The 115,343-nt window shown below is 70.8% G+C and carries 95 protein-coding genes and 1 riboswitch (1 of these 96 running past the window's edge); of the genes, 53 read left to right on the top strand and 42 right to left on the bottom strand.

Going from position 1 to position 115,343, the window contains the following annotated elements; all coding sequences use genetic code 11:
- The 9 genes from NZH93_RS04045 to NZH93_RS04005 form a co-directional block, all read left to right on the top strand.
- Window positions 1–311, top strand: partial view of a MarR family winged helix-turn-helix transcriptional regulator gene (locus NZH93_RS04045; protein ID WP_259621537.1) — the 3' portion only. Its footprint begins 139 nt before the window's first position; 311 of the gene's 450 nt are visible here — the last part of the coding sequence; the start codon falls outside the window, past its left edge; its stop codon occupies window positions 309–311.
- Window positions 304–1,152, top strand: a complete 849-nt coding sequence (locus tag NZH93_RS04040; protein WP_259621536.1) for a phosphotransferase — start codon at window positions 304–306, stop codon at window positions 1,150–1,152. The genes NZH93_RS04045 and NZH93_RS04040 overlap by 8 nt, the downstream gene beginning before the upstream one ends.
- 160 nt (window positions 1,153–1,312) lie before the next feature.
- Window positions 1,313–2,392, top strand: coding sequence for a hypothetical protein (locus tag NZH93_RS04035; protein ID WP_259621535.1), 1,080 nt, complete (start codon window positions 1,313–1,315; stop codon window positions 2,390–2,392).
- A gap of 259 nt (window positions 2,393–2,651) precedes the next feature.
- Window positions 2,652–3,677, top strand: a complete 1,026-nt coding sequence (locus tag NZH93_RS04030) for a hypothetical protein (RefSeq protein ID WP_259621534.1) — start codon at window positions 2,652–2,654, stop codon at window positions 3,675–3,677.
- 70 nt (window positions 3,678–3,747) lie between these two features.
- The gene (locus NZH93_RS04025; protein ID WP_259621533.1) at window positions 3,748–4,152 is read left to right on the top strand and encodes a hypothetical protein; all 405 of its coding nucleotides are present in this window, start codon (window positions 3,748–3,750) and stop codon (window positions 4,150–4,152) included.
- 5 nt (window positions 4,153–4,157) lie between these two features.
- A complete protein-coding gene (locus tag NZH93_RS04020; RefSeq protein ID WP_259622189.1) occupies window positions 4,158–4,304 on the top strand; it encodes a hypothetical protein in 147 nt (48 codons plus the stop codon).
- 14 nt (window positions 4,305–4,318) lie between these two features.
- Window positions 4,319–5,005 carry a response regulator gene (locus tag NZH93_RS04015; RefSeq protein ID WP_259621532.1) on the top strand — a complete coding sequence of 229 codons (687 nt, stop codon included), beginning with the start codon at window positions 4,319–4,321 and terminating at the stop codon, window positions 5,003–5,005.
- Window positions 5,002–6,282, top strand: coding sequence for a HAMP domain-containing sensor histidine kinase (locus tag NZH93_RS04010; RefSeq protein WP_259621531.1), 1,281 nt, complete (start codon window positions 5,002–5,004; stop codon window positions 6,280–6,282). Before NZH93_RS04015 ends, NZH93_RS04010 begins: the two co-directional genes overlap by 4 nt.
- Window position 6,283: 1 nt before the next feature.
- Window positions 6,284–6,907, top strand: coding sequence for an HD domain-containing protein (locus NZH93_RS04005; protein WP_259621530.1), 624 nt, complete (start codon window positions 6,284–6,286; stop codon window positions 6,905–6,907).
- Between the two features lie 46 nt (window positions 6,908–6,953).
- Here the strand turns inward: NZH93_RS04005 and NZH93_RS04000 are convergent, their stop codons facing one another.
- From NZH93_RS04000 to NZH93_RS03970, 7 genes are all read right to left on the bottom strand, one after another.
- The gene (locus NZH93_RS04000; protein ID WP_259621529.1) at window positions 6,954–7,535 is read right to left on the bottom strand and encodes a 1,2-dihydroxy-3-keto-5-methylthiopentene dioxygenase; all 582 of its coding nucleotides are present in this window, start codon (window positions 7,533–7,535) and stop codon (window positions 6,954–6,956) included.
- Window positions 7,532–8,134 (bottom strand): methylthioribulose 1-phosphate dehydratase, encoded by a 603-nt coding sequence (mtnB, locus tag NZH93_RS03995; protein ID WP_259621528.1) that lies wholly within the window; start codon window positions 8,132–8,134, stop codon window positions 7,532–7,534. The genes NZH93_RS04000 and mtnB overlap by 4 nt, the downstream gene beginning before the upstream one ends.
- A complete protein-coding gene (gene mtnC / locus NZH93_RS03990; RefSeq protein WP_259621527.1) occupies window positions 8,131–8,817 on the bottom strand; it encodes an acireductone synthase in 687 nt (228 codons plus the stop codon). The genes mtnB and mtnC overlap by 4 nt, the downstream gene beginning before the upstream one ends.
- Window positions 8,814–9,833 (bottom strand): s-methyl-5-thioribose-1-phosphate isomerase, encoded by a 1,020-nt coding sequence (locus tag NZH93_RS03985; RefSeq protein ID WP_259621526.1) that lies wholly within the window; start codon window positions 9,831–9,833, stop codon window positions 8,814–8,816. The genes mtnC and NZH93_RS03985 overlap by 4 nt, the downstream gene beginning before the upstream one ends.
- On the bottom strand, window positions 9,833–10,960 hold the full coding sequence (locus tag NZH93_RS03980; protein WP_259621525.1) for an acyl-CoA dehydrogenase family protein: 1,128 nt from the start codon (window positions 10,958–10,960) through the stop codon (window positions 9,833–9,835). The genes NZH93_RS03985 and NZH93_RS03980 overlap by 1 nt, the downstream gene beginning before the upstream one ends.
- A gap of 109 nt (window positions 10,961–11,069) precedes the next feature.
- Window positions 11,070–12,185, bottom strand: a complete 1,116-nt coding sequence (locus NZH93_RS03975) for a hypothetical protein (protein WP_259621524.1) — start codon at window positions 12,183–12,185, stop codon at window positions 11,070–11,072.
- Window positions 12,182–13,216, bottom strand: a complete 1,035-nt coding sequence (locus NZH93_RS03970; RefSeq protein WP_259621523.1) for a helix-turn-helix domain-containing protein — start codon at window positions 13,214–13,216, stop codon at window positions 12,182–12,184. Before NZH93_RS03970 ends, NZH93_RS03975 begins: the two co-directional genes overlap by 4 nt.
- Before the next feature lie 248 nt (window positions 13,217–13,464).
- On the opposite strand from NZH93_RS03970, the gene NZH93_RS03965 reads away from it, so the two are divergent.
- The 3 genes from NZH93_RS03965 to NZH93_RS03955 all read left to right on the top strand — a co-directional run bounded on the left by NZH93_RS03965 (window position 13,465) and on the right by NZH93_RS03955 (window position 16,463).
- A complete protein-coding gene (locus NZH93_RS03965; protein WP_259621522.1) occupies window positions 13,465–13,704 on the top strand; it encodes a hypothetical protein in 240 nt (79 codons plus the stop codon).
- A gap of 88 nt (window positions 13,705–13,792) precedes the next feature.
- Window positions 13,793–14,545, top strand: coding sequence for a hypothetical protein (locus NZH93_RS03960; RefSeq protein WP_259621521.1), 753 nt, complete (start codon window positions 13,793–13,795; stop codon window positions 14,543–14,545).
- 70 nt (window positions 14,546–14,615) lie between these two features.
- Window positions 14,616–16,463 carry a DNA/RNA non-specific endonuclease gene (locus tag NZH93_RS03955; protein WP_259621520.1) on the top strand — a complete coding sequence of 616 codons (1,848 nt, stop codon included), beginning with the start codon at window positions 14,616–14,618 and terminating at the stop codon, window positions 16,461–16,463.
- A gap of 3 nt (window positions 16,464–16,466) precedes the next feature.
- Here the strand turns inward: NZH93_RS03955 and NZH93_RS03950 are convergent, their stop codons facing one another.
- Complete coding sequence (locus tag NZH93_RS03950) at window positions 16,467–20,783, bottom strand: GDSL-type esterase/lipase family protein (protein ID WP_259621519.1); 4,317 nt, start codon at window positions 20,781–20,783, stop codon at window positions 16,467–16,469.
- 297 nt (window positions 20,784–21,080) lie between these two features.
- Here NZH93_RS03950 and NZH93_RS03945 point away from each other — a divergent pair, with 297 nt between their 5' ends.
- Together NZH93_RS03945 and NZH93_RS03940 are read left to right on the top strand one after the other, a co-directional pair.
- Entirely contained in the window at window positions 21,081–21,773 is a 693-nt protein-coding gene (locus tag NZH93_RS03945; protein WP_259622152.1) for a GntR family transcriptional regulator, read from the top strand.
- 113 nt (window positions 21,774–21,886) lie between these two features.
- Window positions 21,887–22,546 carry a restriction endonuclease gene (locus tag NZH93_RS03940; RefSeq protein WP_259621518.1) on the top strand — a complete coding sequence of 220 codons (660 nt, stop codon included), beginning with the start codon at window positions 21,887–21,889 and terminating at the stop codon, window positions 22,544–22,546.
- On the opposite strand, the gene NZH93_RS03935 is transcribed toward NZH93_RS03940, so the two are convergent.
- From NZH93_RS03935 to NZH93_RS03915, 5 genes are read right to left on the bottom strand one after another with little or no spacing between them, the layout of a single operon-like run.
- Complete coding sequence (locus tag NZH93_RS03935; RefSeq protein WP_259621517.1) at window positions 22,479–23,978, bottom strand: sugar ABC transporter ATP-binding protein; 1,500 nt, start codon at window positions 23,976–23,978, stop codon at window positions 22,479–22,481. The two genes, NZH93_RS03940 and NZH93_RS03935, sit on opposite strands and share 68 nt — an antisense overlap.
- Entirely contained in the window at window positions 23,978–24,922 is a 945-nt protein-coding gene (locus tag NZH93_RS03930; RefSeq protein WP_259621516.1) for an ABC transporter permease, read from the bottom strand. The genes NZH93_RS03935 and NZH93_RS03930 overlap by 1 nt, the downstream gene beginning before the upstream one ends.
- Window positions 24,919–25,938 carry an ABC transporter permease gene (locus NZH93_RS03925; protein ID WP_259621515.1) on the bottom strand — a complete coding sequence of 340 codons (1,020 nt, stop codon included), beginning with the start codon at window positions 25,936–25,938 and terminating at the stop codon, window positions 24,919–24,921. Before NZH93_RS03925 ends, NZH93_RS03930 begins: the two co-directional genes overlap by 4 nt.
- On the bottom strand, window positions 25,935–27,023 hold the full coding sequence (locus tag NZH93_RS03920; protein WP_259621514.1) for a mandelate racemase/muconate lactonizing enzyme family protein: 1,089 nt from the start codon (window positions 27,021–27,023) through the stop codon (window positions 25,935–25,937). Before NZH93_RS03920 ends, NZH93_RS03925 begins: the two co-directional genes overlap by 4 nt.
- 30 nt (window positions 27,024–27,053) lie before the next feature.
- Entirely contained in the window at window positions 27,054–28,115 is a 1,062-nt protein-coding gene (locus NZH93_RS03915; RefSeq protein ID WP_259621513.1) for a sugar ABC transporter substrate-binding protein, read from the bottom strand.
- A gap of 183 nt (window positions 28,116–28,298) precedes the next feature.
- On the opposite strand from NZH93_RS03915, the gene NZH93_RS03910 reads away from it, so the two are divergent.
- Entirely contained in the window at window positions 28,299–29,393 is a 1,095-nt protein-coding gene (locus NZH93_RS03910) for a VanZ family protein (protein WP_259621512.1), read from the top strand.
- Between the two features lie 109 nt (window positions 29,394–29,502).
- Here NZH93_RS03910 and NZH93_RS03905 read toward each other — a convergent pair whose 3' ends face one another.
- A complete protein-coding gene (locus NZH93_RS03905; RefSeq protein ID WP_259621511.1) occupies window positions 29,503–30,783 on the bottom strand; it encodes a cytochrome P450 in 1,281 nt (426 codons plus the stop codon).
- A 218-nt stretch (window positions 30,784–31,001) separates the two neighbouring features.
- On the opposite strand from NZH93_RS03905, the gene NZH93_RS03900 reads away from it, so the two are divergent.
- On the top strand, window positions 31,002–33,992 hold the full coding sequence (locus NZH93_RS03900; RefSeq protein WP_259621510.1) for an AfsR/SARP family transcriptional regulator: 2,991 nt from the start codon (window positions 31,002–31,004) through the stop codon (window positions 33,990–33,992).
- Between the two features lie 122 nt (window positions 33,993–34,114).
- Here NZH93_RS03900 and NZH93_RS03895 read toward each other — a convergent pair whose 3' ends face one another.
- Window positions 34,115–35,536 (bottom strand): FAD-dependent monooxygenase, encoded by a 1,422-nt coding sequence (locus NZH93_RS03895; protein WP_259621509.1) that lies wholly within the window; start codon window positions 35,534–35,536, stop codon window positions 34,115–34,117.
- A 110-nt stretch (window positions 35,537–35,646) separates the two neighbouring features.
- Window positions 35,647–35,874 carry a hypothetical protein gene (locus tag NZH93_RS03890; protein WP_259621508.1) on the bottom strand — a complete coding sequence of 76 codons (228 nt, stop codon included), beginning with the start codon at window positions 35,872–35,874 and terminating at the stop codon, window positions 35,647–35,649.
- Between the two features lie 585 nt (window positions 35,875–36,459).
- On the opposite strand from NZH93_RS03890, the gene NZH93_RS03885 reads away from it, so the two are divergent.
- Window positions 36,460–37,275, top strand: a complete 816-nt coding sequence (locus NZH93_RS03885) for an SAM-dependent methyltransferase (protein ID WP_259621507.1) — start codon at window positions 36,460–36,462, stop codon at window positions 37,273–37,275.
- A 49-nt stretch (window positions 37,276–37,324) separates the two neighbouring features.
- Window positions 37,325–38,506, top strand: a complete 1,182-nt coding sequence (locus tag NZH93_RS03880; protein WP_259621506.1) for an NAD(P)/FAD-dependent oxidoreductase — start codon at window positions 37,325–37,327, stop codon at window positions 38,504–38,506.
- A gap of 21 nt (window positions 38,507–38,527) precedes the next feature.
- Here the strand turns inward: NZH93_RS03880 and soxR are convergent, their stop codons facing one another.
- Entirely contained in the window at window positions 38,528–38,983 is a 456-nt protein-coding gene (gene soxR, locus NZH93_RS03875) for a redox-sensitive transcriptional activator SoxR (RefSeq protein WP_259621505.1), read from the bottom strand.
- Between the two features lie 52 nt (window positions 38,984–39,035).
- On the opposite strand from soxR, the gene NZH93_RS03870 reads away from it, so the two are divergent.
- From NZH93_RS03870 to NZH93_RS03830, 9 genes are all read left to right on the top strand, one after another.
- Window positions 39,036–39,617 (top strand): NADPH-dependent FMN reductase, encoded by a 582-nt coding sequence (locus NZH93_RS03870; RefSeq protein WP_259621504.1) that lies wholly within the window; start codon window positions 39,036–39,038, stop codon window positions 39,615–39,617.
- 9 nt (window positions 39,618–39,626) lie between these two features.
- The gene (locus NZH93_RS03865) at window positions 39,627–40,199 is read left to right on the top strand and encodes an antibiotic biosynthesis monooxygenase (RefSeq protein ID WP_259621503.1); all 573 of its coding nucleotides are present in this window, start codon (window positions 39,627–39,629) and stop codon (window positions 40,197–40,199) included.
- Window positions 40,200–40,608: 409 nt separating this feature from the next.
- Window positions 40,609–41,151 (top strand): hypothetical protein, encoded by a 543-nt coding sequence (locus NZH93_RS03860; protein WP_259621502.1) that lies wholly within the window; start codon window positions 40,609–40,611, stop codon window positions 41,149–41,151.
- A gap of 61 nt (window positions 41,152–41,212) precedes the next feature.
- Window positions 41,213–42,988, top strand: coding sequence for a peroxidase family protein (locus NZH93_RS03855; protein WP_259621501.1), 1,776 nt, complete (start codon window positions 41,213–41,215; stop codon window positions 42,986–42,988).
- Window positions 42,989–42,997: 9 nt separating this feature from the next.
- Complete coding sequence (locus tag NZH93_RS03850; protein ID WP_259621500.1) at window positions 42,998–43,969, top strand: sensor histidine kinase; 972 nt, start codon at window positions 42,998–43,000, stop codon at window positions 43,967–43,969.
- On the top strand, window positions 43,969–44,574 hold the full coding sequence (locus NZH93_RS03845; RefSeq protein ID WP_308214177.1) for a response regulator: 606 nt from the start codon (window positions 43,969–43,971) through the stop codon (window positions 44,572–44,574). Before NZH93_RS03850 ends, NZH93_RS03845 begins: the two co-directional genes overlap by 1 nt.
- Before the next feature lie 88 nt (window positions 44,575–44,662).
- A complete protein-coding gene (locus tag NZH93_RS03840) occupies window positions 44,663–45,244 on the top strand; it encodes a TetR/AcrR family transcriptional regulator (RefSeq protein ID WP_259621498.1) in 582 nt (193 codons plus the stop codon).
- A gap of 193 nt (window positions 45,245–45,437) precedes the next feature.
- Window positions 45,438–45,875 (top strand): cupin domain-containing protein, encoded by a 438-nt coding sequence (locus NZH93_RS03835; RefSeq protein WP_259621497.1) that lies wholly within the window; start codon window positions 45,438–45,440, stop codon window positions 45,873–45,875.
- The gene (locus NZH93_RS03830) at window positions 45,872–47,074 is read left to right on the top strand and encodes a cytochrome P450 family protein (RefSeq protein WP_259621496.1); all 1,203 of its coding nucleotides are present in this window, start codon (window positions 45,872–45,874) and stop codon (window positions 47,072–47,074) included. Before NZH93_RS03835 ends, NZH93_RS03830 begins: the two co-directional genes overlap by 4 nt.
- Here NZH93_RS03830 and NZH93_RS03825 read toward each other — a convergent pair.
- Window positions 47,061–47,543 (bottom strand): molybdopterin-binding protein, encoded by a 483-nt coding sequence (locus tag NZH93_RS03825; RefSeq protein WP_259621495.1) that lies wholly within the window; start codon window positions 47,541–47,543, stop codon window positions 47,061–47,063. The genes NZH93_RS03830 and NZH93_RS03825 overlap by 14 nt on opposite strands.
- Before the next feature lie 177 nt (window positions 47,544–47,720).
- On the opposite strand from NZH93_RS03825, the gene NZH93_RS03820 reads away from it, so the two are divergent.
- From NZH93_RS03820 to NZH93_RS03805, 4 genes are read left to right on the top strand one after another with little or no spacing between them, the layout of a single operon-like run.
- Window positions 47,721–48,119, top strand: a complete 399-nt coding sequence (locus tag NZH93_RS03820; protein ID WP_259621494.1) for a TOBE domain-containing protein — start codon at window positions 47,721–47,723, stop codon at window positions 48,117–48,119.
- Window positions 48,120–48,908, top strand: coding sequence for a molybdate ABC transporter substrate-binding protein (gene modA, locus NZH93_RS03815; protein ID WP_259621493.1), 789 nt, complete (start codon window positions 48,120–48,122; stop codon window positions 48,906–48,908). It begins immediately after the preceding gene.
- On the top strand, window positions 48,905–49,708 hold the full coding sequence (gene modB, locus NZH93_RS03810) for a molybdate ABC transporter permease subunit (protein ID WP_259621492.1): 804 nt from the start codon (window positions 48,905–48,907) through the stop codon (window positions 49,706–49,708). The genes modA and modB overlap by 4 nt, the downstream gene beginning before the upstream one ends.
- On the top strand, window positions 49,705–50,754 hold the full coding sequence (locus NZH93_RS03805) for an ABC transporter ATP-binding protein (RefSeq protein ID WP_259621491.1): 1,050 nt from the start codon (window positions 49,705–49,707) through the stop codon (window positions 50,752–50,754). Before modB ends, NZH93_RS03805 begins: the two co-directional genes overlap by 4 nt.
- A gap of 6 nt (window positions 50,755–50,760) precedes the next feature.
- On the opposite strand, the gene NZH93_RS03800 is transcribed toward NZH93_RS03805, so the two are convergent.
- Window positions 50,761–51,579, bottom strand: a complete 819-nt coding sequence (locus NZH93_RS03800) for an arylamine N-acetyltransferase family protein (protein WP_259621490.1) — start codon at window positions 51,577–51,579, stop codon at window positions 50,761–50,763.
- Between the two features lie 54 nt (window positions 51,580–51,633).
- Window positions 51,634–53,883: a 5-methyltetrahydropteroyltriglutamate--homocysteine S-methyltransferase gene (gene metE, locus NZH93_RS03795; RefSeq protein WP_259621489.1), complete on the bottom strand. Its 2,250-nt coding sequence runs from the start codon at window positions 53,881–53,883 to the stop codon at window positions 51,634–51,636.
- Between the two features lie 124 nt (window positions 53,884–54,007).
- Window positions 54,008–54,225, bottom strand: a riboswitch (cobalamin riboswitch).
- 193 nt (window positions 54,226–54,418) lie between these two features.
- On the opposite strand from metE, the gene NZH93_RS03790 reads away from it, so the two are divergent.
- Window positions 54,419–54,976 (top strand): DUF2017 family protein, encoded by a 558-nt coding sequence (locus NZH93_RS03790; protein WP_259621488.1) that lies wholly within the window; start codon window positions 54,419–54,421, stop codon window positions 54,974–54,976.
- Between the two features lie 33 nt (window positions 54,977–55,009).
- Here the strand turns inward: NZH93_RS03790 and NZH93_RS03785 are convergent, their stop codons facing one another.
- From NZH93_RS03785 to NZH93_RS03775, 3 genes are all read right to left on the bottom strand, one after another.
- Entirely contained in the window at window positions 55,010–55,300 is a 291-nt protein-coding gene (locus NZH93_RS03785; RefSeq protein WP_259621487.1) for a WXG100 family type VII secretion target, read from the bottom strand.
- Window positions 55,301–55,340: 40 nt separating this feature from the next.
- A complete protein-coding gene (locus NZH93_RS03780; protein ID WP_259621486.1) occupies window positions 55,341–55,631 on the bottom strand; it encodes a WXG100 family type VII secretion target in 291 nt (96 codons plus the stop codon).
- Window positions 55,632–55,868: 237 nt separating this feature from the next.
- Window positions 55,869–56,210 carry a response regulator transcription factor gene (locus NZH93_RS03775; protein WP_259621485.1) on the bottom strand — a complete coding sequence of 114 codons (342 nt, stop codon included), beginning with the start codon at window positions 56,208–56,210 and terminating at the stop codon, window positions 55,869–55,871.
- A gap of 639 nt (window positions 56,211–56,849) precedes the next feature.
- Here NZH93_RS03775 and NZH93_RS03770 point away from each other — a divergent pair.
- Together NZH93_RS03770 and NZH93_RS03765 are read left to right on the top strand one after the other, a co-directional pair.
- Complete coding sequence (locus NZH93_RS03770; RefSeq protein WP_259621484.1) at window positions 56,850–59,693, top strand: AfsR/SARP family transcriptional regulator; 2,844 nt, start codon at window positions 56,850–56,852, stop codon at window positions 59,691–59,693.
- A gap of 105 nt (window positions 59,694–59,798) precedes the next feature.
- Window positions 59,799–63,491 (top strand): BTAD domain-containing putative transcriptional regulator, encoded by a 3,693-nt coding sequence (locus NZH93_RS03765; RefSeq protein WP_259621483.1) that lies wholly within the window; start codon window positions 59,799–59,801, stop codon window positions 63,489–63,491.
- 328 nt (window positions 63,492–63,819) lie between these two features.
- Here the strand turns inward: NZH93_RS03765 and NZH93_RS03760 are convergent, their stop codons facing one another.
- Window positions 63,820–64,404, bottom strand: a complete 585-nt coding sequence (locus NZH93_RS03760; protein WP_259621482.1) for a helix-turn-helix transcriptional regulator — start codon at window positions 64,402–64,404, stop codon at window positions 63,820–63,822.
- A 475-nt stretch (window positions 64,405–64,879) separates the two neighbouring features.
- Between NZH93_RS03760 and NZH93_RS03755 the strand changes: the two genes are divergently transcribed.
- Entirely contained in the window at window positions 64,880–68,515 is a 3,636-nt protein-coding gene (locus NZH93_RS03755; protein WP_259621481.1) for an ATP-binding protein, read from the top strand.
- 99 nt (window positions 68,516–68,614) lie between these two features.
- Window positions 68,615–69,691: a VanZ family protein gene (locus tag NZH93_RS03750; protein WP_259621480.1), complete on the top strand. Its 1,077-nt coding sequence runs from the start codon at window positions 68,615–68,617 to the stop codon at window positions 69,689–69,691.
- Window positions 69,692–69,855: 164 nt separating this feature from the next.
- Here the strand turns inward: NZH93_RS03750 and NZH93_RS03745 are convergent, their stop codons facing one another.
- Window positions 69,856–70,071, bottom strand: a complete 216-nt coding sequence (locus NZH93_RS03745) for a hypothetical protein (RefSeq protein ID WP_259621479.1) — start codon at window positions 70,069–70,071, stop codon at window positions 69,856–69,858.
- 881 nt (window positions 70,072–70,952) lie between these two features.
- Between NZH93_RS03745 and NZH93_RS03740 the strand changes: the two genes are divergently transcribed.
- A complete protein-coding gene (locus tag NZH93_RS03740; RefSeq protein ID WP_308214160.1) occupies window positions 70,953–72,038 on the top strand; it encodes a GntR family transcriptional regulator in 1,086 nt (361 codons plus the stop codon).
- A gap of 141 nt (window positions 72,039–72,179) precedes the next feature.
- Window positions 72,180–72,599 (top strand): sigma factor, encoded by a 420-nt coding sequence (locus NZH93_RS03735; protein ID WP_259621478.1) that lies wholly within the window; start codon window positions 72,180–72,182, stop codon window positions 72,597–72,599.
- On the opposite strand, the gene NZH93_RS03730 is transcribed toward NZH93_RS03735, so the two are convergent.
- The 6 genes from NZH93_RS03730 to NZH93_RS03705 all read right to left on the bottom strand — a co-directional run bounded on the left by NZH93_RS03730 (window position 72,580) and on the right by NZH93_RS03705 (window position 79,475).
- On the bottom strand, window positions 72,580–73,341 hold the full coding sequence (locus NZH93_RS03730; protein WP_259621477.1) for a squalene/phytoene synthase family protein: 762 nt from the start codon (window positions 73,339–73,341) through the stop codon (window positions 72,580–72,582). The two genes, NZH93_RS03735 and NZH93_RS03730, sit on opposite strands and share 20 nt — an antisense overlap.
- 165 nt (window positions 73,342–73,506) lie before the next feature.
- A complete protein-coding gene (locus NZH93_RS03725) occupies window positions 73,507–74,478 on the bottom strand; it encodes a sporulation protein (RefSeq protein WP_259621476.1) in 972 nt (323 codons plus the stop codon).
- 46 nt (window positions 74,479–74,524) lie between these two features.
- Window positions 74,525–75,553: a hemolysin family protein gene (locus NZH93_RS03720; protein ID WP_259621475.1), complete on the bottom strand. Its 1,029-nt coding sequence runs from the start codon at window positions 75,551–75,553 to the stop codon at window positions 74,525–74,527.
- Window positions 75,550–76,881: a hemolysin family protein gene (locus NZH93_RS03715; protein WP_259621474.1), complete on the bottom strand. Its 1,332-nt coding sequence runs from the start codon at window positions 76,879–76,881 to the stop codon at window positions 75,550–75,552. The genes NZH93_RS03720 and NZH93_RS03715 overlap by 4 nt, the downstream gene beginning before the upstream one ends.
- 148 nt (window positions 76,882–77,029) lie before the next feature.
- Complete coding sequence (locus tag NZH93_RS03710) at window positions 77,030–77,866, bottom strand: class I SAM-dependent methyltransferase (protein WP_259621473.1); 837 nt, start codon at window positions 77,864–77,866, stop codon at window positions 77,030–77,032.
- Window positions 77,867–77,966: 100 nt separating this feature from the next.
- Entirely contained in the window at window positions 77,967–79,475 is a 1,509-nt protein-coding gene (locus NZH93_RS03705) for an MFS transporter (RefSeq protein ID WP_259621472.1), read from the bottom strand.
- A 93-nt stretch (window positions 79,476–79,568) separates the two neighbouring features.
- Between NZH93_RS03705 and NZH93_RS03700 the strand changes: the two genes are divergently transcribed.
- Together NZH93_RS03700 and atpB are read left to right on the top strand one after the other, a co-directional pair.
- A complete protein-coding gene (locus NZH93_RS03700; protein ID WP_259621471.1) occupies window positions 79,569–80,240 on the top strand; it encodes a TetR/AcrR family transcriptional regulator in 672 nt (223 codons plus the stop codon).
- A 78-nt stretch (window positions 80,241–80,318) separates the two neighbouring features.
- Window positions 80,319–81,092: a F0F1 ATP synthase subunit A gene (gene atpB, locus NZH93_RS03695; RefSeq protein WP_259621470.1), complete on the top strand. Its 774-nt coding sequence runs from the start codon at window positions 80,319–80,321 to the stop codon at window positions 81,090–81,092.
- 7 nt (window positions 81,093–81,099) lie between these two features.
- Here atpB and NZH93_RS03690 read toward each other — a convergent pair whose 3' ends face one another.
- Window positions 81,100–81,660, bottom strand: a complete 561-nt coding sequence (locus tag NZH93_RS03690; RefSeq protein WP_259621469.1) for a dienelactone hydrolase family protein — start codon at window positions 81,658–81,660, stop codon at window positions 81,100–81,102.
- A gap of 137 nt (window positions 81,661–81,797) precedes the next feature.
- Here NZH93_RS03690 and NZH93_RS03685 point away from each other — a divergent pair, with 137 nt between their 5' ends.
- Window positions 81,798–82,370: a TetR/AcrR family transcriptional regulator gene (locus NZH93_RS03685; protein WP_259621468.1), complete on the top strand. Its 573-nt coding sequence runs from the start codon at window positions 81,798–81,800 to the stop codon at window positions 82,368–82,370.
- A 103-nt stretch (window positions 82,371–82,473) separates the two neighbouring features.
- A complete protein-coding gene (locus NZH93_RS03680) occupies window positions 82,474–82,794 on the top strand; it encodes a putative quinol monooxygenase (protein WP_259621467.1) in 321 nt (106 codons plus the stop codon).
- A 53-nt stretch (window positions 82,795–82,847) separates the two neighbouring features.
- Here the strand turns inward: NZH93_RS03680 and NZH93_RS03675 are convergent, their stop codons facing one another.
- Window positions 82,848–84,281, bottom strand: a complete 1,434-nt coding sequence (locus NZH93_RS03675) for a serine hydrolase (RefSeq protein WP_259621466.1) — start codon at window positions 84,279–84,281, stop codon at window positions 82,848–82,850.
- A gap of 280 nt (window positions 84,282–84,561) precedes the next feature.
- On the opposite strand from NZH93_RS03675, the gene NZH93_RS03670 reads away from it, so the two are divergent.
- Window positions 84,562–85,701, top strand: coding sequence for a C40 family peptidase (locus NZH93_RS03670; protein ID WP_259621465.1), 1,140 nt, complete (start codon window positions 84,562–84,564; stop codon window positions 85,699–85,701).
- A gap of 52 nt (window positions 85,702–85,753) precedes the next feature.
- Entirely contained in the window at window positions 85,754–86,614 is an 861-nt protein-coding gene (locus NZH93_RS03665) for a M23 family metallopeptidase (protein ID WP_259621464.1), read from the top strand.
- 76 nt (window positions 86,615–86,690) lie between these two features.
- Here the strand turns inward: NZH93_RS03665 and NZH93_RS03660 are convergent, their stop codons facing one another.
- Both NZH93_RS03660 and NZH93_RS03655 read right to left on the bottom strand, forming a co-directional pair.
- Entirely contained in the window at window positions 86,691–89,591 is a 2,901-nt protein-coding gene (locus NZH93_RS03660) for an AfsR/SARP family transcriptional regulator (protein ID WP_259621463.1), read from the bottom strand.
- A 176-nt stretch (window positions 89,592–89,767) separates the two neighbouring features.
- Entirely contained in the window at window positions 89,768–91,468 is a 1,701-nt protein-coding gene (locus NZH93_RS03655; protein WP_259621462.1) for an alkaline phosphatase family protein, read from the bottom strand.
- A gap of 103 nt (window positions 91,469–91,571) precedes the next feature.
- Between NZH93_RS03655 and NZH93_RS03650 the strand changes: the two genes are divergently transcribed.
- Window positions 91,572–92,243 carry a RibD family protein gene (locus tag NZH93_RS03650; protein WP_259621461.1) on the top strand — a complete coding sequence of 224 codons (672 nt, stop codon included), beginning with the start codon at window positions 91,572–91,574 and terminating at the stop codon, window positions 92,241–92,243.
- A gap of 18 nt (window positions 92,244–92,261) precedes the next feature.
- Here the strand turns inward: NZH93_RS03650 and NZH93_RS03645 are convergent, their stop codons facing one another.
- Complete coding sequence (locus NZH93_RS03645) at window positions 92,262–93,023, bottom strand: CDP-alcohol phosphatidyltransferase family protein (protein WP_259621460.1); 762 nt, start codon at window positions 93,021–93,023, stop codon at window positions 92,262–92,264.
- A gap of 43 nt (window positions 93,024–93,066) precedes the next feature.
- Here NZH93_RS03645 and NZH93_RS03640 point away from each other — a divergent pair, with 43 nt between their 5' ends.
- Together NZH93_RS03640 and NZH93_RS03635 are read left to right on the top strand one after the other, a co-directional pair.
- Complete coding sequence (locus NZH93_RS03640) at window positions 93,067–94,056, top strand: zinc-dependent alcohol dehydrogenase (protein WP_259621459.1); 990 nt, start codon at window positions 93,067–93,069, stop codon at window positions 94,054–94,056.
- The gene (locus NZH93_RS03635) at window positions 94,037–94,732 is read left to right on the top strand and encodes a creatininase family protein (protein ID WP_259621458.1); all 696 of its coding nucleotides are present in this window, start codon (window positions 94,037–94,039) and stop codon (window positions 94,730–94,732) included. The genes NZH93_RS03640 and NZH93_RS03635 overlap by 20 nt, the downstream gene beginning before the upstream one ends.
- Here the strand turns inward: NZH93_RS03635 and NZH93_RS03630 are convergent.
- From NZH93_RS03630 to NZH93_RS03615, 4 genes are read right to left on the bottom strand one after another with little or no spacing between them, the layout of a single operon-like run.
- Window positions 94,655–95,620, bottom strand: a complete 966-nt coding sequence (locus NZH93_RS03630; protein WP_259621457.1) for a lysylphosphatidylglycerol synthase transmembrane domain-containing protein — start codon at window positions 95,618–95,620, stop codon at window positions 94,655–94,657. The two genes, NZH93_RS03635 and NZH93_RS03630, sit on opposite strands and share 78 nt — an antisense overlap.
- A complete protein-coding gene (locus tag NZH93_RS03625; protein WP_259621456.1) occupies window positions 95,620–96,402 on the bottom strand; it encodes a class I SAM-dependent methyltransferase in 783 nt (260 codons plus the stop codon). Before NZH93_RS03625 ends, NZH93_RS03630 begins: the two co-directional genes overlap by 1 nt.
- Entirely contained in the window at window positions 96,399–97,415 is a 1,017-nt protein-coding gene (locus NZH93_RS03620) for a glycosyltransferase family 4 protein (RefSeq protein WP_259621455.1), read from the bottom strand. Before NZH93_RS03620 ends, NZH93_RS03625 begins: the two co-directional genes overlap by 4 nt.
- Window positions 97,412–97,810: a 6-pyruvoyl trahydropterin synthase family protein gene (locus NZH93_RS03615; protein ID WP_259622150.1), complete on the bottom strand. Its 399-nt coding sequence runs from the start codon at window positions 97,808–97,810 to the stop codon at window positions 97,412–97,414. The genes NZH93_RS03620 and NZH93_RS03615 overlap by 4 nt, the downstream gene beginning before the upstream one ends.
- An 88-nt stretch (window positions 97,811–97,898) precedes the next feature.
- On the opposite strand from NZH93_RS03615, the gene ribA reads away from it, so the two are divergent.
- Window positions 97,899–98,546 carry a GTP cyclohydrolase II gene (ribA, locus tag NZH93_RS03610; protein WP_259621454.1) on the top strand — a complete coding sequence of 216 codons (648 nt, stop codon included), beginning with the start codon at window positions 97,899–97,901 and terminating at the stop codon, window positions 98,544–98,546.
- Window positions 98,543–99,340, top strand: a complete 798-nt coding sequence (locus NZH93_RS03605) for an inositol monophosphatase family protein (protein ID WP_259621453.1) — start codon at window positions 98,543–98,545, stop codon at window positions 99,338–99,340. Before ribA ends, NZH93_RS03605 begins: the two co-directional genes overlap by 4 nt.
- A 135-nt stretch (window positions 99,341–99,475) precedes the next feature.
- On the opposite strand, the gene NZH93_RS03600 is transcribed toward NZH93_RS03605, so the two are convergent.
- Window positions 99,476–102,214: a tachylectin-related carbohydrate-binding protein gene (locus NZH93_RS03600; RefSeq protein ID WP_259621452.1), complete on the bottom strand. Its 2,739-nt coding sequence runs from the start codon at window positions 102,212–102,214 to the stop codon at window positions 99,476–99,478.
- Window positions 102,215–102,546: 332 nt separating this feature from the next.
- Here NZH93_RS03600 and NZH93_RS03595 point away from each other — a divergent pair, with 332 nt between their 5' ends.
- The 3 genes from NZH93_RS03595 to NZH93_RS03585 all read left to right on the top strand — a co-directional run bounded on the left by NZH93_RS03595 (window position 102,547) and on the right by NZH93_RS03585 (window position 112,865).
- A complete protein-coding gene (locus tag NZH93_RS03595) occupies window positions 102,547–112,113 on the top strand; it encodes a LamG-like jellyroll fold domain-containing protein (protein ID WP_259621451.1) in 9,567 nt (3,188 codons plus the stop codon).
- Window positions 112,114–112,179: 66 nt separating this feature from the next.
- Complete coding sequence (locus NZH93_RS03590; protein ID WP_259621450.1) at window positions 112,180–112,680, top strand: DUF4265 domain-containing protein; 501 nt, start codon at window positions 112,180–112,182, stop codon at window positions 112,678–112,680.
- Window positions 112,647–112,865: a hypothetical protein gene (locus NZH93_RS03585; protein ID WP_259622188.1), complete on the top strand. Its 219-nt coding sequence runs from the start codon at window positions 112,647–112,649 to the stop codon at window positions 112,863–112,865. The genes NZH93_RS03590 and NZH93_RS03585 overlap by 34 nt, the downstream gene beginning before the upstream one ends.
- A 233-nt stretch (window positions 112,866–113,098) precedes the next feature.
- Here NZH93_RS03585 and NZH93_RS03580 read toward each other — a convergent pair whose 3' ends face one another.
- On the bottom strand, window positions 113,099–114,310 hold the full coding sequence (locus NZH93_RS03580; protein WP_259621449.1) for a helix-turn-helix domain-containing protein: 1,212 nt from the start codon (window positions 114,308–114,310) through the stop codon (window positions 113,099–113,101).
- A 228-nt stretch (window positions 114,311–114,538) separates the two neighbouring features.
- Between NZH93_RS03580 and NZH93_RS03575 the strand changes: the two genes are divergently transcribed.
- Window positions 114,539–114,922 carry a recombinase family protein gene (locus NZH93_RS03575; RefSeq protein ID WP_259621448.1) on the top strand — a complete coding sequence of 128 codons (384 nt, stop codon included), beginning with the start codon at window positions 114,539–114,541 and terminating at the stop codon, window positions 114,920–114,922.
- The last annotated feature ends 421 nt before the right edge of the window (window positions 114,923–115,343 follow it).

Raw genomic sequence — 115,343 nt, 5'->3', positions numbered from 1 at the left:
TGATGGTCGCGCTGTGGGAACGCGAGTCCATGCCCGTCAAGGACCTCGGCGACGCCCTCCAGCTCGACTACGGCACGTTGACCCCGCTGCTCAAGCGCCTGGAGGCCGCGGGGCTGATCACTAGGCAACGCCGGATCGACGACGAGCGCTCGGTGCAGGTCGGCCTGACGCCCGAGGGGTCGGCGATGCGCGAGGCGACCGGCGCCATCACGCCCGCCATCGGGGCGGCGATCGGCATGTCCGAGGCCGAGGTCGAGCGGCTCAGGGTCTCCCTGCGGCGGCTCACCTCCAACGTGGCCGGCCGTGGATGAGCTGACCCGACGCGGCGTGCGCGCCGCGGTGGCCGCCGCGGGCTCCCTGGGCCTGCGCGCGACCGACCCGGTGGTGCTGCGCGACGTCAGCAACCTCCTCGTCCACCTGCGCCCGGCCCCGGTCGTGGCACGGGTCGCGACCAGCACGGCGCTGGCGCGGGTGGACGTGGTCGAGCACTTCCGGCGCGCGGTGGACGTGACGACCTACCTGGCGGACCGCGGCGTACCGGTCGTAGGCCCGCCCGCCGACGTGCCCGCGGGCCCGTTCACGCAGGACGGGATGGTGGTCAGCTTCGCGACCTGGGTCCCCCACGACCCCACCCGCGTACCCACCGACTTCGCCGTCCGGCTAGCGGAACTCCACACCGAACTCCGCTCCTACCCCGGCCCACTCCCCACCCGCGGCCCCTTGGCAGACATCGACGCCGCCCGCGCGGGCTGGACCCGTTCACCAGCCGAACTGGCGTCCTTCACGGCCGTGCGCGACGCCCTGGTGGCGCACTGGCCTGCCGACGACGTCCAACCACTGCACGGCGACGCCCACCCCGGCAACCTGCTCATGACCGCCCGCGGACCGCTGTGGAACGACTTCGAGGACACCTGGCGCGGCCCCGTCACGTGGGACCTGGCCTGCCTCGCCCTGACCGGCAGACTCGACGGGATGCACGCCGCCTCCACCTACCTCCACCCCCGCGGCGACCTGGCCTTCCCCCTACGACTGCGGCGCCTCCACGCGGCCGGGTGGCTGACGGTCCTGGAACGGCGGTTCCCGGAGTACCGGGACGCGGCGGACGACCAACTCGAAGCGGCACTAGTGCCGCCGGTCGACCGGCGGCACTAGTCCACCGCCGAGTGGGTGGTCCTTCGCTCCCGCGAGGACTTCGAGTGCGTTGAACTGCTAGAACCGTCTGTTGAACGGTGCGGTTTTGATCGTCCGAAGCCAAACCACAGCGCCGCTACCTGGGACCCGAACGCCATCGTCAGCGAACTAAGGGGGAGTGGTGGCCGCGCCGCCCGCAAGACGAGTCCTGCCGCGATCACTGACGTTCTTCATCTCGATCATCTCGATGATCGTGCTGGTCAACACACCCGCTCCGGGAATCGTGATCTCCGCCCTGTTCGGCCAGAAGGTCGGGGAGAGCATCGGCGCCAGCTTGCGCGGCTTGACGCGCGACCTGTTCCTGCTGCTGCTGGTTTCGCTCTACTTCGAACTGGTGCGCTCACACATGCAGGCCAAGACGTTGAGCACGATCGAGCAGGACTTGAGCGACCTCAAGATTCAGGTGCGCGACGTCCTCCCCGAAAGAGCCACCTCCATGGCCATGGAGTCGGCCGATCCCAGGGAGATGCTCAAGCGCGCGGCACAACGACTCTTCAAGAGCACCAAGGAGATCGAATCCGTCGTGAGCCAGATAGCGTCTCCCAAGACGCCCTACGACGAGGTCACCGTCGAACTGCGAACACTCGAAGCGAACGAGAAGACCGTTTCGGTCTTCATGTCGATCGGACTCGAGGCGGAACTGACGAACGTCCACCTAGGAGTCACCAAAGGCGCGGAGTACACCACCGCCCTCTCGACATCGAGCTTCGGATTCTTCGACATCATCTCCATCCCGAGCGACATGGACCTGAAGACCATCCAGAAGTACCTCCAGGCAAGGATCAAGCTCTACCACAAGGACGACTCCGGACGGTTCCAGGAACTGCGATTCATCCCAGTCCCTCGAGCAGAGCAGGCAACCCTCCTCTCACCACCAACGGGGATGACGCACGACGACTTCATAGTCTTCCGCCTACCCAAGGGGACGGTACTCACCGGAACCCAGAAGGTACGAGCCGAGTACAAGTTCGACATCAACTACGACGAGCACTTCTTGTACTGGTACGCCGACCGCCCCATGTTCCTCAGGCAGATCACCGTGGACGCGAACTCCGTGGCACTGGTCAGCGGGCACAAGGTCAGGTTTCAACTGTTCGTCGCCGACTCCGAGTCCAGCATCGTGGACATACACGACTCACGCCTGTCGATGAAGCTCGACAAGTGGTTGCTCGACGGCCACGGAGTCGCGGCAATATGGTGACACCATACTCATCGGGTGACCTAATTCGAACAGAATCAGTCGGCAACTCCGCCAATCAACTGTGGAAGCCAAGAGTTCGAATACTTCAGCTGAATCATCTTCCAACCAGAACAACCTCGGCGGTGAACCGGGTTAGTCCAACCACAACATGCCCCGCCGACAGCAGACCACTTGAGCGCACGTTCGGATTCGCCAGGTACGAATCGGCCGGAAGCGCTGATCTGACCGGAATCCTGGACACCCTCGAACCCAGCACGCCATGCACCGACTGCTCTTCGAACTGTGGCCCTTGCTTGTCATTTGTGCACTCCTGCTGGCCGTCTACGAGCTGTACCTACACCACCGGTTGCTGTCGGAGATCGCCAGGATCGCCGGGCCGGGAATCGTGGAAACCCTGCTGCCGCAACAGGTGATGCGGACGTTCCTGTCGTCCATCTACGGCGAGAACGACGCGAACGACGACGTGCTGACCGGCGTGCTGGGCGGTGAGGGGCTGCGCCCGCTCGGCGGCGACCTGACGATCAGCACCCACACGACGGTGGACTACGAGCTGCGGGCCGTCGACTACGAGACGTACCACCTGACGTCGACGGTGAGCTACAGCTTCAAGAAGAACGTGGCCGTGGACCAGTTCGTCATCTTCGCCACGAGCAACGCGCTGCTCCGGGACTCGATCATCAACGGGTCCCGGCTGCCGCTGTTCGAGCTGTGGTTCATCCCGGACACCTCGCTGTTCCGGGACTCCACCGAGGACATGGTCCAGTCGGTGCGGATCGGCATCGACTACATCGACGGCGAGGGCCAGCGCCGGGTCGCCGAGTCGAGCCGGATCCGGTTGCTGGACGTGAAGTTCGACCGCTGGGCCGACTACCTGACGTTTTTCCGCGAGTCGATGGGGCCGCTGCCCCGGCAGAACCCGCGCAGCCACATGTCGGACCTGCGAATCTTCAAGTGCGACCTGAGCGGGATCGCCGACGACGACCACGTGGTGCACGCCATCGAGCGGCTCACGGTGCGGTCGACGACGAGGCAGCGGATCGACGACGGGTACTGCTACTGGCAGTCGCCGTACCCCTGCTACGTCGAGCGGATCACCATGAACGCGAAGGAGCTGACCCTTGACGGCGCCCCCACCAGGGAGTTCCGCATCGTGCCGTTCACGTTCCGGTCCAACACGTCGTCGGCGCGGTGGCTGCGGGCGGACGAACTGGGCGACCTGGACGTGCGGTCGTGGCTGCTGCCGGGGCACGGGGTGGCGTTGCTGTGGCGTGACCAGGTGCCGTGATCGACGGTCTTTGCAGAACCCGAACATTCGTCGCACGATCCACTCACCCGCGCCCGTCACAGTTCTCCCCATGACCACTTGGACTCGCATCATCGCCGTCGCGGGCACCTCCGCGGCGCTGGGGCTCGCGCTCTCCGGCATGGCCAGCGCCGATGAGACCCCGACCGGCCCCGCACCCATGACGATCAGCGCCGAGCAGGTGAAGAAGCGGTGTGAGGAGCGTGTGCCGAAGATCGAGGCGCGGATCAAGGCCGCGACCGATCGGATCAACGGCGACGCGAACACGCGCGGTTCGACGAAGTGGTTGGAGGCGCAGGCCAAGATCGCTCGGGACGCGGGCAAGGAGTCGAAGGCGAAGTTGTTCGACGCTCGCCGGGAACTGCGGGGTGAGCGCGTCACGAAGCTGGGCGACGCGCAGAAGCGGATCGACACGTTCCAGACCGAGCACTGCGCCTACCCCGGCGGCACGAAGTGAGGGCGTTGGCCGTCGTCTTCGCGCTGATGGCCGCGGTGGGGCTCTCGGGCTGCCAGGACGAGTCCGCGCCGCGGACCGGTGACCCGGACTCGGAGTTGAGCAGCATCGAGTCGACGCTGAACGGCATCGAGGCCGACCTCGACGAACCGTGACAGCATGGCCCACCGTGCAACCGGACCAGTCTGCTCGCGGCCTCGTGCTGGTGGTCGAGGACGAGCGCGCCATCGCCGACCTGATCTCGCTCTACCTGCGCCGGGACGGTTTCGGCGTGCACGTCGAGTCCGACGGCCTGGCGGCGCTGGCCGCGGTGCGGCGGTTGAAGCCGGTCGCGGTGCTGCTGGACGTCGGCCTGCCCGGCATCGACGGGGTCGAGGTGTGCCGGACGATGCGCGCGGCGGGCGACTGGACGCCGGTGCTGTTCGTGACGGCGCGGGACGACGAGGTCGACCGGGTGCTGGGGCTGGAGATGGGCGCGGACGATTACGTCACCAAGCCGTTCAGCCCGCGTGAACTGGCGGCTCGCGTGCGCACCGTGCTCCGGCGCGGTGCGCACGCGAGCGCGCCCGAGCAGGTCGTGGGCGCCGTGCGGCTGGACGCGGAGCGACGGCGGGTGTGGGCGGGCGACGCCGAGGTGCCGCTGACGTCGACCGAGTTCGAGCTGCTCGCGCACCTGATGAAGCACCCCGGCCGGGTGTTCGAGCGGGAGCAGTTGCTCAGCGCGGTGTGGGGGTACGCGGCGGTAGCGGGCACCCGCACCGTCGACGTGCACGTGGCCCAGTTGCGCGCGAAGCTCGGCGCGCACAGCCCGATCCGCACCGTGCGGGGCGTCGGCTACTCGGTGGAGGCGCCGTGAGGTCCAGCCTGGCGTTCCGGATCACCGCGCTGTGCCTGGCGGTCGCCGGGATCGCGGTGATCGTCGCCGGGCTGGTGTCCTTGCGGCTGGTGGTGAACACGGCTCGCGAGGTGAGCCGGACGGCGTTGGCGAACCAGGCCGACACGGTGGCCGACCAGATCGGGGAGACGCCGCGCGGCCGGGTCGTGGCCGTGTTGCAGGGGCAGAAGATCTCCGTGGTGCGGATCGGCGGGAACGGGGTCCTGCGCGGGGACGAGGCCGCCGTCCAGGCCGTTCGGGACGCCGGGCGGAAGAGCGAGGTCACCGGCGGGTGGATCGTGGAGGTGCGCGACCGGTTCGCCCTGGTGCAGGAGGCCGACTACGGGACCTCCACGACCCGGAAGCTGGTGCGGAACATCGCCTTGGCGCTGGGGCTCGGGCTGCTGATCGCCGGGGTGGCCGGGTTGGTGCTGGGGAACCTGCTATCGCGGCCGCTGCGCCGCACGGCCGGGGTGGCGTTGGCGATGAGTTCGGGGCGGCGCGACCTGCGGGCGCCCGAGCACGGGCCCACCGAGGTCGCCGAGGTGGCCGGGGCGGTCAACGGGCTGGCGGACGCGTTGCGGCGCAGCGAGTCGCGGCAGCGGGAGTTCCTGCTGTCGGTGTCGCACGAGCTGCGGACGCCGTTGACGGCGGTCATCGGGTTCTCCGAGTCGTTGGCCGACGGCGTGGTGACCGGCCCGGACGTGGTGGACGTCGGGCGGACCATCCAGGGCGAGGCCAGGAGGCTGGACCGCCTGGTGTCGGACCTGCTGGACCTGGCCAGGCTGGGGGCGGACGACTTCCGCCTCGACGTCGCCCCCGTCGACCTGGTCCCGGTCGTCCGCGCGGCAGCGGACGTGTGGCACGCCCGCTGCGCGGCCAAGGGCGTCGTGTTCAGCCTGGAGGTCCCGGACGCCCCCGTCGTGGTGTCGACCGACGCCCGGCGGATCCGGCAGGTGATGGACGGGTTGCTGGAGAACGCGGTCCGGGTCACGCCCGCGGGCCGGGTGGTGGTGCTGTCGCTGGGTTCGGTGCTCCAGGTGCGCGACGGCGGGCCCGGACTGTCCGAAGAGGACTACGCCATCGCCTTCGACCGGGGCGCGCTGCACGCCAAGTACTCGACCACCCGACCGGTGGGGACGGGCGTGGGGTTGGCGTTGGTGCACGGTCTGGTCACGCGGTTGGGTGGGACCATCACGGCGGGCCCGGCTCCCGAGGGCGGGGCCTGCTTCACGATGACGTTGCCGAGCGGGGTGTGAGTTGGAAGCACTGTGGGACGACGCTGTTCGCGCGCTGGGCGGGGTACCCCGGCCCACCGACCTGTGCGAGAGGTACACCGAGCCGCACCGCGGCTACCACAACGCCGACCACGTGCGGCAGGTCGCGCGGGACGCGGTGGCCCTGTGCGCGGAGCACGACGCCAGGGAGATCGCCGTGGTGACACTGGCGGCGCTGGCGCATGACGTCGTGTACGACGGGAAGCCGGGGGACGACGAGCGCCGCTCGGCCGAGTGGGCTCGAGACCACCTGACCGGGGCCGGGGTGGCGACCGGGGACGTGACGCGGGTGGAGAACCTGGTCCTGGCCACGTTGACGCACGAGGCCCCGGCCGGGGACCGGCTCGCGGAGGCGCTGCTCGACGCGGACCTGGCCGTGCTGGGATCCGACCCGGCGGGCTACGAGCGCTACCGGGCGGCGGTGCGACGCGAGTACGCGCACGTGCCCGAGGACGCGTGGCGGGTGGGCAGGGCCGCGGTGCTGACCTCGCTCGTGAAGCGGGACCCGCTCTACCTCACCACAACGGCACGGGAACGCTGGTCCGCGCCTGCCCGCCACAACCTGACCACGGAGCTGGAGTCCCTGACCAGCGGAAACCGGAACTGACCCCTCCGCCACCCCGGTACGGGACGGGGCGGCGGAGGAAGCGGTCTCAGCCCCGATGACCGGCCATCAACACGTCGAACGTCGGGAACCCCTCCGCGATCGGACTGCCGGTGAAGTTCCCCACCCACCCGTCGTCGTCGTGGAAGAACCGGATCGAGATGTAGTCCGGCGTGGTCCCCATGTCGAACCAGTGCGTGGTGTTCTTCGGAACGCTCAACAGGTCCCCGGCCTCGCACAGGACGCCGTAGACCTTGCCCTCCACGTGCAGGTAGAACACGCCCGCGCCACGGGCGAAGAACCGGTCCTCGTCGTCGTCGTGGGTGTGCTCCGCCAGGAACTTCTTCCGCGCCGCGGCCGCGTTCGCCACCCACTCCGGGTCGTCGGACGGGGTCATGTGCATGGCGTCCACGAGGACGTACCCCTCGGTCTCCACCACCCGGTCCACGTGCGGGCGGTAGGCGGCCAGCACCTCCTCGGACGTGGGCGTCGGCGGCAGCCCGTCGACGACCGGCCAGTTCTCGTAGCGCACACCGAGCCGCATCAGCTCCACGGCGATCTCGGCGGGCGCGCTGGTCCGGGTGAGGACCTCGGTCGGGTCCGAGTCGGGCCACACGGTCAGCAGGGTCATGGGATTGCCCTCCTCGTCTCGACGGTGAAGCGGAGCAGCCAGTCGAGGCACTCCGCCCGGTGCCTGGCCTGGCGCAGGTCGTCCCCCCACACGTACACCCCGTGCCTGGCCACGATCAAGGCGGGCGTGTCCGCGCGGTAGCCCGCCTCGAAGGCGTCCCCCAGCACCCGCATGTCCTGGGAGTTCGGCACGACGGGGATCAGCACGTCGTCGTCGTGCGCGGCCCGGCCGAACCCCTTGAGCATCTCCAGGTCGCGCAGCGGAACGCCGTCCGGCCAGTGCTCCCCCGCGACCACCGGGGCCATGGCGTGGACGTGGACCACCGCGCCCGCGCCGGACACGGCCGCGATGCGACCGTGCAGCCCGGCCTCCGCCGAGGGGATCTTCACCGGGTCGGCGGTCTCACCGGCGGCGTCGACCACCACCACGTCGTCCGACGTCAGTTCGCCCTTGTCCTTGCCGCTGACCGTGACGGCCAGCCGGAGCGGGTCGCGGTCCAGCACCACCGACAGGTTGCCGGAAGTCCCGCGCATCCAGCCCATGGCGGTGTACCGGGCGCACTCGGCGGCCAGGGCCCGACCGGCATCGTCCAGGTTCACGGGAGGGTGCGGACCGTCCTGTGCGGGGTGAAGTCGGCTTCGCCGTACGGCTCGCCGATCCGGGCCACCCCAACGGTTCCCCAGCCGGCCGCCGCGGCGGCGTGGAGTTCGGCGGGCACGTCGGAGTAGAACACGATCTCCTCGGGAGCCGCTCCGAGCACGTCCGCGATGGTCTTGTAGGACTGCTCCTCGCGCTTCGGGCCCGCGTTGACGGTGTCGAAGTGGTGCTCCAGCAACGGGGTCAGGTCGCCGTCGGTGGTGTGCGCGAAGAACGCGACCTGCCCGGCGACCGAGCCGGACGAGAAGACCGCCAGGCGGGAACCGTTGTCGTGCCACGACTTCAGCGCCGGGACGACGTCGGGGAAGAACTCCGCGACGAGGTCCCCCACGGCGTACCCGCGCTGCCAGATGAGACCCTGCAACACCTTCAGCGGCGCGATCTTCTGGTCGCGGGTCATCCAGTCGTGCAGCACGGTGACGACGTCCGCGGTCGTGGCGTCGGCGGGGAGGCCCGCGAGGTCACGGACCTGGGCCACCGCCTCGACCACGGTGGGGTCGTCGGGGTGCTCGTCGATCCACGGGCCGAGGCGGGGGCGGGCGTAGTCGTAGAGGACCACGAGCACCTGGTCGGTCGAGCTGAGGGTGCCCTCGATGTCCAGGACTACCCACGTCGGGGTGTTCACCGCTGTTCTCCTAGGTAGTAGTCGGCCAACTGGTCCGGAGCGTAGACACCCCGGTCGGTGACGACCGACGTGACGAACCGCGGCGGCGTGACGTCGAACGCCGGGTAGTGCCCGCGCACCCGGAGGCTGGCGGTCCGCCGCCCCAGCGTGGACAGAACCTCGGCCCCGTCGCGGTACTCGATCGGCACGTCGGCCGCGGTGGGCGCCAACCGGTCCGGGGCCTGCACCAGCGCGTGGAACGGCACGTCGAACGCCCGCGCGGCCACGGCCAGGCCCAGGGTGCCGACCTTGTTGACCACGTGCCCGTCCATCGTCACCCGGTCCCCCGCCGTGACCAGCGCGTCCACCTCGCCGGAACTGAGCACGGCCGCTCCCATGCCGTCGGTGATGACCGTCGTGTCCACGCCCATCTCGGCCAGCGTCTCCGCGGTCAGCCGGGCCCCCTGGAGGTACGGACGGGTCTCCGTGCAGATGAACCGCAATCGCTTGCCAGCCCGCTGAGCGGCGGCGACCGTCTCCGTCAGGTACAGGTCGGCCCAGCAGTGCGTGAGCACGCAGGCCTCGTCGGGCAGCAACGCGGCGGTGGAGGTGCCCAGCGCCCGGCTGCGGGACCGGTAGCGCTCGTCACCCGCCTCGGCGCCCGCCAGCGCGGCGGCTTCGAGGGCGGTGCCGGTGGTCGGGCCCGCCGCGTCCACGGCCGCCAGCACCGCGGCGACGGCCTTGCGCAGGTGGTTGTTGGTGCGGCGGGTGTTCTCCAGCCGCTCGGCCGCCCGGCCCAGGTGCGCGCGGGCGTCCGCCGCGGGCAACGCCCCGGCTTCCCGAGCCGCGAGGACCATCCCCCACAGCACCGCGAAGTACGGCCCGGACGACTGCGTGACCATGTCCTCGATGGCCTTGGCCACGTCCTCGACCGTCTCGCAGCGGACCCAGTTCCGCTCGAACGGGAAGTCGCGGCGGTCGAGGACGTGCACCCCGTCGGCCTCCAGCCGGACGCTGTTCGCGAGCACCGGCTCCATTAGCTGTACCCAGTGAACGGTGCCCGTCCGCCGGTCAGGAAGTACTCCCCCACCTCGCGCGCCTTGTAGCTGACCGGGTCGTGCAGGGTCAGGGTGCGGGAGTTGCGCCAGAACCGGTCGAAGCCGTAGCCGGAGGCCGTCGCGCGGGCCCCGCACAGCTCGAACACCTTGCTCGTGGTGTCGTTGACGACCCTGGTCGAGAAGACCTTCGCCGACGAGATCGCGGCGGCCGTCGCGCCGCGCTGGTCGACGGTCAGCGCCGTACCCGCGTCGGACGCCGCCAGCAGCGCCTCGGACGCGTGGTCGGCGAGCAGCCCCGCGGCCTCGACCTGCGCCACGAGTTCGCCGTAGGTGGCGAGGACGTACGGGTCGGCCGCGGCGGTGTCGACGCCGCTGAGGAACCACGGCCGCGTGGTCGACCGCGTGTAGCGAGCGGCCTCGCCGAGCGCGCCTTCGGCGATGGCGACGTAGAGCTGGGCGAGCACGAGCTGGAAACCCAGCGCGGCCAACGACAACCGCGGCGATCCGTCGCCGTCGGGTTGCGCGCCGAGCACGTTCGCGGCGGGCACGGGGACGTTCTCGAACACCACGCCGCCGCTGGCCGTGAGGCGCTGCCCCATGTTGTTCCAGTCACCCGCGAACGACAGGCCGGGCGCGCCGCCGTCGAGCAGGAACGTCAGCTTCTCGCCGTTGTCCTCGCGGGTCGCGCTGACGACCAGCTTGTCCGCGAGCGCGGCCCCCGTGGCGAACGTCTTCCGCCCGTCGACGACGAACCCGCCGTCCACCGGCGTCAACCGCAGCGCCGCGTCCAGCGGGTTGCTGACCCCGGCCCAGAACAGGTTGTCACCGGTCTCGAACGGCGTGTCGAACAGCCCGCTGCGCCAGATCTGCAGGTAGTGGTACCCGAGCAGGTGCCCGATGTTCGCGTCCGCGGCACCGATCACCCTGGTCACGGCCTGCTGCGTGCCCCAGTCCGGGATCGTCAGCAGCCCGGACTGCCTCAGCAGCTCCAGCTCCCGCACCGGCGACTCGCCGAGCCGATCGCGCTCAGCCGCGTCGACGCGCAACGCCGTCGCCAACTCCTCGGCGACGGTCAGCCACTTCTGCCGCCCCTCGGTGAACGTCATGCACTGCCTCCAGGCTCCGCCTCACGCCCGGTCAGCCGGCCGCACCACCGAGCCTAATGGCTGGTCACGGTGCGTGGATGAGCGTCTCGCCACATGAACACCGTCGGGTCTACCTGACGAGGGCCGGGGCCTTCCGACGCACGGTGACCTTGGCGGCAGCGGACAACCCCAGGCTGGTCAGAGCCGCCCGCGACCCATCTCCCGCCGGGTGCCATTCGACGAACGCCCGCCACACCTGGCGGTCCTGCCGCAGCGCGTCCAGGTAGTCCACGCACAGCTCGGGCGTGATGGTGAGGCACCGGCCGCGCGCGGCCTTCAGCGAGGCGACCATGAGCCGGGTGTCCGCCGGGCTCCGCCGGGCCAGCTCGACCTTGTCGAGGACGTCGGTGATCAGCTCGCGGCGGCTCTCGAGGAAGTCGCGCCAGTACCGGGCGTCGGCGTCGGTGATCGGACGGCCGTCGTCCAGCAGCGCGAAGACGCCTTCGGCCAGGCAGTCGCCGAACTCCTCGACACGCGCCCTCAGCTCGTTCGCGAACGGGTCGTACGGCTTCTGCTCGGCCCGGCCCGTCACGGCGGTCGGCAGCAGGCCGTCGTCGTCCAGCAGGAAGAACCAGTCCTCGTTGTAGACGTTCGGGAAGAAGGAGGTCATCGACCGCCTGCCGATCGCCAGCGCGCCACCGCCGACGAACGTGTTCTGGAACCCGCCGACCGCGCGGTAGGCGTGGCAGACCACCGAGTTGTCCGGGAAGCCGCCGATCTCCAGGCCGACCCCGGCGTAGTCGTCGACCAGTCCGGCGGCCCTGGCGAGGTCCTGCGGGTCCGGGACCCGGATGTCGTCGTCGAGGAAGACCACCCGGTCCCAGCCCGCGGACCTCGCGAACAGCAGTCCGAGGTTCCGCTTCAGGCTCGTGTCCGTCTTCCGCTCGAACCGCTGGCTGGCCAGCATCGTGGTGGTCCTGAAGCTCGGCAGGACGTCGGGGCGCACGTGGTCCACGTCGATCGCGGTCACCTCGACGCCGTAGTCCTCGGCGAGCCTGAGGGTGCTCCCGGCGTCGGCGCGCCCGCTGCACAGGACCAGGAGGTGGCTGTCGACGTCGCGGGCGAGGCCCATGACCGTGCGGAGGTAGGGCGGCGTCCGGTTGGTCGGGACGATCAGCGCGTCCACGTCCGCCACCCGTCCGTCCACACTGGCCAGCAGCGAGGTGTGGTCACCGCTCTGCTTCACCGGTGTTCCTCGGACCACTCGTGCAGGACGTTCTCGGACAGCGTCCAGTCCGGGGTGAGGACCTTCCTGTTCACCACCGAGACCCTGGTGATCACGCTGTACGCGTCCTGTCCGTCGAACCGGTGCTTGAGGTAGCCCTCGTTGCGGTCGCGGAACTTCGAGTCGGTCAGCGCCCGAACCGCGCCGAGGGTGCCGCGACCGAACATCCCGCTGCAAATGGTGACCGTGCGCTTCCTGTTGTACGGGTTGAGGCCCCGGTAGAACTGGGCCACGTCCTGGACCAGTTCCCCATCGGCCAACACGGGCGAGAAGACCGTCGTCCTCCCGTCCTCCACGACCTCGAACCCCCCGACGTCGGATACGTTCGGGCGGCCCTCCTGGTTCACCGGCACCTCGGTCTGGTCGATGACGGCCCTGGTCGCGATGTTCCAGTCCACACCGCCGAGCAGCACCAGGTGGGTCGTGTAGTCGTCCTCGCTGAGCGCGTCGGCCGTGCGGAAGTGCACCACGCTGCGGGGGTTCACCGACCGGATGTGGCCGTGCAGCTCGATCAGCGAGTCCAGGTCGGCGTAGGAGTACAGCTCGACGTAGTCGGGGTTCGCCGGGTCGGTGAACGGGGTCCGCGGCACCTCCTCGGCGGGCAGCTTCGCGACGACGATGGTGATGATGTGCGAGTCCGGGAAGTACCAGAACCCCCGGCCGGGGTTCACCGAGGCGCCGGACTCGGCCAGGCCGAGCAGGTCGGCGAGCAGGCGTTCGCGGACCTCGGTCTCGGCGGCGGTCAGCTCGGACTCGTCGAGGACCCGGTAGGTCTTGCCCTCGACCGAGCGCTTCGTGGCGAAGAACGTGGCGTAGGCGGCGAGCCGGGCCGGGGGCGGCACCTTGCCGTTCTCCCACGAGGAGAGCAGCGGGGTGCTCGCGCCGAACACCGCGGCCAACTGGCCCTGGGTGATGGAGAGGCCTGGCCAGCGCTCCACGCGCAACGCCCTCAGGCGACGCGCGAGCGCTTGCGGCGGACGGTCGGCAGGCACGTGCCAACACCCTTCAGTGAAGTTCAGCGCATGTACTGAAGTGAGCAAGATACATGATGGATCTCCTGCCTGGATCGCGCCATCCGAAGTCGTTCACAGACTGATCGATCGGTCATAGACCAGCTTTTGTCACTTATTTCGTCTTGCTGTGGCCCGCGTCACCCCATACAGTCAACTTGCTGAAACTTCACTGAAGTTCAGTGACCCACCTGAAAGTCCCACCAGGTCCATCTACCATGGGGGCACCGATGCACACACTTCAAGCAACAGCCCAGGCAACCCAGTCAACCAACTGGAGCCCGTTCATCCTGATGGGGCTCATCGGCGCCATGATCGTGGTGCTCGGCCTCTCCCGCCTGCTCCGCAACCTGATCGGCGTGATGTCCAGCCTGCTCATCTCGGCGGGCAAGGCCATGAGCGGCATCACGACGGTTCTGACCATGTTCACGCTGGTCGTCGCGGTCTTCATGGCGGTCTCCGCGGTGTGACCGGCGGTGCGGGGGCGGACAGCGACCTGGCGCGATCACGAACCCCGGACGCCGGGCACCCCGTCCCCCGCACCTATCGTGGTCCACCATGAGAAGCACTCGGGCGGCTCTCCACAGCGCTGTGGACCGGTCCGCTGACGGGCGGCCCGCGCACCTGGTCGTGGCGGAGCGGTTGATCGACAACCTCCCCGTCGGCCGGAACACCTACAAGGACCCGGCGCAGCGGAACGTGGTCAGGTGGGGCAGGCGCGGGGTTCCCGAGAGCTGGGTGAACCAGAGCCAGTGCGCGTCGTTCATCACGGCCGTGTTGCGGCGGGCCTACCCGAGGTGGGCCACGCGGTGGTTCTTCGCGAAGCACTTCGGGTCGCGCAGCCCGTACGCGCGGGGCTACCTGAACGCCTTCGCCAGTGGCGGGGTGCCGCACTTCGCCGTGGTCGCCGAGGTCGCGGACCTGCGGCCCGGTGACCTGATCGCGATCGACTTCCGCCAGGACCAGGGCACCAACACGGGGCACATCGTGATGGTGCGGGAGGTCAAGGAGGTCTACGACGGCCGGAGTTCGTTCGAGGGCGAGACGCAGTACGCGGTGGAGGTCGTGGACTGCACGTCGGAGCCGCACGGGGTGTTCGGGGTGGGTGACTACCCGGCGTTCCCGGACAGCCGGATCGTCGACGGGTCCACGCAGCACACCGGCGCGGGCTACGGGCACATGATGTTCTACGCCTCCGACGCCACCGGCGGGTTCAGCCGGTACCGCTGGAGCGTCAACAGTTCCGCGTCGTGCACGACCGGCGAACGGCCGATCGTCGCGGTGCGCGTGGAGCCTGGGCTGTTCGGGTGAGCCGCGCGCGACAGGGCTAACACCCCTCCGACACCGGGCGACAGCAAGGTGATCGGAGAGGAAGTGCCCCATGGCCCCCAGGAAGTCCGCCAAGGGCCGCGACGAGCTGATGGTCTCGCTGCGGCGGTTCATCCGCGCCAAGGGCTCCGACTTCCTGCGCGACGGCAACGTGTCGTCCATCGGCGTGGGCTACAAGCACCAGGACGGCAAGCCCACCAAGGAGATCTCCGTCCAGTTCACCGTGCGGCAGAAGGCGCTGCCGGAACAACTGGAGGCGCTGGGCACCGTCGAACTGCCGTCGGTGATCGTCGTGGACGGTGTCGAAGTCCCGACGGACGTCCTGCAACGGGACTACAAACCGGACTTCAGGGTGGTGTCCGAAGCCGCCGCGGTGGAGCGCAAGACCCGCGTCGACCCGATCGCGCCCGGTGCGAGCGTCGGCCACGTGAAGGTCAGCGCGGGCACGATCGGCTGCATCGTCTACGACAGGGCCGACGGCACGCCGTACGTGCTGAGCAACTGGCACGTGCTGCACGGGTCGAGGGGCGCGCTGGGCGAGGACGTGGTGCAGCCCGGCCCGCACGACGACAACCGGATCGACCGCAACCGGCTGGGCAGGCTGGTGCGCTCCTACCTCGGCAAGGCGGGCGACTGCGCCATCGCGTCCATCGAGGACCGCGAGTACGACACGACCGCGATGGAACTGGGCGTCGCGGTCAACCAGATCGGTGAGCCCGAACTGGGCGACAAGGTCGTCAAGAGCGGCCGGACGACCGGTGTCACGCACGGGGTCGTGCGGCGGGTCGACACCCTGGTGAAGATCGACTACGGCGGTACGGCCGGCGAGTGCGAGATCGGCGGCTTCGAGATCGGTGTCGACGAGCGGAACAAGCCCGCCGACGGCGAGATCAGCTCCGGCGGCGACTCGGGCGCGGCCTGGGTGTTCAAGCTCGGCAACGGCCGTCCGAGCAAGGTGTTGGCGGGCCTGCACTTCGCGGGCGAGGGCGGTGGCGATCCGGACGAGCACTCGCTGGCGTGCCTGCCCCGCTCGGTGTTCGAGAAGCTGGAGATCACCCTCGACCCGCCGCCCGTCCCCACCGAGGCGGTGCCCGCGGGTTTCGACGTCGACTTCCTCGGCACCCGCGTCGGGACACCCGCGCTGACCGCGTCCACTGTGGACGACGCCGTGCTGGTCGGCGGCACCGAGCGGATCGACTACACGCACTTCTCGTTGGCCATGAGCAAGTCCCGCCGGTTCGCCCTGTGGGTGGCGTGGAACGTCGACGGCGGCTCGATCCGGAAGCTCGACCGCAGCGGCATCCCGTTCGTCAAGGACCCCCGCGTGCCCGCCGAGTTCCAGGTCGGCGACGAGCTGTACCAGAACAACCGGCTCGACCGCGGGCACCTCGCCCGCCGCGCCGACCTGCTCTGGGGGTCGAAGGCCACCGCGACCAAGGCGAACACGGACTCCTTCTACTTCACCAACATCACGCCGCAGATGGACGACTTCAACCAGAGCGCCCGCAACGGGCTGTGGGGCAGGCTGGAGGACGCCCTGTACGCCGACGTCGAGGTGGACGGCCTGCGCGTGTCGGTGAGCGGCGGCCCGGTGTTCGGCGCCGACGACCGGGTCTTCCGCGGGGTGGCCCTGCCACGCGAGTTCTGGAAGGTCATCACGTTCGTCGAGGCGGGCGTGCTGAAGACCAGCGCGTTCCTGCTGACGCAGAACCTCGACCAGCTCGAAGCGCTCGACCTGGACGAGTTCCGCGTCTTCCAGGTGACGCTCGCCGAGCTGGAGCGGCGGACCGGGCTCGAGTTCGACCGGGCGCTGCACGGCGCCCAGGTCACGGCTCCCGAGGTGCTGGAGGCGGCGGACCGCGCGCCGCTCTCCAGCACCGAGGACATCCGCTGGTCGTGAGCGCTACAGCCTGCTCAGGTCGACCACGGCGGCGAGTGCGGCGTTGCCCGCGTCGGACGGGTGCAGGTGGTCGCCCGAGTCGTACTCGGCCTTGAGCCTCAACGGATCCCGCTCGTCGCGCAGCGCGGCGTCGAAGTCCAGCACGCCGTCGAACAGCCCGCCGGTGCGGATGAACTCGTTCACCGCGCCGCGCGTCGCCTCCATGGACTCGGTGTAGGCGCCCCAGCCCTTGATGGGCGTGATGGTCGCGCCGAACACCTTGATCCCCTTGGCGTGCAGCCGGGTGACGAGGTCCCGGTACCCGTCGGCGAACTTCCGCGGATCGGCCTGCCGGGGGTCCTGGTGGAGGTCGTTGACGCCCTCCAGCAGGATCACCGAGCGGACGTTCGCGCGGTTCAGCACGTCGTCGTCCAACCGTGCTGACGCACTGCGCCCGTAGGCGAGTTCGCCGCCGTCGAGCAGCAGGCGGTTCGCGCTGATCCCCGAGTTCACGACGCCGAGCCGGGAGGTGGCCGGAAGCTTGTTGATCCGGTCCGCCAGGTAGTCCGGCCAGCGGTGGTTGGCGTCGGTGGTCGAGTAGCCGCCGTCGGTGATGGAGTCGCCGAGCGCCACGACGGTGCCGAGCGCCCGCGACCCGCGCACGTCGACGTCCTCGACGTAGAACCAGGACCCGGTCCTCCGGTCGAACCGCGCGCCGGACGTGTCCATGGTGAAGTCGCCCGCGTTGCTCAGGAACGACGTCTGCTGCGCCGACGGGTGGTAGCTCACCGGCCCGGCCGCGTACGAGCTGTGGGTGCTGATGAGCAGGTCCGCGTCCTCCGGCACGGTGAAGTCGAGCGGGTCGCTCCGGATCTCCGCCCCGGCCGGGATGGTGACGCCCTGGCGTCCGCTGAACGTCAGCGCGCGCACCGAGCCCTCGACCGCGTCGGCGTTCTCGGCGTTGGCGCGCAGGGCGATGGACGTGTGGTCGAGCACCAGCGGGCCGGTGCCGAACCTGTTGGAGAACCGCACCCGCGCCGCCGTGCCGCCGACGCTCGTGTGCACGACGCTGCGGATGGTCTCGTTGGTGAACCAGCCCTGCGAGCCCACGATCGGCGCGGCTTGAGCGGTCCCCCACGTGCCGACCCAGTCACCGTCCGAGGCCGGTTTCCCGCCGTGCACCTCGACTTCCGCGAGCGTCAGGTAGTCCTTCTTGGACAACTGCAACATCACGTACCGGCCGCGGACACCGGGCTTCTCGACAGTCACGACCGGCGCCGGACCGGTGTGGTGGCTCGACCAGACCCCGGCCTCGCGGGACTGCCGCTCCGGGGTGAGCGAGGTGTCGAACGGCTGCTCGGACACGAACGTCCAGTGGTCGTCGAGCCGCGCGGTGCAGCAGTCGGTGCGGTTCCACACGTTGATCGCGGAGATCGGCTCGGACGCCCCGAGGTCGACCTGCCACCAGGCGTTCTGGTCCTCGTTGGTGTGGCTCACCGAGTTGTTGCCGAACACGCCGTTGGTGTCACCGTCGACGACCCGCGAGGCCGCGCCGCCGTAGGCCTCGGAAGACGCGACGGCGGGCTTGCCCCGCGCCAGGTTCGGACTGCCCGCCAACGCCATCGCGAAGATGTGCAGCGCGGGCACGTCCACACCCACCTCGGAGCCGACCTGCGGCAGCTTCACCGACTTCACCGTCTTGGCCGGGTCGAGCGCGACCTCGGCCGCGAAGACGTAGACGCTCCTGTTGTCCCGCCCGTTGTTCGGCGCGTTGCGGTACGGCGTCGTGATCACCGGCGTGACCCCGTCCGGCGGCGCTTCGGCCCAGTTCGGCGCTCCGACCGTGTAGTCCAGCGTGGTGCCGTCGGTGTAGTTGACCGTTCCCTTGCCCGAGGTGGCGTAGGTGCTGGTGAGCAGGAAGCCCAGCGTCGGCGACGAGCCGATCAGGCCGACGGTCTGCCCGGCGGCGAGGGTGTTGTTCGGGGTGCCCGGTGACGCGGTGGGCCAGGTGTAGGTGATCCCGTTCCACCGCAACGGCCCGCCGGGCACGACGCCCTTGGTGGCCAGCGCCTCCGCGGAGTACGTGTAGCCGAAGCCGTCGACGTTGCCCGGCCCCGTGTTGTCGTCGGACGTGACGCCGACGTTGCTCGACGTGGTGCTCAGCCCGCGGCACAGCGTGGTCGTGGCGTCCACGTCGGCCGCGCTCGTGCCCGAACGGGTCGTGACGGACACCGCGCCACCGCTGGAGTTCTTCGGCAGCTTCACGGTCAGGTGGTTGGAGGACACGAAGACCGGCCGGACCGCCCTGCCCGCGACGGTGACCTTCGCCTGCGGGGTGAAGCCGGAGCCGGAGATGAGGATGTTCTCGGTGCAGGTCGGACTGGCGAGCGCCACGACGGGCGCGCTCCTCGTGGTCAGCTCGCGGTACCCGCCCTGGAGTCCGGCGGCGGCGAGCACCTCGTTCGGCACCTCGCCCGCCTGCGGGTTCTGGCCGATCAGCTTGTTGCCGCCCAGGTCCTCGTTGCCGACCGGCGCGGGCGCGCAGCCGAACGAGTTCAGCGTGCCGACGCGGTAGTTGTCCTCGCGGCGCAGGTGACCCGTGGTCGAGCAGCCGCCGTTGAAGCCACCGGTGTCGTTGTACTGGACGTTGCCGGTGATGGTGACGTAGTCGCCGCCCTCGTCGTTGTAGATCGTGTTGGCGGTCTTGGCGCCGCTGAAGTTCACGTTGCCCCGCACGGTCAGCCCGTGCTCGTAGCTCCGGCCCTGCGGCCCGCTGGTGTACACGGCGCCGCCGTCGTACCGCACGAGCATGTTGCGGTACACCAGGTTGTAGGAGATGTCGTTGTCCCCGTTGTGGTTCGGGTTCTCGTCGGGGAACGTCGAGTTGGTCCGCCACCCGCCCCACCCGGCGGAGATCCCGCTGTACGGCACGTCGGAGATCTCGTTGTGGGTGATGGTCGTGCCGCGCGTGTACCCGGCGACGATCGACGGCGCCCCGGTGAACTCGACACCCGTGCGGTGCAGGCGGTTGTTGTCGATCGTGTTGCCCGTGGGGAACGCGTCGCCTTCGGCCAGCGGGTTGTCGACCGAGCCGAGCAGCAGACCGATGCCGGAGATGTCGGTGAAGGTGTTGCCGCGCACCACGGCGCCGACCACGCCGTGCTGGAAGCCGAGTCCGGCTCCGCCGAGGTGCTGGAACGTGTTGTCCAGGAACTCGACGTCCTTCGTGCCGGTCAGGTCGACGGCGGCGTCCGGCCGGGTCCAGGACGCGAACGGGCACGTGCCCTTCGGTTCGGAGTAGCCGCACAGCCCCTGCGACTTCGAGCCGCCGACGCCGGTGATGGTGAAGTTCGCCTGCATCTCCACGAAACCCTCGTCGGACGCGGGCCGCAACCACGTGGAGTGGGCGAACTCCAGGCCCTGGAACGTGACGTCGTGCAGCGGCGCGTCAGCCGTGGTGGTCGTGCGCAGCAGCCCGTCGAGCTTCGCCGCGGTGAACCTCGTCCGGCGCGGGTCCTCGCCCGGCTTCGCCTGGTAGTACAGGACGTGCGTGGTGTCGTCGAGGTACCACTCGCCGTCGCTGATCAGCTCGAACGCGTTCTCGACCAGGCTCGGCCGCGCGTCGGTGGGGAACGTCGGGAACCCGCCGTGCGGGTTGTCGCCGTATGGCCCGCGGGGACCGTAGGGGAGGTCCATGTTGTCCCAGCACGGCTGCCGCATCGTGATCGTCGTGCCGCTGATCCCGGCCACGGCGCAGCGCGGTTCGCTCCACGAGCCGTGCCCGTCGGCGAACACGAACTCCAGGCTGCCGGGGTTGCGCCACGACGCCATCGAGCTGTCGGCGGCCGTGTAGCCCGTGGCCGTCTGCGTCAGCCCCACCGGAGCCGTGCCGCCCGCACGGGTCAGCCGGACGCCGTCGGCGTAGAGCTGCCGGGTCCTCAGGTCGGCCGGGGCCTTGGCGCTCCACAGGTTCCCCGCGCCCCTGGTCCACCCCGAGATCGGCACGCCGCCGCTGAGCACGGGTGTGCGGCCGCCTGCCGCCTCCCAGCGAACCCGGTGGCCGTGCGTGCCGGAGTCGGCGGCGGTGAACGTCAGCGGCGCGCCGAGCGCGTACGTGCCGCCCTCCAGGCTCACCACGATGTCGCCGCGCATGGACGGGGCCAGTTCGCGCACCTTCCGCTGCGCCTGCGCGATCGAGCAGGGGGAGCGGTCCGCGCACGTCCCGCCGCCTCCCGGTGACACGTGCAGCGTGGTCGCCCGTCCCGCCGAAGCGGGGCTGACCACGACGGTCAACGCGAGGAGCGCGCTCACCAGAGCGGCGGTGAACGATCTCGACACCATTGTCGTTCGCTGTCCTTCCGGTGGGACCAGGGACCGGGACGATCAGATATCAGATATGAAACTGCTCCTTCCTACCGCCGCGCCTGACGCGCGTCAACAGGTCAGAGGTCGGGCTCGTCACGGCCTCCGCGATTGGTCCAGGACCAAACCGGCCACATGGGGTAAGATCGGATATCAGATATGAAGTAGTCCTCATTTTGCCCACGCCGACTCGCTCGTGGCGGCGGTCGGCGAACGCGAGGAGCGGGCCTAAGATCGAACGACCGGGTCGGAAGGGAACGAGGGAGGTTGACCACAGTGCCCAAGGACGCGCCGTCAGGTCTGCCGCGGTTGACACCGCCACCGCGGACGATGCTGCGCGACACGGTCTACGAGGCCATCAAGGGCATGCTGATGGACAACGACCTCGCTCCCGGCGCCCGGCTCTCCATCGACGGCATAGCGCGCGAGCTGGAGGTCTCCCCCACCCCGGTCCGCGAGGCGATGACCAAGCTCGAATCCGACGGCCTGGTCGCGAAGCGCCCCCACGCGGGCTACATCGTCGCCCCGCTCATGGACCAGGTGTCGCTGGACAACCTGTACGAGTTCCGCCTGCTGATCGAGCCCGCCGCGGCGGGGCTGGCGGCGAGCGGCGCCTCCAAGTCCCAGGTGAACCACCTGCACAAGGTCGTCAACGACATGGCGAGCCGTCCCAACGGCGAGAACTACCAGGGCTACCGGGACTTCGCGGTGCTGGACGCGCTGCTGCACCGGACGATCGCCGAGGCGTCGGGCAACCACCTGATCGTCGACGCCCTCTCCCGGCTGCACGCGCACACGCACAACTACCGCCTCTACTTCCGCACCGGCATGGCGGACGAGACCAAGCGCGAGCACGAACTGGTGGTGCAGGCCATCGCCGACCAGCGACCCGACGCCGCCGAGGCCGCCATGCGAGCCCACCTCACCTCTTCCAGGGCCCGCCTCCGCGCCGCCTACCCGCGGCAGTAGCCAACCTCCTCCCCGACGCCCGGAACCACCCGATCGACGGTGTGCTCCCACCCGTCGGGACCTGTCGGCGTCGCCCGGCCGTCCAGCACCCTGGACGGCTACGAGGGGGGACGATGGCCGCACGGCGCCGCAAGAAGGCGTTCAGGGGTTGGTGGGTCGGCGGAGCAGTCGCCGCGGTGTGGCTGGCGGTGCTCTTCGTCCAGGCACACCCGGGGTGGTCCGCCGCGATCTTCGCCGTGCTGTCGGCGATCGGCACGGCCGTGCTGGTGGTGCGGCAGCGAAGGCGACTGGCCCACGAGGCGTGGCAGGCCGAACGGGACCGGGCGATCGAAGTCACCGACGGCATGGGCGGAACCGACTTCGAGTGGTGGACCGCCAGGCTGTTGGGCCGGTCGGGGTGCGTGGACGTGCGGGTCGTCGGTGGGGCCGGGGACCTGGGCGCCGACGTGTCGGCCATCGCGCCGGACGGCTACCGGATCGTGGTGCAGTGCAAGCGCTACAGCACGAACAACAAGGTCGGTTCCGCGGCGTTGCAGCGCTTCTCCGGCACCGCTCGGGCCGTCCACGGGGCACACCACGCGGTGATCGTCACGACGTCGACGTTCACCAAGCCCGCCAGGGACTTCGCCGCGACCATGGGGATCGTCCTCGTCGACCGCCCCGCTCTTGCCGAGTGGGCACGCACCGGCGTCGCCCCGATCGCTTTCACTCCGCGTCCTGGTGGATCAACCCCATCACGCGGTGGCTGGTCGGTTCGTACTCGTGGTCGTTGACCACTTCGCCGCACACGTGGAAGTCCCGCATCACCACGATCCGGTCGGCGAGGGTGACCATCTCGACCAGGTCGCTGGTGATCAGCAGGACGGCGAGGCCGTCGGTGGCCAACTGCCAGATCAGCTCGTGGAACGCGGCCTTGGTGCGGACGTCGATGCCGACCGTGGGCTCGTCGATGATCAGGATCTCGGTCTCCGCCGCCAACCACTTGGCCAGGCTGACCTTCTGCTGGTTGCCGCCGGACAGCTCGCCGACCAGCTTGTCCGTGGACGACAGCCGGATGCCCAGCCGTTCGACGTAGGTCTCGGCCAGCGCGCGCTCGCTCTTCGCGGAGACGCCGCCGATCCGCGTCCGGAGCCGGTCCCACACGGCCACGGCGATGTTCTTCGTCACCGGCTGGTCGAGGAAGAGCCCTTCCTCCTTGCGGTCCTCCGGCACGTACCCGATGCGGTGCCCGCGCAGCGCGTCGCGCACGTCCTTGATGTTCACGGCCTTCCCGCGCACCCGCAGCTCCCCCGCCGTGATGGCGGACAGCCCGAGCACGGCCTTCGCCAGCTCGCTCCGCCCGGCGCCGACGAGCCCGTAGAGGCCCAGGATCTCCCCCGGCCGCAACGAGAGCGAGATGTCGCGGTGGCCGGCGGCGGTGGAGACGGCCGACAGCTCCAACACCGGTTCCGCGGTGACGGCGGGCCGCGCGGGCAGGTCGACGGCGCTGTGCGCGCGGCCGACCATCGCGCTGATCAGGTCCTGCTTCGCCAGGTCGGCGAGCGGCGTGGACTCCAGCACGGACACGCCGTCCCGCAGCACAGTGACCGTGTCGCAGAGCTCGTAGACCTCTTCCAGCTTGTGGCTGACGAACAGCACGGCGGTGCCGTTGTCCCGCAGCTTCCGGATGACCTCGAACAGCCGCTCGACCTCGCTCGGCGTGCTGGCGGTGGTCGGCTCGTCGAGCAGCAGGACGCTGCTGTCCATGGACAGCGCCTTGGCCACCTCGATCAACTGGAGCTGCGACACCGGCAGTCCGCGCACCCGGCGATCGGGGTCCAGGTCGAGGTCGAGGAGGTCGAGGCACCGCTTGGCCTCCGCCCGGATGGCCGCGCGGTCCAGCAGGCCCCCCTTGGCGGGCAGGCGTTGCAGGACGATGTTCTCCCCGATGGAGAACTCCGGCACGAGGTTGCGCTCCTGGTGCACCACACCGACTCCCGCGCGGGACGCGGCCTGCGGGGAGTCCAGGTGCACCTCGACGCCGCCGACCGACAGCGTGCCGCCGTCCGGCCGGTACACCCCGGTCAAAATCTTGATCAGGGTGGACTTCCCGGCCCCGTTCTCGCCGAGCAGCGCGTGCACCGACCCCGGCTCGATCCGGAGACTCGCCCCGTCCAGCGCCCGGACGCCGGGGAACAGCTTCACCAGGTCTTGTGCGATGAGCACTACGCCGCCCCTCGACGGTGGGTGAGCACGACGGTGCCGAGCACCACCGCGCCGACCACGAAGTTGACCCAGCTCGGGTTCAGCGAGAACTGGGCGCGGGCCACGTCGACCAGCCGGATGATGACGGCGGCCAGCACGGTCCCGGACACCGACACGGCCCCACCGGACAGCGCGACCCCGCCGATGATGGGCGCGGCGAAGCTGGCCAGCAGCCAGTCGCCGCCGATGCTCTGGTTCACGCCCGGCGCGGACGCCAGCGTGACGACCGCGGCGACACCGATCAGCAGCCCGGACAGCGCGTGGGCCACCACGATCGACCGGTTGTTGGAGATGCCGGAAAGCCTGGCCGCCAACGGGTTCCCGCCGCTGGCGAGCAGATGTCGACCCGGCACCGCCCGGCGCAGGAACACCGCGAGCACGACGGCCGCGGCCAGCGCGACCAGGAACACCACGGGGATGTGGAAGATCGCGGCCCGGCCGAGGTCCCGCAGCACCGGCGAGTAGTCCGACACCGTGGTGGTGCCGACGAGTTCGTACTGGAGGCCGGTCAGGATCGTCATGGTGGCGAGCGTGACGATGAACCCGTTGATCCGGGTCAGCACCACCAGCAGTCCGTTGAGCACGCCGACGAACGCGCCGAGCGCCAGCGCGCCCGGCACCGCCAGCCACACCGGGACCCCGTGCTGCGCCATGGCGACACCGCCCGCGCAGGCCACGAACCCGCCCAGCGCGCCGACGGACAGGTTCATCTGCCCCACCGCCAGCGCGACGAGCTGCGCGAGTCCGATGAGGACCGGAACGGCGAGGTAGGCGAAGAAGGTCTCGATGGCGGACCCGCTGAGCAGCGAGCCGCCGGAGGTCACCACGAGCGCGGTGTACCCGACCACCGCCACCACGGCGAGCGTGGTCTCGTTCGACCTGAGCCGTGCGTCGAGCGTGATCACCGCCGGACCGCCTTCCGCTCGGAGATGACCTGGCGCACGCGGTCGAGCGACAGCGCCGCCAGCAGGATGATCCCCAGTGAGATCGACAGGCTCTGCACGCTGGCCCCCAGCATTGTGAGCCCCTGCCGGATGACCTGGGTCAGCGACGTGCCGAGGAACGTGCCGATGATCGACACCGCGCCGCCGGTCAGCAGCGTCCCGCCGAGCACCGGCCCGAGGAACGACGGGAGCATGAACTCCGACCCGATGGTCGCGGTGAACGAGCCGCTGGTGACCGCGAGCATGAAGCCCGCCAACGCCGCCAGCCCGCCGGACAGCGCGTGCGCGCCGACGATCCGGCGGTCTACCGGGATCCCGGACAGCTCGGCGGCGACGGCGTTGCTGCCGACCATGAGCATCTCGCGGCCCGTGCGGGCGCGGGAGTACAGGTAGCCGACCGCGAGCATGGCCAGCACCGCGAAGATCGCGAGCTGTGGGATTGCGCTCGTGCCGCAGACCGGTCCGACGCACACGTCGGCGAGGGAGAACGTCCGGAGTTCCTGCATCCCGGCGGGTTTCGTCGTGAACGCCGCCGAGGTCGTCAGCTCCGAGTACACCAGGGACACGAACCCCAGCAGCGCGAAGTCCATCGCCAGCGTCACGACGAACGAGTTGACCCCGGACGACGTGATGATCAACCCGGTCAGCGCGCCGATCGCGGCACCGGCGGCGACCCCGATGACCAGCCCGGCGTACAGCGGCAGGTGCCACTGCTCGTAGGCCAGCCCCATGAACATCGCGCCGAACGCCGCCATCCGCCCGACCGCGATGTTCAGGTGCCCGATGGACAGCACCGCCAACTGCGCCAACCCGACCACGGTCAACGTGGCCACGTCGCGCAGCAGCGGGAACACGACGAACCGGTCGTCGAAGAACGTGGGGATCAACGACCCGAACACCACGACCAGCAGGACGAGCAGCAGCACCAGCCCGGTGCGCTGGTCGGCGAGCGACCGCCGGAGGACCTGGAGGGTCACGCGACTCTCCGGTCGTCCATGGCGTCGCGGTCCCACGCGATGCCCAGGCCCGGCGTGGACGGCGCGACGGCCTGACCGTCCTCGACGGACATCTCCGCCGTCGTGATCGCCCGCAACTGCGGGATGTGCTCGACGTACCGGCCGTTGGGGACGGCCGCGGTGAGGCTCACGTGCAGCTCCATCAGGAAGTGCGGGCACACGGCCACGTTGAACGCCTCGGCCAGGTGCGCGACCTTGAGCCACGGCGTGATGCCGCCGACACGGGCCACGTCCACCTGCACGATGGACGCCGCGCCGCGTTCGAGGTAGTCGCGGAACTGGCCGACGGAGTACATCGACTCGCCGACGGCGATCGGGATGCTGGTGGAGCGGGCCAGCCGTTCGTGCCCGGCGACGTCGTCGGCGGGCAGCGGTTCCTCCAGCCAGAACAGGTCGACGGGCGCGAACGCCTCGGCCCGCCGGATCGCCTCGGCGGCCGTCATGGACTGGTTGGCGTCGACCATCAGGTCGAACCGGGGTCCGACGGCGTCCCGCACGGCCATCAGGCGTTCGAGGTCCTCGTGCGCGGTCGGCTTGCCCACCTTGACCTTGATCCCGTTCCACCCGGCGTCGACGGCGGCCTTCGCGCCGAGCACCAACTCGTCCGTGCTCAGGTGCAGCCAGCCGCCTTCGGTGTCGTACAGGGGGACCTTCGGCCGGAACCCGCCCGCGACCCGCCACAGCGGCTCGCCCGCGCGGAGGCACTTGAGGTCCCACAGTGCCGTGTCGACCGCCGCGAGGGCGAGCGACGTGATGGCTCCGACGGTCGTGGAGCGGGTGGACGCGAACAGGTCGTGCCACACGCCTTCCACGAGCCGGGAGTCCTGGCCGACGAGCCTCGGCAGCAGGTGGTCGCGGAGCAGCGCGTGCACCGCGGTCCCGCCCGTGCCGATCGTGTAGGAGTAGCCGAGCCCCACGGCGCCGTCGTCGGTGCCCACCTCCACGAAAATGGTCTCCTGCTTGAGGAAGGCCTGCACCGCGTCGGTGCGGACCTGTTCCACCTCCAGGTCGACGATGAACGCCTCGGCTCTGCTGACGACGGCCACCGCGGGCCCCTCTCCGTGCGCTCGTTCAGGTCAGGAACACTTGAGGACGCTGCTCTTGAACTGCTCCGTGAGCTGCGTCGTCTTGGCCTTGCGCTCGGTGTCGTAGGTGTCGACGTTGGTCTTGGTGATCACGAACGAGCCGGAGTCGACCGTCGTGCCCGGCGTCGCCATCGTGCAGGCGCCGGTGGCGAGCTGGGCCAGTGCCCACCCGCCCACGTAGGCCTGACCGGTCGGGTTCTGCGCGATGGTCGCCGCGACCGAGCCGTCCTTGATGCCCGCCAGGATGGTCGCGTCGTCGTCGATCGCCACGACCTTGATCGGCAGACCGGCCGACTTCACGCCCGCCGCCGCCGCGACCGCGGGGTTGTACGCCGTCGTGACGATGCCCTGGATCTGGTTGCCCTGCGCGGAAAGCAGGTCCGCCACGGCCTTCTGCGCGGTCTGGAGGTCCTTGTCGATGTCCGGGATGGTGGTCAGGATGCTGACCTTGCCGCCGGTCTCGTCCACGGCCTTCTGCACGCCCGCGATGCGGCGCTGGGTGTTGGCGTCGACGTTGTTGCCGGTGAGGTGGACCAGCTTGCCGGTGCCGTTCATGGCCTCGATGGCGGTCTTGGCCGCCTTGTACGCGGCCTCGCCGACGTCGGTGGAGAGGCAGAAGTCCGCCTCGTCCTTGTCACCGGCCGGGCAGGAACCCAGCGAGGCGACGGTGATGCCCTTGGCCTTCAGGTCGGTGAACGTGCTGTTGATGTCCGTCGGCGAGACGCCGAAGATGCCCATCGCGTTGTAACCCTGCGACGCCAACGAGTTCAGCGCGCTGTTCTGCTTCGCCTGGTCCCACTGGCTGGTCTCGTCGAAGACCGTGCCGCCGACCTTGAAGTCGGCCTTCACCTGGTCGGCCGCGGCCTTCCACGGCTGGAAGTAGGGGTGCGGGCCGCCGGGGACGAAGGCGACCTTGACGCTCGACACGTCCTTCTTGTCGGGTCCGGCCGCCGACTGCCCGGCGTCCGACCCCCTGGTGGTGCATCCGACCGTGACCGCGAGCAGCCCTACGGCCACCGCGCACAGCCTGGTCCGCTTCGCGAACGGCCTCATTGCCAGCCTCAATCCTATAGGATATTGGATAGCTGATTTCTACGACACGGTGAACGAAGTGTCAACAGGGGTGCCGCGCAGGACGTGGACAATCGTTACCAGCCCGCACCACACGTGTCACGCCGGTGCCGGGGCGGTGATCTTCGGCGCGCGCGGACCAGCGCTTCTGCTTACCCTCCGGTGATGTCCCAGTGGACCGGTCAGACCCTGTTGGCGCTGTTGGGCGGGTTCGCGCTGGCGTTCGTGCTGGTGCTCCCCTTCGTCGCGCGCAGCTACCGGCTCCGCGGCACGCTCGGCATCGGCCGGGCCGTCCTGGGGCTGGCGTTCCTGGTCTACGCGCTCGCGCTGGTCACCTACACGCTGCTCCCCCAGCCCGTCGTGGACGCCCAGTTCTGCGCGGCGAACACCGCGCTCGCGCAGCCGGTGTGGAACCCGCTGGAGTTCCTCTCCGACATGCGGAAGTTCCGCACCGGCCTCCTGTCGAACCCGGCACTCCAACAGGTGGTGTTCAACGCCGTGCTGTTCATGCCCTGGGGGTTCTTCCTGCGGCGGCTGTTCGGGAAGGGCGTCGGGACCGCGATCGCGACGGGCTTCGGGGTCTCGCTGCTCATCGAGTGCACCCAGCTCACCGGCGTGTGGTTCCTGTTCCAGTGCCCGTACCGGCTGTTCGACACGGGCGACCTGCTGTTCAACACGCTCGGCGCGGCCGTCGGCGCGCTGCTGACCAGGCCCGCCGCCGCGGTGGCCGCGGCGGACGCGGCGGCACCCCGGCCCGTGACGACCGGGCGGCGGGTGCTCGGGATGGTGCTGGACCTGATCGGCGTCACCCTCGCGGGCGTGGCGCTCGTCGTGGTCGCCAGCGCGGTCGAGTACCTCTTCTCGAACAACCGGTCGCTCGCGGTGCTCGACGCGCACCCCGTGCGGGACGCGGTGCTCGGCGAGTGGCTGCCCGCCGTGGTCCTGCTCCTGGTCGTGCCGCTGTTCAGCCACGGCGCGACGCCCGGCCAGCGGTCCGTCCGGCTGCGACCGGAGGGGCCGCCGGTGCTCTGGCGGGCGCTGATCCGGTTCCTGACGGGGTCGGGCGGCTACTTCCTGGTCAGCGGCCTGGAAACCGCGACCGGCTCGAACTCGTGGCAGGGGCTGCTCTCGCTGTGGCTGTTCGCGAGCCTGGTCGGGGCGTGGCGCACCAAGGGGCACCGCGGCCTGTCCGGGGTGTTCGCGGGCCTGCGGGTCGTGGACTCGCGGGAGGTCAGCCGTGAACCGGTAGCCGCACGGTGAACGCCGACCCCTGACCGGGCGTGCTCGCGGTGGTCGTCGGGGTGCTGGCGGGCATCCACCCGTCGATCCGCGCGGCCAGGCTCACGCCCACCGAGGCGTTGGCGACGGTCTAGCCGCCCAGCACCACCGGCAGGGCTTCGACGCCGTACACGACCGAGGTCTTGCGGAACGCCAGGTCGGCCTGCGTGCCGTGCAGCCGCATGTTCGGGAACCGCCGGACCAGCGCGGGGTACGCGGCGCGCAGCTCCATGCGGGCCAGCTCGGCGCCGATGCAGCGGTGGATGCCGTAGCCGAACGCGAGGTGGGACGGGGACTTGCGGGACGGGTCGAACGCCTCCATGTCCTCGCCCATCGACTCGTCGCGGTTCGCCCCGCTGAGGGAGCACACGACGACGTCGCCCTTGGCGATGTGCTTGCCGCCGATAACCACGTCGGTGCGGGCGAAGCGGGGGAAGGCGACCTGCACGACCGTGAGGTGGCGCAGCAGCTCCTCGACGAACGGGTTCACGACCGAGTCGTCGTCACGGATCTGGGCGAACGCCTCGCGGTCCTCCAGCAGCACCAGCGCGCCGAGCGCGAGCATGCTGGCGGTGGTCTCGAAACCGCCGGTCAGCACGCCGTCGGCCAGGCCTGCCAGCTCGCGGTCGCCGACCTCGTCGCCGTGATCCTTGATGATCATGCCGAGGAGGCCGTCACCGGGGTTCTCGCGCTGCTTCTTGACCACGTCCATGAAGTACGCGAGCGACTCGGACATGGCGCCGAGCGACGGGTTCGCGCCCGCGAACAGGTCGAACCTGGTCATGCTGAGGCGCTGGAAGTCCTCCCGGTCCTCGTACGGGACGCCGAGCAGCTCGCAGATCGCCAGCGACGGGATGGGCAGGGCGAAGGCCTCGACCAGGTCCACCGGACCGTCGGCGGCGGCCATGGCGTCCAGGCGCTCCTCGACGATGGCGTCGATGCGCGGGGCCAGCCTGCTGAGCCTGCGCATGGTGAACTCGGGTGTCAGCAGGCGGCGCAACCGGGTGTGCACGGGCGGGTCCGCCATCCCCAGGCCACCGGGGTTGCTCTCCGCGGAGAGGCCTCCGGACGTGCCGACGAGGTTCGCGAAGTCGTTGCTGAACTCGTCGACCTTGCCGAGCACCTCCTTCGACTCCTCGTAGCCCGTGACCAACCACACGTTGATGCCGAACGGCAGCTTCAGCTTGCTCACGGGCTCGCGCCTGCGGCGGGCCCCCAGTTCCGGCACGGGGTCGACGCCGTCGCGGCGCAACGGCATGAGGGCGGAATGGGGGAAGAAAGACAGCGTCGAAAGGTCCAAGGGCTTTTTCTGCAAGCGCGCGAAGTAGCCCCTTCCGAGCCTGGCGAGCACCCGAGACCGCAGATTCCCCATAGTCGACATCTTCCCCACCGTCGTTCGGTTCTCAATTCCGTCGGGGCGCACCTGGCCACCGGCGGGCCTCGCGACCCCATGGCTACGATAACCAACGACGCCACGGGCTACGGCGTGTCCACCGCGATCGGCGCGGCTCGGCCCCGGAATTCGCGTCCACGAAGATCCGGATAGGACGGATCAATCATTGCGGCGGCGGAGTTCTAAGCTTCCGGGTGATGCGCATCGGGATCTTGGGGCCGCTGGAGGTTCGCGGCGCGGACGGCACGTCGCTGGCGGTCGGCGGCGGCGGTCCGAGGGCGCTGCTCACCCGGCTCGCGCTGGCACGGGGCCGGGTCGTGGGCACGGCCGCGCTGTGCGCCGACCTGTGGCCGGACGAGCAGCCCGCGGAACCGGTGGCGGCGTTGCAGTCGGTGGTGGCGCGGTTGCGGAGAGCGCTGGACGCGGACACCGGTGTCGGACGGGCCGCGATCGTGCTGGAGCCGACCGGGTACCGACTGGACCTGTCGGCGGACTCGGTGGACCTGTGGGAGTTCGAACGGCTCGTGGCCGAGGCTCGGGCCGTGGAGCCGTCCCGTGCCGCGCTGCTGCTGCGGGCCGCGCTGGACCTGTGGCGCGGCGATCCGCCGTTCGACTCCCCCGCGCTGGTCGAGTCGCGCGTCTCCGCGCTGGAGGACCTGGCCGACACGGGCGTGGCCGGACTGGTGCCGGAGTTGGCGGAGCTGTGCGCGGCGCACCCGCTGCGGGAACGGGCGCACGCCCGGCTGGTGCGGGCCCTGTGCGCCGAGGGCAGGCACGCGGAGGCGTTGCGGGCGCACGAACGCGTGCGGCTCGCGCTGGTCGAGGAACTGGGCGCCGATCCGGGGCGGGAACTGCGGGAGGCGCACCTGCTGGCCCTGCGGGGCGAGGCGGCTCCGCGACGCGGCAACGTGCCCGCGCGCTGGACGACGTTCGTCGGCCGGGACGCCGACCTCGACCTGGTGCGGGACCGGTTGCGGGACAACAGGTTGGTGACGTTGACCGGCCCCGGCGGCGTGGGCAAGACGCGGCTCGCGGTGGAGGTCGCGGCCCGGCTGGCGGACGAGGCGTGGATGGTCGAACTGGGGGCGGTGACGGACCCGGAGCGGGTGGCGCCGACCGTGCTCGCGCTGCTCGGACGGCCCGGTGTGGGCGTGCTGCCCGGCCGGACGGACGCCGTGGACCGGCTGGTGGAGGTGGTCGCGGACCGCCGGGTGGTGCTGGTGCTCGACAACTGCGAGCACCTGGTCGACGCCGTCGCGAAGCTCGTCGGCGTGCTGCTGGCGCGCACGCCGTCGGCGCGGGTGCTGGCAACGAGCCGGGAACCGTTGGGGATCACCGGCGAGGCGCTGCACCAGGTGTCCACTTTGGACTCTACTGCTCAGGTCTCGCTGTTCCGCGACCGCGCTTCGGCCGTACGGCCCGGTTTCGTGGTCACGCCGGACGTCGAACGGGTGTGCGCCGAGCTGGACGGGCTGCCGCTGGCGATCGAACTGGCGGCGGCACGGCTCCGGTCGATGACCCCGGACCAGCTCGCCGCGCGGATCGGCGACCGGTTCCGACTGCTGGACCGGGGCGACCGGACGGCGGCGGCCAGGCACCGCACGCTGCGGGCCGTGGTCGACTGGAGCTGGGACCTGCTCTCCGACGACGAACGCGCGCTGCTGGCCCGATTGTCGGTGTTCGTGGGCGGCGCTTCCGCCGACGCCGTGCGGTGGGCGTGCACCGACGACGATCCGCTGGACCTGTTGTCCGCCTTGGTGGACAAGTCACTGGTGGGCGTGACCGAGCACGACGGCGACGTGCGGTACGGGCTGCTGGCGACCGTGCGGGAGTACGCGGCGGAGAAACTGGCGGACGACGGCACGGCGACGCGGCACGCGGAGTGGTTCACGTCGTTCGCCGAACTCGCGGAACCCCACGTGCGCGGGCGTTCGCAGGCCTTGTGGCTCGCCAGACTGGACCGGGACCGCGGCAACCTGGACGCCGCGCTCGACCACGCGCTGGCCGCGGGCCACGCCGACCTGGCGCTGAGGATGTTCGCCGCGCGCCTGTGGCCGTGGTTCGTGCTGGGCGCGCGGCGGGAGGCGGCCGAGCGCGCTGCGGCGGTGCACGCGGCGGCGGGCGAGGCACCCGACGGTCTGGCGGACGCGTTCACCCTGTGCCGCTTGGCTTCCGGGCAGGACGTCGAGGACACGGCGATAGTGCACCCGGCGGTGTTCGCGGCGTGGACCATCAGCACCTGGATGCCGTCCGACCCCCTCACGCACGCCACGGCGCTCGGGGACCGCTTCGTCGGCGACGCCGACCCCTGGCTCGACGCCTTCGGGCACCTGGTGCACGGCATCGTGGCCGCCGAGCTCACACCCGGCGGAACCCCTTCCGCGGAGCGGCACCTGCGTTCCGCGCTGGCGGGGTTCGACGTCGCCGGGGACCGCTGGGGGCGGACGTTCGCCTGCTACGAGCAGTCCGTGGTGCTGGACAACCGGGGTGACGCGGCGGGCGCGGTGGCGGCGTTGGACGACGCCCGCGCGAGCAGCGCCGTGCTTGGCGGGGACGACGCGCTGCTCGGGCCGGTCATGCTGCTCACCACGTCGGCCAGGATGCGGGCCCGCGCGGGGTGGTGCGACGCCGCCGAGGCGGAACTGGTGCGGGCGTGGGAGATCGCCGCCCGCTCGGACGACGTCGCGCTCGCGCGGGTGCACCACGCTCGGGCCGAGGTGGCCTGCCGCCGGGGCGACTGGGCCACCGCGGACCGGTGGCTCACCGAGTCGTGGCGGCTGGTGCGGGCCGTCGACCCGGCCGCCGAGGCGCAGCCGACGCCGCACTTCGTCGTGCTGCTGCACTCCACCGCCGCCGTGGTGCTCGCGCGGTTGTCGCGCTTCGACGAGGCCCGTGAACGGCACCGGGTGGCGGTGGAGGGGGTTGCGGCGATCCTCGACGGGCCGCTGCGGGGTCTGGTGATGGAGAACGCCGCTCGGTGGTGCGTGGAGCAGGGGTTCCCGGACCTGGCTGCGGGCGCGTTGGGTGCGGCGGCCGGGTTGCGGGGTGTCGAGGAGACGCTGGATCCCGAGGTGCGGGAGTTGCGGGCCCGGTGCGCCTCGGAGTTGGGAGAGGAGGGGTACCTGAGGGCGTTCTCCCTCGGGTACCGGTCTCCATCCACAGCCTCCGCGATTTTCGTCGGGCCGTGACCTGGTCTTTTCGGCGTCCGTTGACAAGTTGTCCACAGGCCCTGGAGTTGTCCACAGTTTCCGGTTTCACCCTTTGCGGACTACTCCATTCGCCCTAACGTCGACGTATGACCTCCCTGCCCTCACCGGCTGACGGCCAGTGTTCCCGCCTCCAGGTACTCGCCGACCGCGTCCCGGTCGTCCGTCGTCAACCCGATGTAGCCGTCGGGACGCACGAGCACGAACCCCTCCGCGCCGTACGCGGCCCGTGCGTGGCCGTCGACGTCCAACAGCGTGCGGTCGCCGGCGATCACCTCGCCATCGCGGAGTTCCAGCACGGTCCACCCCGGTCCCCGGAACAGGTCGAACAACCGCACCGGTTCACCGTCCTCCTGGCACGGCGCGTCCGGCGCGCGGTCGCCTGCCCGCACCGGCCCTGGCGTCGATCGGTCGTCGCGGCTCAGCGGGCCACCGCGGTAGTTCAGCGCCAACTGGTGGAACTCGGCTCCGCGCTGGTGCGCGTCCTCGTCGCCGTCGACGTGCCGCCGCAGCGCCCGCGCGGCCAGGTCCAGCACGCCACGGGCGATCGGCTCCCGCTCGGCGGCGTAGGTGTCGACGAGTTCCCTCGGCCCCGCGAGCTTCCAGCCCAGGTTGTACGAGTCCTGCACCCCGGTGTTCAGCCCCTGGCCCCCGGTGGGCGGGCAGACCTGCGCGGCGTCGCCGACCAGCAGCACCCGGCCTTCCTGGAACCGGGAGGCGACGCGGACGTTGGCCCGCCACACGGTCGCCCAGACGACCTCGCGGATCCGGATGTCGGTGCGCCCGGAGGCGTCGTCGACCAGCCCCTGGAGCAACTCGGAGGTCACCGGAGACCCGTCGGCGGGCGGCTGGCCGGTGAGGGTGAACAGGTCCGTGCCCGCGAGGGGTGACAGCGCGATGCCGCCGGTGACCCAGGCGTACCCGTAGGCCGGGTCGAGGCCGTCGACGCGGACGTCGGCGAGCATGGCGGTGATCGTCTCGTCGGTGTCCCCGACGAACTCGATGCCCGCCTGCTTGCGCACGGTGCTCTTCCCCCCGTCGGCCCCGACCAGGTAGTCCACCCGCACCACCTCGTCCACGCCGTCGTGGCGGAGGGTGGCGGTCACACCATCGGCGTCCTGGGTGAAGGCGACCAGTTCGGTGGCGAGTTCGACCCGACCCCCCAGTTCGACCAGCCGGGCCCGCAGGATCTCCTCCGTGCGGAACTGCGGCACGAACCAGAGGTTCGGGTAGGGCACGTCGGGCGTGGGCTCGGTCGGCTCGGCCATGCGCATCTCCGCCACCACCTCGGCCCCGTCGTAGACGCGCGTCAACGGCGCCGTGCCACCGGCTTCCAGGATCGCGTCGAGCACGCCGAGGTCGTCAAAGACCTCCAACGTGCGGGGCTGCAACCCGTCCCCCCGCGACCCGAGGAAGTACGAGGGCGCTTTGTCGACAAGTCGAGCGGTCACCCCGCGCCGCGCGAGATCACACGCGAGAACAAGGCCAGCCGGACCGGCACCCACGATGAGGACCTGCAAATTCATGGCAACTCCACGATCGATCTCAACAACCCGTCCCCACCACCCTCACCACCCCCACTGCCACTCCACCGACATCCCACTGTCATCCCCTGTCACCACGCACAACCACCCCCTCACCCCACAACAGCCCCCACCTCCACAACCGCCGCCACCCCACCACCACGACCACCCCCGCAACCGCCGTCATCTCCAGCCACCACCACTTCCACCTCCGCAACCGCGCCCGACCGCCGCCACCCCCACCGCAACCGCCCCCACCTCCACCACCTCCGCTGCCCCACCTCCACAACCGCGACCGCCGCCACCCCCATAACCGCGACCACCTCCACAAGCGCGGTCATCTCCGGCCACCACCACTACCTCCGCTTCCACCACCGCTTCCACTTCCGCCACCCCTTCCACTTCCGCTTCCGCTTCCACCCCCCTTCCGCCACCGCCACGGCCACCCCTTCCCCTTCCGCTCCCACCGCCCCTTCCGCCACCGCCATCGCTTCCGCCTCCTCTTCCGCGCCCGCTTCCGCTTCCGCTTCCGCTTCCGCTTCCGCTTCCGCTTCCGCTTCCGCTTCCGCTTCCGGCCACCGTCACCACCCAGCCGGCCCCATCACCCCCACGACCACCGCCCCATCACCCCCACGACCACCGCCCCCTCCCAACCACGGCCAGTTCCGGCCTCACCACCTCCGGCCTCCACCTCTCCGGCCGCGGTCGCCGCGACCATCCAGCCCTCCATCCCCACGCCCACCACCCCCGACCACCGACACCTCCCCAGCCGCCTCTCCCCACGCCCCCTGCCACCCAAGCCCCCTGCCACCCCACCCACCTCGTCCCCTTCGCCCCCCTGGAGGCCATCCATCAAAAATCCTCATACCTCCGACCCGCCCACCACCTGAAGGCGCAGGTAGAAGATCTTCTGCCACCATGAGCCGGTGGTACGACCTGATTGGGCACCGAACGAGATCGACCTGGAACGACCGAGCATCGCGAGGGTCTACGACTACTGGCTGGGAGGCGCGCACAACTTCGCGGCGGATCGGACGTTGGCCAACCAGGCGTTGGGCATCATGCCCAGTCTGAAGTCGGCGATCCTGATGAACAGGGCGTTCCTGCGCAGGGCCGTTCGGCATCTCGCGGCGGCGGGTGTGCGGCAGTTCCTGGACCTCGGTTCGGGGATCCCGACGGTCGGCAACGTGCACGAGGTGGCTCGTCAGGCCGCTCCGGACTCGAAGGTCGTCTACGTCGACCTCGATCCGGTCGCCGTGGCGCACAGCCGGTTGATGCTCGCGAACGACAACCAGGTGGCGGTGCTGCAAGCCGACATCCGCGACCCCGAGACCGTGTTGGGGTCGTCAGAGGTCCGGGGTCTGCTCGACCTGGGCGAGCCGGTGGCGGTGCTGATGGTGGCGCTGCTGCACTTCGTGCCGGACTCGCAGAACCCGGCGGGCATCATCGCGGGCTACCGCGACCGCCTGGTCGCCGGGAGCCACCTGGCCCTGTCGCAACTGGGCGCCGAACCGGGTGAGGAACCGGAGGGTTGGCAGCGGTACCGCGACCTGTACGCCGCGTCGGTCACGCCCCTCTCGTCGCGGGGTCACACCGAGGTGACCGCGTTCTTCGACGGCTTCGACCTGGTCGATCCGGGCGTGACCCGCATCCCGCTGTGGCGTCCCGAATCGCCGGAGGACCTGGGGCCGGACGCGGCTCGCTTCCCCGGTTTCGCCGGGGTGGGACGGCTGTCCGCCTAGCGAGGGCGATCGACCAGCCGACAACCGCCGGAGGGTGTACGACTGACCCATGACGATCGTGATCCTGGGCGGCGGTTTGGCGGGTGCCAAGACCGCTGAGGCCCTGCGCGCGCAAGGGTACGACGGTGTTGTGGTGCTGGTGGCGGGTGAATCCCACCACCCGTACGAGAGGCCTCCGCTGTCCAAGGGGTACCTGGGCGGCAAGGACGACCGGGTGAGCTTCAAAGCGTTGCCGGACGACTGGTACGCGAAGAACTCCGTCGAGCTGCGGCAGGGCACAACGGCTACCGCGGTGGATTTCGCGGCGCACCAGGTCGTGCTCGACGACGGGTCGCGGCTCGACTACGACAAGCTGGTGCTCGCGACGGGGTCGTCGCCGCGGGTGCCGTCGATCCCCGGTGCGGAGTCGGCGCTCTACCTGCGGACCGTCGAGGATTCCGACCGGCTGCGGGAGGTGTTCGCGGCGGGCTCGCGGCTGGTCGTGGTCGGGGGCGGGTGGATCGGGTTGGAGGCGGCCTCGGCGGCTCGGCAGGCCGGGGTGGAGGTGACCGTCGTGCTCTCGGCGGCGTTGCCGTTGCAGCGCGCGCTCGGTGTCGAGTTGGCGCGGGTCTTCGCGGACCTGCACGTCGAGCACGGTGTGGAGTTCCGGTTCGACAGCCGGGTCGAGGAGATCACCGCGACCGGTGTGCGGCTCGACGACGGCACGGTGCTGCCCGCCGACCACGTGCTGGTGGCGGTCGGCGCGACACCGAACGTGGAGCTGGCCGAAGGGCTCGACGTGGACAACGGGGTGGTCGTGGACGCGACGCTGCGCACGAGCGACCCGGACGTGTACGCCGTGGGTGACGTGGCGAACGCGTTCAACCCGGTGCTGGGCAAGCACCTCCGCGTCGAGCACTGGGCGAACGCCCTCAACCAACCCTCGACCGTCGCCGCCGCGATCCTCGGCAAGGGCGCGAGCTACCAGGAGCAGCCGTACTTCTTCACCGACCAGTACGACCTCGGCATGGAGTTCGTCGGCGACATCGACGGCTACGACCAGGTCGTGTTCCGCGGTGACGTGCCGGGTCGCGAGTTCGTCGCGTTCTGGTTGAAGGGTGGTGTGGTCGTCGCGGGCATCAACGTGAACGTCTGGGAGGTGAACGACCAGATCAAGTCGCTGATCGGCACCTCGCCGGACGTGGACCGCCTCGCCGATCCGAACGTGGATCTCGCGGCCCTGACCAGGTGAAGCGCCAGAGCTGTCACCGGTCTACGGGTCCAGGAGGCGCTTGGGGCCGATGGTCGTGGCGCCCAGGCGATCATCGGGGTTGACCAGGACGCACTTGTCGAAGGACAGGCAGCCGCAGCCGATGCACTCGGTGAAGCGGTCGCGCATGCGTTCGAGCTTCTCGATCCTGGCGTTGATCTCCTCGCTCCAGCAGCTCGACGCGCGCTCCCAGAACTCGCGGGTCGGCGGGACGCCCTCCGGCAGCAGGGCCAGTACGGCGCCGATGGACGCCAGCGGGATGCCGAGGTGGTGGGAGGCGCGGATGAAGGCGATCTGGCGGAGGACCTCGCGGCCGTAGCGGCGTTGGTTGCCGGGTGTTCTGCGGCTGCGGATCAGGCCTTCCCGTTCGTAGAAGCGGAGGGCCGAGGTGGGTACACCGCTGCGTTCGGACAGTTCGCCGATCGTGAGTTCGTGAACGTTCGCCGGGAGCTGAGCCATGATGACCACCGTAGCTTGACTTGAACCTTGGTTTAAGTTTGATGCTTGCGCCATGCCGAAACCACTACGGCTCGCGATCATCGTGGGCAGCACCCGTGCCGGCCGCTTCGGACCGGTCGTCGCCTCCTGGTTCACCAGGCTGGCCGAGCAGCGCGCGGACTTCGCGGTCACCGTGGTCGACCTCGCGGAAACGCCCCTGCCCGCGACGATGACCAGCGACCCGACGCCGGACGAGGTCGCGCAGTTCGCCGCCGTGTCGCCGAAGTTCGCCGAGGCGGACGCGTTCGTGGTCGTGACGCCCGAGTACAACCACAGCTACCCGGCCGCGTTGAAGAACGCGATCGACTGGCACTTCACGCAGTGGCGGGCGAAGCCGATCGGTTTCGTGTCGTACGGCGGGATCTCCGGCGGGTTGCGGGCCGTCGAGCACCTGCGGCAGGTCTTCGCGGAACTGCACGCCGTCACGGTCCGGGACACGGTCAGCTTCCCCAACGCGGGCGGGCAGTTCGACGGCGACGGCGTGCCGAAGGAACCGGAGGGCTGCACGCGCGCGGCTGAGGCGATGCTCGACCAGGTGGCCTGGTGGGGTCGCGCGCTGCGCGACGCCAACACCCGAACCCCCTACGCGGCTTGAGGAGCGACCATGCCTGACCTGGAACGCGCGGACGTCGACGTGGTGCTCGTCACGAGCTGGACCACCGACGACCCTGAGGCCGCCGTCGAGAAGGCCTTGGCGGGCGAGAAACCCGAAGGGCTGCTGGCCGCGTCGGGGTACGCCGAGTTGGGCGGGAAGACGGCGCTGGTCTACGAGCAGTGGCACGGCGAACCGACCGAACGACGCGAAGGCGCCGTCGAGTACCGGATGTACCGCGGCCTCACCCAACCGAACCCGCCCACCGTCGGGTGCGTCGTCATCGTCACCGCCGAGTTCGACGGCATCGCCAACCCGCAGGAATGGGTCGACACGGTCTTCGACGCCCTCGAAACCGACAAAGGCCCAGCCCCTGGCGGGATTTCGGCACACTTCCACCTCGGCACCGACGGCACACGAGCCCTCAACTACGCCCAGTGGACGTCGGAGGCGGCGCACGTCGCGGCGCTGGAGAACTCCGGCCAAGGCACGGTCGGGCTCGGCGAGAAGTGGCGCAGGGTCAAGGAGTTCCCCGGAATGACCAGTGGCGAGTTCACGAGGTTCCGGCTGGTGCACGAGATCTAGACCACCGGGAGGGGCGGGCGGCGAGGTCGACTTCGCCTAAGAGACGGGGCGGCGAAGCCGAATTCAACTGAGGGTCAGCAGGGTCTGCTTCACCTGGGGGCAGGGTTTGGCTTCATCTGGGGGCCGCTCCACCCAGGATGGGGGCCTACTTCGGTCAGGGACAGCGGAGTCCGCTTCACCTGGGGGACAGCCTCGCCGCGAGCGGCTGGCCCCTGCGCCCAGGGCGGGGCTCGCTTCACCCCACTTGCGGCAGACTCCGCTTCACCTGGGCGGGGTCTGCCGCGGCCAGACACAAAGCCCCGGTGCCTCGGGTCTCCTCAACGACTCGTGGCAGCGCGGCGGCATCAAAGTGGGTGCGAAGGCGGGGGCGTGGTGTGACCATCGAGGTCGCCCACGGGAGGAGTGGCTGGTGGATCTGCTTGTGCGGCAGGAGCAGCTTCAGCGGGAGGCTGAGCGGGTTGTTGGCGATCTTGACCTCATGGCGCTGCTGGGTCGGATCGGGCGGGTTCAGGTGATCGGTAGTGCGGCGTCCGGGCTGATGGTGTGGCGGGATCTGGACATCAGCGTCTACACGTCGGCGGGGCGTGGGGAGGTGGCCGACGTGGTGCGGGAGCTGGTGGCGCATCCCGAGGTGGTGGACCTGCACTTCGTCGGGCCGCACACGCCGTCCGGGTTGGCCAAGGACTGGCGCTACTACGCGGTCGTGCACTACCGGGACTGGAAGATCGACCTGTCCCTGTGGACCAGCACCGGGCCGTCGGGTGGGTTCTCCGACGCCGTCGCGCTCCGCGACCGGCTCGACGACGAGACCCGGCTGGCGATCCTGACGATCAAGGACCACTGGTGTCGGCTCGACGAGTACCCGGACGTCGTCAGCGGTGTCGACGTGTACGACGCGGTGCTGAACCACGGGGTTCGGACCGTGGACGAGTTCCGCGCCCGTTTGGGCTAAGGGGCGGGCGCGGGCCGTCTACGGATGTGTGGACCGACCGGGCCCCACGAGCATGGGGGCCATGGGACACAGGAGATCACTGGGGGTCGTGCTGGCGGTGGTGGCGGGGTCGTCGCTGCTGACCGGCACGGCTGGGGCGGGGGCGGGGGTCTCGTTCGAGGTGCAGAGCCTCGACGGGACGGGGAACAACCGGGCGCACCCGGAGTGGGGCGCGGCGGGTGGGAGCTACTCGCGGGTGGCGCCCGCGCACTACGCCGACGGCGTCGGGCAGCCCGTCACGGGGCCGAGCGCGCGGTACCTGAGCAACCGGGTGTTCGCGGACGGCGGGGTAACGCAGCCGTCCGAGCGGATCACCCAGTGGGGCACGGCGTGGGGGCAGTTCCTGGACCACTCGTTCGGGCTGCGCGCCTCGTCGAACGAGCCGGGCAGCATCCCGTTCGTCAACGGCGCCCCGATGGAGACCCACCACAGCGACATCCCGTTCGTGCCGTTCAGCCGCAGTGCCGCGGCACCGGGCACGGGGGTCACGACGCCGCGGGAGCAGCCGAACAAGCTGAACTCGTACCTGGACGCGGAAGCCGTGTACGGCAACAGGCCCGACCGGCTGACGTGGATGCGCGACGGCGCGAAACTGCTGATGCCGGACAACCTGCTGCCGCGCCGGGACGCACGGGGTGACGTCGCCACGGCACCGCAGGCGGACGACCCGGTCGGCATGGGGGCGCGGGCCGTCGTGACGGGCGACGACCGCGGCAACGAGAACGTGTCGCTCACGGCCGTGCAAACGCTGTTCGCCCGCGAGCACAACAGGATCGTGTCGCTGCTGCCGTCGTGGCTGCCGGAGGAGCAGCGGTTCCAGCTCGCCCGGCGGGTCGTGATCGCCACGCAGCAGCACATCACCTACACCGAGTTCCTCCCCGCGCTGGGGGTCCGGCTGGCTCCCTACCGGGGCTACGACCCCTCGGTCGACGCGACGCTGTCGAACGAGTTCGCCACCGTCGGGTACCGAGCGCACAGCATGCTGCGCGGCAACGTGCTCGTGAGGACGGAACTCTCGCGGTACTCGTCGGAGCAGCTCGACGCGTTGCGCGCCAAGGGGGCGCAGGTGGTGGAGAACGGGACCCGGGTGGAGATCACCATTCCCCCGGCGCTCGGGGCGTTCCGGCCGGAACTCGTGGGCGAGGTGCAGCTCGGACCGCTGCTCAAGGGCCTCGCGTCGCAGGCGCAGTCGCGCAATGACGAGCAGATCGACGACGTGGTGCGCAGCCTGGCCCTCACCCAGCCGGGGTGCACGTCGGGTTGCCTGACGGCGATCTTCGACATCGCCGCCATCGACGTGGAACGCGGGCGGGACCACGGGATGCCGTCGTACAACGAGCTGCGGCGGGCGTACGGGCTGGCGCCGAAGGCGTCGTTCCAGGACCTCACCGGTGAGTCCACCGAGGCGTTCCCGGCCGACCCCGAGCTGACGCCGGGCGCGGAGGTCGACGACCCGGACAGCATCGACTTCGTCCAGCCGGGTGTGCGGCGGACCAGCGTGGCGGCCCGGCTGAAGGCGTTGTACGGGGACATCTCGACGCTGGACGCGTTCGTCGGGATGAGCGCGGAGCCGCACGTGCCCGGCACGGAGTTCGGCGAGCTGCAACTGGCCATCTGGCGGAAGCAGTTCACCGCCATGCGGGACGGCGACCGGTTCCACCTGGGCAACGACCCCGTGCTGGCGATGGTGCGGCAGAGGTTCGGCATCGACCACCGGCACGGCCTCGGCGACCTGATCGCGCTGAACACCGACGTCCCGCGCCGGGATCTGGCCCGCAACGTGTTCCGCACGTCCTAGCATCGGGGGATGCGCATGGGGTCGCGCGGCCTGGTCTGGCTGGGGTGCTTGGGGCTGCTGGGTTTCGGCGTGCTGATGTGGGCCGTCGGGCACACGGCGCGGCCCAGCCTGCCCGCGGTGGTCGCGATCACGCTGGTGGTGGTGACGGCGGCCGTCGGGCCGTGGGTGGCGCTCGTGCGCGCCAGGCTGGGCGACGACCCGGAGCTGCTGGGGCTGTTCCGGGTCGTGGTGGCCACGGCGGTGGTGATCGCCGTGGGCGGGGTCGGGTTCGCGGTGGCGCTGGGCTACCGCGAGACCGTGGCGTCGCCCGCGGCGATGCTGTCCGTGCTGGCCGCCGGAGGGGTCGCGCTGGCGGGCGCGGTGGTGTTGCCGTGGCTGTTCCTCACCACCCGGATGCTCGCCAGGGAACGCGCCGCCAGGGCCCGCGCCGAGGAGCGCGCGGACCTGGCGGCCCACCTGCACGACTCGGTGCTCCAGGCGTTGACGCTGATCCAGAAGCAGTCGGACTCGACCGAGGTCCGCAAGCTGGCGCGGAGCACCGAGCGCGACCTGAGGTCGTGGCTGTACGGGCGGCAGCCCGTGGCGGGCAACGACTTCGCCGCCGCCGTGACGGCCACGGCCGAGGTCGTGGAGGACACGTTCGACGTGGTCGTGGAACTGGTGTCGGTCGGCACGTGCGCGATGGACCCGCGGTCGCGGGCGGTCGTCGGCGCGGTGCGCGAAGCGCTGACGAACGCGGCGAAGCACGGCGGTGTGCGGCGGGTGTCGGTGTTCGCGGAGGTCAGCGAGTCCGAGGTGTTCGCGCTGGTCCGCGACCGGGGGCGGGGCTTCGACCCGGTCGTCCGCGGTGGGGCGAACCGGCGGGGCATCCCGGACTCCATCGAACGGCGGATGCGGCACGAGGGCGGCGCCGCCACGATCCGGACGGCGCTCGGCGAGGGCACCGAGGTGGAGCTGCGGATGCCGTTGGGGCACGGGTGATCCGGGTGCTGGTGGTCGACGACCACGCGCTGGTCCGGTCAGGTGTGCGGGCCGAGATGGACGACGGGCTGGACGTGGTCGGCGAAGCGGAGGACGTGACGTCCGCGCTGGAGGCCATCCGCGCGCTGGTCCCGGACGTGGTGCTGCTGGACGTCCACCTGCCCGGTGGTGGCGGTCGGGCGATCCTCGAGGCCGCCGTGCCCGCGTTCCCGGCCGTGCGGTTCCTCGCGCTGTCGGTGTCGGACGCCGCGCGGGACGTGATCGCGGTGATCCGGGCGGGTGCGCGGGGGTACGTGACGAAGGCGATCACCGGGGCCGACCTGCGCGCGGCGATCCGCCAGGTGCACGACGGCGACGCGTACTTCTCGCCGCACCTGGCCGGTTTCGTGCTGGACGCGTTCCGCGGCGACCCGGACCTGGACGGGCTCACGCCGCGGGAACGGGACGTGCTGCGGCTGGTCGCGGCGGGGTACACGTACCGGGAGGTCGGCGAGCGGCTGTCGATCTCCGGGCGCACGGTCGAGACGCACGCCGCCGCCGTGTTGCGCAAGCTGCAACTCCCCGATCGGCGAGCGCTGTCCCGGTGGGCTCGCACCCGCCTCTGACCGGCCCGGCCGCGATTGGGTACCGATCGGTTTCCACGTAGGCGCAATTCTACGTGAAATGGGGCAGAACAATCGATACGATAATCCTATGGGGACTTCAGGCACGGATTTCGCACCACCGCTCAGCCCGCGCAGACGCCTGCTGGCGGCGTCGACCAGCCTGTTCTACCGCAACGGGATCCAGGCGACGGGGGTGAGCGAGCTGTGCGAGGTCGCGGGGGTCTCCAAGCGCACGCTCTACCAGCTCTACGGCGGCAAGGACGAGCTGGTCGCCGCGTACCTGGAGCACGCGCGCGACAACAAGGTCATCGCCGCCGAGCGGGCCCTGTTCGACGATTCCCTCCCACCGCGCGAACGGCTGGCGCGGCTGTTCGACCGCCCCGATCCCGTCCGGTTCCGGGGCTGCCCGTTCCACAACGCGAGCGTCGAGCTGACGACCGCGGGCCACCCCGCCGAGCAGGTGATCCGCTCGTACAAGGAGGGCTTCGAGCGGCGGATCGCGGAATCGGCGCGCGAGGCCGGGTGCCGCGACCCCGAGGGGCTGGGCCGGGTGCTGATGCTGCTGTTCGAGGGAGCGATGTCGCTGGCGACCTCGACCGGCGACCTGACGTCGTTCGACTCCGCCCGGCCACTGGCCGAGAAGCTGGTCGCCGAGGCCACCGGGGCCTGACCGGTCGGTCCACTGTGGATCCCACGTGTCCCGGACCACACGGGGATGGCGAGTTCGAGCCACGCGCCCACGTGCGTGAACGGGAACTTCGCCTGGTAGGGCGCGTGCCGCTCGGGTGTCGAGCCCGGCGGTGGGCCGTCTTCGGCTCCTAGCATGGAGCCGTCCCCCGATCGCCGAGGAAAGCAGGACTCGAATGCGCAGCGCCGTTCTCCGTCGTGCCCTGGTCGTCGGCGCCGTCGCGGTCGCCTGGCTCGGCGGTCTCGCGGGCGTCTCGTCCGCCACCCCCGGCACCGGCGTGTCCGCGAAGCTGCTCTTCCAGAAGACGGTCGGCGACAAGGACTACGTCGTCCGCGAGATCACCATCCAGCCCGGCGGCGCGACCGGGTGGCACTTCCACGACGGCAGGCTGTTCGGCGTGGTGAAGTCCGGCACCCTCACGCACTACGACGACACCTGCTCCGTCGACGGCGTGTACCGGGCGGGCGAGTCGATCACCGAGTCGGGCGGCGCCGAGTACGTCCACATCGGACGCAACCTGGGCACGACGCCGATGGTGCTGGAGGTCCTCTACGTGAACCCGGCGGGCTCCCCGCTCTCCAGGGACGCCGACGCGCCCGCGTGCGACCGATGACCGACCTGCGGTCCGAGGCCCCGCTGCGGGTCAACCGCCGCTTCGTGCACGACCCGCACGAGGTGTACCGCGAACTCCGCGGGACCGGCCCAGTGCGCCGGGTGTCGATGACGGCGGCCCCGGACGCTTGGCTCGTCACCGACTACGCCGGGGCGAGGGCGCTGCTGGCCGACCCGCGCGTGGCCAAGGACCACCTCCGCGCGCTGGAGCTGTACCCGGCCGACGTGGGGCTGGCGCTGTCGAGCGACCTGTCGCACAACATGCTCCAGAGCGACCCGCCGGACCACACCAGGCTGCGCAAGCTGGTGTCCAAGGCCTTCACCGCGAAGGCGGTGGCGCGGCTGACCCCGAGGATCGAGCGGGTCGTCGACGACCTGCTGGACGACGTGGCCGCGCGCGGACGCGTCGACCTGGTGGAGTCGTTCGCCCTCCCGCTCCCGATCGAGGTCATCTCGGAACTGCTCGGCGTCCCGCACGCCGACCGCAAGAAGGTCCGGGAGTGGTCGACGCCGTTCGTGCTCGCCTCCTCGACGGAGGAGGTGGCGAAGGCGGGCCGGGAGATCAAGGCCTACTTCGCCGCCCTGATCGTGGAGAAGCGGGAGGACCCCGGCGACGACCTGCTGTCGGACCTCGTGCACGTCATGGTGGACGGCGACCGGCTGTCGGAGCCGGAACTGGTGGCGATGGCGTTCCTGCTCGTCTTCGCGGGCCACGAGACGACGGCGAACCTCATCGCCAACGGCGTCCTCGCGCTGCTGCGGCACCCGGACCAGATGGCCGCGCTCAAGGCCGATCCGACGGGCCTGCCGACCGCGATCGAGGAGTTCCTGCGCTACGACAGCCCGATCCACATCGCGACCACGCGGTTCACCACGGAACCCGTGCGCGTCGGTGACGTCGAGATCCCGGCCGACCAGTTCGTGATGATCTCCCTGCTGGCCGCCAACCAGGACGGGGCGAGGTTCCCCGACCCCGACACCCTCGACACCACCAGGCCCGCGACCGGCCACCTGGCCTTCGGGCACGGGATCCACTACTGCGTCGGGGCGCCGCTCGCGCGCCTGGAGGCCAGGATCGCCCTCGGCGCGCTGCTGGCGAGGTTCGACGGGCTGGCGCTCGACGGGGCACCCGACGAGCTGGTGTGGCGCAGGAGCACGCTCGTGCGCGGCTTGAGCGCGCTGCCGGTCAGGGTGCGCTGACCGGGACCCGCACGAGGTGCAGGCGGCACACGCGGCGGACGTACCGGCTGGACCGGCCGTCCGACGGGACGACCAGCGTCGGCCTGGTCAGGACGACACCGTTGTACCGGGTCGCGAGCAGGGCCGAGCAGCCGCCGAACTCCGGGTCGATCTCGGCCCACGACAGGAGCGCCTGGAAGCCGTCCTCCGACCGGGCGAGCACGGCGAAGTTCAGGTGGTCCATCTTGCCGCCCTCCGCCAGCAGCAGGCAGGCCCGCCGCAGGACCCGGTGCAGCGGCACGCCCTGGACGTGGTGCACCTCACGGCAGCGGGTGGTGACGTACTGGACGTCGACCGGCAGGCCCGCGTGGGCGTGCAGGTCCGGCGTCGCGATCACCCATTCACGGGTGACGTCGCCGCTGACCAGCACCTGGTCGTCGCGCAGCGGTGGCCGCGGCGCGGGGATCCGCACGTCCGGCAGTGAGTCCATGACGTCCACGGTAGGTCGGGATCGGCCTCCGCAGAAGCCACCATCAGGGGAACATCCGATTTCCGCGAACACGTGCTGTTCGCTCTCAGTGATCCGCTTCTGCGGATGTTTGTCACAATTGGGCCCGCATCCACGGATGACGTGGACTGCCGCGAACGCGGCTATAGACTTCGCGGTATGCCGAATCTGCGGATCAGCGAAGCCGCCGCCCTCCTCGGGGTCAGCGACGACACCGTGCGCCGGTGGGCTGATCAGGGCCGACTCCCGGTCGTCCACGGGGACAACGGGCGGATGGCCGTCGAGGGCAGCGCGCTGGCCGCGTTCGCGCAGCAGCTCGCCGACAACCCCGAATCGGGGAGCACGGTCGCCGCGTCCGCCCGCAACCGGATGCGGGGCATCGTCACCCGCGTGGTGAAGGACGGCGTGATGGCGCAGGTCGAGATGCAGGCCGGTCCGTTCCGGGTGGTGTCCCTGATGAGCAGGGAGGCCGCCGAGGAGCTCGGGCTGGAGGTCGGGGTCGTCGCCGTCGCCTCGATCAAGTCAACGCACGTCGTGGTCGAGATCCCGGAGGCCTGAATGTTCCGTCGCACCGCTGTGCTCGTGCTCGCCGCGGCGCTGTCGCTGGCCGGGTGCTCGACGAAGGACACCGCGGAGCCGTCCGCCCCGTCGACGTCCGGCGCGCCCGCCGTCACCGGGGCGCTGACGGCGTTCGCCGCCGCGTCGCTGACGGAGTCGTTCACCGAGCTGGGGAAGCGGTTCAAGGCCGCCAACCCCGGCGTGGAGGTGACCTTCAACTTCGCGGGCAGCTCCGCGCTGGCGCAGCAGATCAACTCCGGCGCGCCCGCCGACGTGTTCGCCTCCGCCGCGCCCGCCAACATGAAGCAGGTGAGCGACGCGGGCGGGATCACCGGCACCGCGACCACGTTCGTGAAGAACAAGCTGGAGATCGTGGTGCCGAAGGGGAACCCGGCGAAGGTCACCGGGCTCGCCGACTTCGGCAAGGCCGACCTGAAGATCGCCCTGTGCGCCGAGCAGGTGCCGTGCGGCGCGGCGGCCAAGAAGGTGTTCGAGGCGGCCGGGACCACGGCCGCGCCGGACACGCTGGAACAGGACGTGAAGGCCGTGCTCACCAAGGTGAAGCTCGGCGAGGTGGACGCCGCCCTGGTCTACAAGACCGACGTGAAAGCCGCGGGCTCCGAGGTCGAGGGCATCGAGTTCGCGGAAGCCGACAAGGCCGTGAACGACTACCCGATCGCGCCGCTGGCGAAGGCGCCGAACGCCGCGGCGGCCAAGGCCTTCGTCGACTTCGTCCTGTCGGCCGAGGGCCGCGAGGTGCTGTCCGGCGCGGGCTTCGCCGCTCCGTGACCCGCCGAGCGGGCACGCGGGGGCGGCTCCCCGCCGTCCTCGTCGTGCCCGCGGTGATCGGGCTGGCGTTCCTCGTGGTCCCGCTGGCGGGACTGCTGGTCCGCGCGCCGTGGCCGACGCTGCTCGACCAGCTCTCCAGCCCCGCCGTCGGCGAGGCGCTGGCGCTGTCCCTGGTCTGCGCCAGCCTGGCGACCGTCATCTGCCTGGTCCTCGGCGTCCCGCTGGCGTGGCTGCTGGCGCGCGGTGACGTGCCGGGGCGCGGGTTCCTGCGGGCGCTGGTGACCGTGCCGCTGGTGCTGCCGCCGGTCGTGGGCGGGGTGGCGCTGCTGCTGGTGCTGGGACGGCGCGGGCTGATCGGGACCTACCTGGACTCCTGGTTCGGGATCTCGCTGCCGTTCACCACGACCGGGGTCGTGATCGCCGAGGCGTTCGTGGCGATGCCGTTCCTGGTGATCTCCGTCGAGGGCGCGCTGCGGGCGGCCGACCCGCGGTTCGAGGAGGCCGCCGCCACGCTCGGCGCGTCCCGCTGGCTCACGTTCCGGCGGGTCACGCTGCCGACGATCATGCCGGGGATCGTGGCCGGGACCGTGCTGTGCTGGGCGCGCGCGTTGGGCGAGTTCGGGGCCACCATCACGTTCGCGGGCAACTTCCCCGGCCGGACGACCACCATGCCGCTCGCCGTGTACCTGGCCCTGGAGACAGATCCGGACGCGGCGATCGTGCTGAGCATCGTGCTGCTGCTGGTGTCGGTCGTCGTGCTGGCGAGCCTGCGCGACCGGTGGATCAGGGGCGCGACGTGACCCTGAAGGCCGACATCCGGGTCGAGCGGTCGGCGTTCCACCTCGACATCGCGCTCACGGTGGCACCCGGCGAGGTCGTCGCGCTGCTCGGGCCGAACGGCGCGGGCAAGACGACGGCGCTGCGCGCGTTGGCGGGGCTGCTCCCGCTGGACGGCGGGCGGATCCAGCTCGACGACACCGCGTGGGACGAGCCACCGTCGGTCTTCCTGCGCCCCGAGCTGCGGCCGGTCGGCGTGGTGTTCCAGGACTACCTGCTGTTCGCGCACCTCACCGCCGTGGAGAACGTCGCGTTCGGCCTGCGGGCGCGGGGCGTCGACCGGCGGTCCGCGCGCCGGACCGCCGCCGAGTGGCTGGAGCGCGTCGGGCTGGGCGACCACGCGGGCGCCAAGCCCGGTGCGCTGTCCGGCGGGCAGGCGCAGCGGGTGGCGCTGGCGCGGGCGTTGGCGACCACGCCGTCGTTGCTGCTGCTGGACGAGCCGCTGGCCGCGCTGGACGCCGGGAGCAGGCTCATGGTGCGCACCGAACTCGGGCGGCACCTGGCCGACTACCCCGGCCGGACGCTGCTCGTCACGCACGACCCGCTGGACGCGATGGTGCTGGCCGACCGGCTGGTGATCGTGGAACGCGGACGGGTCGTGCAGACCGGTCCGCCGACCGAGGTCGCCAGGCAGCCGCGAACCGACTACGTGGCCCAGCTCGTCGGCCTGAACCTGTACCGGGGGGAGGCGTCCGGCACGACGGTGGAGCTGGCCGACGGCGGCGCGCTGACGGTCGCCTCACCCGCGTCCGGTCCGGTGCACGTGGCGTTCCCGCCGTCGGCCGTGAGCCTGCACCCGTCCCGGCCCTCCGGGAGCCCGCGGAACACCTGGGAGGTGACCGTGGTCGGCGTCGAGCAGCACGCGCACACCGTTCGGGTGCGGCTGTCCGGGAGTCCGGCGGTGCTGGTCGACGTGACCACCGCCGTCGTGGCGGAGCTGCGCCTGGTGGCGGGCACCCGGCTGTGGGCGGCGTTGAAGGCGACCGAGGTCCACACCTACCCGGCGTGAACGGGTTCAGCCGCCGAGCGCGGTGATGACCGCCTTGGCGTCGTCGTCCTCCAGGACCACGCCGAACACGTCCGCGAGCGCGGTGATCACCTCGGCCGGGGCCAGTTCCCGGTCCTCCCGGCCCGCGGGCTGGTGGTGGGTGGTGAGGCGGGTGCCCTCCAGGACCACCAGCCTGTCGTCGCCCATGCGCTGGGCCACGACGCGGCCGTGGAAGTGGGAACGCGGGTGCGTCGCGATGAAGTGGTTGCTGACCAGGAAGTCGATCGGGTAGCGCGGTGACTCGGTGAAGGCGTGGACGGCCAGCCAGCGGTCGACCCGCCACGAGTGCAGGACCCACTCGGGCGCGTCGCGGGTGAGGCGGTAGCGCCACCCGCCCTGGGCGGACTCGGCGCCGTCGGCCAGCTCCACCGGTTCCAGCGGGCCCGCGCCGAAACCGGCGTCGCACAGCCAGACGCGGTCGTCGGCGGTGACGCGCAGGACGTTGTGGCTGGACGGGAAGATCTCCGCGGTGCCGCCGAGGCGGACGCGGCCCTGCATGCCGGTCACGGGAAAGCCGAGGCCGTCCAGCGCGGCGGCGAAGAGGGTGGTGTGCTCGGAACAGGTGCCGCCACGGGTGCCGTGGACCAGCTTCGCCTGCAACGCGGGCACGGCCAGGTCGACCGGGCGGGCCAGGACCATGTCCAGGTTCTCCCAGGGGATCGACGTGACGTGGGCACGCTGGACGGCCCTCAGCGTCCCGGCGGTCGGTGCCCGGTCGCCGTCGTACCCGATCCTGGCCAGGTAGGCGTCCAGGTCCAGCTCCGCCCCGCCCCACACCGCGTCCACGCCCCGAACCTACTCAGGTGGGGGAACGGCGGTACCGCCGTTCCCCCACCGGGATCAGCCCCGCACGCGGTGGGCGGCGGCGACCAGCGTGCGCAGCGCGGGCTCCACCTCCGCGTAGCCGCGGGTCTTCAGGCCGCAGTCCGGGTTGACCCACAGGAGTTCGCCGGGCACGGCGTCCAGCGCCGCGCGCAACAGGTCGACGACCTCGTCCTCGGTCGGCACGGTCGGCGAGTGGATGTCGTACACGCCGGGGCCGACGGCGCGGCCGAAGCCGATCGACCTCAGGTCGTCCAGCACCTCCATGCGGGACCGGGCGGCCTCGATGGTGGTCACGTCCGCGTCCAGGCCGTCGATGGCGTCGATGACGTCGCCGAACTCCGAGTAGCACAGGTGGGTGTGCACCTGGGTGGCCGTCGCCGCGCCCGCGGTAGCCAGCCGGAACGAGCCGACGGCCCAGTCCAGGTAGTCCTCGCGCTGCTCGGCGCGCAGCGGCAGGAGTTCCCGCAGCGCGGGCTCGTCGACCTGGACGATGCCGATGCCCGCTTCCTCCAGGTCGCGGATCTCGTCCCGCAGGGCCAGCGCCACCTGCTCGGCGGTGGCGGCCAGCGGCTGGTCGTCGCGGACGAAGCTCCAGGCCAGGATGGTGACGGGACCGGTGAGCATGCCCTTCACCGGCTTGCCGGTCAGCGACTGGGCGTAGGAGCTCCAGCCGACGGTGATCGGCTCGGGGCGGGACACGTCGCCGTGGATGATCGGCGGGCGCACGCAGCGCGAACCGTAGGACTGCACCCAGCCGAGGTTCGTCGACGCGAACCCGTCCAGGTGCTCGGCGAAGTACTGCACCATGTCGTTGCGCTCGGGCTCGCCGTGCACCAGCACGTCCAGCCCGATCTCCTCCTGCAACCGGACCACGCGCTCGATCTCGGCGCGCATCCGCTCCGCGTACCCGGCCTCGTCCAGCGTGCCGTCGCGGAGGCCCGCCCTGGCCTTGCGGACCTCGCCGGTCTGCGGGAACGAGCCGATGGTCGTCGTCGCCAGCGGGGGCAACGCGAGCCTGGTCCGCTGCACGGCGGCGCGCTCGGCGTACGGGGCGCGGGTGCGGTGCTCGGGCCCCAGCTCGGCGATCCGGGCCCGCACCCCGGCGTCGACCGAGGGGGTGCCGCCGGTCGCGGAGCCGATCTCGGTGCCGTCGCGCCGCAGCGCGGTGCCGAGCAGCACCACCTCGGCCACCTTCTGCCGCGCGAACGCCAGCCTGGCCACGACCGCCGGGTCCAGGTCCGTCTCGGCGTCCAGGTCGTACGGCACGTGCAGCAGCGAGCACGACGTCGACACGGCCAGCTCGCCCACCGAGCCGAGCAGGGTCGCGGCCGTGGACAGGGCGCCGCGGAGGTCGGCGCGCCACACGTTGCGGCCGTCCACCAACCCCGCGACCAGCGTCTTGTCCCGCAGTCCCAACAGGGTCGGGATCCGGTTCACCGAGGCGGGCGCGGTGACCAGGTCGACCGCGACGGCCTCGACCGGGGCGTCGGCCAGCACGGGCAGCGCGTCGCCGAGGTCGCCGAAGTAGCCCGCGACCAGGATCGCCGGGCGGGCGGTGGCCTCACCCAGCCTGGTGTACGCGCGGCGCAGCGCGGCCAGTTCGGCCTCGGTGCGGTCCGCCGCGAACGCGGGCTCGTCGAGCTGCACCCACGGCGCGCCCGCGTCGGCCAGCGCGGACAGCAGGTCGACGTACCGGTCGACGAGCCGGTCCAGCAGGTCCAGCGGGGTGAAGTCCGCAGGCGCGGCGGCGGAAGCCTTGGCCAGCAACAGGAACGTGACGGGACCGAGCAGCACCGGCCGGGTCGTCACGCCGAGGTCGAGCGCCTCGCGGAACTCCGCGATCGGCTTGTCGCCGGTCAGCGCGAACCGGGTCGACGGGTCCAGCTCCGGCACGAGGTAGTGGTAGTTGGTGTCGAACCACTTGGTCAGCTCCAGCGGCGGAACACCGTCGCGACCGCGAGCGGCGGCGAAGTAGGTGTCCACAGGGGACAGTCCCAGGTCGCGGAACCGCCGCGGCACCGCGTCGAACAGCACGGCCGTGTCCAGCACGTGGTCGTAGAACGAAAAGGTGTTGCCGGGCACCGAGTCCAGACCCGCGGCGGCCAGTTCCCTCCAGGTGTCCGCACGCAGGTCGCGGGCGACGACGGCCAGCGCGTCGGCGTCGAGGCGGCCCGCCCAGTAGGCCTCCACGGCGCGCTTGAGTTCACGGCGGGGGCCGATCCGGGGATAGCCCAGGACGGTGCTTCCGATGGCGGGGGTGTTCACAGCTCTCTCCTCGCGAGCGTGCCGACGAGACCGAGCCGCCGCGGGGCGCGCGAGGAGGAGCGACGCGCACGCCGCCCAAGTCCGCGCGAACCTTCCCACGAGGTCCCGGACTCCACGCGCACCGGTGGTGCGCGTACCGGTGGCAGGTCTTCGGACTCGCGGGCACCCACCGGAGGACCGGTGGACCTACTGGCCGTCGCTTCCCAGGCCCGCGGGCCCAGTGCTCTCGTGACGGCGGTCGTTCCCGCTCACCGCTGCGGGGCAGTCCCGGATTCCCACCGGGTTCCCTCTTGCCTCGCCCCGCCCCGAGGGGATCGGCGAACCACCAGCGTGACCGAGCGTAGCGGATTCGGAACAGGTGTTCCGAACGGTGGGAATGATCGTTGCCAACGCAATGATCGACCGGAACGCGGCGGCCGAGGTGTGAAAGTGCAGCCGCCGGGGTACCGGTGACCACAGATCGGCGATTCCCGGCCTTTCGCGGAACGACGGTGGTCTACTCGGACCAGACCCGTCAACGAGGAAGGGGTAGGCCTTGATCTGCTGGGACCGCGTCGGCGACCACCTCGTGCTGGGCCTGTTCGACCAACTGGAGATCGACCGGCTGCGCGGCTACCTGGTGGGGTTGCGGGAGGTGCTCGACGCGAGGTTCGCGGAGTACACCCACGACTGCCCGCCCGGCAAGCAGCTCGGCGTGCCCTACCCCCTCGTGGAGAGCGGTGACAAGCGGCTGCGGGCCATCATGCGCCGCCGCGTCGGCGAGGTCGGCCCGTGGCGCGAGCCCGAGGTGTTCCGGCCGCTGCACAAGGCGATCACGCGGGTGCTCGCGTCGCTGCCCGACAAGGGCGGGCTGGTCCAACTGCACTCCACCGACTGCGCCGCCGCGTGGTCCCGGTCGCTGACCGACCTGCGGGTCGCGATGTCGGCCGCGGCGCGCGACGCCGACCCCGTGCTGTCCAGCCGCACCCGGTTCACCACCCGGTGGCTGAAGTCCGTGGTGCGCTCGCTCGACACCACGGCCAACAAGGCGGTCGAACCCGTGCCGCAGGACCTCGTCGACAGCATCAACCAGGTCCGCACGTACTGGATCTGACACCGGGAGACCTCCCGGCCGGTGAGCCGTCCGCTACAGCCACATGCCGTGCGCGTAGTGCTCGACCTTGAGGTAGCCGCCCGAGATCTCGTGCAGCGCGGCCTCCACCCGGCCGAGCGCCTCCGGCATCCTGGCGGCGGCGCTGTCCCAATTGGCCTTGTGGACCGCGTAGGCCTCGCGCGCCGCACCGTCCCACCCGGCCATGCTGCTCGTCGCCATGGTGTCGAGGTCGTCGAGCTGGTCCAGCACGGCCCTGGTGCAGGACGCCATGGTGTCGCGGACGCTGTCCGCGATCTGGAAGTTGAAGGCGTAGGTGGGCGCCATCGCGCTTTCCTCTCGGCGTCGGGGAGCAGGGGCGGCGGGACTAGCCGACCGCGTTTTCGTCTTCCCGCGCACCGGACACCGCGGTGCCGCCGCCCATGGCCTCGGCCACGGCGCGCAACTCCTGGATGACGACGGCGAAGTCGTTCGCCCAGTCCTCCAGCGCGGAGCCGAACTTCACCGACGTGCCGCCCGTCCAGGTGGAGCGCAGCAGGGCCACCTCGTCGTCGACCTGGTCGAGGTGGCCGGTGAAGGTCGAGGCGGTGTTCTCGAACTGGGTCCGCGCCTGACCCATGCCGACCACGACTGCTGAGGTCCTGTTGGCTGCCGGCACTGGAACCCTCCTCGGGCTGGGGACACCTCGGTTCGGCCCGGCCGGAGAGCGTTGTCGGCCCTCACGCCTGGACGTGAACGAGAGGTGAACGGTGCTGGGTGCGGAACGGTCCACCGGACCGGACGTGACGGCCGTGACCGGCGACCGCTCCTCGTCCCACGTGAAGCTAACTTCAGGGAACTCGGCTCTCGCAACCAACACTGCCCCAGGGGTACCCCCGCGCTGCCCTTCCGGACATCACCCGTGAACGGCGGCTCCCGCACGAGGTCGCACGACCGGTCGGCCCTCCCCCACCGGCTCCCCGATGAGCCCGAGGCGCTGCGCCGCCACACCCGCCTGGAACCGCGTCTCGACGCCGAGGATGCGGTAGATCTCCGAGATCCGCCGTGCCAGCGTTCTCGGGGCGAGGCAGAGCCGACGCGCGATGGAGCGGTCCGGCAGCCCACCGGCCAGCATCTGCATGAGCTGGAACTGCTGCTCGTTGAGCATCGCCAGTTCCGGCGAGAACTTCGCCGCGCTCTCGCGCTGGCGCTGCGGGGCAACCCTGTCCACTCGTGTCGAATTGTCGGAAGCAGTCATGGTCTCTCCATACCCACGCGAGCGAAACCTGGGAACGACACCTTCACGGGGCCCGGCTCCGCGGCGGAACTCCAAGAGCGCGGCCCGAGCACGCGGATCAGCGTAGGCAGGCGCGTGTGGAGAAAGAGTGACCAAGTAGTGACGCCGGACGTGCCGGGTCGTCACACCGGCGGACGCGCACGCGGTACGGCTCGCGCCACGATAGGCCGGCCGGGGAGGCCGACGCCATCGCATGGCGACTTGACGCCACGACAACGCCTGGTCAGGCCCCGGTCCGCCCTCGGGGCCGCCGCCGAGCGCACCGTCCCGAGGCCCTCCGCCGTCACGCGGGAAGCGCTTCCCGTCACGGCCGGGAGGCGTGGGCCGGACGACCGGCGGGTACTACTCCCACCCGGCGGAAATGCCCACGGCAGAAGGACACCCCGTCGGTCCGGGGATCCGGAGGGCGATTCTCCCGCCGGATCGGACTCGTTGCACGAACAACGAAAAGCGCACCCCGAGTCGAGTCCCCACCGCCTCGCGTCGCACTAGGATCGTGGCAGTGGTCCTCATCGGAACGTCGCCGTCGCCGCACCGCGACGGCGCACGTCGTCGGTCACCGCGGTGGTGACGCACGGGACGCGAGGGAGGGTTGCCCGGATGTCGGCTGCGCACGGCGGTTCCCCGCGCGTCCGGTTCTCCCTGCTCGGCCCGCTCCGGGCGTGGCGCGAGGACGAGGAACTGGACCTCGGCCCGCGCCAGCAACGCCTCCTGCTGGCGGTCCTGCTGGTCAACCCGGACCAACCCGTCGGTCTCGGTGAGCTGATCGCGGCGCTCTGGGGTGAGGACGCCCCCGCGAGCGCGGCGAACGTCGTGCACCGGCACGTGGGGCAGTTACGCCGGGTGCTGGAACCGGACCTCCCCCTGCGCGCGTCGGGCGACTGGCTGCTGCGCGACGGCGGCGGCTACCGGCTGCGGGTGGACGCGGAGTCGTCCGACGTGCCCCGGTTCCGGCAGCTCGTCGCGGGTGCGCGGGCCGCCGCGGCGCGCGGGGCGGACGTCGAGGCGGTACGGCTGTTCAGGGAGGGCATCCGGCTGTGGAGCGCCCCGTGCGCGCAGGGGCTGCGCCGGGAACCGCTGGAGGACCAGGACTTCGCGGCGCTGGACCGCGAGTGCCTGTCGGCGGTGGCCGAGGCCGCCGACGCCGCGCTGCGCTGCGGTGCGGCCCGCGAGGTGCTCCCCGTGCTGCGCCGGGTGGCCCCGTACGACCCGTTCAACGAGGAGCTGCACGCCAGGCTGATCCTGGCGCTGGCCGCGTCCGGCGAGCAGGCCGAAGCGCTCGAGGTGTACCGGTCCCTGGTCGGGCGGCTGGCCGACGAACTGGGCATCGACCCCGGCACCCGGCTGCGGGCCGCCCACCGCGACGCGCTCGGCGGGGGACAGCCGGAGCACATGGCGGTCCGCCCCGCGCAGTTGCCGAAGGACCTGGCGACGTTCAGCGGCCGCGACGCCGAGCTGGCCGGGATGGTGGCGTCGCTGCGCGACCGGGACCGGCCGATGTCGCTGGCGCTCATCGACGGAATGCCCGGCGCGGGCAAGACCACCGTCGCTATCCGGTTGGCCTACGACGTGGCCGCCGACTTCCCGGACGGCCAACTCTTCGTGAACCTCCGCGGCTACGACCCGAGCGGGTCGGTGATGGAGACGGCCGAGGCGCTGCGCGGGTTCCTGTACGCACTGGGCACGCCGAGCGCCCGGATCCCCGCGGACCTGGACGCGCAGACCGGCCTGTACCGCAGTCTCCTCAAGGACAAGCGGATGCTCGTGGTGCTGGACAACGCCCGCGACGTCGAGCACGTGCTGCCGCTGATCCCCGGTTCGCCGGACTGCCTGGCGATCGTGACCAGCCGCAACCGGCTGACCGGGCTCGTCACCGCCGAGGGCGGGCAGACGTTCACCCTGGATCCGATGGCCGTGGACGAGGCCCGCGCGATGGTGGCGCTGCGGCTGGGCCACGCCCGCAGCGCCCGCGAACCCGACGCGGTGGACCGGATCGTGGAGATGTGCGGACGGTTGCCGCTCGCACTGGCCATCGTGGCGGCCCGCGCGGCGGCGTACCCGGACGTGCCGCTGAGCGCCATCGCCAGGGAACTGCGCGACGCGCAGGGCGGGCTGGACGCGTTCGCCTACGACGACACCACCGACCTGCGGGCGGTGTTCTCCTGGTCCTACCGCACGCTGAGCCCCCGCGCGGCCAGGCTGTTCCGGCTGCTGGCGCGCACCAGGGGCCCGGACATCTCGCACGCGGCGAGCGCCAGCGTGCTCGGCGAGGAACCGCGGGCCACGCGCGCGGCGCTCGCCGAGCTGAGCCGCACCAGGCTGGTGACCGAGCACAAACCCGGCCGGTTCCAGTTCCACGACCTGGTGCGGGCCTACGGGCTGGAACTGGGCGACGAGCTGGACACCGACACCGACCGCGCGGCGGCCCGGCTGCGGACCGCCGACCACTACCTGCACTCCGCGCACCGGGTCCGCCAGTTGTTCCAACCGCACCAGCAGTCCGTGCCGGTGGGCGAGCCCGCCCCCGGCGTGACCCCGGAGGTGGTGCCGAACACCGACCGCGCGATGGCGTGGTTCATCGCCGAGAACGAGGTGCTGCACGACTTCGTCGAGCACGCCCCGGCCGACGGGTTCGGCGGCCACGCGTGGCGGGTGGCGCTGGACATGCAGGAGTTCTTCCAGCGCAGGGGTGTGCACCTGTCGTGGGCGGCGACGATGCGCGCCGCGCTGGCGGCGGCGCGCGGGACGGGTGACCGGATCGGCGAGGCGCGGACGTTGCGCAGCCTGGCGGGGGCGCACTACTTCGCGGGCGACACCGACGAGGCGCTCGCCTGCCTGCGCGCCACCCAGGCCCTGCTCGACGAGCTGGGCTGGGTCGGTGACCAGGCCTACGTGCAGCGCAACATCGGCGACGTGCTGGCGCGGCGCGGGCACGGCATCAGCGACGGCGACTACCCCGCCGCGTTCGCGCACTACGAACGCGCCCACCGCTTGTTCCTGGAGATGGGCCACCAGCAGGGCGAGGCGCTCTCGTTGGAGGGCATGGGTGTCTGCGCGCTGCGGATGGGCCGGTCCGAGGAGGCGCTGGAGATGCTGGACCAGGCCATGGACACGTTCCGGCTGTCGAACGACCTGCACGGCGAGGCGAACTGCTGGGCGGAGTACGGCGAGGCGTACGCGAGCCTGGCGCGGCACGAGGAGGCCATCGCCTGCCTCCGGCGGTCGGTCGACATGCACCGCGAGCAGGCCAGCCTGGTCGGCGAGGTCGAGAGCCTGGTGCTGCTGGGCGACGCGCTGGCCGGTTCCGGCGACCGAACGAAGGCGCGGGCGGTGTGGTCGGAGGCCGCGGGCCTCATCGAGAACGGCCGCATCGCTCGCGTCGGACCGTCGCTGTTCGCGATCGACGAGGTGCGGGAGAGGATCGCCCGACTCGATCAGGCCTGATACTTTGACCCCGCTGCGCCCCCGTGCCCCCATTCGGCACCAGAGGCGTCCGGGGGTGACCGTCCAGCAGATGAGCACACCGACGCCTTGAGGAAAACAGTGAAGGTGCAGGAAGCAAGCGGCAAGCAGGTGCACGTCGAACTGCTGGGCCCGGTCCGCGCGGTGCTCGGCGGTGTCGAGATCCCCCTTGGCCCCAGCAGACAGCGCGCCGTGTTCGCGGTGCTCGCCTCACGGGCGGGCCAGGCGGTGTCCCGCGAGGAGCTGATCGACCAGGTGTGGGGCGAGTCCGCCCCGGTCAGCGCCCCCGGCAGCGTCTACACCTACGTCTCCGCACTGCGCCGCGCCCTCGCCGAGGCCGGGGTGGCCGACAGCAAGGACACGCTGTTCTCCACCAAGCACGGCTACGCGCTGCGGCTGGACCCGCACCGGGTCGACACGGTGGCGTTCGACAAGCTGTTCGCCCGCTCGCAGGTCCTCGCCGGTTCCGGTGACCACCGCGGCGCCGCGGGCACGCTGGAGCAGGCGCTCGGCCTGTTCCGCGGTGAGCCGTTCTCCGGCGTGCCGGGTCCGTTCGCCGACCACATGCGCACCCGCTGGGCCGAACGCCGGGTCGCCGCCGTGGAAGCGCTGGCCACGTCCCGCCTGGTGCTGGGCGCGCACGTCGAGCTGGCCGCCGAGCTGGGCGCGCTGGTGCAGGACTACCCGCTGCGCGAGTCGCTGCGGGCGCTGCTGATGATCGCGCTGAGCCGGGGTGGGCGGCAGGCCGAGGCTCTGGCGGTGTTCCGCGACGCGCGCGAGACGCTGGCGCGCGAGGTCGGGGCCAAGCCCGGTCCCGCGCTGCGGCACGCGCACGCCGTGGTGCTCAGCGGCGAGGAGGCCCCGAGCCCCGCCGAGCCCGCCGAGGAGGAACCGGAGGAGGAGCCCGCGGGCGTCAGCGTGCTGCGGCACGCCAACAGCCAGGTCTTCGTCGGTCGGGAAGCCGAGACCGACCGCCTGCGCGCCCGTCTGGTGGACGTCGCGGCGGGTGTCGGCGGCACCGTGTGGATCGAGGGCGAGCCGGGCATCGGGAAGACCGAGCTGCTGGCCATCGGCCTCGCCGACGCCGAACGCTTGGGCTGCCACGTCGGCTGGGCGGTCGCCGACGAACTGGCGGGCCGGTTCCCCCTCCAGGTGCTGCTCGAATGCCTCGGCGTCGACCAGTCCTCTTCGGACCCCGACCGCGCCGACCTGGCCCGCAGGCTGCGCACCGGTGAGCCGAGCAGCCGCGGCACCGATGACGACGACCCGATCCAGAGCGCCGTGGACCGGCTGCTCGCGCTGGTCGACCGGATGTGCCACCGGGCCCCGACCGTGCTGGTGCTCGACGACCTCCAGTGGGCGGACGAGTCGTCGGTGTCGCTGTGGCGGCGCCTCGCCGCGGCCACCCGCCAGCTCCCGCTGCTGCTGGTCACCTGCTCGCGGTCGCGGCACGGCCGCGCCGAGCTGGACCAGCTCCGCTCCCGCGTCCGCGCCAACGACGGCGACGTGCTGGTCCTCGAACCGCTGACGTACCTCGACGTGGACTCGATGACCGCGGAGATGGTCGGCGGCCGTCCCGGCCACCTGCTGCGCAGGCTGACCGCGCGCGCCGCTGGCAACCCGCTGTACCTGCGGGAGATGGTGGGCGCGCTGGTCCGCGACCAGGCCGTCGACCTGATCGACGGCGTGGCGCACGTGGACGAGGCACAGGCCGACGACGCTCCGCGCACCTTGTTCGCCGCCGTGCAGCGGACGTCCCAGGCCCTGCCCGAGCGCACGCGGGAGGTGCTGCGCTGGGCGGCCGTCCTCGGTGCCGAGGCCACGATCGCGCAGATCGCCGCGCTGTCCGACCGCCTGGTGCCCGAGGTGGCCCGCGCGGTCAAGGACGCCATGGCCGCGAACGTGCTCGGCCACGGGGAGCCGCGGCTGCTGTTCCGGCACCCGCTGCTGCGCGAAGCCGTGTACGGCAGCATCACCGCGCCCATGCGCGGGGTGCTGCACAAGCAGGCCGCCAGGGCGCTGGCCGAGGGGGACGCGCCCCCGAGCCGCGTCGCGGAGCAGCTCGTGGCCGCCGCGTCGGACCTGGACCCGTGGGTCGGCGACTGGCTCATCGGCAGCGCGGCCGAACTGTCGAACCGCGCGCCGCTGATCGCCGCGGACCTGCTGGAGCAGTCGCTCGACCTGGTCGGCCCGCGCGACCCGAACCGCGAACTGCTGCTCACCGCGCTGGTGCGCGTGCTGTTCCGGCTGGCCCGCAACCCCGACGCCGAGGCGCGGCAGGCGCTGGCGATCTCCACCGACCCGGCGCGCTCGGCCGAGCTGCGCCAGTTGCTCGCGGCCACGCTGCTGCGGCAGGACAAGCGGGAGCTGGCGCTGCGGACGCTGACCGAGGTCGAGGTCGACCCGTCGGTGCCGAAGATCTGGCAGCTCCGGCACAAGTCGCTGCTGGCGCACCTGCGCCGCGACGTGACCTACATCGACGAGGCCGAGGTCACGGGCAAGGCCGCGCACGCGGAGGCCGTCTCGAACGGCGACGCCTACCTGATCGCGCACGCGCTCCAGACGCTGTGGCTGGTCGAGTCGGTGCGCCGCAACCACCGGACCGCGCTGCGGTACGTGGACGACGCCATCGCCGCCGTCGTGGACGCGCCCGAGCTGGCCGGGATGTACTTCAACCTGCTCGACAACAAGATGTTCACGCTCCAGAACCTCGACCAGCTCGACGAGGTCGACGTCGCGCTGGCCACCGTGGACGAGCTGACCGTGAAGCACGGCCTGCCGGTCGGGCCGCAGATCTCCGCCGCGGTGCACCACTACTGGACCGGCCGCTGGGACGAGGCGCTGCTGGAACTGGACACGGTCACCGAGGACGGTCCCGCGATCAGCTACAGCGGGCTCGTCGACCCCGGCCCCAACGGCCTGCTGCTGCACGGCGTGTCCGCGCTGATCGCGCTGCACCGCCACGACACCGCCGCGTCCACCGCGCACCTCGACGCGGCCGACGAGCTGCTGGTGGTCACGGCCGCCGAGCGCGAGGCGTGCGACTTCCTGCTGCTGGCGCGCTCGCTCGCGGCCGTGCAGAGCGGTGACGTGCGGCGCGGGCTGGACGCCGTGAAGCGGATCCTGAACCCGGCGTACGCGGACATGATGCTGAGGCACCAGTGGCTGCCGGACATCCTGCGGCTGGCGCTGGAGGTCGGCGACCACGAGCGGGTGGCCGAGGTCATGGAGGTCGCCGAGCTGGAGGCGGCCCGCGAGGCCGTGCCGACGCGGGCGTACACCGCGCTGCACCGGTGCAAGGCGCTGGTGACCGGCGATCCCGAACCGGCGCTCGTGGCCGTCGGCCACTACCGCCAGGTCGGCCGCCGGGTGGAGCTGGCCGCGGCGCTGGACGAGGCGTCCGTGCTGCTGGCGAAGGCGGGGAAGCGGGCGGACGCGCGCGGCGCGTTCGCCGAGGCGGCGGAGATCTTCACCGAGCTGGACGCCAAGTGGGACCTGGCGAGGGCCCAGGCCAGGATGGACGAGTTCGGGATCCGCCACGACGTCGCCGCGTCCGCGCGCGCGACCGGCGGCTGGGACACGCTCACCCCGGTCGAGCGCCGCATCGCCGAACTGGTCGCGAGTGGTCAGTCCAACCCGGACATCGCGATCCGGCTGTCGCTGCCGCGCCGGATGGTCCAGGCGCACGTCACCCGGATCCTGGGCAAGCTCGGTGTCCGGTCGCGCTCCCAGATCGCCGAACGCCACCACGAGTCGGGTCGCTCGGCCACCGGCCGCTGACGTCCCGTTCAGCGTCCCGTTACGGGCCGGTCATCTCGTTTGGCGGCACTCGCGCAGATGCACGTGCAGAAGAAGGTCTTGAAAAGCGGATGACCGGGGCGTGCGGACGCCCCGGTCCATCGTCCACGCGCACCCGCGGTGGTGCGCGTGTCCTCTTTTCCGGCGATCGTGCGGTCGATCGCCGTTCGCGAAAACGGTGTCCGCCGGACCAGAGCGCTCGCGTGGCGGCGCGCGCGGTTCCTCGGCGGCAATAGGTCAAGCGGTGAACGAACTAAAGGTCACTCGGTGAACCAAACGAACTTCAGCGAACAATACGAACAATCGGGCCTCAGATGACTCCGGCTCGCAACGCGTACGCGACGGCGTGGGCGCGATTGCGCAACTTCAAGCGGTTCGTGACGTTGTAGATGACGTTCTTGACGGTGCGCTCCGAATACTGAAGTTCTTTCGCGATTTCGTCGGTTCCCCATCCCTCGGCGATCAGCCGCAGGACGTCGACCTCGCGCGGCTCCAGGCCCGCGACGTTGAGCCCGTTGGGCGCCAGCACCTCGCGCTGCAACATCTCCACCCTCTTGAGCAGCTTGCCGAGGATGTCGCGCGGCATCACGCCGTTGCCCGCGGCAGCGGCCATGATGCTGTCGACGAGCTGGTCACCGGTCACCGCGCTCCTGGGCAGGATCGCGACCACACCGCACTCCACCACCGCGAGCAGCGGCGCCTCGGTGAGCTCGCTCGCCATCAGGACGGTGGGCACCGTGCGTTCCGCCGAGAGCGCCCGAAGCCTGTTCATGGCCTCCGACGTGAGCCGCTCGGTCGAGAACACGGCGACGTCCGCGTGACCTGCTTCGTGCTTTTCGACGATGACCATTTCGGGGCGCGACTTGAGGTAGCTCGTCAGCCCGACGTAGGTCATGGGGTCCGTGCTGTGTACGACGACCCGTACCCGTGCCATGAGTGCCTCCACACTTCGATCTCTGAATCGAAGTGTGGACAAGCGACCTCTACGAACTCTTGACGCCTCGCGCACAGCGCGCGTCGCAGTCTTGACGCCGTGTGAACTTACTATGAGACCGTCCCCCAAGAGCGCCGAACAGTCACGCGGTTTTGATACATCATGGCCTTTTGACCTGCGATGGTTGCCCGGAAGCACTTCTGGACCTCTGGCCTCCACGGCCTGCTCCACGACCTTGCAGCCCCCGTCTCATTTCGTCGCCAACCGTCAAGACGCCCGTCGGCGAGCCCACCGCGACGCCGCCGACCCGTCATTCATCAACGTTGTTGCCTTTTCCACGCAAGGGTTTTCGGCGTTACGACCGGTAAAGTGGACTTCTGGCACCGGCGGTGCCCGCGTGGGGATGCGGACGCGTTGTGAACCAGGAGCGGCGGAGATGTCGACGGAGTCAGCCGAACCGCTGCGGGTCCAACTGCTGGGCGTGGTGCGCGCGTGGCGCGGGGACACCGAGCTGGCGCTGGGTTCCGCGCGCCAGCGGGCGCTGTTCACCGTGCTGGCGATGCGCGCGAACCAGGTCGTGTCCCGCGAGGAGCTGGTCGACGCCATCTGGGGCGAGTCGCCGCCCGGCGCCGTCGACAGCAGCCTCTACACCTACGTCTCCCGGCTCCGGCGCGCGCTCGAACCCGTCCGTTCCAAGTGGACCGGCGGGCAGATGCTCGTCTCGGCGGGCTCCGGGTACAGCCTCCGGCTGGAGCCGGGCCTGCTGGACGTCCGCGAGTTCGACCGGTTGCGGGAATCGGCGCAGCAGAGCTGGGACCGCCGGGACGCGGCGAGCGCGAAGGAGGCGCTGGACGCCGCTCTCGTGCTGTGGCGCGGCGACGCCCTCACCGGCATCGACGGCCCGTTCGCCGCGCTGCACCGGGGCAGGCTCGCCGAGCTGCACCTCGACGTCCTGGAGCGCCGGGCCGAGATCATGCTGGAGTCCGGCGACCTCACGGCGGCCGTGGACGAGTTGTTCGACCTGAGCACGGCGTACCCGCTGCGCGAGACGCCGAGGGCGCTGCTCATGCTGGCGCTGCACCGGTCGGGGCGCGGGCACGAGGCGCTGGAGGTGTTCCGCGAGACCAGGGAGGTCCTGGTCGAGCAGCTCGGCATCGAGCCGGGCGCCAAGCTGCGCAAGGTCCACGACGAGATCACCGCCGCCCGCGACCGGGTGGGCGGCCAGCCCGCCGCCGCGCCGCGGTCGCCGATCCCGCCCTACCCCGAGGTGTTCGTCGGCCGCGAAGCCGAGCTGTCCGCGCTGCGCACCGCGCTCCAGGACGTGCTGGCGGGCAGGGGGACGGCGGTGTGGGTCGAGGGTGAGCCGGGCGTCGGCAAGTCCGCCCTGCTGGCGACCGGCCTCGCCGACGCGGTCGACCGGGGCTGCGAGGTCCTGTGGCACGCGGGTGACGAGATGGGCAGGCGCTTTCCACTGAGCCTGGTCCTGGCCAGTTTGGACATCGACTCGCTCTCGCCGGACCCGCGCCGGGCCGAGTTCGCGACCGGGCTGCCGGGCCGCGCGGTCGAGCCCGGCTACCCGTGGCAGTCCGAGGACCCCGTGCTGGTGGCGGTCGACCGGCTGATCGGCCTGGTGGACCGCGTCATCGGCTTCGTCGACGAGCTGTGCGAGGACGGCCCGGTCGTGCTGGTGCTCGAGGACCTCCAGTGGGGCGACGACGCCAGCCTGCTGGTGTGGCACCGGCTCGCGAAGGCGACCCGGCACCTCCCCCTGCTGCTGGTCGGCTCGTGCAGGCCGCACCCGCGGCGGGCCGAGCTGGACCCGTTGCGGACGATGGTGTCGATGGGCGGCGGCGAACTGCTGCGGCTGGAGCCGATGGCCGAGGACGCGTCGACCGAGCTGGTCCGCAGGCTGCTCGGCACCGAGCCCGGCGCGGAACTGCTGGCCACGACCGACTGCGCGGGCGGCAACCCCCGCTACCTCCAGGAGATCGTCGACGCACTCGTGCGCGACGACGCCGTGGCCGTGTTCGACGGCGTCGCGGACATCGCGCACGACCACACCCGGTACCCGTCGCAGCCGACGGTCAACACGGTGGTGACCAGGCGGCTGGACCACCTCGACGACACGACGCGGGACGCGCTGCGGTGGGCCGCGCTGCTCGGCGTCGAGTTCGACCTCAGCGACCTCGCCACGGTGATGGGCAAGCAGGCCTCCGAGCTGCTGCCCGCCGTCGAGGAGGCGTCCGCGTCCGGCGTGATCGGCGAGTCCGGCCAGCGGTTCGCGTTCCGGCACACGCTCGTGCGGCGCGCGCTGTACGAGGCCATCCCGGCCACCGTGCGGGTCGCGCTGCACCGGCAGTCCGCCGAGACCCTGGACACCGCGGGCGCGCACGTGGAGCGGGTGGCGGAGCAACTGCTCGGCGGCTCGGTCCCCGCGGACGCGTGGGTCGCGCAGTGGCTGCTGTCCCACACGAACGCCGTGGCGGGCCGGTCGCCCGCCATCGCGGCCGAACTGCTGGCGCGCGCCGTGACCGACCCGAGCCTGCGGGACCGGGCGCGTGAAGCGCTGACCATCCGCCTGGTGCGCTTGCGCTTCTGGCTGGACGAGCGGCCCGCGGCGGAAGCGCGCTCCGTGCTGACCACGACGGACGACCCGAACCGGGCGGCCGAGATGCGGCTGGTGCTCGCCTACCTGGACCACTGCGCGGGTGAGGGCGACCGCGCGGCGGAGGCGCTGCGGCTGGTGTCGGCCGACCCGACCGTGCCGGACCGCTGGCGGGCGAGGCACCGGGCGCTGCTGACCGAGATCGCACCGTCCACTGTGGTCCGCAACGACCCGTTCTCCCGCGCGTTCGCCGAGGAGCGCCTGTGGGAGGAGGCTTCCGCGCAGGGCAGGCACCGCGACGCGCTGGCGCACGTCGAGACCGCGCTGGCCGCGGTGACGGGCGACTCGGCGCACGTCGACCTGGAGCTGTGCCTGTCCGAGGACAAGGTCTTCACCTTGCAGAACCTCGACGAGATGGACGAGGCGGACCGGACGCTCGACTGCGCCCGCAACACCGTGACCCAGCGCGGCCTGTCCACCGGCCCGCACCTGCCCGCCGCGGTGCACCGGTACTGGCTCGGCCGGTGGGACGAGGCGCTGGCGGAACTCGACTCGGTGGTGCGCGACCGCCCCGAGATCACCTTCCACGCGGTGCGCCAGCACGGTTCGATCCGGCTGCTGCACGGCGTGCGCGCCCTGATCGCCGCGCACCGCGACGACTCGACGGCGTTGGAGACCCACCTCAAGGCGGCCGACGAGTACCGGCAGGTGCCCACCGCGATCCGCGACGACTTCCTGCCCATGGCCACCTCGCTGGCGATGGAGCAACTGGGCCGCCCGGACGAGGCCATGCGGGTGCTGCTGCCCCTGCTGGGCGACGACTACCCGCGCCTGGTCCCCCGCCACCAGTGGCTGCCGCGACTGGCCCGGCTGGCGCTGGACCTCGACGAGGCCGACATCGCCGAGGCCGCGCTCACGACATGCCACCTCGGTGCCGACCGCGAGCAGTCACCGGCGCGCGCGGCGCTGGCCGCGCAGTGGTGCCGAGCGCTGGTCGAACGCGACCCGGTCTCCCTGGCCGCCGTGGCGAAGCACTTCGGCACCGTGGGCCGCAAGGTGGAACAGGCCTGCGTCTCGGAGGACCGGGCCGTGCTGCTGGCGGCCGAGGGCCGCACCGAGGACGCGCACACCTCGTTCTACGACGCCCTGACCGTCTACACCGGACTGGACGCGGCCTGGGACGTCCGCCGCGCGGAGTCGAGGCTCAAGCCGTTCGGCATCCGCTGGCGGGTGGGTGGCCGCAGCGCCTCCGACGGCCGCCCGCTGGACCAGGTCGAACGCCGCGTGGCCGACCTGGTGGCGGCGGGTTGGCCCAACTCGGACATCGCGACCAGGCTCAGCATGTCCCGCAACACCGTCCAGCTCCACATCACCAGGCTGTTGCAGAAGCTGGAGGTCGACTCCAGGCTCGGCGTGACCCGCAGGGCCGTCGAGCGCTACGCGGGCGGCTTCGTCCCCACGACCTGAAGCCCCCTCGACCGTTCGGCGCAACCGTCCGCATCCGTGTTTCCGGCGTACCCGTCGGGGGTAGTGATCCCCCACGGGCCCGACCGCGAACGGATGGACATGCTGAGTTCGTACCTGGAGAACATCCGCACCGGCTTCCTGGCCTTCGTGGGCATGGGCGCGCTGATCCTGCTGCCGCTGGTCGCGCTGCACTACTACCGCTACGGCCGGATCGAACCGCGCCGCGCCCTGGTGCTCTACGGCCTCGTGCTCTACGGCCTGGTGGCGCTGGCCCTGATCTTCCTGCCGTTCCCCAACCGGGAGAACCTCTGCCAGGACCAGCAGATGCTGTCGACCGTGCCGTTCCAGTGGGTCACGGACATGCGCAACAACATGGAGGCCTACGGCAGGTCCGGCATCGTCGCGATGGCCACCTCCACCGCCTTCATCCAGCAGGCCTTCAACGCGGCCCTCTTCGTGCCGCTGGGGATCGTCCTGCGCAAGGCCTACGGCAAGGGCGTGCTGGCCACCGTCTTCATCGGCCTGGCCATCTCCCTCATCGTGGAAGTCGTGCAGTACACCGGCAACATGGGCATCTACCCGTGCCCGTACCGCATCTCGGACGTGGACGACCTCATTTCCAACACCTCGGGCTCCCTGCTGGGCTGGATGATCGCCCCGGTAGCGATCGTCGTACCGGCGCTACCGGACCCCGACGAGTCGGTGGTGCGCCCCGGCACCGTGAGCGTCCCCCGCAAGGCACTGGCGCTGGTAGCGGAAGCCGTGGTCTTCCTCGTGGTGGCCCGCCTGCTCTTCCCCACCAACGCGTGGCTACAGGTAGGCCTGGCGGTAGCGATGCGAATCGTCCTCCCCGCGGCCACCGGAGGCTGGACCCTGGGGAGCTGGCTCATGCGCTACCGGACACGCGCCTTGAACGGCTCCCGCCCGTCCCCGGCCAGGATCGCCGTACGCGAACTGCTGGGCATCACCGGCCTGGTCGCCTACGCACTGCTGCTCTCACCACACCTGACCAACTGGACCGGCTTCGGCCTCGACCTGGCCGCGATCACCCTCGTCCTGCTGGGCACCTTCGCGACCCCGGCATTCCGCCGCGACCAACAGGGCTGGCACGAACGAGTAGCAGGCACCAGAGGCGTACTACAGGCCCCGGTACCCGTCCCCCAAGCAGCCCGCTAAGCGCGCGCCCTGCTCACCAAGCCCCAGCCCCACAAAGCCCTCGCCACAAGCCCCTGCAAACCGCCCGCGCAAGCAACCCCACATCCGCGCGCAAGAAGAAGACACCCGCACTTCCCCCGCCCCCAAACCCGCATCCCCCTACAACTCCCGCGACCCCACCCCCTTCAAGCACTACGCCCCTGCCGCCCCTCCTCCCCCCTCCCTTCCTCATCGGACCCGGACCCGTCCCCTAAATCCCCCGCCCACTCCGGCGTGAGCCATTCCCCGATCCTCCGCCGGATCCGCGCCAACCGCGCCCTCTCCGCACACCTCCGCTGCCCCCACCGCGCGACCAGCGCGACGACCACCACCCCCGGCAGCGCCACCAGCACGACCTCCACAGCGCCACCTCCACCCCGCTACCAGGGCACCTCCACCGCCCGAAGCGACCACCGACCCGCGCCGCCAACCCAGATCACCAGCCCGGACCACCGGACACAACACCCGGTATTCCTCCCGCGATGACATTGTGATGCACCCCACTGACTTTGACAAAGAACCGAAAGCCTCTAGCCGGGTAGACCACCAGCAGCTCACTCCACCGCTAATCGGCCGCGGCAGAGCGCTCAACCGGCAGATCCGTAGGCAGTTCTCCCTAAACAACCCCCGGAATGACCGGACTCCAACGCGACAACTTGTTGCCACGACAATCTTCGCGAAGCCGGTTTCACATTACCCACCAGTTACCGGTGACTTTGTTCCACATTCCGCGAAACCGGCGCGTCCGGGCAGGCCGCCGTGTCCATCGGGGCAAGAGGTTTGCGCAACAAAGAAAATCGACCTAATGTGAGGGAGTCTCCAGGGATGAGCGCGGGCGCATCACAGCCCGTGAGGAACTCCGGAGAAAAAACTACGAAGAGCTTCGCCCTCGCGCTTTCGCACGCTTTTTTGCGGCGGGGGCGTTCGGCGCCGCCGGTGGCAGGGACCGTCGCGCGCCATACCGGTCGAGGGGTCGGCAGGCCACGCCATCGTCAGCCGACCCCTTGACCGGCTAACTACATCAGGCCTGGTCAGAGCGGCGCAGCCCGTTTGTACGGACATCAGTCCCACGGTGCAGGGCACGAGGACACGAACGAGTCCTGATCAGCACCAGACTTGTTCGACCACGTCAGGGAGATGGTTGTCTCAAATGCGAAACTCGACCGGGGAACGCTCGATCCCGACGCCCACCGAGAGCACGGACGACCTCGACGAAATGCTGGGGCTGGTTACCAGCACCTCGATGAGGACCACACCGACCTGGACGTGGTGGACCGAGGACGACGACCAGGTACTGGTCATGCGGATGCCGCACCCGGTGGGCACGGTCGTCGGCCAGCGCACCGTCCGGGAATACGGCCACACCGTCCGGGTGGAACTGAAGGTCCGGCACAGCGACTCCCCCGTGCGGCCCGCCGCGCGGGGCGCGATGGTCATGTCCACGTTGCGGACCGCACTGCACCGCCCGGTCGGCGGGCGGGAACTCGTGGTGTTCGCGAACGGCATTCCACGGCCCGCCGTGCGGATGCTCGACGGATCGCACCAGGTCATCTCGGCCGAGGCGCACGAATATCCCGACGGTCCACACCGCGCGGCCGATCCGGTGCGCGCGGGAATTCCCGACGACGGCCGGATCCCGCGCTACTACCGCGCGAAGACCCGGCTGCTCGACCTCCTGCAAGAGCTGGGCCAAGGCGCCCCCCTACCCCCGGAGCGAGAACTGTCAGCTCAGTTCGGCATCGCGCGCATGACGTTGCGCCAGGCCATCGGCGAACTCGTCGTCGAGGGCAAGGTCCGGCGCAGGCAGGGCAGCGGCACGTACGTCGCGCCGCCCAAACTGGTCCAGTCCCTCGGCATCGCCACCGGCGAGTCCGGCACCGAGGAGGCGGGCGAGGTCCGCAGGCTGGTCACCGCGGAGCACCTCGCGGCGGACGCCGACCTGGCCCACGACCTCGACATCGACCCCGGCGACCCGGTCGTGCACATCGAGCGGCTGACGATCGCCGACGAGGAGCCGATGCTGCTCGAGTCGAGCTACCTGTCGGCCAAGCGGTTCCCGGACCTCATCGAGGCGTTCGACCCGGAGAAGTCGCTGCTCGACTGCCTCCGCGACCGCTACTTCACGGTGCCCACGAGAACCGACGAGCAGGTGGAGACGGTGCTGGCCTCACCGCGCGAGGCCAGGTTGCTCGCGACCGCGCCCGCCGCCCCCATGCTGCTGCTGCACCGCGTCAGCCACGACGCCGAGGGCAACCCGGTGGAACGGGTGCGCGCGCTGTTCCGCGGCGACCGGTTCACGTTCGCCGTCCGTTCGGGAACAGTCGACTGACGCTGCTGACCGCGGTCACAAACTAGTCACCAGTTGGGCACTGCGGTTGTCCTACCGTCGTGGAACCGCCGACCGCGTCCGCCCCACCGGTGCGGTCGGCGGGCCCCGTACCCGAGTGATCAGCAAGAGGTGAGGAGTCCGGTGGTGGTCCGATCCGCACGAGCCGAAGCCGTCGCAGGCGAGTTGCTGGTGCGCAGGCTGTACGAGGAGCACGGCCGCGCGATCCTGGCGTACGCGACCAGGCTGACCGGGGACCGCGGCGCCGCGGAGGGCGTGGTCGAGGAGACCCTCGTCCGGGCGTGGCGGTACTCCGACGCGATCGTGCTCGGCGGCGACTGGGTGCGCGGCTGGCTGCTCGCCACGGTGCACAACGTCGTGCTGGAGGGCTCCAGCGAGCGCTCGGCGCCGCCGTGGCGGGTCAAGGCGGAGCCCGTGCGGTTACCGGCCGTGCTCCGGTCGGCCATCCGCAAGGTGAAGGTCAGCCGGATGAACGCCGTGCGCACGTCCGAGGCCCCGCTCAGGTCGGTGTCCTGGAGAGCGGTCAGCGCACCGTCCCGCTGAACGTCCGGTGTGGACCCGCCACGCCGTCGAGCCACTCCGCGCCGCTCAACTCGTCGAGTCCGGCGAGGGCGCCTGCGATGGCCATCTCCAGGAACGGCCTGCTGGACGGGTGCACGAGGTCGAGCACCGCGGCACCCTCCTCCACCAGCCGCCTGGCCTGCCGCACCACCACGTCGACCGGTTCGTCCGGCAGGTAGCGGCGGCCGGTGCGCAGGTCGTGGCCGTGGTCGCGGCTGACGTCGAGCAGCCGGAACACCTCGCCCAGCAACGACATCTCGCGCTCGGCGGGCCGCACCGGTTCCAGCAGCGGGAGTGTCAGCCTGGCCGGGGCGCCGCCCGCGCCCCGCAGGAAGCCGCGCAGGTCCTCGAACGTCGCGCAGCGGCGCGGCGCTTCCCGGTCCTGCCGGATCGTCTCCAGGAACTCGTCCAGCACCAGCACGTCCAGGCCGCGGGTGCGCACGGTGTGCGCGAACGCCTGCCGGAGCGGGTGGTCACCGAGCCCGGTCCGCACCTCCGCCCCGGTTTCGGCCGCCCAGTCGGTGAAGCAGTCGTCGGCGATGTCCTCGGTGGCCGCGAAGTAGGCGTGCAACGCGTGGAGGTACCGGTGCTTCGACGCGGGCAGGTACGTCCTCACCAGGTGGTGGGTGTCCGGGTCCGCGGCGGCGTGCACGCGGTCGCAAAGCTCGAACGACGCCCGCAGCGCGGGATCCGGAACGCCTGCCAGGTCCAGCGAGTTCACCATCAGCACACCCCGTTCTCCGCAGTGGGGACTGATCATTCAGCTACAGCGGGGGGAAAAACGAGCGCGGGCCCTGTTTCGGTCGAAAAGACCAAGGGATAGCCCGAATCGGTGAAGGATGGTCACCGATCGTCGCGGACGACCGCGACGACCGGTGACCGGGACGGCCTACTCGCCCTCGTCCTCGAACGCGAAGGACTCGCCGACCTCTTCGAACACCTCGCCCAGGACCATGCCGCCGACGACGCCCGCGGCGACCCCGCCGACCACCGCGCCCATGCCCGGACCGCGACGACCGTGGTGGTCGTGGTCGTCGTAGCCGTGACCGCCGAAGCCCTGCTGGCCGTGGCCGCCGAACCCGTGCTGGCCACCGCGTTCCACGACCTGCGTGAGCCACTGGCCGACGACGGACGTCCAGTCCGTGGCCTCGGCTTCGCGGTGCGGCAGGGCGAAGTGGCCGAACGAGTCGCCACCGGAGCTGAACATGCCGCCCCGCTTGTCGGCTTCGAGGACGACGTACAGCTCGTGCGGGTTCGCGACGAACGTCAGCTCGACCTGGTTGAGCCTGCCCGCGTACTGCTGCGGCGGGAAGAACTCGATCTCCTGGTAGAAGCCGAGGTCCTGCGGCACGCCGTGCAGGCGGCCCGCTTCGACGTCGGCCTTGCGGAACTGGAAGCCCAGCGCGCCGAACGCGTCCAGCACGCGGTCCTGGGACGGCAGCGGGTGCACGGAGATCGGGTCGAGGTCGCCCTTGTCTGGGGCGCCCGCGATCACGAGTTCGGTGCGCACGCCGACGGTCATGCCGTGCAGGTGGGTCGAGCCGACCGCGGTGAGGGGTGTCTCCCACGGGATCTGGAGCTGGAACGGGACCGGCAGGAGTTGGCCGGCCGCGACCTTGACCGCCTGCGCGACGACCACGCGGTGGAACTCCGCGGTCCCGTGGCCCTCGTGGTCGCCGTGCTCCACCTCGACGCGGGTCACCAGGGAGAGGACGACCTGGCCGATCTCCACGTCGTTGCTGCCGCCCTGGATGCGCACCTGGCCGGTGACGGCACCGCCGGGCGTGGCGTGCGGTGAGTCGAGCACGGTGTCGACGGACGGTCCGCCCACACCGAACGCGCTCAGCATCCGCTTGAACATCAGGTTTCCTCCGGGGATGGGGAGTGCCGGCGCCAAGCGGCGCCGGTCAACTTCGGGGATCGGTCTCGTCCTCGAACTCGCCGATCAGCTCTTCGAGCAGGTCTTCCAGCGCGGCTATGCCGACGACGTCGTCGTTCGGCGCCACGACGAGCGCCAACTGCGCGCGGTGGTCCCGCATCGCCGTGACCGCTCGGGCCACCGGCAGGTCCGCGCTCAGCCGCAGCGGGGTGGTCATCAGGTCGCGGCTCGGCGGGTTCGCGCCCGCGGCCGTGGCGCGGACGACCTCGCGGATGTGCACGAGCCCGACGAACCGGCCGTTCGCGTCGGTGACCGGGAACCGGGACCGGCCGCAGCGGCGGCTCAGGTCCTCCACCTCGGTGGCCGTCGTGGTCTCGGTGACCTTGAGGACCTCGTCGACGTGGACCACGACCTGGGTGAGGGTGGTCTGCTGGAGTTGGAGCATCCGGGTCAGGAGCCGCTGCTGGCCCTCGGGGATCAGGCCGTGCTCGCCGGACTGGCGGACCAGCACGCGCAGGTCCTCCGGCCGGTGCGCCTGGGCCAGCTCGTCCTGCGGTTCCACCTTGACCAGCCGCAGCAGCCCGTTCGTCAGGGCGTTCAGGGTGGTGAGGAGCCAGCGGACGGAGCGGGCGAAGGCGCGGAACGGGAGGGCCAGCAGCAGCGCCGAGCGCTCGGGGTGGCTGATCGCCCAGGACTTCGGGGCCATCTCGCCGACCACCATGTGCAGGAACACCACCAGCACCAGGCTGATGAGGAACGCGACGGCGTGCGACACGGCCGTCGGCACGCCGACCGCGATCAGCAGCGGGTCGAGCAGTTCGGCCACGGCGGGTTCGGCCAGCGCGCCGAGGCCGAGCGTGCACAGGGTGATGCCGAGTTGCGCGCCCGCCAGCATGATCGACAGTTCGTGGATGCCCGCGACCGCCGCGCGGGCCGCCCGCCTGCCCTCGGCGGCCGACCGTTCGAGGCGGTGCCGCTTCGCGGAGATCAGCGCGAACTCGCCCGCGACGAAGAACGCGTTGCCCGCCAGGAGGAGCAGGGAGAGGAGGAGGCTCATCCGGTCTCCTCGCGCAGGACGACGGTGCGGGGCACGTGTCGTTCCACGGCGGCGACGCGCAGGGTGACGTGCCTCGGGGGGAGGTCTTCGAGGGACTGGGTCTCGATGGTCAGCGCGACCTCGTCGCCCACGCGGGCCGTGCGGCCGAGGTGGTGGAGCAGCAGGCCGGAAACCGTGTCGTAGCCCTCGTTCCGCGGCAGCGGGACACCGGTGAGGTCCGCGACCTCGTCGACGCGGAGCCTGCCGGGGAGGGCCCACGTGCCGTCGGGGAGCCGTTCTGGGATCTCGCCGACGAGGTCGTCCTCGTCGTGGATCTCGCCCACCAGTTCCTCGGCGAGGTCCTCCAGCGAGACCACGCCCGCGAAGCCGCCGAACTCGTCCACCACGCAGGCCAGTTGGCGGTGCTCGGTGCGCAGTCGTTCCAGGACATGGTGCAGGGGAAGGGTTTCGGGGACCAGGACGGTGGGGGCGACGATCTCGCGGATCTCGGTGGTCGCGCGTTCGGCCGGGGCGAGGGTGAGCAGTTCGGCCAGGCCGACCACGCCGATGACGTCGTCCAGGTCGGCCCCGACCACCGGGAACCGCGAGTGGCCCGTGTCCAGCAGCTCCACGACCCTGGCCGCGGGTTCGTCCGCCCTCACGGTGTGGACCCGGACCCTGGGGGTCATCGCCTGCTCGGCCACCAGCGTTCGGAAGTCCAGGCCGCGGTCCAGCAGCCGCGAGAGTTCGGGATCGAGGTGGCCCTGGTCCCCCGCCTCGCCGATGATGTGCACCAGTTCGGCCCCGGTGGCGCCCTGCGGCAGCTCCTCCACGGGTTCGATGCCGACCGTGCGCAGGAGGCGGTTCGCCGACGCGTCGAAGAACTTGATGACCGGTCCGGCGACCTTGAGGTACACCAGGGTGGACCCGCTCAGCGCCCTCGCCAGCTCCTCGGGCTTCGCGATGGCCAGGTTCTTCGGGAGCAGCTCACCGAGGACCATCTGCACGACGGTCGCGAAGACCAGCGCCGTGGCCACCGACAGGGAGAGACGGGCGGCCTCGGACCAGCCGGTGAAGCCCAGCAGGCCGGAGAGGCCAGCGCCCAGCAGCGGTTCGGCCACGAAGCCGACCAGGAGGGCGGTCACGGTGATCCCCAGTTGGGCACCGGAGAGCATGAACGACAGGCGCTGGGTCACCCGGTACGCCCGGTCGGCGGCTTTGTCGCCCTGTTCGGCCAAGGTCTGGAGACGGCCTCGGTCGACTGCCATGTAGGTGAACTCCTGGGCGACGAAGTAGCCCGTGGCGGCCGTGAGGACCACGATGGCCACCAGGCCCAGGAAGATCAGCATGCGGTGCCGGACCGGGGAAGCATGCAGTCGACACTAGCACGTGGCGCTGTACGGTTTGCGGTTCAGCGGGAACGAGACCTGAGTGGGTGACCGGTGGCCCACGTGGTGTCGCCGCGGCAAGACCCGGCAGGACCTGGCGCCGGACCGCTCAGCCGGGCCCGGCGATCAGCGCGTAGGACGGCAGCGGTTCGTTCCCCTTCTCCCTCGCCAGCGCGCCCAGCACGTCCACCTGGCTGTCCACGAAGGCCCGAGCGAGGTCCGGCAGGCGGGCCGAGGTCGACTCGACGAGGCGCAGGCAGGCCTCGATCTCCCAGTCCGCGTCCTGCAAGGCGGCCCCGTGCAGGGCGCGCTCCGACAGCACCGCCCAGCCGGAGCACTCCAGGCCCCGCAGGAGGCTTTCGCGGGAGAACGGCGTGCGGACGTTCCCGTCACCGCGAACACCCGCGGCCTCGACCTGCCCCTGCACGAGGACGGCCAGCAGGTGGGGCACCTGGTCCACGGACGTGGGGCGCAGGTCCCACTCGGCGAAGCAGAGCCGCCGCGCCCACGGCCTGACCCGCCGCAGCACGCGCTCCACCTGGTCGACGGAGTCGAAGTACCACGCGCAGTGGGACAGCACCACGTGGTCGAACTCGCCGTCGGCGAAGGTGACGGCGGCGTCCAGGACGTCCACCTCGAACCGCATGTCCACGCGCCCGCCCAACGGGCTCGCCATCAGGAACGCGGCCGAGTCGCCGACGGTGATCGGCGCGCCGTAGGAGGGGTCGGCGATGTCCAGCCCGACCACCCGACCTGCGGGACCGACGGCGTCGGCCAGCACCGCGGTCATGTCGCCCTGGCCGCAGCCGATCTCCAGCACGGACTCGCCGGGGCGGATCCCCCACCCGTCCACCAGTTCCACGCGGAAGGCGGTCTGGGCGAGTTGCACCGAGGGCTCGGTGGCGTTGGACGCCATGCTGCCGACGATCGTTTCCAGCCTGTCCACGCACTGCTCCGTTCGGACGAGGAAAACCCGATCGTAGGAGCGGAACGGCGAAGGCCGCCACGGGATAAGAACCGTGGCGGCCTTCGGGTGCGGCGTCGTGTCACATGTGGACGGCCGGGGCGGCGCCCTCCATGTCCGGTGCGCCCGAGCGCAGCAGGAGGCCGGAGATGACCGCTCCCACGAGGAACACGCCCGCAGCCCAGGTGAAGGCCGTGCTGTAGCTGTGGATGGCCGCGTCGGCCAGCAACTGCGGGGTGGGCTGCTTGCCCTCCACGAACGACACCGCCGCGTCGGCGGCGAGGGTGCTGAGCAGGGCCGTGCCGATGGAGCCGCCGATCTGCTGCATGGTGTTCACGGTCGCGGAGGCGACGCCCGCGTCGTGCGCTTCCACGCCCAGGGTCGCGACGCTCATCGCCGGGGCCATCGAGAGGCCGATGCCCACGCCCAGCACCATCAGCGGCAGGAGGACGCCGTTGCCGTAGGTGCTGGTGAGGGTGATCTGGCTGAGCCAGAACAGGCCGACCGCGCCGATGACCATGCCCAGCGGCACCAGCGGGCGGGCGCCGAAGCGGGGCAGGAGGAGTGCGGTGGCCGAGGTGGCGCTGATCATCAGCGTGGCGACCATCGGCATGAACGCCAGTCCGCTCTCGATGGGCGTGAACTGGAGGTTCTGCTGGAGGTAGAACGTGAGGAACAGGAAGATCGCGAACATCCCGATGCCGAGCAGGAACACCGAGGCGTAGGCGCCCGCCCGGTCGCGGTCCAGGACGATGCGCATCGGCAGCAGGGGGTGCGAGGTGGTCGTCTGGATGCGGACGAACACGGCGAGCAGCACGACGCCCGCGAGCAGGAAGCCCCACACCGACGCGGAGGACCAGTCGTGGCTCTCCTTGTTGGCGAAGCCGTAGACGACGGCGAACAGGCCCGCGGTCGAGGTGAGGGTGCCGGGGATGTCCAGCTTGGGGCGGTCGGCCGCCGCGACGGGCTCGTGGCGCAGCAGGACGTAGGAGCCGATCAGGGCGATGACGGCGAAGATGATGTTGACGAACATGCACCAGCGCCAGTCGAGGTACTCGGTGAGCACGCCGCCGAGCAGCAGGCCGATGGCGGCGCCGCCGCCCGCGATGGCGCCGAAGATGCCGAACGCGCGGCCGCGTTCCTTCGGGTCGGTGAAGGTCGTGGTGAGCAGCGACAGCGCGGCGGGCGCGAGCAGGGCGCCGAACACGCCCTGCGCGGCGCGGGCGGCGAGCAGCATCTCGATGCTGGTCGCGGCGCCGCCGATCGCGGAGACGACGGCGAAGCCGCCGAGGCCGATCAGGAACGCGGGCTTGCGGCCGAAGATGTCACCGACGCGGCCGCCGAGGAGCAGGAGGCTGCCGAACGCGAGCGCGTAGGCGGTGACGACCCACTGGCGGGCGTCGTTGCTGAAGCCGAGGTCCGCCTGTGCGGACGGCAGGGCGATGTTCACGATGGTCGCGTCGAGCACCACCATGAGCTGCGCGAGACCGATCATGACCAGGATCAGCCAACGTCGAGCGTGGTGCGGGTTGTCGCCGTGCCGGCTGACGACCCGCGGTGCCTCCACCGTGGCGGTCGGTGAATCTGGCATGGGAGAGTCCTCACAGGTTATGCGGAGTTGGTATCTCCGTTTACCGTACACTCGAAGTGGAGGAGCAATCTCAACTTCGGTTAGGATAGGGGCATGACACGGGACACAGTCCCCGTCGCAACGGTGCGACCCCTGCGTCGGGATGCGGAGCTCAACCGCCGCAAGATCATCGAATCCGCGCGGGTCGTCTTCAGCGAACGCGGTTTCGGCGCCACCCTCGACGACATCGCCCACCACGCCGGTCTCGGCGTCGGCACGGTGTACCGCCGCTTCCCCGGCAAGGAGCAGCTCGTCGAGGCCATGTTCGTCGAGCGGATGGACGAGGTCCGCGAACTGGCCGAGCAGGCGCTGGAGGAGGCCGACCCGTGGGAGGGGTTCGTGACCTTCCTGACGCGCACCGCCGAGCTGCACTCCGACGACCGCGGGCTGCGGGAAGTCATGCTGTCCAACAACTTCGGCCAGGAGCGCGTGGCCGCGGCGAAGGAGCGGATGATCCCGATCGCGGTGGAACTGGTGCGGCGGGCCAAGGCGTCCGGCCAGTTGCGCGCGGACTTCGAGGAGACCGACCTGGCGATCATCCACATGATGATCGGGTCCGTCGCCGAGTACACGCAGGAGGTGCGGCCCGAGTTGTGGCGGCGCTACCTGGGCGTGCTGCTGGACGGCCTGCGGGCCGACTCCGGCGAGAAGCGCCCGCTGTTCCCCGAACCGCTGGACCTGCCGTCGCTCGACGTCGCCATGTGCGCCTGGAAGCCGCGCCACTGACCTGAACGGGTGCACGCCCCCGCGTCCTCGCCGGTTCGCTACGTTGGGCGGACAGCTTGGACGAGGGGGGACCCGCCCATGATCACTGTGTCCGCGGACTCGACGTTCGTGCCGCCGGGGGTGCGGGACTTCTTCCCGCCCGCGATCGTCGGCGGTGTCACCAAACCGATGGTGCTGCTGGTGCTGTCGGTGGTCATCATCCTGGCGTTCTTCCTGATCGCCATGCGCAGTCCCGCGATCGTGCCCGGCAGGCTCCAGTTCGCGGCCGAGGCGGTGTACGGCCTCGGCCGCGACTCCATCGCCAGGGAGCAGATCGGCGGCAAGGACTTCAAGCCGTACGTGCCGCTGATCGTGTCGCTGTTCACCTTCATCCTGGTGAACAACGTGTTCGGCATCGTCCCGCTGCTCCAGTTCCCGACGATGGCGCACGCGGGTTTCCCGCTGGCGCTGCTGATCGTCCTGTACCCGCTGTTCCACGTCGTCGGGATCAGGCGGCACGGCCTCGGCGGCTACCTGAGGAACCAGCTCTTCCCGGCGGGCGTGCCGAAGCCCGTCTACCTGATGCTGACGCCGATCGAGCTGTTCCTGCGCTTCTTCATGGACCCGCTCGCCCTCGCGATCCGGGTGTTCGCCGCCATGTTCGCGGGCCACCTGATCCTGCTGGTGTTCACCCTCGGCGGCGAGTTCCTCCTCCTGGAGGCGAGCGCCTGGCTCAAGCCCGTGTCAGTGGTCGCCTTCGCGTTCGCCATCGCGATGACGTTCCTGGAGGCGCTGGTGCAGGTGCTCCAGGCGTACATCTTCGCCCTGCTGACGGCGAACTACATCGGCCGCGCGCTGGCCGCCGACCACTAGCCCGCGGTCAGAGCCCGGCGAGGAAGTCGACGCAGCGCCGCCACATCAGCTCGGCCGCGCGCTCGTCGTAGTCCGGCAGGCCCTCGTCGGTGAACAGGTGCCCGACGCCGGGGTAGGTGAACGCCTCCGCCTTCGCGCCCGCCGCGTCCCGCATCCACCCGGCGACCTTGTCCGGTGTCGCGTACGCGTCCGGGTCCGCCACGTGGAGCTGCATCGGCAGGCCCGGCCGCACGTTGTCCGGAACGGCGCCGGTGCCGTGCAGGAACAGCACCCCCGCGGACTCGGGGCGTTCGGCCAGCAGGCCGCCCGCGATGCTGGCCCCCATGGAGAACCCGCCGAGCACGGTGTCCGCGGGCAGGCCCCGCAGCACCGCGCGCGCCCGTTCGGCGATGGTCGGCCAGCCGATCCACTCGGCCAGCGTGAACCCGTCGTCGAGGGTCTCGGCGATCCCGCCGTAGTAGAGGTCGGGCGTCACCACGGCGTGCCCGGCCTGCCGGAACCGACCCGCGGCGGCGAGGACGGCGGGCCGGAGCCCGTAGGCGGAGTGGAACAGCACGACGGTGGTCATGGGCCCATTATCGACTTGATCGCGAACGCCGCGACCAGCCCCACCACGTAGCAGCGCGGGGGACGTCGACGGGGTCGTGGCTTGACCGCGTGGAGACGACCGCCCATATTGGGTCGACCACCGGTGGAGGAGCAGCCATGGCCAGGCCGAGCGTGCGGGAGCAGATCGTCGACGCGGCGTTCGAGCAGTTCCACCTCAACGGCTACAACGCCTGCGGCGTCAAGCTCGTCACCGACACCGCGGGCGTCCCCAAGGGGTCGTTCTACAACCACTTCGCGAGCAAGGAGGCCCTCGCGCTGGAGGTGCTGGAGCGCTACGCCGCGTCCCGCGGGATGGAGGCCCTGGCGGAGGACGACACCCCGCCGCTGGCCAGGCTGCGCGGGCACTTCGAGTTCCTGGCGGCCGAAGCCGCGCACTTCGGCTACGCGCGGGGTTGCGTGTTCGGCAACTTCACCACCGAGGCGGCCGACCACAGCGCGCCGATCGCCGACGGCGTCAGGTCCGGCTTCGCCACGTGGACCCGAGCCGTCGCGGCGCTCCTCCGCGAGGCGCGGACGGACGGTTCCCTGCCCGCGCACCACGACCCCGACGTGCTGGCCCTGTTCGTCGTGAACGCCTGGGAGGGCGCCGTCGTGGGCGCGCGGGCGGCGAAGGACGGCTCGTCCTTCACCGCCTTCTTCCGCGTCGTCTTCGACTCCGTGCTCGCCTAGGACCTCGTCACCCACCGGCACGCGCTCCGGCGAACCGGGCACCGGCCGCTCGCGGCGATTAGGGTCGATGACCGGCCACCACGGCACCACCCCGAGGAGAGTCATGATCTTCATCACGGCCAAGTTCCGGGTCAAGCCCGAGCACGCCGACGACTGGCCGGAGATCGCCCGCGAGTTCACCGAGGCGACCCGCGCCGAGCCCGGCTGCCTGTGGTTCGACTGGTCCCGCAGCGTCGACGACCCGACCGAGTACGTCATCGTGGAAGCGTTCCGGGACGACGACGCGGGCGCCGCGCACGTCGGCTCCGACCACTTCCAGACCGCCCGCAAGACCCTGCCGCCGTACCTGGTGGCCACGCCGCGGATCGTGAACTTCAAGGTCCCCGGCGAGGAGTGGTCCGAACTGGGCGAGATGGCCGTCTAGGAGACGAAAAAGCCCGCCGACGGGAGTCGGCGGGCTTCCTCACGTGGACGACCTCAGCCGCGCAGGCCCGCGACGATCCCGTCGATGGCCTTGCCGAGCTTCCCGTACTTCTCGGTGTAGAGCACCGGGAACGTGCCGGGGCTGTCGGCGGGGCGGTTCACGTCGACGTAGTCGGTCCCCAGGTTCGAGAACACGGCGACCACGTAGTGGCGGTTCTTCGCCCCCGGCAGCGAGCGCACGATGCCCGCGTCACTGCCGGTGGTGTCCACCCAGCCGGTCTTGTGCGCGAACGTGACCTCGGCCGCCGCGTCGCACGGCCGGGTGTCCCGGTCGTAGACGGCGCCGCCCGCGGTGACGTGACCGGTGGCCGGGTCGACCCAGCGCTTCGGCGTGACCTGCGGGATGCCCGGAGCCGGGTAGCCGCGGCCGCACCAGTTGGTGGTGGACAGCATCTCGTTGTGGCCCTGGTCGGCCAACGTCCTGGCGAACAGCTCGCGTGAGGACGGGCTCAGCGCGTCACGGGTGACCCGCTTGCCCGCCGTCGTGGTCCACAGCGTGCCGGGGCCGCCGTTGACCAGGAGCAGGAGCTTCGCGGTGTCGATGGAGCTCATGTTCGCGCCGATCCACCGGCCGCCGTTGGCGGGGTTGGTGCCGGTCACCATGAGCGTCGGCAGGCCGAGGTCGACGAACCCCTGGTTGACCTGGTCCCACGCCCCGAGGTCGTGCAGCATCTTGATCAGCGCGCACGTCGACTCGTTCTTCGACAGGGTGATCATCTCGTCGAAGTACTGCCGGATCGGCTTGGTGGACGCGGTCCCGCAGGACGCGTTCGCCACCGTCGGCTCGTAGACGTAGTTCGCGTCCAGGGACACGCGCCCCTGGTCCGCCAGGCTGAGCACGCCGAAGCCGACCATCAGCTTGAGCACCGACGCCGGGTACGGCGAGGAGAAGTCGATCGACGCCCCCTCCCGCCCGGCGAGCACGTCCCTGGTGCCCTGCCCGCCGTTGGCGTCCCACTCGTCGTCGTCCCACCAGCGGTAGCGCACCTGGTCGGTCGCCAGGGTGCTCTTGCTCAAGGGCACCACGACGCCGTTCGGGTACCGCGGGCTGAAGAGGACGTCGGCCATGGCGGTCGGACGGCCGAGGTCGTCGAGCTCGATGACCGCCGCGTCCAGGTTGGGTGCCTGGTGCAACGGCTTCGGCTCGGCCGCCGCGGCGATCCGCGCGGCCACGTCGGCGGTGGTCACGTCGTACTTCTCCGGCGCGCCCACCTTCCGCGCGGCCCGCGCCGCCACGCCGCTCACGGGCGGCGTCACGTCCAGCACGTCCTTGAAGTCCTGAGCGGAGATCGCGGCCCGCAGCCGCTCGGCGAGCTGGTTGCTCACCGACGCGTCGGGACCCGCGGCGGCCGTGGTGGTCAGCGCCACCGTGGTCCCGCAGACCAGTGCCGCGGCGGCCGTCAAGGTCAGCATTTTGCGTTGGAACAAGCTCGGACTCTCCCCCGAATGATGGAAACGGCTACTTCGGGAGACCGTAGGGGAATTCACCCGTTCGAACGCACGCGCTCCGGGTGATCTTGCCCATTTCGCACAACTCCCGCACAACCCCGAGAGCGTCCGCACAACCCGGAACACGCTTTCCACCTGCTGGTTTACCGACACCTATGCGTTCTCCGACCGCGGTGGCCCAGAGTTCGCGCTGTCCGGCCGACCGGTTCGGCTGGACACCCGCTCACCGGGAAGACCACGGCTCCCCCCGAGGAGAACGATGCTGACCCGCACGTCCACCGCGCTGAGGCGCGCCGCCACCGGCCTGCTGGCCCTCGCCTTCGCCTGCGCGGCGACGGGGGCCACCACCGGCTCCGCCTCGGCGGCCGAGGAACGCACCTACCAGGTCAAGACCACCCTGGACGGTCGGACCGTCAAGGACCCCGACGTCGCGGTCGGCAGCAGGCGGATCGCCGACGTGTACCCGGCGGGCAGCCCGGTCACGCTGGTCTGCCAGGACCGCGGGCCCAGCTACGGCGGCAGCGACATCTGGGACCTGACCGACGACGGCCTGTGGATCCCGGACGCCTACGTCGACACCGACTCCACCGGGATGGTGATGGGTGAGTGCGCCGTCCCCAAGTCCTACCCGGCGAAGGCGGACCTCAACGGGCGCACGAAGAAGGGTGGCGCGGCCACCGCCCCCGGCGCGGTCGTCGACAAGTACCGCGCGGGCCAGTCGGTCCCGGTCGACTGCCAGGCGCTGTCCGGCGGCTCCATCTGGGACCACACCACGGACGACCTGTGGGTGCCCGACGAGTACGTGAAGACCGGCGTCACCGGCTTCGTCAAGGGCCTCCCGCGCTGCGACGTCGACGGCCTGCGCCCCGGCGGCGGGGACGGCGGCACCAACACCCACGGCCGCAACACCGGTCCGGCGGGCCCGACCACGGGCACCCGCCAGCAGAAGGTCGACCGCGTCATCGCGGCGGCGAAGTCCCAGATGGGCAAGGGGCTCCTGTACTCCTGGGGCGCGGGTGGCAAGGGCGGTCCGTCGTACGGCATCCACCACTACCCGGACAACAACCCGGCCAACGGCGACGACTACGACCGCCGCGGTTTCGACTGCTCCGGCTTCACGCTGTACGCGTTCTGGAAGGGCGCCGGGATCGACATCGGCGCGAACACCACCGCGCAGTACAAGTCGCGGCACTTCGTCCCGCTCACCCAGCTCCAGCCCGGCGACCTGATCTTCTGGGGCGACGGCGACGACCGCAACACCACCACGCACGTCGCGCTCTACCTCGGCGACGACCAGATCCTCGAAGCCGCTCCTCCCCGTGACGGCAACAGCGTCCACATCCGCGGCACCTACGGCCGCGGCTCCTGGACGGCCCACGCCGTCCGCTACATCGACTGATCCGACCGAGCGGTCCCGGAAGCGCCGGGACCACAGATGGGGGCTGGAAAGCATGAGGCTCAACAAGATCGTAGCGGCGGGCATCGGCCTGCTGGTCAGCGTCGGCGGCGTGGCCGTCGGCTCCGGGACGGCCGCGGCGGCCCCGAACTTCCAACTCCCGTTCCCCTGCGCCCAGACCTGGGACGGCCAGACCCGCACCAACCACAGCCCGGCCAACGCGGTGGACTTCAACCGGGCGAACGACGAGGGCGACGCCGTGGTCGCGTCCTCCTCCGGCACGGTGAGCCGCGTCGCCAACGAGGGCTCCACCAGCTACGGCAAGTGGATCGAGATCAACCACGGCGGCGGCTGGACCACCCGGTACGCCCACCTCTCCGCCCAGCGGGTGTCGGTCGGCCAGAGCGTCTCCACCGGGCAGACCATCGGCAACGTCGGCAACACCGGCGGCTCGACTGGCGCGCACCTGCACTTCGAGGAGCGCCTCGACGGGTCCGCGGTGCAGGCGAAGTTCAACGGCACCACCGCCCTCTACTGGGGCACCAGGAGCTACCGGAGCAGCAATAGCTGCGGTGGCGGCGGTTCCGACGACAACCCGTACGACGCCGAGGAGGTGTGCGGCTCCGGCTACAAGGTCGTGGACTCCGCGGCGCTGGGCACCAAGGGTCGCGTCTACCTGACCTACAACGCGGGCAACGGCAACAACTGCGCCGTGACGATGAAGCACACCAAGCTGGGCACGGCCTCGGCTTCCTCGGCCTTCCTCGAGGTCCAGGGCGGGGCGCGGACCACCGACTCGGGCAACTACTCCTACTACGCGGGCCCGGTCCGCAAGGCGGCTCCCGACAAGTGCGTGAAGTGGGGCGGCTCGGTGGACTCGGAGTCCTACACCAGCGGCTTCGAGCACTGCGGCTGACAACGGGACGGCCAACGGGTCGCTCCGGTCCACTGTGGACCGGAGCGACCCACCGTCGCGAAGGGAGGGTGAGGTGTCAGTCGACGAGGACCGGGTCGCGGTAGCCGAGGAACGACTCGAAGAACGCGGGCAGCCGCACGTCCACCCCTCCGAACAGCGACCGCGCGGTCCGCTGGTGCCAGGCCGCGGTGACGACGTCGCCCTCGGCCAGCAGCGCGCGGGCCGTCTGCCGGTGCCCCGCCGCCCGGCCGTACGCGCTGCCGAGCCTGCTGGTCATCGCCAGCGACGCGCTCGCGTCGGCCAGCGCCGCGGCCGGGTTCCCCTGCCGCAACCGGATCTCCGAGCGGCTGAGCAGCGTCGTCCACTCGTCCTCGCGGTTGCCGACCTCCCGCGCCCGCGCCATGCACTCGTCGAGCAGCGACAACGCCCGGTCGTGGTCGCCGAGGTGCCCGTAGAGCAGGCCGAGGTCGGCCACGCAGATGGCGATGCTGTGCGGGGCGTGGTGCTCCCGCGCGAGGTCCAGCGCGTGCCCGGCCAGCGACAGCGCCGTGGCCCCTCGACCGGCCAGGTGGTGCGCGCGGGCCAGCACGTGCAGCGTGCCGACACCGGCTCCCGGCGCCCCGTGCTCGTCCAGGATCGCCAGCGCCCGGTCCAGGTGCGGGACGGCCTCCTCGGGCAGGCCCGTGTAGTTCGTCAGCAGCCCACCCAGGCTGACCAGCACCCTCGCCCGCCCCAGCGGGTCGTCCTCGGACAGCGCCAGCGCCCGCTCGTACCGCTCGCGGGCGAGCCCGTAGCGGCCCGCGACCTGGTCCGCGAACGCCCGCACGACCAGCGCGAGCCGTTCGGCACCGGGCTCCAGCCCGTGCTCCGCGACCGTCACGCCGATGCGCCCGGTCAACGCGATCTCGGCGTGCAGGTCCTGCTTCCACAGGTGTTCCTGGAGCACCAGCGCGATCTCCAGCGCGAGCACGCCGCCGTCCGGCCGGGTCGCGGCCTGCGTGGCGGCGACGAGCAGGTTCGGCGTCTCGGCGGTCATCCAGGCCAGGCAGCCCTCGATCCCGCCGTGCCGCTCCGGCGCCCCGGCCGGGTGCGAGACGTCCAACGGCCGCAACGTCGACTGCACCTCGTGGACCGTGTCGCGGTAGTAGGTCAGCGCGCGCACCACGGCCGCGGCCCGCTCCTCCGCGGTCTCGTCGCGTTCGGCCTGCTCGATCGCGAACAGCCGGAGCAGGTCGTGCATCCGGTACTCCCCCGGCGCCTCCACGTCCACGAGCCCCGCGTCCACGAGCGGGTCGATCGCCCGCTCGGCCTCGATCCGGTCGAGCCCCAGCAGGGCCGCCGCCACGGGCAGCCGCACCGTCGGCAGGGCCAGCAACCCCAGCAGCCGGAACGCGTGCGCCGCGACCCGGCCGCGCTCGGACCCGTCGCGGACCAGCTCCTCGAAGCTGAGCCGCACGCTGGACCGCACCGCGAGGTCGTCGAACCGCAGTTCGTCCAGCCGGTGCCGCTCGTCGTCCAGCCGGTCGGCCAGCGACGCCAGCGTCCAGTCCGGCCTGCTGCGCAGCCGGGCTGCGGCGATCCGCAGCGCCAGCGGCAGGTAGCCGCAGCTCCGCGCCACCCGTGCCGCCGCGAGCCTGCCCGCGTCGTCCGCGACCAGCCCGGTCACCGCGCCGAGCAGCGCGACGGCCTCGTGCTCCGGCAGCGGGTCCAGCGCGAGGTGCAGGCCGTCCAGGGTAGCCAGCACCCGCCTGCTGGTGACCAGGATCGCGCTGCCCGCCCCCGCGGGCAGCAACGGGATCACCTGGGTCGCGTCGATCGCGTTGTCCAGCACCACGAGCACGCGGCGGTCCGCGAGCATCGACCGGTACAGCGCGGCGGCCTCGGCCGGGTCGGCGGGGATCGCCAGCGGCGGGGCGCCGAGCGCGCGCAGGAAGTGCTGGAGCACCTGGGCCGCCTCGACCGGCTCGCGGCCGGGGGTGGAGCCCTGGAGGTCGACGTAGAGCTGGCCGTCCGGGAACAGCTCGGCGGCCAGGTGCGCGACCCGCAGCACCAGCGCGGACTTGCCCCGGCCGCCGGGCCCGTGGACCGCGCCCACGACCGGCTCGTGCTCGGCGCGGGCCAGCAGGTCGAGCAGCACCTCCCGTTCGCGGTCGCGGTTGACGAACACGGCCGGGTTGGCCGGCAGTTCCCGCGGCGCGAAGTGCCTCTCCCGCACCACGACCGGGGTCACCGGCTCGACCGGGACGTCGTCCGCCAGCACGGCGGCGTGCAACGCCCGCAGCTCCTGCCCCGGATCGAGACCGAGTTCGTCGGCCAGCAGCCGTTTCCCCTCCGCGAAGGCGTTGAGCGCCTCGGCCTGGCGGCCGGAGCGGTGCAGGGCGAGCATCAACTGGCCGCGCAACCGTTCCCGCAGCGGCTGCTCGGCGACCAGCGCGGTCAACTCGGGCACGAGGTCGCGGTGCCGCGCGGCCCGCAGGTCCGCGTCGACGCGGTACTCCACGGCGCCCAGCCGCTCCTCCTCCAGCGCCTCGCCCAGCCGCCCGCCGCGACCGGTGTGGCGCAGGTCGGGCACGGGCGTGCCGCGCCAGAGGCCCAGCGCCCGGCGCAGCAGGTCGCCCGCGGCCACCGGGTCGGCGGTGGCCGTCGCGCGGCGCACGAGGTCGCGGAACGCGTCCAGGTCCAGCGCGCCCGGCGGGATGTCCAGCCGGTAGCCCTGCCGCGACCCGGTCAGCTCCACGCCGGGTCTCCCGGCCAGCAGCCTGCGCAACTGCGAGGCGTAGACCTGCACGACCTTGCGCCCGCTCACGGGCGGCTCGTCCTCCCACAGCAGGGCGAGCAGGCTCTCCACCGACACGACCTGCCCCGCGCTGAGCAGCAGGCCGGTCAGCAGCCTGCGCTGCTGCGGGGCGGCCACCTCGATCGCGCACCCGTCGCACCGCACGTCCAACGGGCCCAGAACACCGAACGACCAGCTCACACATCCACCAGACACGCGTCGGCCGACCATGGTCCCCAGCACCGACCGCGGGCGTTTCCGGGCACGTCGAAGCCGCCCCGATCAGCTAGTCGGCGACGCTAACAGCCCACCGATCCGCCCACCGCTGTTTGACCGGTGAGCGAATCAGCGGGCGCTACCGCTCGTCCGCGGACGGGTCAGTGCTCCGGCGAGGCCGACGTCTTGAGCGTGGTCGAGCCGAACGCGGTGAGGAACCTGTCGCGGAACTCGTCCATCCGCCAGACGGGCGCCTTCTCACCGGGCTTGAGCCCGTCGTCCCAGCCCCAGCCCGCGACCCGGTCCAGCACGGCGGGGTCCTTGGCGACGATCGTGATCGGCACGTCCTTGCCCGCGTCCGCTCCGGTGACCACCTGGGCCGGCTGGTGGTCGCCGAGGAAGACGAGCACGAGATCGTCGTCGCCGTAGGTCTCCACGTAGGAGATCAGGGTCTTCACCGAGTACTCGACGGACTTCGCGTAGTCGGCCCGAACGCTGCTCGGGTCACGGCCGAAGATGGCTTCGGGCGGGTCGGTCCCCGACACCATCGAGTTGTAGGTGGAACCGTCGCCGACCTCGTCCCAGTCGACCGCCTCCGGGATGGGCGACCACGGCGCGTGGCTCGACAGCAGCGGGATCGCGGCCATCACCGGCGCGTGGCCGGGCGTGGAGCGCTCGCGCTGCTGGAACGCGGACAGCGTGTACTGGTCGGGCATGGTGGCGTAGCCGAAGCGCGGTCCGCGGTAGCCGAGGTCGCCGCCCGCGCGGATCTGGTCGTAGCCGAAGTAGTCGCCTTCCGGCCAGGCCTGCGTGATGCCCGGCATGATCCCCACGGACCGCCAGTCGGCGCGGCCGAACGCGCTGGGCAGGCTGAGGCGGTCGCTCGCGACGAGCGTGCGGTACCGCTGCTGGTTGTCGATCCACAGCCCGGACAGCAGCGTCGCCTGCGCCAGCCAGCTCCCGCCGCCCGCCGTCGGCGAGGTCAGGAAGCCGCTGCGGGACGCGTACCCGGCCGCGCGCAGCTCGGCGCTGCCCGCGTCGAGCGCCGCGGTCACCTTGGGCGCGATCTCCGGGTTCTCCAGCGCGTCCCGGCCGTAGCTCTCCACGAACGTCAGCACGACGTCCTTGCCGCGCAAGCCGGTCAGCAGCTCCGCGCCGGGGGTGTCGCGGAACGCGTCGACCGCGGCCTCCTTGGCGAACTCCTCGCGGTCGTTCAGCCCCGCCTTCACCGCTCGCGCGTGGTCGTAGACGAACTCCGCCGCGCCACCCGAGGAGATCGGCACACCGGGCACGGCGAGGGTGATCGACGCGACCGCGAGCAGCGCGACCGCGCGGATCGAGGCGGTGCGGTGGCCGACCACGACGCGGGTCAGCCGCAGGACGGACCGGGTCGTCAGGACGACCAGCCCGATCACCAGCGCCACCACGGCGACCACGGCGCCGATCGACGCGACCCGGCCGACCGTGACGTCGACGTAGTCGACCGCGGGCCCGAGCAGCGGCCAGTCCAGGACCAGGTCGAACGGCCGGTAGAGCACCGCGTCGAAGCCGATGTCCATGACCTTCACCACGAGCAGCAGGCCCAGCCCGGCACCGCCGACCACCGCCGCGATCCGGCGGGGCCTCGGCGGCAGGACCAGCACCAGCACCACGCCGAGCAGGCCCTCGACCGGGACGCGCAGGAACGCGCCGGGCGTGAACCGCTCGAAGTCGGCGGGGGCGACCAGCGCCACCAGCACGAACAGGCCCGCCAGCACGGTGGTCGCGGGTGCCGCGACGCGCCGCCACCGGCTCCCGGCGCGCGGCTCGTCCGGGGTCGCGGGCTCAACGGGGGACCGCTGGAACCGGGTGATGAGCGACATTCTCCGAACCTCTCCTGCGCGGGGCACTGCAAGGGGTAACGCGGCCCACCGGCGGAAGGTTCAGCCGGTGGTGGAGTTCGGCGGGCCGACTACGGTGGGGAGCGTGACCCGACCGCACGTGCTGCTCAGCGTCGCCGTCAGCGTCGACGGCCACATCGACGACCGGAGCGGTTACCGCTTCCCACTGTCCAATGCGGACGACTTCGACCACGTGGACCGGATCCGCGCCGAATCGGGGGCGATCCTCGTTGGCGCGGGAACGCTGCGCGCGGACAACCCGCGGCTGCTGGTGAACAGCCCGGAGCGGAGGGCGGCCCGAGTCGCGAGCGGACGGTCCGAGTTCCCGGTGAAGGTCACCGTTTCCCGGTCCGGCGACCTGGACCCGGACTGGAAGTTCTGGCACCACGGCGGCGACAAGCTCGTCTACAGCACCGATTCCGGCGCGGCACGGGCCTCCGCCGCGCTCGGCGACCTGGCGGACGTCGTGGCGCTCGGGTCCGAGGTCGACTTCGGCGCCCTGCTGGACGACCTCGGCGACCGCGGGGTCGAGCGCCTGATGGTCGAGGGCGGCGAGGCGATCCACACCGCGTTCCTCGCCTCCGGGCTGGCCGACGAGATCCGCGTGGCCGTCGCCCCGATGCTCATCGGTCAGGCGGACGCCCCGCGCTTCCTCGGTCCCGCCGAGTTCCCCGGCGGGCCCGCGCACCGCTTCCACCTGGAAGAGGTGCTGAAGCTCGGTGACGTCGCCGTGCTGCGCTACTTCCCCAAGCGCTGACGCGAGCCGCTGACCTGGTCAGACGTGGACGTAGCTCCGCGCGACGACCGGCTCGGCGACGGTGGCGGCGGCAGCGGTGACGCGGTGGCGGAACAGCCACGCGGTGTCCCGGCCGAACGACCACACCAGCGTCGCCAGCGCGAAGCCGACGAGGTACTCGGAGAACGGCACGACCCCGGACGCGGCGACCACCAGCAGGACGCCCTGGATCGCGGCCACGGACTTGCGGGCGTAACTGCCGGGGAGGTCGGCGCGCAGCCAGGCGAACGCCCAGGAGGCCGCCACGAAGACGTAGCGCATCGCGCCGATCGCCAGCACCCACGGGCCGAACGAGAACGCCACGTGCACGCTCAGGACCAGGATGAGGAAGGCGTCGACCTCCATGTCGAACCGCGCACCGAGCGTGGACGCCGTGCCCGTGCGGCGGGCGACCTGGCCGTCCACGCAGTCGAGGGACAGCGCGACCGCGGTGAACGCCACCATCATCGCCGTCGGCACCCCCTCTCCTACGCGGTCGACCACGATCGCCGTCACCGAGCCGACGAGCACACCCCTGCCGAGCGTGACCCGGTCGGCGGGCCCGAGAGCGGTTCCGGTGCGCTGCAACGCGTAACCCAGGAGGGACCAGGTCGCGACCGCGTAGGCGATACCGGTGAGCCAGCCCATCGGGCCGAGCCCGACCGTGCGCTCGACGATGCCGAGCAGGATGATCTGCGCACCGGCCCACGCCGCGTGCTCGGGCACGGCGGACGCCGTCTTGCTGTGCTGAAGTGTGGTCATCGTGCCCCTTTGAGTGGGCCCCGTTTTTGTCGGAGGTTCTTGGATGACACGCGCGGCGAGGGCACTTTGGTTCACCTCAAGCGGAAAAAGTGAGATCCGACCTGTCCGGATCGCTCCTCCCGGACCCGACGAGGTGCTCGTCCGCACGCTCTACTCGGGTGTGAGCCGCGGCACCGAGACGCTCGTCCTGCGGGGCGGTGTGCCCGAGAACCAGCACGGGGTGATGCGGGCCCCCTTCCAGGACGGCGAGTTCCCGTGGCCGGTGAAGTACGGGTACCTCAACGTCGGCGTGGTCGAAACCGGCCCGGCGGACCTGTTGGGCCGCACGGTGTTCTGCCTCTATCCACACCAGACGCACTACGTGGTCCCGGTCAGCGCGGTCACCCCGGTGCCGGACGCCGTGCCCGCGGCGCGGGCCGTGCTGGCCGGGACGGTGGAGACCGCGGTGAACGCGCTGTGGGACGCGGCTCCCCTGATCGGCGACCGGATCGCGGTCGTCGGCGGCGGGATGGTCGGGTGCAGCGTCGCCGCGGTGCTCGCGAAGTTCCCCGGCGTCCGAGTCCAACTGGTGGACACCGATCCCACGCGCGCGACCGTCGCCGCCGCGCTGGGCGTCGGGTTCTCGTCGCCCGAGGACGCGGACGGCGACCTGGACCTCGTCGTGCACGCCAGCGCCACCGAACGGGGTTTGGCGCGATCACTGGAACTGCTGGCGCCGGAGGGCCGGGTCGTCGAGCTGAGCTGGTACGGGGACCGCAGGATCAGCCTGCCGCTCGGCGAGTTCTTCCACTCCCGCAGGCTCACCGTGCGCAGCAGCCAGGTCGGCGTGGTCGGCCGTCCCGACCGGACGTACGCGCAGCGGCTCGCGCTGGCGCTGGACCTGCTGGCCGATCCGGCGTTCGACGCGCTCATCACCGGCGAGAGCCCGTTCGACGACCTGCCGGACGTGCTGCCGAAGCTGGCGGACGGCGGCGTTCCGGCGCTGTGCCACCGGATTGACTACCGTGCCGCGCATGCACCTGCTTCCGAGTGACACCACCGTCGAGGTCCGGGACCGCGCCGCGACCGTGGCCGTCCTGCCCGTCGGCAGCCACGAGCAGCACGGCGCGCACCTGCCGCTGGCCACGGACACCGTCATCGCCTGCACGATCGCGCGGGCCGTGGCCGACGCGCACCGCGTGCAGCTACTGCCACCGCTGACGATCACGTGCTCGCAGGAGCACGCGGCGTGGCCGGGCACGGTCAGCATCTCCGCCCGCACGCTGTTCGCGGTGGTGACGGACATCGCGGACTCGCTGCGCCGGTCCGGCGTGCGGAACCTGGTGCTGGTCAACGGCCACGGCGGCAACTACGTGCTGGCCAACATCGTCCAGGAGGCCGAGGGCATGGCCCTGTTCCCCGGAATCGGGGACTGGACGGCGGCTCGGGAGTCGGCGGGGGTCGAGACGTCCGCCGACAGCGACATGCACGCGGGCGAACTGGAGACGTCGATCCTGCTGCACGCGCACCCGGACCTGGTGCGGCCCGGCTACGAGACGGGCGACCACCTCGCGGACGACCGGCGGCACATGCTGACGCTCGGTCTCGCGCCGTACACGGAGTCGGGTGTGGTCGGCCGCCCGTCACTGGGATCAGCTCGCAAGGGCGAGGCCCTGCTCGCGAGCCTGGCCCAGTCGTTCGGGCAGTACCTCGACCTGCTGGAGGCGTGAAGCGCGACCGCGGAACAGCACCAGCACACCTGGCAGCGCCGCGACCATCGCCAGCACGCCGTAGACGACACCGGTCGTGAGCCCCTGCGCGGCGCCGAGGCCCGCGGCGCCGAACGCCACGGCCAGGAACGCCTCGCGGGGGCCGAAGCCGCCGATGTTGACCGGGAGCCCCATCACCAGCAGCGCCAACACGATCAGCGGCACTAGCTGGGCGGCGGACGCCGTGGACCCGGCCGCTCTCGCGGCGACCAGGAAGAGGGCGACGTGCCCGGCCAGCGTCGCCGCGGACAGCGCCGCGACCCTGGGCATGGCGTGCCGGGAGAACAGGCCGACCCGCGCGTCCACCCAGGTCGTGGCCACCGCGCGGCGCACCTTCGCCGACCGCCCGGCGAGGGCGGCGACGGCGGCGAGCCCGACCAGGACCGCCACCAGCACACCCGCGTTCGGCGTGAGGTCGACGGCGAGCACGGGCTGCGTGAGCAGCACCGCGACGCCGACGGAGATCAGCACGACCTGGCCCGCGAACCGCTCGAACACGACCGCGCGCACCCCGCGACCGACGTCGCCGGACTGCTTGCCGTGGTTGACCGCGCGGTCGACGTCGCCGAGCACGCCCGCGGGCAGCACGGAGTTGAGCAGCAGCCCGCGGTAGTAGTCGGCGACGGCCGTGCCGAGTGAGAGCGGCAGGCCGAGGGCGCGCGCGATGACCACCCAGCGCCACGCGCTGAGCACCGTGGTCAGCAACCCGATGCCCAGCGCGGCGAGCACCGCCCAGCCGTCGACGGCGCGCAGCCCGTCCAGGAACGCGTCGGTGCCCAGGCGCGCGCCCAGCGCGACCAGGATCCCGACGGCCACGAGCAGGCGCAGCCACGGCCAGGCGCGGCGCATCAGGCGGCCCTCGGCAGGGCCAGCAGGTCGGTGTGGTGCACGACGGCGGTCAGGTCCGCGTCGAGCCGCCTGCGCAGGTACGCGGGCGCCTCGTCGGCGAGACCGGGTTCGTGCTCGACGGCGGCGGCCACCCATCCCCGCAGCCACTCCCCCGTCAACGCGGCCTGATCGGGCCCCAGGCGCCACGGACTGGGCCGGGTGATCACCTCGGCGCCGGAGCGCTCGAAAGCCGCCACAGCGGCCGTCACGGCGTCCGGGCCGAGCAGCCGCCGACCGTCGACGACCCGCCGCTGGTGGGCGTTGAACGCGTCCTGGAACTCGACGTCCAGCGACTCGGCCGGGTCCAGCTCGACCCGACCCGCCACGGACAGCGTGAACAGCACCGGGACCCCGGCGCACGCCCGTGCCAGCCGGTCCACCTCCTCGGAGGTGAACAGGTCGAGCAGCGCCGAAGCCGTCACGAGGGACGTGCCGACGAGGTCGTCGGCACGCAGCGCGGTGAGGTCGCCCTCCCGCGTCTCCACGGTCACGCCGGCGCCCGTCATGCTCGCACCGGCCAGTTCGAGCAGACGCGGGTCGAGGTCGTGCAGCACCCAGTGCTGCGGACCTCCCAGCCGTCCGGCGAGCCATCGCCCCATCGATCCCGTTCCACACCCTAAATCACGTACAACTAGGGGTGTTCGGTTCAGAAGTGTTTCGCGGAGGGGGTCGAGCAGGTCCACCGCGCGGGCCTCGGCGTCGGCCCTTTCCCGCAGTGCCAGCCATTCGGGAGCGAAGCTCATCCGCGCACCCTAACCAGCACCCGGACCATCGACCCGGCGGCTTCGCCCCACCCCGTGAGCTGGTCCCTCCGCCTCCGCGCGGCCTCCCGGAGGTCCTGCCGGGCCCGCTCGTCGCCGAACCAGCGCCGGAGCTCCGCCGCGAGCGCGGCGACGTCACCGGGCGGCACGAGCACGCCGCCGCCACCCAGCGCGTCCGGCACGGAACTGGCCACGACCGGGATGCCGCGGGCCAGCGCCTCCGTGACGACCATGCCGTACGTCTCGGCGCGGGAGGCCAGCACGAACAGGTCGGCCGCCGCGTACGCGCGGTCCAGCGGCCCGCCGCTGAGCGGCCCGGTGAACCGCACCCGGTCGCCGTACCGCCGGAGGGCGCTCACGTGCGCCTCGGCCCCCAGCGGCCCGACGCAGTCCAGCGTCCACGGCGCGTCGACCAGGGTCGCCAGCGCGTCGAGCAGCACGTCGTGCCCCTTGCGGGGCGTGACCGACGCCACGCAGAGCAGCCTCGACACCCCGTCGGTGCCGGGCGCGAGCGGTGCCGGGTCGACACCCGGCGTGACGGTGTGCACCCGTTCTGGGTCGAGCCCGTGGTGCTCGACGAGCCGCCGCGACGCCCACGGGCTGGTGCCCACGACCGCGGCGGCGGACCGCAGGACCTCCCGTTCGGCGGCGTCCAGCGCCGCGGCCACCTCGGGTGCGAGCCCCGTCTCGTCGGCCAGCGGCAGGTGCACCAGCACCACCAGCCGCACCCGCCGGGCGTGGGGCACGACGACGTCCGGCACACCGCACGCCACCAGGCCGTCCACCAGCACGACACCGCCGTCGGGGACCTGCGCAAGCGTTCGCGCCAACGCCTCCTCGTCCCCCTCGCCGGGCCACGCGCCGCCCACGGCGGTCTCCCGCACGTCGACGCCGAGCGCGACCAGTTCCCGGCACATCCGCCGGTCGTAGGAGTTGCCGCCGCTCGGGACCGACGGGTCGTCGACCCCGCTCGGCAGCACGACGTGCACGGTCACAGAGCGCGTTCGTAGCTCGCCCACGCCACGTGCGACTCGTGCAGCGAGACCTCGATCGCGGCCAGTCCCCGCGCCCCTTCGCCAAGCGCCCCGGCGTGCACGCGGTCCGCGAGCTGGTCGGCGACGTGCTTCGCCAGGAACTCGGTCGAGGTGTTGACCCCGGCGAAAGCGGGTACCTCGTCCAGGTTGCGGTAGTTGAGTTCGGCTAGGACGGTCTTGAGCTCCTCAGTGGCCAGTCCGATGTCGACGACGATGTTGTCCTCGTCGAGGTCGGTTCGTTTGAACCGCGCGTCCACCACGAACGTTGCCCCGTGCAGACGTTGTGCCGGACCGAAGACCTCGCCGCGGAAGCTGTGCGCGACCATCACGTGGTCGCGGACGGTGATGCTGAACAGGGTGACCTCCATCGGGAGAGCGGGTTACGGTGCAACTTCCGGCCGAGCGTAATGACGATCGGCCGGTCTCGGGCGATGAGGGGATCGGATGTACGAGGAAGCCATCGGCCACGAGGACGTCGCCGAGTCGGATCTGGTGACCCGCCGCGGCACGTTCCGCGCCGTCGCGTTCCGCGCGGACGGTCACGAGCACATGGCGCTGGTCTACGGCAAGACGCGGATGAGGGAGAACGTGCTCATCCGCGTCCACTCCGAGTGCATGACCGGCGACATCTTCGGCGCCATGCGCTGCGAGTGCGGGGAGCAGCTCGACGCCGCCCTCAACCGGATAGTCGCCGAGGGGAGCGGCATCCTGATCTACCTGCGCGGCCACGAGGGTCGCGGGATCGGCCTGGTCGAGAAGGTCCGCACCCACGTGCTGCAAGACGAGCAGGGTCTGGACACGCTGGACTCCGCGACGTCGCTGGGACTCCCCGTCGACGTCCGCGACTACGGCCCGGCGGTCAGGATCCTCAAGCACCTCAGGGTCAACTCGGTCCGGCTCATGTCCAACAACCCGGACAAGATCGAGGCGCTGGAGTCCAACGGCATCACCGTCGCGGCCCGCGTGCCGCTGCTCGTGCAGCCGAACGACCACAACATCGGCTACCTCACGGCCAAGCGCGACCGCCTAGGCCACGACCTCCCGCAGGTGGACGTGTTCGCCACGGACCTGCCCCGCGCAGTGGACCGGTGAACCACCACGACCTGCTGCCGATCGCCCGCGAAGCCGTGGCGATCGGCAGCGGGATCATCACCACCCGCGCCGTGGGTTCCGTCACCACCAAGTCGGAACGCGACCTGGTCACCGACATCGACCTCGCCGTGGAGGACGCCGTCCGGACGTTCCTGCTGGCCGAGGCGCCGCACGTCGGCGTGCTCGGCGAGGAGCACGGCCACACCGGCCCCACCGACCTCTGGTGGGCCCTGGACCCGGTGGACGGCACCACCAACTTCGCCCGCGGCATCCCCCTGTGCGCGGTCTCCCTCGGCCTGGTCGCCGACCGCACCGCCGTCCTGGGTGCCATCACCCTGCCGTTCCTGGGCGTCGACTACCACGCCTCCTCGGGCCACGGCGCCTACGCCAACGACACCCGCATCCGGTCCTCGACGGTGGCAGACCTGCCCAACGCCGTCATCTCCATCGGCGACTTCGCCGTGGGCACCGACGCCACCACCAAGAACGCCGTCCGCATCGCCCTGCTCACCCGCCTCGGCGCTACGGCGCAGCGGATCCGCATGATCGGCACCGCCGCGATCGACCTGGCCTGGGTGGCGGAGGGCAAGCTGGACGCCACCGTGATCCTCGCCAACATGCCGTGGGACACCCTCGCGGGCACCGTCCTGGTCCGCGAAGCGGGCGGCCTGGTCGTCGACCTCGACGACACCACCCACAACGCCGACTCCACCGCCACCATCGCCGTCGGCGCGGGTCTTCGACACCAGGTGCTGGAGGCCCTCCGCCAGTCCTTCGACGACGCTCAGGCGTGACGCAGGTCACTCTCGCTGCGCACGGCGGTAACCTCGATGCCGTCGCGCCGATAGCGCACCTCGCCCCTGACCAGACCCGAAAAACGAACGGTCCGGGGCTCGTGCAGCACGTGAGCCCCGGACCGTCCCGTCAGATCAGCCGATCTTCCGCTTGACCGCCGGAGCGGACGCGGTCTCCCGTGCCGACCGCGCCGACGCCTGGTCCGTCGACGTGTACGGCGGGACGAACCACATCGCGTAGTTGCCGTCCGAGAAGCGGATGAACACGCGCTGCTCGTTGCCCACCCCGGCGGCCAGCACCGGGTCGACGGACGAGGAGTGCGTGCTGTAGTCCCAGTTCTGCCGCCAGGTCGTCGATCCCGGCGCGGTCTGGCCGCCCCGGTAGACGCCGCCGCCCGCGCTGCGGATCACCGTCTCGACGATGCCGTGCGCGTTGACGATGGTGCTGGGGCTGCCCGCGAAGGTCCCGACGTCACCGCTGATGTCGGTCCACCCGGCGAAACCGGACGCGCCTTCCTTCTGGGTGTACAGCTTGCCGTCCGACGCGCGGACCACGAACTGCACCTTGCCGTCGGCGAACGCCACGGCGCTCGGCGTGCCGACACCGGTGATCCCCGACGCGACCCGCTGCGGCGACAGCGCCCCGTTGCTGAACTTCTTGACGGCGACCGTGCCCACCGGGTTCAGGTAGGCGATCTCGAAGTAGTTGCCGTGCGGCACCACCGCGAAGCCGGACGTCATCGTGTACGACACGGGATCCGCGGCCTGGCGCCACGCCTTGAACCCGAGGTTGGCGCCGAGCTGCTCGGCGTACCAGAGCTTCCCGTTGCCGTCGACGGCGAACGCCGTCAGCAGGTCACCGCTGCGCGCCAGCACCGGGCTGGTGTTCAACGCCCCGTTCACCCCGACCGGCGCCACCCACCTGTCGCTGCCCGCCTGCTGCTGGACGTGGGCCTTCACCTGCGCGTCGGTGCCCCTGGCCATCGCCACGAGCTTGCCGTCCTGCTGCTGCGCGAGCGCCGCGCTGCCCGCGTTGCCGGTGCTCGACAACGCCTGGAACTCGACGACCTCGGTGCCGGACGTGCTCTGCCACCCGCGCCTGAGCACCCCGGAGTCCTCGACCCAGGACACCTCGAACCGCTGCTTCTGCGGGTTGTAGATCATCTGTGTGCGCTCGTCGAGCGGCGCGGGCACCGACGGCGGGGTGATGGTCTCCGGCGCCTTGAGCTTGCAGGCGTCGATGTCGGCCACGATCTCGTCGACGTTCTGCCACCAGGCGATGTACTCCCGCCCGGAACCCTCGGAACTCAGGGCGAAGTCCTTGGTCGTGGCGTCCCAGCGGTACCAGTAGACGTCCCAACCGGACAGACCGTAGATGACGTCCGCGCCGGGGGAGACGATCTGCTTGAACATGTTCCAGCCCGTGCTCGCGGCGCGGGCGTAGTCGATCCAGCGGCGGTTCTTCGCGTCGTAGTGGAACCGGTAGAGCGCTCCTCCGGCGATCGACGGGTCGCGGGCGTAGAGCACGCCGTCACCCGCGGCGAAGACCTGGTCGAACCTGCCCCAGCCGCCCTCGATGACCTCCTCGGTGAAGGACTTGTCGGCCTCCTTGAACACCCAGCGCCGCAGGTTCCCGTCCGCGGCCACGCCGTAGAAGTCACCCTTGGCGTCGATGGTGAGCCGGTGGCGGTAAGCGTTCTCCGTCCAGCCGCCCCAACCGGTCGCGGTGATCAGCTCGCTGGTCCCGCCGTTCGCCCACCCCGTACCGAGCCAGCGGTGCCGGACCATCGAGCCGTCGGGACGGACGATGTACTTGTAACCACCGGGGGCCGACATGAACCGGGTGCCGTTCCACCCCGCCCCGACGGTGACCTCCGGGTCCCAGTTGGTGATGCCGGTCTCGGGCTCCGGGTGCGGCTTGATCCGGAAGGAGGTGTCGGCCATCGCGCCGAACACGTTCGCCGACGGCTTGCACTCCACTTCGGACGCGAGCGCGCCGAGCTTGCACGTGTCGATCGCCGGGGCGATCTCGTCGACACCGGTCCAGGTGGTGATCCGTTCTTTCCAGTTGCCGTACCCGCTGTTCGCCCAGGTGTCGGTTTCCGGGAGGTAGCGGTACCACCAGGTCTCGCCGCCCGCGAAGGTGCCGTAGAGGACGTCGGCGCCGGGAGAGCTGATCTGCTTGTAGCCGTTCCAGCCGTTGCCGACGTTCTTGTCCTTCTGGGAGAACGTGTTCGTGCGGTAGTCGTGCTGGAAGCGGTAGAGCGTGCCACCGGCGACATTGGGGTCCCGCGCGTAGAGCACGCCGTCACCCCCGGCCAGCACCTGGTCGTACTTGTTCCAGCCGGTGTCGACCACCGTGCTGGTCAGGACCTTGGTGGTCTCGTTGAACCGGTGCAGGGTGAGGTTGCCGTCCTGCGCGACGGAGTAGATGTTGTTGTTGGAGTCGACGGTGACGCGGAAGTGGTACGCGGGGAGTTCCCACCCGCTCCACCCCGAGCCGATCAGCTCGGAGACGCCCGCGTTCTCCCACCCCGTGCCCAGCCAGCGGTGCCTCCGGAGCTCACCGTTCTCGATGAAGTAGACGTAACCGTTGGCACCGGCCATGAACCGGACGTCCCAGCCCCACCCGATGCCGTCGTCGCCTTCCCAGGTGGGTTGGCCGGACACGGGTTCGCGGTGCTTGCGCAACCGGAAGTCCGGGCTGCCCGCCATGCCGAGGAAGACGTTCGCGGTGGCCGAGCACTGCGCGGTCTGCACCGCGTTGGCCACGTTGGAGGTGCTCGTCAGCAACGGGATGCCGACGACCCCCAGGATGGCGGCGAGCGCGATCTGCACCAGGCGTCTGAGCGACTGGCGCGGCGTTGTTCTCATTGAGCTTGCCCCTCGTCCGGGCGCGCTCGAATACACGTGGGAGGTCCACGCGTCCCGGTAGTTGTCGCCCCCCAATTGATGCCGACAGAGCAGGTTGTACCAGACAAGTCGGGCTCCTGGGGAGCCCTTGCGAGGGGCATCTCCCACCCGAAGATCAACTACTCTCGGTGATCACTGTCACGGCTCTTGTGATGGCGGCCGCCCGAACATATGCTCCGCACCGGCTGCTTCTTGGGGCCTGATGCTGGGGGGATTCACACATGGTCGGCCGTCGTGCCGCGCGCTTTCGCGCGCCCAGATTCTTCGTCCCGTTCCTGGGGTTGTTGCTCACCGTGACCTTGGTCGTCGGGTTGGCGGGGCCCGACTTTTCGCGGCTGCCCTGGGTCGGGTTCGGGTCCGACAGCGCCGATCAAGCCGAGCAGGCCGAGCGGGTCGCCACGGCCAGGGGCCTCGCGGCCCAACAGGAATGGGGCACGGCGGACGGCCTCCCGTCCGAGGGGGACAGCCGGGACGGCAACTGGGGCATGCCGGTCTCCGAGCGGTCCAAGTACGCGACCGCCGTCGAGCGGAAGTCCGGCGACGGGGTGCGCAACACGGCCCAGGTCGTCGAACCCGTGCTGAACCGCACCGGGTTCGACGCCAACGCGAGCGTCGAGGAACCCGGTCGGCGCGAACGCAACGAACGCACGTACCGGAACCCGGACGGCACCCGGACCACCGAGTTCAGCGACGCGCCGCTGAACTACCGGCGGTCGGACGGGACCTGGGCACCGATCGACCCGACGCTGGTCGGCCAGGACGGGCGGTACCGCAACAAGGCCGACGACGTCGACCTGCGGCTGGCCGGATCGGCCTCGGCCGCCGACCTCGTCACGATCAAGCTCGACGACGCCCACGAACTGGCCTACGGCCTGAGCGGCGCCCGCGACGTGGCGGGCCGGGTCGACGGCGCCACGATCACCTACCCCGGCGTGGCCGACCACGTCGACCTCCAGGTCGAATCGCTCGCGGGCGGCGCCAAGGAAACCCTGGTCCTGCACGACCGCGCGGTCTCGCGCACGTGGGACTTCCCCTTGCGGCTCAAGGGTCTCACCGCCGCGGTCGTCGACGGCGCGGTGTCCCTCTCGGACGGCGACGGCAAGGAGCGGCTGCGGATCCCGGCCGGTTTCATGACCGACTCGGCGCCCAGGACCGAGGAGTCCGCCCCGGCGCTGTCGCACGGCGTCCGGTACGAGGTCGTGGACAACGGCAGGACGCTGCGCGTCGTGCTCGACGCGGCGTGGCTCGACGACCCGGCGCGCACGTACCCCGTGCTCGTCGACCCGAGCGTCTTCGAGGCCCGCGGCACCACGAGCATGTACCTGAGCGGCACCACTCGGCAGAACAACCCGAGCGAGCTGCTGGTCGGCAACGGCTACACCTCCTACGTCCGGTTCCCCGGCGTGGTGGCCAACCTGCGCAACAACAAGATCTTCGGCGCCGCGCTCCAGGTGGTCAACTTCGACTCGACCACCTGCACCCCCAAGGGTCTGACCGTGCACCCGGTCGGCGCGGGCTGGGGCGCGAACGGCGCTCCGGCCCCGCCGCTCGGCCAGGCCGTGGCGGGCGCCTCCTTCTCCCACGGCTTCATGGCCGTCGGCCAGACGCGCTCGCCCTGCCCCGCCGCACCCGAGCTGATCGACCTCGGCGAGGCGGGCACCCAGGTGGTCCAGGACTGGGCCAACGGCGCGGCCGACAACGGTCTCGCGCTGCGCGCCGTCGACAGCGGTTCCGCCGGGTTCAAGAAGTTCACCGGCAGCAACTCGGCGAACCCGCCCAGGCTCTTCGTCACGCACAGCCCGTACAACGCCAAGTACGTGATCGACCAGCCGATCCCGAACCCGCCGGTGACCAGGGTCCAGGACGGCAAGGTGAGGATCAAGGTCACCAACACCGGCGCCACCGCGTGGACGAAGTCCGCGTACGGCCTGTCGTACAAGCTCTTCGACGCGAGCAACAACAACCTCATCAGGACCGTGGCCTCGGCGGACCTGCCGCGCGACACCGTGGCGCCCGGCGAGGAGGTGGAGTTCGAGGCGAAGGTGGAGAGGCAGGACCAGGGCGTCTACGTCCTGGACTTCACCATGCGCCACAACAACGTGCTCTTCACCGACGAACAGGTGGCGCCTGCCCGGATCACGTTGCAGATCTTCAACATCCCGCCGATCGTGAGCGAGCAGTACCCGCCTGCGGGGCACAGCGTCGAGACCCTCCAGCCCCAGCTGTGGGCCAAGGGCGCGGACCACGAGAACGACCCGTTGCAGTACCGGTTCGAGGTCTGCGAGCGCGACCAGCAGAACGCCCCGGTCAACTGCTTCGACTCCGGCAGGCAGCCCAACGTCTACTGGACGCTGCCCGAGGCCAAGCTGCGGTGGGACAAGGTCTACCTCTGGCGCACGTGGCTGTGGGACGGCCAGTCGGAGAGCGAGGGCCTGCCCTTCTCCGCGCTGATCACCTCCGTGCCGCAGCCGGAGATCACCTCCCGCATGGGCAACGCGCCCTACACCGGCAACGGCCTCGGTTTCGACCCGATGGTCGGCAACTACACCACCGCGGCGGTGGACGCCGCCGCCGCGACCGTCGGTCCCGAGCTGAACGTCGCGCGCACCTACAACAGCCTCGACCCGCGACTCGGTCTCGCCTTCGGCTCCGGCTGGTCGTCGCGCTACGACATGCGCGTCGTCGAGGACCTCGACGGCTCGAAGAACGTGGTCGTCACCTACCCGGACGGCCAGCAGGTCCGGTTCGGCCGCAACGCCGACGACACCTACACCGCGCCGCCCGGCCGTTTCGCGACGTTGACCAGGATCCCCGAGACGGAGTCCAGCGGCTGGACCCTGGTCGACAAGGACCGCACCGTCTACACGTTCCTGCGGGGCGGTGAGATCAAGCACGTCCGGGACAACGCGGGCCGCCAGGTCGAGTTCATCTACGACACCGGCAACAAGCTCTGGAAGGCGACCAGCCGCACCAGCAACCGCACGCTGACGTTCCACTGGACCGGCGGGAAGATCGACTCGGTCAAGACCGACCCGGTCGACGGCGCCGCGCTGGAGTGGAAGTACGTCTACGAGGGCGACCAGCTCAGGGAGGTCTGCGGCCCCGACGGTCCCTGCACCCGCTACCAGTACGAGGACGGCTCGCACTACCGCAGCACGGTGCTCGACTCGCGGCCGGACTCCTACTGGCGGCTCGGCGAAGCGGGCGGCGGCGACGTCAACAGCCAGATCAGCGTCAAGCTGGGCAAGGACAAGGGCGCGTTCGTCGGCTTCAGCCAGACCAATTACGGCAAGCCCGGCGCCATCGCGGGCAGCGGTGACAACGCGGTCGAGCTGAACGGCAACGCGCACGTGCGGCTGCCGGAGCAGTCCGTCAACAAGCACCGCGACCTGTCCGTGGAGCTGTGGTTCCGCGGCACGTCGGCCGGACCGCTGTTCGGCTACCAGGACAAGGCGCTCGCCGAGACGCCCGGCGCGGGCGTGCCGGTGCTCTACGTCGGCTCGGACGGCAGGCTGCGCGGCCAGTTCTGGAACGGGCGGATCGACCCCATCGCCACGGCGGGCGCCGTCAACGACGGCAACTGGCACCACGTCGTGCTCACCGGATCCCTCGCCACGCAGTCGCTCTACCTCGACGGCGCCAAGGTGGGCAGCCGCGAGGGCGTGATCGACCACCCGCGCATGGAGCACGCGCAGGTCGGCGCCGCGTTCACGGTCGGCGCGTTCCCGGAGATCCCCGCGGGCCGCCGGACGTACGCGGGCCTGGTCGACGAGCTCGCCCTCTACACCCGCCCGCTGGGCGACACGCAGGTGCGCACGCACTACGAGGCGCGCAACGTCGGTGACCAGATCAAGCAGGTCACCATGCCGAGCCTGCGGGTCGCGGCGCGCGTCGAGTACGACCACGTGAACGACCGGATGAAGTCCTACGTGGACGGTGACGGCGGCAAGTGGCTGCTGGACGTGCCCACGATCGGCGGCTCGGAGACGAACGTCATCCGCTCCGTCCGCGTGGTCGACCCGGCGGGCAGGCCGCAGTACTACGACTTCGACGGCCTCAAGGGCCGGATCCTGCGCCAGGTCACCCCGATCGGGCCGGGCCCACGTCCGGAGGACGTCGTCGGCCGCGACTGCACGACGAACCCGGACGGCGTCGTCACCTGCAACGGGCTCGTGGTGAGCCTCGGCGTCCGGCTGTACGACTACGACTCCTCCGGCTTCCAGACCACCGTCGTGGACGAGGAGGGCAACAAGGCCCAGCTCGTGCACGACGACCGCGGCAACCTCAAGTCGAAGATCAGTTGCCGCGAGGAGGGCAACTGCCAGACGACCTACTACGACTACCACCCCGCGTCCGCCGACCCGACCGATCCCCGCGCGGACAAGCTGATCGCGACCCGTGACGCGAGGTCGTCGGGTCCGACGGACAACACCTACCTCACCACGTCGGACTACAACGACTTCGGCGATCTGGAGAGGGAGACCAGCCCGGACGGCGGGTCCACGTTCCACACCTACACCGGGCTGGACACCGATCCCGCGGTCGACAGCGGCTTCGCGCCGCGACGACTGCTCAAGGCGACCACCGACCCGCGCGGCGCGACGACCCTCAACAGGTACTACCGCAACGGCGACCTCGCCGAGACGGTGTCGCCCGCCGGGCTGCGCACGCGGTTCGAGTACGACGAACTCGGCCGCAAGAAGGCCGCGACCGAGTACTCCGACGCGCAGCCGGGCGGCGTGCGCACGACGTTCAAGTACGACAGGTCCGGCCGCGTCACCGAGGTGACCTACCCGGCGACGACCAACGCGGTCTCGGGCGGTACCCGCACCGAGACGGCGAAGACCGAGTACGACCAGGACGGCAACACCAAGGCCGCCGAGGTCGTCGACTCCGCCGACACCGGCAACCCGCGCAGGTCGACGTTCGAGTTCGACGAGTACGGCCGGATGACCAAGGCGACCGGGCCCACGGGCAACGAGGCGTCCTTCGGCTACGACCAGTTCGGCAACCGGACGTGGGCGGTCGACGCGAACGGCGTGAAGACCACCTACACCTACACCGCCCGCAACCGGGTGGCGCAGGTCAGGCTCGTCGGCTGGCACGGCAGGGCGATCACGCCGGGCGCCACCGAGGTCCCGCCCGCCGCCGACCCCGAGGCCCCGCTGCCCGACCTGGTGCTGGAGTCCAACCAGTACGACCACTCGGGCAGGCTGTCCGTCCAGGTCGACGCGATGGGACGGCGCACGCAGTACGGCTACTTCGGCGACGGCCTGGTCAAGGAGATCAAGGCCAAGGCGGACGGCAAGTCCCCCACCGAGGCCGTCCTGGTGCAGCAGAACACCTACGACGCGGCGGGCAACCTGGTCCAGCAGGTCGGCGCGGGCGGCAAGGTGGTCAAGCACGAGGTCGACGCCACCGGCAGGCTCGCGGCGACCGTGCAGGAACCGGACACCCTCCGCAGGCGCACCGAGTACAAGTACGACCTCAGCGGGAACATCACGCAGGTCACCAGGACCGGCGCCTACTCGAACGCCGGGTCGTTCAACGCCTGGTTCGGCGAGATCGTCGACTTCGAGTACGACACCTGGGGCAGGCAGGTCAAGGAGACGCTGCGGGGCGGGGCGACCGGCCCCGTGGTCACCCGCACGACCTACGACCAGCGGGACCTGGTCAAGTCCGTCATCGCCCCGCTGGGCAACGTGACGGGCGCAGTCGCGGCCGACCACACCACGGAGTACCGCTACGACGAGCGCGGCCGCACCGCGTCGGTGGTCCAGCCGCCGGTCATGACCGAGGAGAACGGCCAGGCGCCGTCGCTCAAGAGGCCGACGACGTCCACCGGGTACAACGCCTTCGGCGAGGTCACCGAGATCCGCAACCCCGCGGGTGGCGTCATGAAGCTGGCGTACGACAAGGGTGGCCGCACGGTCCGCACCGAGTCGCCGTCCTACCGGGCGCCCGGCGCGGCCGACCCGGTCGTCGGCGTGGTGTCCGCGGAGTACGACGCGATGGGCCGGGCCACCAGGACCACCGACCCGGCGGGCTCCGTCATCCGGATGTACTACGACCAGCGCGGTCGCCTGGTGGAGAAGCAGGACCCGAACCCCGCGAACCCGTCGGAGCCCGGCGGTAGCTGGCGCTACAGCTACACCCACACCGGCGGCGTGCTGTCCGAGACCGACCCGACCGGCGGTGAGACCCGCAAGACCTACGACCAGTTCGACCGGCCGGTCACGTCGACCGCCATCGAACTGCGCCCGCAACCCGCGGCGTTCGAGACCAAGCTCGCCTACGACGCGGCGGGCAACTTGGAAACGGTCACCTCGCCCAAGAACGAGGTGACGAGGTTCGCCTACGACAAGCTCGGCCAGCGGACCACCACCACCGACCCGGCCGGGGTCGTCAGCCAGTTCGGCTACGACAGCTTCGGCAACCAGGTGTACTCGAAGGACGGCCAGGGCCGCGCCAGGTACAGCAAGCTGGACCAGGCGAGCAACCAGGTCGAGCAGTACGAGTTGAACCCCGCGGGCCAGATCATCCGCACCCTCAAGTTCGGCTACGACAACGCGGGCAACCGGCTCACCACGACCGACGGCGCGGGCAAGGTCACCAGGTCGTCCTACGACGCGCTCGGCAAGCTGGTCCAGCAGGTCGAGCCGGTGTCGGCGACCGAGTCGATCACCACGTCGTTCGGCTACGACACCTCGGGCCGTCCGACGCGGTTCACCGACGGCCGCGAGAACAGCTCGTTCTTCACCTACAACGCGCTGGGCAAGCTCGAATCGACGGTCGAGCCCTCGACGACCGCCCACCCGGCACCGGCGGACCGCACGTGGACCGCCGCCTACGACGCGTCGGGCAGGCCGACGGTCATGACCAACCCCGGCGGCGTGACCAGGACCCGGAGCTACGACGGCCTCGGGCGGTTGAAGAAGGAGACGGGCGCGGGCGCCTCGGTCGCCACCGCCGACCGCGAGGTCACGTACGACGCGGTCGGCAGGCCGAAGACGATCAGCGCTCCGGGCGGCACGAACACCTACGAGTACGACAACCGAGGTCTGCTGACCGCGACGGCGGGCCCGTCCGGCCAGTCGTCGTTCACCTACGACGAGCAGGGCAGGCCGTCGTCGCGCACCGACGCCGCGGGCACGACCGGGTTCGCCTACACCGGCGGACGGCTGTCCTCGGTGCAGGACGGCGTGACCGGGGGCGTGATCGGCTTCGGCTACACCGCGTCCGGCCTCCTGGAGACGATGAACTACGGGGCGGGCCGGATCCGGACGTTCGGCTACGACGACTTCGGCCGCGAGACCTCGGACGTCACCAAGAACGCCGCGGGCGCCGCCCTGTCGTCGGTCACCTACGCCTACGACAAGGTCGACCGCCTCACCAAGAAGGTCACGGCGGGCACGGCGGGCGCCGGTGAGCAGACCTACACCTACGACGACCTCGGCCGCACGCTGTCGTGGACGTCGAACGGCGCCACCACGGCCTACGGGTGGGACAAGTCGGGCAACCGGATCCTCAACGGCGGCAAGGCGGTCACGTTCGACCAGCGCAACAGGATGCTGTCCGACGGCGACTACACGTACGCGTACACCCCGCGCGGCACGCGGGCGTCCAGGACCAGTTCGGGCCTGGCGGAGACGTTCGACTTCGACGCCTTCGACCGCCTGCTCAAGGTCGGCGCGACCGAGTACGCCTACGACGGCCTCGACCGCCCGGTGTCCCGCGGCGCCAAGAAGTTCCAGTACTCAGGTGTCGAGATCGACCCGGTCAGCGACGACACCGCGACCTACGGCCGTGGCCTGTCCGGCGAACTGCTGTCCCTCTCGTCGGGTGCCGACAAGCGCTTGTTGTTGTCCGACAAGCACGGCGACGTCGTGGGCGGCCTCGACCCGGTCACCTCGACGCTCAAGGACTCCACCGCGTACGACCCGTGGGGCAAGCCCACCGCGAGCACGGGCACCAAGCGGAACGTCGGCTTCCAAGGTGACTGGACCGACCCGGACAGCGGCCGCGTCAACATGGGGGCGCGCTGGTACGAGCCGACGGCGGGTTCGTTCATCTCCCGCGACTCCGTCACGCAGGGCGGGCCGGGTTCCGCGGGCTTCAACCGCTACGTCTACGGCGTCGGCTCCCCGTTGAACGGCTTCGACCCGGACGGCCACGGCTGGTTCGACGACGCGGTCTCCTGGGTGGGCGACAACCTCTCGACCGTCGGGCACACCGCGTTGGACGTCGCGGGCCTGGTACCCGGCTTCGGCGAGATCGCCGACGGCGTCAACGCGCTGTGGTACCTGGCGGAGGGCAACTACGTCGACGCGGGCCTCTCCGCCGCGGGCATGATCCCGTTCGGCGGCTGGGGCGCCACGGCGGCCAAGTGGGGCAACCGCGGCATGGACGCGGTGCGCCGGGGCGACAACGTCCCGACCCCGCGCACGCCCGACGCGCCGAACGTCCGCCGCTCCCCCGACGGCAAGGCGGGCAAGGGCCCCGACGGCATGCCGATCAAGAAGGGCGACGTCCCGACAGCGGGCAAGGCGGTACCCGACCCACGCGCCCTGGCGGCCGCCGCGGCAGCCCAACGAGCCGCCGCGGCAGCCGCCGCGTGGCAGGCGGCGGTCCGCCGCACCACGGCCGCCAAGGCCGCCGTGGCGACCGCCGTCAAGTCCAACCCGATGCCCGCGATGGCCGCGGCCCTCAAGCCGCGCATGGCCAACGCGAAGAACATCGTCTCCTCGGTCCCCAACGCCCCGGCCCGCATCGTGCAGGCCACGGTCACGAACGTGCAGGACCTCAACAAGGTCTACGACACGATCAAGACCGCGATGCTCGGCACCGGCCACGAGATCATCAAGGAAGCCGTACAGACCCAGGTCGCGGAAACCCTCGCCACGTCCGGCATCCCGTACGCCGAGGACCTGATGGACCTGGCGGGTGCAGGCAGGAAGAAGCCGGGCTCCAAGGGCAAGCAGGCGAAGCAGTCAGCGGCCGCGGGCGGCTCCTGCACCGTCCCGTGGGCGAAGAACAGCTTCACCGCCGACACCCCCGTCCTGCTGGCCGACGGCTCCCGCAAACCCATCGCCGACATCGCGGCGGGCGACGTCGTCCTTGCCACCGACCCGACCACCGACACGACCGGCCCGCGCGAGGTGACGGACACCCGCTCCCACCAGTCGGAACGCCTGCTCCACGAAATCACCATCACCACCGACGCGGGCAGCGGAACCCTCACCTCAACCGACGAACACCCGTTCTGGGTGGACAACCTCAACACCTGGGTAAACGCAGAAGACCTGAAACCCGGCTACACCTTCACCACAGCCGACAACCGCCCAGCCACGGTCACCGGCACCAGACCGTTCGCCAACTCCCGGCTGGTCTACAACCTCACGGTCGACGGCCTGCACACGTACTACGTGTTCGCCGGTGACACACCGGTACTGACCCACAACATCAACGACCCCATTCCTGGTGTGTGCCCAACACCTGGGGTGTCGGTCCACGCCATTCCCAGCGGCTCCAGCAACGGCCCTGGAGCGGGGAAGTCGATCCCGGCGAGCATGCGCAAGGACTACGGCGTGGGAAAGCAATGGCATCCTCCGCTGAACCAGCCCCAGTGCGCCTATTGCAGGACGAACATGGCGCAAGCCATCGATCACGTGGAGTCCCGAATCGGCGGAGGTGACCTGACGGACTTGAACACCGCGCCGATTTGCGTCTTCTGCAACAGTTCGAAGCGGGACAGAGTAGCGCCGATGAATCCGCCACCGAACTTCTCAGGACAGTGGCCCCCCGCTTGGTGGCCTGCCAACATGCGGGCAACGGTGGCAAGTCCCAGGGTGATCCCATAGGTTGAACGTGGCAGGCCGTCCTGCGGCCTGCCACGTCTTCATCCTCGAATTTCGCCGGAGGGCATCTTGCAGGTCGCCATTGATGGAATCACCTACGTCAGTCATGAGGATCCCGTGTGGCGACGCGACAAGAACTTCATGGCCCTGGTCGACCTGACGCCGTACGACCTCGACAACACCCTTGAGCAACTGTGGCTCCAAGAACTCGAGGAAGACGCCGGCTACGAGGTGTGCTGCATCCCCTTCTACGTCTACGGCCTCGCACTGGGCGATGTGGTGAAGAAGAGCCATTCGGACTCCGTCGAAAGTGTGATCAGCAAGTCGGGCCGCCGAGTCCTGCGGGTGCTGTTCGCAGAACCACGCCCCTCGAAGGACAGTCGATTCGCGCTGCGCGATGCCGTGGAGGCCGCCGGACTGCTGAGCGAGTGGAACGGCGACCACCACGTCGCCGTCGACGTGACGGAAACCTCAGAAATGCAGCAGGTCTTCGATTCGGTCCAGGAAGAGATCAGCAATCAAACCGCATTTTGGGAATGGTCGGATTCCAAGGATTTCGTGTCTCCCTGACGACGGCGCTGAGCCACCACTCGTGCGCGACGCTGTTGTTCACGATGGGAGTGGAGGCGGCGACCGTTCAACGAATCCTGCGGCACAGCTCGATCACGGTCACGACCGGAACCTATGTCGAGGTGATCGAGCGTGTTCAACGTGACGCGCTGGACACCATGGGAACGTTCTTCGACGCTGACTGAGAGAGCGTCAGTTAGCCCGCCGTTGCGGTACTGGTTGCGGTAAAAAGGCCGCTTACCGTGATCGGTAAGCGGCCTTAGTACTGGTGGAGCTGACTACACAGCATGAGAACTCTATTGTGGCTGCTCATGGCCCTGAGTTGGCCATCAGGCCCGTAGGTCCCCGTGGTGCCAGCTAGCTGACAGGCAGCAAGGCTTGAGGGGCATCAACCCCCTCATGCCTTGCTCCACCTCTCTCACAGCTTCACGCCCACCCAGCGGGCCATGCCTGCGAGAGACTCGGATCGACGGCGATCATGTTCGGCAAGTGTCACCAGGGTTTCGCGGACCTGAGGGTGATAGCGGGCCTGCTGAGGCGCAACCCTCCTTGCCACCACCAGTGTCGATAGCGCACGTTCACGGTTCCCATGCAACTGATACGCCCTAGCCAGGTCGATCCAATGGTGGCCGACACGCTCACGCGGGGTCGAGGACCGGAATCGAAGACCATCTGCGCGCTTTACCGCTTCGGTACCGTCAAGTCGCTCTACCGCCAAACCGACCGACCAAATCGCTACCGAGTCAGCATCAAATGCAAGCCGGTAGTAATCGCTCCCCGGCTGGACACGACTGGCCGTGTCACGTGCCTCATCAAGATGGCTATCTGATGTGACGGCATCGCCCGCGCGTGCTGCGGCAAGACCGGACTTCAAGTGGAGAACCCCGTACATGGATAGAGCTGCCTCGTTGCCCGAACGTGCCTCGTCCTCAATCCGGTGCCGAGCATCGTCAAGGTATCTCAACGCTCCGCTCCACTCGGCTGCTGCGATCAATTCACCGGCGACGTAGAAGTCTGCGGCAGCAATCGCGAGCGGGTCACCAGACTTCCTCGCAGCCCACTCCACACGTTCCGTTGTCAGCGAGGACAGGTCTGGATAGCCAAGCTTCCAGACAACCTGTCCAGCGGCGGCATAAGCTTCGGCCAACAACCCGTAAAGCTTCATTCGGTCCGATGGATTCGCCCACTCTATGGCGACTCGAATTTCGGAAAGAACACCCGGAAGTTCAGCTCCTAGGGTGTCGAGCGTCGCAGCGTGGCGCTTCTTCGAGACAGCAGCGACCGCTTGAGACAGGTCGGAGTACGAACGCGGCTGAACCTTGTCATCGACCGGAAGTCGATACGAAGCGATCTCACGCCGAAGGCCGGGGATGACCGAGTGAACGCTGCGACCGTCCTGATCATCCAACAGGTAAGGCTGCGACAGGAGGGTTGCGGCGTCGGTCAGGAGAGCACGGGATACAGATGCGATGAACGCGGCAGACGCGGGAACTCGACCCTGCTCCACTGCTTTGACCAGGCTCTTGCTGACGTTTGCCGCGTCAGCGAGTTGCTGTTGAGAAAGCCCTCGAAGCTTGCGTTGCGCGCTCACACGCTTGCCGGCCCAGTCGAGGCCTTCATCTGTGGGCATGGCGACCTACTTCGCTACAGGAGGAGTCAGGCTCCCTCCACGGTACAGCGAACGCACACCGGCAACCTTTGTCCCTTCCTTGTCCCTTCAGCCGTCGACGCGCACATAGCGTTACCTCCTGCAACCGGAGGTGACGTCGATGGCAATCAACACAACCCGACAGAGACCGAGGCCCTGCCACCTCTCAGCCATCGACTTTGCCGTCACCAGACGGGCAGAGGTTCTCTGATGGCCATCGCCGAATCGAGCAGGAATTTTCCTCGTGAACCAGGCCCCACCGTGTACGGATACGTGCGGCACGACCAGGCAGACGAGGTCCTCATAGCTTTCCAAAAAAAGGAGATTCAGCAGTTCTGCCGCGCACGATCCATCCAGCTCCAAGAGATATTTGTGGATCGCCACACGGGCGGCAACGATGCCGGCCGAACGAGCTTCATTCGACTAGTGGACGCGCTTTCAATTGGCAACTCACTTGGCGTAGTGCTACCGGACCTGAATCATCTATCACCTAATGAAGTCGTTCGCCTCCGCCTGCTCGATCAGATCGTCCCCACGGGCGCAGACGTAATTGTGATTCCAGATGATCCGGACTTCAGAGTGGACGGCGCATAGTCCACATTGGCTTCAATGGTCGAACACGGAACTAAATGATCAGCCAAGAAGCGTCTCCCGCGTCCGATTGACGGATGCCTCAGGAGATGAAGCGGGTGGCGTCGAGCTGCATAGCGGTCCCGACCCGCAAGCGCCCACGCCACCCGCCCCTGAACGGCGGTGGGGTTGATCGGCACCAGAAACGGTCGACCCCACTGCCCACCAGCTTATCCCGTCGACGGGAGGTAACAGTGATTGTTAAACAGAGGGTCGCGATGATGAACCGTCCCGCAGGGACCGTGCTGGATGTACCCGGCCAAGTCGGAATCGTATGGAAGTTGGCTTTCCTCGCCGACGCAGTACCTGATGGCACGAAAGTCACTTGCGAACTAACCGAATCCGAGAAACGTGAAATGGTCTTGGGACCTTGGCCTCAAGTGGT

The sequence above is a fragment of the Umezawaea endophytica genome (genome assembly GCF_025061645.1).
Classification (GTDB): Bacteria; Actinomycetota; Actinomycetes; order Mycobacteriales; family Pseudonocardiaceae; genus Umezawaea; species Umezawaea endophytica.
The sequence above is the reverse complement of the archived record's forward strand: the minus strand, read 5'-3'. Positions and strand labels throughout refer to the sequence as shown.

What these genes read in the sequence shown, in the direction of transcription:
- NZH93_RS04030 (WP_259621534.1), top strand. Translation starts at nt 2,652, where the DNA reads ATGCACCGACTGCTCTTCGAACTGTGGCCCTTGCTTGTCATTTGTGCA.
- NZH93_RS04025 (WP_259621533.1), top strand. Translation starts at nt 3,748, where the DNA reads ATGACCACTTGGACTCGCATCATCGCCGTCGCGGGCACCTCCGCGGCG.
- NZH93_RS04000 (WP_259621529.1), bottom strand. Translation starts at nt 7,535, where the DNA reads ATGACCCTGCTGACCGTGTGGCCCGACTCGGACCCGACCGAGGTCCTC.
- NZH93_RS03985 (WP_259621526.1), bottom strand. Translation starts at nt 9,833, where the DNA reads ATGGAGCCGGTGCTCGCGAACAGCGTCCGGCTGGAGGCCGACGGGGTG.
- NZH93_RS03980 (WP_259621525.1), bottom strand. Translation starts at nt 10,960, where the DNA reads ATGACGTTCACCGAGGGGCGGCAGAAGTGGCTGACCGTCGCCGAGGAG.
- NZH93_RS03965 (WP_259621522.1), top strand. Translation starts at nt 13,465, where the DNA reads ATGCACACACTTCAAGCAACAGCCCAGGCAACCCAGTCAACCAACTGG.
- NZH93_RS03960 (WP_259621521.1), top strand. Translation starts at nt 13,793, where the DNA reads ATGAGAAGCACTCGGGCGGCTCTCCACAGCGCTGTGGACCGGTCCGCT.
- NZH93_RS03955 (WP_259621520.1), top strand. Translation starts at nt 14,616, where the DNA reads ATGGCCCCCAGGAAGTCCGCCAAGGGCCGCGACGAGCTGATGGTCTCG.
- NZH93_RS03950 (WP_259621519.1), bottom strand. Translation starts at nt 20,783, where the DNA reads ATGGTGTCGAGATCGTTCACCGCCGCTCTGGTGAGCGCGCTCCTCGCG.
- NZH93_RS03940 (WP_259621518.1), top strand. Translation starts at nt 21,887, where the DNA reads ATGGCCGCACGGCGCCGCAAGAAGGCGTTCAGGGGTTGGTGGGTCGGC.
- NZH93_RS03915 (WP_259621513.1), bottom strand. Translation starts at nt 28,115, where the DNA reads ATGAGGCCGTTCGCGAAGCGGACCAGGCTGTGCGCGGTGGCCGTAGGG.
- NZH93_RS03910 (WP_259621512.1), top strand. Translation starts at nt 28,299, where the DNA reads ATGTCCCAGTGGACCGGTCAGACCCTGTTGGCGCTGTTGGGCGGGTTC.
- NZH93_RS03905 (WP_259621511.1), bottom strand. Translation starts at nt 30,783, where the DNA reads ATGGGGAATCTGCGGTCTCGGGTGCTCGCCAGGCTCGGAAGGGGCTAC.
- NZH93_RS03900 (WP_259621510.1), top strand. Translation starts at nt 31,002, where the DNA reads ATGCGCATCGGGATCTTGGGGCCGCTGGAGGTTCGCGGCGCGGACGGC.
- NZH93_RS03895 (WP_259621509.1), bottom strand. Translation starts at nt 35,536, where the DNA reads ATGAATTTGCAGGTCCTCATCGTGGGTGCCGGTCCGGCTGGCCTTGTT.
- NZH93_RS03890 (WP_259621508.1), bottom strand. Translation starts at nt 35,874, where the DNA reads ATGACCGCGCTTGTGGAGGTGGTCGCGGTTATGGGGGTGGCGGCGGTC.
- NZH93_RS03880 (WP_259621506.1), top strand. Translation starts at nt 37,325, where the DNA reads ATGACGATCGTGATCCTGGGCGGCGGTTTGGCGGGTGCCAAGACCGCT.
- soxR (WP_259621505.1), bottom strand. Translation starts at nt 38,983, where the DNA reads ATGGCTCAGCTCCCGGCGAACGTTCACGAACTCACGATCGGCGAACTG.
- NZH93_RS03870 (WP_259621504.1), top strand. Translation starts at nt 39,036, where the DNA reads ATGCCGAAACCACTACGGCTCGCGATCATCGTGGGCAGCACCCGTGCC.
- NZH93_RS03865 (WP_259621503.1), top strand. Translation starts at nt 39,627, where the DNA reads ATGCCTGACCTGGAACGCGCGGACGTCGACGTGGTGCTCGTCACGAGC.
- NZH93_RS03855 (WP_259621501.1), top strand. Translation starts at nt 41,213, where the DNA reads ATGGGACACAGGAGATCACTGGGGGTCGTGCTGGCGGTGGTGGCGGGG.
- NZH93_RS03850 (WP_259621500.1), top strand. Translation starts at nt 42,998, where the DNA reads ATGCGCATGGGGTCGCGCGGCCTGGTCTGGCTGGGGTGCTTGGGGCTG.
- NZH93_RS03840 (WP_259621498.1), top strand. Translation starts at nt 44,663, where the DNA reads ATGGGGACTTCAGGCACGGATTTCGCACCACCGCTCAGCCCGCGCAGA.
- NZH93_RS03835 (WP_259621497.1), top strand. Translation starts at nt 45,438, where the DNA reads ATGCGCAGCGCCGTTCTCCGTCGTGCCCTGGTCGTCGGCGCCGTCGCG.
- NZH93_RS03830 (WP_259621496.1), top strand. Translation starts at nt 45,872, where the DNA reads ATGACCGACCTGCGGTCCGAGGCCCCGCTGCGGGTCAACCGCCGCTTC.
- NZH93_RS03825 (WP_259621495.1), bottom strand. Translation starts at nt 47,543, where the DNA reads ATGGACTCACTGCCGGACGTGCGGATCCCCGCGCCGCGGCCACCGCTG.
- NZH93_RS03820 (WP_259621494.1), top strand. Translation starts at nt 47,721, where the DNA reads ATGCCGAATCTGCGGATCAGCGAAGCCGCCGCCCTCCTCGGGGTCAGC.
- modA (WP_259621493.1), top strand. Translation starts at nt 48,120, where the DNA reads ATGTTCCGTCGCACCGCTGTGCTCGTGCTCGCCGCGGCGCTGTCGCTG.
- NZH93_RS03785 (WP_259621487.1), bottom strand. Translation starts at nt 55,300, where the DNA reads ATGGCGCCCACCTACGCCTTCAACTTCCAGATCGCGGACAGCGTCCGC.
- NZH93_RS03775 (WP_259621485.1), bottom strand. Translation starts at nt 56,210, where the DNA reads ATGACTGCTTCCGACAATTCGACACGAGTGGACAGGGTTGCCCCGCAG.
- NZH93_RS03770 (WP_259621484.1), top strand. Translation starts at nt 56,850, where the DNA reads ATGTCGGCTGCGCACGGCGGTTCCCCGCGCGTCCGGTTCTCCCTGCTC.
- NZH93_RS03760 (WP_259621482.1), bottom strand. Translation starts at nt 64,404, where the DNA reads ATGACCTACGTCGGGCTGACGAGCTACCTCAAGTCGCGCCCCGAAATG.
- NZH93_RS03755 (WP_259621481.1), top strand. Translation starts at nt 64,880, where the DNA reads ATGTCGACGGAGTCAGCCGAACCGCTGCGGGTCCAACTGCTGGGCGTG.
- NZH93_RS03750 (WP_259621480.1), top strand. Translation starts at nt 68,615, where the DNA reads ATGCTGAGTTCGTACCTGGAGAACATCCGCACCGGCTTCCTGGCCTTC.
- NZH93_RS03740 (WP_308214160.1), top strand. Translation starts at nt 70,953, where the DNA reads ATGAGGACCACACCGACCTGGACGTGGTGGACCGAGGACGACGACCAG.
- NZH93_RS03730 (WP_259621477.1), bottom strand. Translation starts at nt 73,341, where the DNA reads ATGGTGAACTCGCTGGACCTGGCAGGCGTTCCGGATCCCGCGCTGCGG.
- NZH93_RS03725 (WP_259621476.1), bottom strand. Translation starts at nt 74,478, where the DNA reads ATGTTCAAGCGGATGCTGAGCGCGTTCGGTGTGGGCGGACCGTCCGTC.
- NZH93_RS03720 (WP_259621475.1), bottom strand. Translation starts at nt 75,553, where the DNA reads ATGAGCCTCCTCCTCTCCCTGCTCCTCCTGGCGGGCAACGCGTTCTTC.
- NZH93_RS03715 (WP_259621474.1), bottom strand. Translation starts at nt 76,881, where the DNA reads ATGCTGATCTTCCTGGGCCTGGTGGCCATCGTGGTCCTCACGGCCGCC.
- NZH93_RS03705 (WP_259621472.1), bottom strand. Translation starts at nt 79,475, where the DNA reads ATGCCAGATTCACCGACCGCCACGGTGGAGGCACCGCGGGTCGTCAGC.
- NZH93_RS03700 (WP_259621471.1), top strand. Translation starts at nt 79,569, where the DNA reads ATGACACGGGACACAGTCCCCGTCGCAACGGTGCGACCCCTGCGTCGG.
- atpB (WP_259621470.1), top strand. Translation starts at nt 80,319, where the DNA reads ATGATCACTGTGTCCGCGGACTCGACGTTCGTGCCGCCGGGGGTGCGG.
- NZH93_RS03690 (WP_259621469.1), bottom strand. Translation starts at nt 81,660, where the DNA reads ATGACCACCGTCGTGCTGTTCCACTCCGCCTACGGGCTCCGGCCCGCC.
- NZH93_RS03685 (WP_259621468.1), top strand. Translation starts at nt 81,798, where the DNA reads ATGGCCAGGCCGAGCGTGCGGGAGCAGATCGTCGACGCGGCGTTCGAG.
- NZH93_RS03680 (WP_259621467.1), top strand. Translation starts at nt 82,474, where the DNA reads ATGATCTTCATCACGGCCAAGTTCCGGGTCAAGCCCGAGCACGCCGAC.
- NZH93_RS03670 (WP_259621465.1), top strand. Translation starts at nt 84,562, where the DNA reads ATGCTGACCCGCACGTCCACCGCGCTGAGGCGCGCCGCCACCGGCCTG.
- NZH93_RS03665 (WP_259621464.1), top strand. Translation starts at nt 85,754, where the DNA reads ATGAGGCTCAACAAGATCGTAGCGGCGGGCATCGGCCTGCTGGTCAGC.
- NZH93_RS03655 (WP_259621462.1), bottom strand. Translation starts at nt 91,468, where the DNA reads ATGTCGCTCATCACCCGGTTCCAGCGGTCCCCCGTTGAGCCCGCGACC.
- NZH93_RS03645 (WP_259621460.1), bottom strand. Translation starts at nt 93,023, where the DNA reads ATGACCACACTTCAGCACAGCAAGACGGCGTCCGCCGTGCCCGAGCAC.
- NZH93_RS03640 (WP_259621459.1), top strand. Translation starts at nt 93,067, where the DNA reads ATGACACGCGCGGCGAGGGCACTTTGGTTCACCTCAAGCGGAAAAAGT.
- NZH93_RS03635 (WP_259621458.1), top strand. Translation starts at nt 94,037, where the DNA reads ATGCACCTGCTTCCGAGTGACACCACCGTCGAGGTCCGGGACCGCGCC.
- NZH93_RS03630 (WP_259621457.1), bottom strand. Translation starts at nt 95,620, where the DNA reads ATGCGCCGCGCCTGGCCGTGGCTGCGCCTGCTCGTGGCCGTCGGGATC.
- NZH93_RS03625 (WP_259621456.1), bottom strand. Translation starts at nt 96,402, where the DNA reads ATGAGCTTCGCTCCCGAATGGCTGGCACTGCGGGAAAGGGCCGACGCC.
- ribA (WP_259621454.1), top strand. Translation starts at nt 97,899, where the DNA reads ATGTACGAGGAAGCCATCGGCCACGAGGACGTCGCCGAGTCGGATCTG.
- NZH93_RS03600 (WP_259621452.1), bottom strand. Translation starts at nt 102,214, where the DNA reads ATGAGAACAACGCCGCGCCAGTCGCTCAGACGCCTGGTGCAGATCGCG.
- NZH93_RS03585 (WP_259622188.1), top strand. Translation starts at nt 112,647, where the DNA reads ATGGTCGGATTCCAAGGATTTCGTGTCTCCCTGACGACGGCGCTGAGC.
- NZH93_RS03580 (WP_259621449.1), bottom strand. Translation starts at nt 114,310, where the DNA reads ATGCCCACAGATGAAGGCCTCGACTGGGCCGGCAAGCGTGTGAGCGCG.
- NZH93_RS03575 (WP_259621448.1), top strand. Translation starts at nt 114,539, where the DNA reads ATGGCCATCGCCGAATCGAGCAGGAATTTTCCTCGTGAACCAGGCCCC.